This is a genomic window from Spirosoma areae (assembly GCF_054781775.1).
This window is the reverse complement of the sequence record NZ_BAAGTT010000040.1, coordinates 287881-403223: the sequence shown is the minus strand read 5'-3', so window position 1 is coordinate 403223 and position 115343 is coordinate 287881. Positions and strand designations below refer to the sequence as shown.

Here is a 115343-nt window from a genome sequence, read left to right as displayed (position 1 = left end):
CATTCGGGGTGGCCTGCCCACCGAAGAAGTCTGGGATACTGCGAAGTACCTGAATTTCGTGCCGAAACTGTTTGCCGACGTTCGTGCTCAGTTTGGCGACGAGCTGCACCTGCTCCACGACAGCCACCACCGCCTGACACCCAACGAAGCGGCTCGCTTAGGCAAAGAACTGGAACCGTTTCACCTGTTCTGGCTCGAAGATACCGTAACGGGCGAATTGCAGGAGGGTTTTCGGCACATTCGGCAGCACACCACCACGCCACTGGCCCTGGGCGAAGTGTTCAACTCGGTGTATGACTGCACCACGCTCCTGACCGAACAACTCATTGATTACCTGCGGATGACCGTCTCGCATGGGGGCGGGCTGACACCCCTGCTCAAGATTGCGGCCTTAGCTGACATTTACCATGTTAAAACGGGCTGTCACGGGGCTACGGATATGTCGCCGGTTTGCCTGGCGGCTGCGCTGCATTTCGACACGGCTATTCACAACTTCGGGATTCAGGAGCATATGCGCCACAACGACCTCACCAACGAGGTATTTCCGCACGACTATTACTTCGAGGACGGGTATCTGTACGTGACCGACAAACCCGGCTTAGGCGTAGACTTCAACGAAGAATTAGCCGCCAATTACCCCTATCAACGGGCTTACCTGCCGGTTAACCGGCTGACTGACGGGACGTTAACAAACTGGTAACGATGCAGACAACCCGAAAAGTAGCCCTCATCACGGGAGGAGCCAAAGGCATTGGCCGGGCCACCGCCGAAATTTTTGTCCGCGAAGGCGTGAACGTGATTATTGTGGATTTGGATGAAGAAGCAGGCCGGGACGTGGAGGATGAACTTCGGTTTCACGAAATGAACGGCTCGTGGTTCTGGTGGGGGGCCAATGATGCTGAAACGCCCACGAATCTGGCTGATTTTAAGCAACTTTGGCAGGATATGCACCAGACGTTTACGTCGATGGGACTCGACAACTTAGTGTGGGTATATGCCGCCAATAATCCGTTCAGTCCTGTCACAAGAGAGGCCGTTCTGACGATGTACCCCGGTGATGCCTATGTAGATGTGGTAGGCATGGATATTTACAAAGCACCCGTTCCCGATTTTACCGAAAACTACAAAATTCTCCAAAAACTCAACAAACCAATTGTTGTTGCGGAATGTGGCGATGATATTGATAATCAGGGCGTAAAGGTGCTGGATGAACTGGAAATCATCAGACAATACCGGGGGAAAGCTGGGTATTTTATGCAGTGGCATTCGTGGACTAATGGAAAACTGAGCCGTCCCGGCGGGCCTGTGAAGGTCAGACGCGCCATCATTGACAATCCGAACGCCAGAGACATGATGAATCACCCATCGGCAGTTACGCTTGATGAGATGCGATAAGCTGTAAATCAGTATAGATATGAAACGTGTTTTCACCCTTTTTCTGGCCGTATGTATCAGCGGAATAACGACCTACGCTCAAACCGTTACACCCCATCCCGTGCCCGAAGAATTCAGGTCGGACTATTATGCCGTAACAGTTAACGGCCAACCCGTATCGGTTTTTCATGCCGGTTTGAATGTCTATTTCGCCAGTTTTGATTTTACGGGCAACGCCAGCGTGACCGTTACAAAAGCGGAAAAGGACAACTATTCGGGACAAACCTCCAACAAAGAAGCCGCACAGCTTAACGAGAAAGGGTATTGGCGGGGGGAGGTGTCTGTCCGTCCGCTTTCCAGAAAAATCAGGCCAATGCTGACTGGCTCAACGGTCGCCTTTTCGCTTTCCGAAGCGGGGCAGTATTCAGTAGAACGCGCCGGAACAGGTAGCTCAACGACAACCGGATTTAAAGATGATGTGATCCTGCTGTTTGCCAATCACCCCGATACCAACGTATCCAATCTGAACGGCCCGAACGTTATTCATCTGAAAGCCGGTATTCATCACCGGAACATTGATTTAGCGAGTGGACAAACGCTGTTGCTGGATGCCGGAGCGGTCTTGTTTGGCGGAATCAATGTCTGGGATGCCAAAAATGTCAGTATCCTGGGGAGGGGAACGGTCGTATATTATGGCCCGCAATCTGAAACCCACGACGATGGCTGGAAGAATCAGAGAAACTGGCATCCGCTTACGACTCATAACGTTCAGGGATTGACTGTCAGTGGGATAACCTTCGTGGGGCGCAGCCGTACCTGGTCGCTGCAAACCCATACCACCTTCGATGCCGTGTTCGATAACATCAAAATACTGGCCGTAAATCCGCAGAATATCAACGGCGATGGCATCGACTGGTACGGGGGCGGACGGGCCAAAGTCCTGAATAGTTTTATCCGCTCGATGGACGATTGTTTTGCGTTTTTCACCCCCGGCAGCAGTCAGGATATGTGGGCTACTACTAAAAACACAGCCGGAGAAGTGACTGATATTACCATCGAGAACTGTGTGCTGTGGACAACGCTGGCCAATGTGTTCCGCATCGGATTTAACGGGCAGGCCCTAACAACCAACAATATTACCATGAAAAATACGGATGTTATTCACATTGGTAAAGGCGATTGGTACGCGCCCTGGTCGCTGTTTTGTATGGTCAGCCCGAACAGCAAAGGGCAGGCAACGCACCGTAATTACCGGATGGAAAACATTCGGTTTGAAGAGCCGACGGCCCTGTTTGGCCTGCAAAACCCGGAGACGACGTTTGAGAATGTGGTGTTGAAAAACATCACGATGACGGGCGAACCCGTGCCGTCGGTGGTCAAAAACAAGACGGGTAATGTAACCTTCGACAATGTGTTATTGAACGGAAAACAGGTTGTTGCTGAAGCCGACTTTCCCATCCGAACGGGCAGCACCCCGATTGATAAAGCAGCGTATCTACCCCTGAAATAACCCCGTTATGAACCACAATCGCCAACTTTTCTGCATTGCCGTCCTCGGTTGTTTGCTGGCCTGGGTATGCCTGGTGTCGTGCCAGAACTCGGTTGAATTACCGGCTGAGATTCTGGCGGTGCAGGACAAACTGCCCGAATCGGTGGATTATAACCTGCACGTGAAGCCGATTATTTCGGATCGCTGTTTCAAATGTCATGGCCCCGACAAGACCAAAATCGAAGCGGGTCTGCAATTAGCCAACTTCGAGGGAGCTACCCAAACCCTCAAAAGCGGGGCGGTTGCCATTGCACCTGGTAACGTCAGTAAGAGCGAACTGATTAAGCGCATTCTGAGCCACGACCCGGAGGAAGTGATGCCCACGCCCAAATCGAACCTGACGCTGACCAACGAAGAAAAAGCGATCCTGATTAAGTGGATCGAACAGGGCGCGGAATACAAAGAACACTGGTCCATTTCGCCCATTCAAAAACCCCACGTACCCCGGATTGGCAATAGCTGGCTGGCCCGCTGGGGCCTTGCCGACGACGAACAGACGCGCTGGATCAGAAACGATATTGATCGGTTCACGCTCGCCAAAATGAATGACGGTCCGGCGTTCCGGCGCGGCCTGAAACCCGCTCCCGAAGCCGACAAAACAACCCTGCTCCGGCGGGTGTATATGGACTTGACGGGCCTGCCGCCAACCCCCGCCGAAGTTGCCCAGTTCCAGCACGATACCCGGCCCGATGCCTATGAGCGCGTGGTTGACAAGCTGCTGAACGGGTCGCATTTTGGGGAGCAACAGGCCATTAGCTGGCTCGATGTGGCCCGCTTCGCCGATTCGCAGGGCTACCAGGACGACCCCATGCGAAACGCCTGGCCCTACCGCGACTGGGTCATTCGGGCCTTCAACCAGAACAAGCCATTCAATGAGTTCATTACCGAACAGTTGGCGGGTGATTTACTGGCCGACCCAGTTTCTCCGGCGGTTCGGCGCGACCGGCTGGTGGCTACATCGTTTAACCGGCAACACGCGCAGAGTGGCGAAAACGGCATTGTTCCCGAAGAATACCGGATTGAATACGTGGCCGACCGGACCAATACATTCGGCAAAGCCATGCTCGGCCTGACGGTGGAGTGCGCCCGCTGCCACGACCATAAATACGACCCCATTTTACAGAAGGATTACTATTCGCTATTCGCGTTTTTCAACCAGAACAAGGAAGCCGGGCAGATCACCCACAATGGTGAAGCCTGCCCAACGGTGATGCTGCCCGACCCAAACGTGGAGCAGCAACTCCGCTATATCCAGGCCAAAATCAAGACGCTTGAACCGAAGCTGCACCCGGAAACCTACCGCCAATCGTTTGCTGCCTGGGCTGTCAACCCCAAACCCACGCCGACGCTGACGCAGGGTTTGCTGGTGCATCTGCCGTTTGATGGCGACAGTACCAAAACCTATCGCAATGCTGCTATACCGACCTACGAAGCCTTTGTGAGTGGCGACAAAGAGCGCAGCCCCTTGCCAACCGCCGGTAAATTTGGCAACGGGCTGTTGTTGCAGGGCGATTGCGGTATCGGCGTGGCCCTGGCGGGTGTTGACCGCGTAAACGGGAAGTTGCAGGAACCCAAAAAGCGATTTGGCAAGGGGCTGAATTTTGAACGCCATCAGCCGTTTTCGGTCAGCCTATGGATGAATATCCATCAAGAGGGCGTGGAAGGGGCTATTTTTCGCCGGTCGAACTACGAAAACGAAGGCTACCGGGGCTATGGCGTGAATCTGAACCCCGACCGGACACTGCGCGTGCTGCTCAGTTACGTCTGGCCCGCCAACTGCATCGAACTCCGCACCACCCGGAAATTGCCGCTCCGGTCGTGGCAACATATCACGCTGACCTACAACGGCAATGGAAAAGCCAACGGCGTTCGGCTGTTCATCAACGGCCAACCGGCGGCCTGCCAGCTCATCACTGACAACCTGACCAAAGGCTTGCTGCACGGGCCGCACGGCACCAACAAATCGAACAAACTGCCCATATTTGAGATCGGCAATGAGGAGCGCGAAAAAACGCTGCGTCAGGTCAGCGTGGACGAATTGCGGATTTATAATCGTCAACTCTCCGCGCTCGAAGTGCAGTCGCTGACCCGCGCCACCGATGCAGTTTCGGGCCTGCTGGCCCTGCCTGTTCAACCGGTACGTCGGCGCGGGCGTTCGCCCGGTCAGCAACAACTGCTTTTGGAACACTACACCCTGACCACCGACCCCACGTTTGCCGCCCAAAACCAACAGGCAATGTCGCTGCGCGGTCAGGAAGCGGCTCTGCTACACGACATTCCCGAAGTGATGTCCATGCAGGAACTACCCGCCAGTCAAAGCCGAAAATCATTCATTCTGAAGCGGGGCGTTTTTGATGCGCCCGGCGCGGAAGTTCAGCCCGAAACGATTCTGAAATTGGGCAAGCTGCCATCCGATTACCCCCGCAACCGGCTGGGGCTGGCCCGCTGGTTGCTCGACGAATCGAATCCGTTGTTTGCGCGGGTGATGGTCAACCGATTCTGGCAGCAGTATTTCGGCAACGGCCTCGTGAAAACGCAGGAAGACTTTGGCAATCAGGGTGAACTGCCGTCCCACCCCGAATTGCTCGACTGGCTGGCGGTGCAGTTTCGGACAGAAGGCGGCCCGTCGCACGGCTGGAACGTAAAAGCCTTCATTCGTCGGATGGTATTATCGGCCACGTACCGGCAGTCATCCAAAGCCACAAAGGAGCAGATTGAAGCCGATCCCGACAATAAGTGGCTGGCGCGGGGGGCGAGTTACCGCTATACCGCCGAACAGGTTCGGGACAATGCGCTGGCGGCCAGTGGGTTGCTGGTCAGGCAAATTGGCGGGCCGAGCGTGTATCCGTATCAGCCAGCCGGTATTTGGGAGGCTCTGGCTACCCGCAACACCATCACGTACCGCCAACAGCACGGCGACAGTTTATACCGACGCAGTATGTACACGATTTGGAAACGAACCTCACCACCGCCCATGATGCTCAACTTCGACGCGCCCGACCGGGCCTTGTGTACGGTACGCCGACAGAAAACGGCCACCCCGCTTCAGGCGTTGGTGACGCTGAATGACCCGCAGTTTGTGGAAGCCGCCCGCGTATTGGCCGAACGAACTATGAAGCGCATGGCATCGGCCAGCGAACGAATTACCTACTTTTTTCAGGCGGCTCTATCGCGCGCGCCAAGACCAGCCGAACTGGCTCTGCTTCAGCAACTTTACCAAACCGAACACGCCGGTTTTGCGAAGGACAAAAAACGGGCGGAAGCCCTGCTGCAAACCGGCGAATTCCCCCGAGACCCGTCGCTGAACCCGGTTGACCTGGCAGCTTATACGGTGGTGGCCACTACACTATTGAATTACGACGAAGCACTTGTAAAACGCTGATTTGGGATGTTGGATATGGGATTTCGGATTAGCTCCGCATTCCATAAATCCATATCCAACATCCCAAATCCGACATCTCATTATGGACCAACTACACGATCAGTTTAGCCGACGCAATTTTCTGGGTCAGGCTGGTTTAGGCATCGGGGCGGCCGCGCTGGCTTCGCTGTTGCCCGGCGTTGCCAACGCAGCCGAACAGCCCAAATCCCTGGGCGGGCCGCACTTCGCGCCCAAAGTGAAGCGGGTAATTTACCTGTTTCAGAGTGGCGCACCCTCGCAATTAGAAACGTTTGATTACAAGCCCCGACTCGAAGCCATGTGGGGCCAGAACCTGCCCGAGTCGGTGCGGAACGGACAGCGGCTCACGGGTATGAGTGCCGGACAAAGTTCGTTTCCGCTGGCGGCTTCGGTCTATAAATTTGCCCAGCATGGCCGCAGCCGGGCGTGGGTGAGCGACCTGTTGCCGCACCACACCAAGATTGTGGATGAGGTGACGTTTATCAAATCCATGTTCACCGAACACATCAACCACGACCCGGCGGTGACGTTTATCCAGACGGGTAACCAGATTGGCGGAAGGCCTTCGATGGGGTCGTGGATGAGTTACGGGCTGGGGTCGGAAAACAAAAACCTGCCCGCGTTTGTGGTACTGCTGAGTAAAGGACGCTCCGGCGACCAGCCGCTGTACGCCAAGCTGTGGAGCAACGGGTTTATTCCGTCCACGCATCAGGGCGTGGTGTTCCGCTCCGGGCCGGACCCGATTTTCTACCTCAACAACCCGACGGGCATCGACAAAACCTCGCGCCGGAATATGCTCAACACGCTGGCGAAACTGAGCGAAGACCAGTATCGCCACGTACTCGACCCCGAAATCAATAACCGGGTGCAGCAGTACGAAATGGCCTACCGGATGCAGGCTTCGGTTCCCGAAACACTCGACATTGCCCATGAGCCGGATTATATTTTTGATATGTACGGTCCTGAAAGCCGCCAACCCGGTACGTTTGCCGCCAACTGTCTGCTGGCGAGAAAATTAGCTGAAAAAGACGTTCGGTTCATTCAGTTGTACCATCAGGGATGGGATCAGCACGGCAACCTGCCGAAAGACATCAAAACGATGGCGCAGTCGGTCGATCAGGCTTCGGCGGCATTGGTGCAGGATTTGAAACAGCGCGGTTTATTGGACGATACGCTCGTGATCTGGGGCGGGGAGTTTGGCCGGGGGGCCTATTCGCAGGGCAAGCTGACCAAAGACAATTATGGCCGCGACCATCACCCGCGCTGCTTCACGGTCTGGCTGGCGGGGGGCGGTATCAAAAAGGGGTTCACACTGGGCCAGACCGACGATTTCAGCTACAACATCACCAAAGACCCGGTCCACGTGCATGACCTTCAGGCCACGATTTTGCACCTGTTGGGCCTCGACCATGAGCAGCTTACGTTCAAATTTCAGGGTCGCCGGTATCGCCTGACCGACGTAGCGGGCAAGGTCGTAAAACCGATTCTGGCCTGATTCGCTGACTTAAACAACACATACCAGCACAATGAAAAACAGACTCTGTCGCCTGATTTTGGGTGGTCTTTGCGCCCTGGTGACGCTGGCAACCTGCCAAAAAAGCAGCGATATCTCTGTTACACCAACTCCTACGCCAACATCCGTTGTTGATCCGACACTGGTGTTCAACTCCGGCTTTGAGGGCAGCACCCAGATTTCGGCCAACACCACGCTTCAGTATGACCAGATTACAGGCATTGACAACACGCTGACCACCGCCAATGATTGGGTAAACAGCCTGCAGAACAAAAACGGGTTTGGCGGCTGGCGATTGTATTACGAACAGGGAACAATCGCCCAGCGATTCGCTAAACTGGTAGCTGACCCCACCAATGCCACCAATAAAGTCCTGCAATTCGGTATTCTGCAACCGCACATCACGCTGGCTTCCGGCGAGGTAAAAGCGCGGGTACAGGTGGAGCAATATGGCGGCACAGGTGTAAAAGAATTCTACCAGTCCGTGCGGCTGTTTTTACCCAAGGATTTTGACAAGTTCAGTACTGGCACTGTGCCGGGCAGTGGCAACTGGATAACGCTGTTTGAATACTGGAACAATGCGGGCTGGGTAACGAACGCGGCCTGGCCGTTTCGGATTTCGGTCAATCTGGACAAAGTGGCCCCCAACGCCACGTCTCCCCTTCGTTTTGCCATTCATGGGCAAACGCTCGACGCAGCATCCGGCGAATACACCACCGTCTGGGAAGGCACAAACACAACCGTTACAGTTCCTACCGGCAACTGGATGACCGTCGAGACGTATTTTAAAGAGGGTAAAGGTACGTCGGGCCGATATTAGCTTAGCCATCACCGCACCGGCGGACCGGCCCGACGGCGGCACTTAAACAGACGCTGGGCGGTTTGTTAACCGCGCTATGACTTCGCTATGGAGTTTCGATACGCAAAAGCCGATGCTGTCGTTTTCGACCATGGGTTGCCCGAAATGGGACTTAGACATCATTTTAAAAACGGCGGTGTCGGCTGCTTATTAGGGTTGAATTTCGGGGATTGCATGGTGAGCTGGACCTTACCAAAAGTCCGGTGTTCAGCACGTTGGCCCGTGCTGCCGACACCCTCGACCGGTTCAAAACGGTACTGCTCGAATCAAACGGCGAACTCACCCAGAGCAATTTGTTTACGCGCATCATGCAGGCTGTCGAACACCCGAATGTGGGCCTGATCTGAGACATTTTCAATATGTGGGCCGATACGGAGAATTGCGCGCTACGGTGTACGGGATGATGCCGAAATAACATTCGGCATCATCCACGTGAAAGATGCCCGGATCGTGGTGGGCAAGCATCAGTATGTGCTGCTGGGCAACGGGTGACTCGTTGAGTAGGCGGGGAGCCTGTACGGATATAAACACAGGTTAGATGCGTAAAGAAAACGCGATGCAACCTTCATAAGAAGCCTGAGCAGAAGTTATCGAGCTATTTTTGCCTGAAGGAAACGGAGCAGTACTATTGGCCAATATTCACTATATTACTGTATTATACTTGTTTGAAAATTGTCAGGTTTTTTGAATGAAACAACTTCTTATTGGTCGCATTCACGTATCGGATTACTCTGTTTCAATTTGTTTAACTTAAGTAACATATTTACTATCAATCATTAGCATGACACCCAATCAACAGTTTGCAACGCTTTATCCGAACGCATTTTTTCTTGAAGAAACCCTTACTCCCAATTTAGTTCAATTGCTAATCAGGCAGCAGTGGATACAGCCGGATGAAACCGTTCACTCGGTGCAAAAGCCGGGGGAGGGGAATATGAATGTAGTGGTTCGGGTATGTACGGATCGCCAGACGTTTATTCTCAAACAGGCCCGGCCCTGGGTACAGAAATACCCGCAGGTACCTGCTCCGATGGAGCGAATTGGCGTAGAAGCTCAGTTTTACCAACTTATTTCGGAAAATAGCCTGCTTTCCCGGTTCGCTCCCAAATTAATTGGCTTTGATTCAGACAACTTTTTGCTGGCTTTGGAGGATTTGGGCGATGGAACCGATTTTGCGTTTCTGTATCAGCCCGGCCAGACGCTGGCCACAGGTGATGTTAAGTCGCTGATGCAGTTTCTGTCTGCGCTCCATACCCTTCGGGTCAGCGACGAATCGCCGGTTTTTCCGGAAAATCGGGCCATGCGTCTGCTTAATCATGAGCATATTTTTAATTTCCCATTCCGGTCTGACACTGGTTTTGACCTGGATTCGGTGCAGCCCGGACTACAATCGCTTTCGTTGCCGTATAAAAGCAATGCCGACCTGAAAAAGAAGATTTCTCAGTTGGGTGAGGTCTATCTGCAACCGGGTCCTGCGCTGATTCATGGCGATTACTACCCCGGTAGCTGGCTAAACGTGCCAACTGGCCTTAAAATTATTGACCCGGAATTTGGCTTTTTCGGGCAGCCCGAATTTGACCTCGGCGTGATGGTGGCGCATCTGAAACTGGCCCAGCAGAGTGAGTCGGTGCAACAGCAGGCACTGAATCAGTATCAGGCAACGGCTGATATTGAGCCAGCCCTGCTTCGCGCTTTTACGGGTGTTGAACTACTACGACGACTCATTGGGCTGGCTCAACTTCCGCTCTCGCTCGATTTAGCGCAGAAAAAATTGCTCATAGAAGAAGCTGCGGGGCTGATTCTGGAAGCTGTCTGAAAACCCACAACTCCCCTATCTTTTAAGTGACTCGATAACGATTTCCTCAAAACCGGGCAGGGTTTTATAGGCGTAAACGGCCCGCCAGCGGGTGTCTTTATAATCGTAGGAAACTTCCAGAAATGGTTTCTCCTTGCGATTGGCTAATTGGCCAATGGTTGCGTCGTTGGGCTTGATGTTGATACGTACCGGAATGTCGCGGTAATACTTGAAGAACTGGGGATGCGTCAGGTAGCCGAGGGGTGTCGTATCGTAGGGGATAAATCCTTCAACGCCGAACAGGGTTTGAGCACGCTCCTGCCAGGGACGCAATTGGGCATACAGCCATTTATCGCCCTCATTCGCCGACGTTGCCAGAAAGTCGATGTCAGTTTTGCCTAATAACGTATAGGCGCTGCACTCAAACCCCGATAGCACCACCCGGATACCCGCATCGAACAGAACCCGGAACGCGTCGGGGTCACGCTCGAAATTGTAATCACCAACGGTCACTTTTTCCAGCCCCGGCCGGAACGGAAATCCTGGTGTGCGGCCCGCACAGACTACTACTTCGTCGATTTGCGGAATCAATTCTGGATGGTTCTTCACCACCGTTGCCACATTGGTCACCGGTCCAAGTGCCAGAATGGTCAGTTTCTCTTTCCGAAGTGCGTCGGCCAGCGCCTTTGTTGCTTCGTTTTCCACGCCGGTATCCTGGGCGGTATTCGAGCCTTTGTAAACGGGAATTTTCCTGCCCGCCTTGCCGGACGCGGCCCGGTCATACCAGCCCAGAATTTTCTGGGTAACATCGTAGCCGTAATCTACGTTGGTAACGATGCTGATACCGGCCATCTCTACTTTATCGGTCTGTCGCAGGGCCATAATCAGGGTCACTCCGTCGTCCACTTCGCGGGGCGCACGCTCGGGCAGGCCAATCATAATGTCCGTATCGAACCAGATGCGTTTGGGCTTAGCGGGTTGCTGAGCGAGAAGGCTAATAGGAAAGAGAAGAAAAATGAAGAGATGTTTCATTATTTTGATTGAAAAACTGCTTAAACACGGAGAACACGGAGTTTTTTTACACAGAGAACATGAAGAAATGGGCGTACAACTCTGTGGTCTTTGTGCAAAAGACTCCGTGTTCTCTGTGTTTAAAACCTAAAAAACATACCGGGCACCAAACTGAAACTGACGGGGTGGAGCCGCTGAACGAACGGTAATGCCTGAGCCACGGGCCCCAAGCTGAAACTGATTTGACGAGCCACGTACCACATTATAGCCCGATATATTTTGCGTATTGAGCAGATTATATATGTCGGCTGACAATTCGAGTCGGGGCCGACCAAACAATTGCACAGTGTATTTGACGGATATATCGACCGTTTTGGCCCAGGGTAGCCGGTCGTTGTTACGGGTTTCGCCGGGCTGAATATCCGACGGTAAACTGTAACTCTCACTATCGCCGTTCAAATCGGTTACGCCCCCAAATTGTTTCGCATCGGCTACCCGCGTAATGGGCAAGCCGCTCTGGAGCAATACGGTGGGTGTAATGACCAAATTTCGGAAGGGATAGTAATAGAAAATTCCCGAAAACACATGCCGACGGTCGTTGTCATCGAAGACGTACTCAGCCACATAGTTGTTGGAATCCTGTGCGCGGGTATTAACACCCGTCGTGTTACTCTTAATTACCGACAGGTTGTAGCCTAAGCGATACGCGTATTTATCGGCCCCTTTCAATTTCTGAAATACGAAGTTAGCCGCCCAGTACCGGGCATACCCATCGGTACGGGTCTCGAAGACATTGCGGGAAATACCGCGCAGGGTATCACTTCCATTCACTAAGGCATACGCCCCTCGCTTGTCCTGCCGAATCGGGATTGGGCGCGTTAAATCGGCCTGGGCTACGGTGCGTACTTTGGCATCGGTTGCACTCGTGAGGGGATACGGCGACGGGGCATTGAGGTTATAAATATAATATAAATCGTTCGTTGCCACATGGACTAAATCAACCGAAAACAGCGTATTCGCGGTTGGTTTGTGTTGAAAGCCGAGCGAAAACTGGTGTGAATACGGGTTCTGAAAGCCATCGGGGTTCATAATCCGAAAGTTGTTGCTGAACTGCTGGTCGCGCCGGGGCTGGAGTTGGGCTGACGTCGGCCCGTTCAGGTACGTTACCGGCGTGGTGGCGCGGGCGTTGAGGTTTCCGGCGAAGGTAATCCGGTCCAGGTCAGCCGATTGGGGCAGGAGATTCAGCCGTTTCAGTTCGGTCAGTTCTTTCCTGAAATCAGCCCCGTTATTGCTGAATTGCAGGTTGTCGCTGTACACCGTGTACTTAATCTTGTCGTAGAACATGCCGTAACCACCCCGAATCACCGTGCGGTCATTTAGCTGGTAGTTGACAGCTACGCGCGGGGCGATGTTGTTGAAGTCGCCCTTCGTTCCGCCCCCTTTACTCAAATTGTCATAATCGTAGCGTAGCCCGAACGTCAGGTTCAGATTTGGCCGCGCGGCCCAGAGGTCTTCGGCATAAAGGCTAACGACATTCTGACGCTTGCCAAACGTGGTGGGGCGCAGTTCAACATCATACGTCCGCACCTGCACGTTGCCCGGAATGTCATTGACATTAAGTGCCGAACCAATGTTGCGGGTTTTGAGCGCATCGAGCTGGGCCTGCGTTAATTGTACATCGTAGGTGCCGTAGGCATTCGCCCCGCCCAATAGCGCATAGTCGGACGTGATGAACTCGGCACCGGCTTTAAACGTGTGGTCGCCCCGGCGGAGGGTAAACTTCTGCTGAATCTGGTCGGTGTTCTCGATGTCGTCAAAAATGGCCCCGCTCTGGCCAATGGTCGCAATGGGCACCCCGTCGGGGCCGCGTACCGTTGCCGATGGATTGGCGGGGTTGACTGGTTCGCGGTAATTCCAGCGGTAGCGTGAGTGCTGGTAATTGGTTTCACCCGTTATCTCCGTGCCGAGTACATAGGCATTTTTTAGCGAAATCAGGTAGGTGCGGTCTTTTTGCGCTGCGGCCGCTGACGGAAACAAAATACCCCCTTCCAGCCCACCGCCCTGCCGTTCGATGTCGAAACTGCCAATGTTAGCCCGCAACGTTGTCTTAAACCGACCGCTCCAAACCTGGTCCAGCTTACCCGATATATACGAGAAATGGTTGTGGCCCGTCACGATTTCATTGACTCCCAGCGATGGCACCACCAAGCGGTTGTCTTTTCGGTCGAAGGTCTGCTCCACATCGACGTAGAAAAACGTTTTGTCTTTTTTGAGTGCTCCGCCCAGAGCAAACCCAAGCTGGTGTCGCTGGAAACCATCTTTAACCGAATTGCCCGACAAATCATTCGTCGCAAAATTCGATGGACTGTCAATCGCCGAACCCGGACGGGTCAGGTAATACGCTTCGCCCGTGAGCTGATTCGAGCCGGAACGGGTCGTCACATTGATAACCCCGTTGCTGGTGTTGCCAAACTCGACCGAATAGTTATTGGTATACACCGTAATGCCCTCGGCAAAGCCCACGGGCGTGTTGAATTTCATATTCCCCAGAAACCGCTCGTTGTTATCCATGCCGTCGATGAGGTAATTGGTATAAATGCCATTCAGGCCGTTGATAGCTACATTAGGCGCTTCGGCATAGCCCTGTGTGGCCAGTGTCAGGTTCGGCAGACGATAGAGCGCCCGCGTGATGTCGCGGCCTTCGAGAGGCAATGCCTGTAGTTCACGCTTCGACACTAAGGCCGATACCTCGGCGTTCTGATTGTTCAGCCGGGCCAGTCGCCGGTCATTGATGACCACCTCTTCAAGCGTGCTTTCGCGACGGAGCGGCAACTCCAGCGTAACGGTAGTAATAGCACCGGACTTTATCGGAATGTCTGCTACTTCTTCTTCCGTATAATTGGCACTCTGACGGGTAAAGACCCGGTAGCGTCCTAACGCGGACACAGCACGAAACAACGCTTTCCCCTGAGCATTGGTCTGGACGGAATCGAGCGTTCGGCTGGTTGTATTCTGGAGGTAAACGACGGTGCCCGCAACGGGTCGGCGCAGCAACAGGTCCGTTACGGTCACTTCAAGTTGCTGGCTACCTGCGTTTTGGGCAGCGACCTGAAAGTTGACTAAGACACTGCTGATAAAAAGTGAAAAGAAAAGATATTTCATAGATAAACGGGGTTGTATTTGATTGGCAGAATGGCACAAAAGCCTCACACCCTCCCGGAATGGGAAAGATGGTAGACATAAATGAAAAGCTGGTTTTGAGTAAAAGGAGTACTTCCCAGCCGCGCTGTGACAGTTTTTAGCAATACGGCAGAAACAACGGGGAGTTTTAGGCGGCAGGGGGTGCGCGGTCAGCAATACGCTTTTGAAAGAGTAAAGCAGGCTCCGCAGGAAGCCAGAAAACGGGGGGCGGAATAACCGAAAGCAGCGCCTGCCGAATGGTCATCAATAGTCGGCTGGCTATCTGACCAACCCAGCGAACGGCTGTTGCATCGACGCGCTGATTGATGTCGGCCCGAACGGGTAAATCGGTGAGGGTAATGCTTTGCGACCCAAAATAACTACGCAGCGCGTCGGCGACATGCTCGGTTTGCCAGGGCAGTTGCGCTAACGCCTGACCATCGAACTGCGCCCGGTTGAAACCGATAATGTAGACTCCACCCCGCTTGTCGGCTCCAATGGGCGATTTGTTGTCCGACAAGGCTCTGGCTGCCCGGCGCAAATCCGTGACCGACAAATCAGGACAGTCGTTGCCAATGCAGATGATTCGCTCGTAACCCTGGGCAAACGCCACCGATAACGCGGTGCTGAGTTGTTGGCCAAACGTGCCCTGATGATTGATTAGTCCGTGAGAAACCAGTAACGGCAATCCACTGGCCTGTACTTTCGCCTTCGTCAGTGCCCGCATAGCCCGCCAGAGGGCTACCGATTTTCGGGATACCCGTTTGCGACTCGCTTCGATAGAATCGGGTAAGGCGAAAAGCAGGACAGCCGTATTCGTTTTGGGCAACTGCATAACTAAACGGGAACTGGAAATTTATACCAATTGATTGCACCAACCGGCTAACAGACTACGTGTATGTTCGGCAACCTACGACTTTGTTGCTGACATCAGCATATACGCAAAGCCTGTATAAACAGATTTTAGGGCAATAGCGTAAGATAAGGAGTTGTTCCCGCAAATTTTGCTGTGGTGTCAGGTTCTTAAACCTGACACTCAGGAGGTTTCTTAAAACTTCATGAGTGTCCGTAAATGAGGTTTTAAGAAACCTCCCGTGTCGGATTTAAGAATCCGACACCACAGAAAAGAGTCGGACACCACAGAAACACCATTGAAGTCAGGCTACATTCGTTGATTCTGAACAACTTCGATGAGTATTCCCGCAAATTTGATGAGCTATTTTGTTACTTTGTTAACTTCCTGTTTTTAATGAACGACGATGATGCCTCTGCTACATTTTCTTTGGCTGCTGTTCGCTCTGGACGGTTCCGATTCAGCCCAGAGCACGAAAATCAACGGGGTGAATTTCGTAGCGCCCGTTAAGGCCGTACCCGAATCCTGCATGAAGTCGCTCAAAAGTGTCAATGCCGGATGGATAGCCCTCAATCCCTATGCGTTCTGTCGAAAGGGTCAACCCGACGTGACCTATAACGTTGGCCACCAATGGTGGGGCGAACGGCCGGAGGGTATAAAAGCCTGTATTCAGTATGCCCATCAACACGGTATGAAGGTGCTGCTAAAACCCCACGTCTGGGTAGAGGGCCAGGGCTGGGCGGGCGATTTTACACTGGATGATGAAACAGCCTGGCAGCGCTGGGAGCAAACGTACTCGCAATACATCCTGGCTATGGCCGATTTGTGTAAGGCTACCGGCGCGGATATGCTGTGCATCGGCACCGAATTTCGACAGGCTACCAAACAACGACCTGCTTTCTGGAAACAACTCATTCGGCAGGTGCGCAGCCGGTATGCCGGTCCGCTGACCTATGCGGCCAACTGGGATGAATATGAAACGGTGTCTTTCTGGCCGCTGCTCGATTACATTGGTGTCGATGCGTATTTCCCGTTATCCGAAAGCCAGACACCCACCGTAGCCGAACTAAAAACGGCCTGGCAGAAACCAGTAAAACAATTACAAACCTTCTCTCAACGACACAAAAAGTCCATCTTGTTTACGGAGTACGGCTACCGTAGTGTAGACCGAACGGCGGGTAAACAGTGGGAACTGCCGGATAGCTGGCACCATAAATCGCCCGTGAACCTGACTGCTCAAAGTAACGCCTATGCGGCTCTGTACCAATCAGTTTGGCAGCAGCCCTGGTTTGGCGGGGGCTTTTTATGGAAATGGACCGAGGACTACGCAACGGCGGGAGGCCCGCAAAACGATGATTACACGCCCCAACGCAAACCCGTGGAAACCCTCATCCGGCAGCAATACAGCCACTAACGACCTGTAGGCTTAGGGTTGAAGCCGGATACCGTCGTTACCCAGCAGAATTGGGTTCGGGTTAATCAGGCGGGTAGATTCGGAATCGTTTTCCAGATTGAGAACACCCCGTGGACAAACGGCCGAGCAAATTCCGCAACCCACACACGACGACCGAACGATGTCCTGACCACGTTGAGCATACCAGCGCACGTCAATACCCATTTCGCAGTACGTCGAGCAGTTGCCGCAGGAAATACACTGCCCGCCGTTGGTGGTAATGCGAAAACGGGACTTAAACCGTTGTACCATTCCTAAGTAAGCGGCAAGTGGGCACCCAAACCGGCACCAGACCCTATTCCCCATAATGGGATAAAAACCCGTGCCAACTACGCCCGCAAACACAGAACCGATGGCAAAGCCGTAAGTCGAACGCAGGTTGTAGGAATCCAGAACGCCAAACAAAGCCGATTGACCACTCAGGTAGGTGTATAAAACAGCCCCCGTCATGACAACCACAAACACCAGTACGCTATGAACCACAACGCGCTCCAGTTTCCAGGCTCCAAGTCGTTTGTCGGAGAGTTGCCGGTACGGGTCGCCCAGGGTTTCGGCCAGTCCTCCGCAACCGCACACCCAGGAGCAGTACCAGCGTTTGCCGAAAAAATAAGTGAGTATCGGTACACCAATCATCCAGAGGGCAGTGCCCCAGACTAACATAAAAATACCCAGCGTTCCGGCCTCTATTTTCTGGTCAAGGCGGTAATCGAAATAAAAGCTGTAATCCAGCGGCCACATATTTTTCAAATCCTGCGCGGGCTGATGAAAAAGCGATAGCAGTTCGGGAATGAGAAAGGCGAAGCAGGTTTGAAAAAACATAACCGAGAGTGTCCGCAGTTGCTGATAGCGGTTATGACGGTATTTAATCAGCATCCGCACGCCCATAACTACGATAACCAGCGTGTAGAGCGTACCATACACAAACCACTGGCTGGCGGGGCCACCGTTTAGCGACTCGCTCAACGGGTCGAACATCAACACCCAGTTGGTCAGGTATTCCGGGTAAAAATAAAGCACAACATAGAAGCCAATCAGAAAACTGCCCACGACGATTCCAATCCAGCCCTTGTTGGTCGCCGGGTCATGGAAAATAGCATCGTTTTTTATGCCGGGCAATTGACGACGGTTGGGCAGCATATACAGCAGTGCCCCGCCAACGCACAGGAGCAGGCTCAGCCAGAAAAACAGTTGGCTATTAGCCGGAAAGAAACCGGTACTGGCGGCTTTCGTTATCTGAAACGTATAATCATCGTTGATAACTTGCTTAGACTCTTTCCGTTGTTTATAGCCTTCATTAAGTTGGGTTATCGCAGCTCTGAAATCCCGGACAAACCCGAATGAGGATGCGTACAGCTTGTCCTGCATGGGGGCTGTCGCCAACCGGACAGCAGATAGATGCTCTTTTTTAACCGTTTGGCTTAGTGCCCGGTCCGTCAGCCGGTACTGGCTTAGGGAAAGCGAGCCGATGAAGAGCGCGAACCCCACCAGAAAAAGCGTTAATCCGATGCGTTGGCTATTGGTCAGCATAACGAAGGAGTCTATTGGGTGTTAGTGCGAAGCGGAAAACAAGCGTTGAAACCAGCCTTTTCGAGACGGGCTGTTCCCGGACAACTGCCCGACGTAGGATGCCGAAAATTCTGGATTAAAATCGGCCTGACGAAACTGGTTCAAGACGTAGGGTAGTGACTGCCGTTCCCGAATCCAGCGTTCGCAGACGGCATGGCGCAGGCGCAGACCAAAGGTGTGCATACCAACCACGCGCTGGTCGTCGGTCCTATAATTGATGCGTAAACACTGTTGCCCGTTGGGATGCTCCCAGTAAAACGTCTGTTCGCCCCCGGCAAGCTGTGCATTCATCGTGCCGTAGGTCTGGTATTCAATGTCGAAAAATTTGGCCGAGTTGAAAAACACCCCCGGTCGATAGGCCACCCGGTTGCCGCAGAGCGTCTGCGCCAGCGTTTCGCCGTGCATCCGACCCGTGTACCAAATTTGTTCAATGGGTTTGCGGAGGGCGCCATCCGTTCCGGCCACCGGCTCACGGAATTCATTACAGTCCCCAATGGCATACACGTCCGGGATGTTCGTCTCAAAGAACTCATTGACTAATACCCCTTTTCCCAACTCGATACCCGACGATTTCAAAAACCCGACATTGGGTGTTACCCCCACGCCCAGCCCCACAAATTGACAGGCGATTTCCTGCCCGGCAGTCGTAACAACCGCCCGCACTCGCCCGGATGCGTCGGCCAGTATTTCGTTGAGTTCGGTTTGCAGGTGAAGGTCAACGCCATGCTGATGAATGTGGCGGCTAATCAGGTTGCCTTCCTCGGCGGGCAGGGTCGAACTCCAGTAGTGCGTATCGCGCACCAGCATCGTTACGGCAATGTGGCGCGAACGGAGCATTTCGGCCAGTTCAATGCCGATGAGACCACCCCCCACCACCACAGCCCGGTCAATTTCCTTCGTGTACTGCTCCATCGTCGCTAAGTCCGGCAACCCATATAGCCCTTGCACCCCGGCAAACGACTTCCCCGGCCAATCGAACGTGGTGGAGGTAGAGCCGGTTGCAATCACCAGCACATCGTACTCCAACTGTGAACCATCGGCCAATCTGATTTGCTTTGTGGCTGTATCGACCTGCTCCACCAGAGCTTGTTTCAGGTCGATACGGTTCTTCGCCCAAAACCAGTCTTCATAAGGCTTGGTATGGGCATACGTCATGTGCCCCATGTAGATGTACATCAGGGCCGTGCGCGAATAAAAATGGGCAGACTCTGCGGAAATAACCGTAATCCGGTGCTGGTCGCTCAGTCGCCGAACATGCCGGGCGGTGGTGATACCGGCAATGCCGTTGCCGATGATAATGATGTGTTTCATGGCTGCCGGGTTCAGCAGCACGCTACTGCTCGTTGAGGTTCCAGTTATAATCCAGAAAAGTAATTTTCGTGGCGTCGGTAATCTTGGTCGTTGAATACTTATCGACCCACTTCACCACCGATTGCCCATTGTTATTCCAGTCGCCTTTATACCAGTCAAAGTATTTGGACAACTGCGCTTCATCTTTACCGATTTTATTTTTAGCCGGATTATTCAGAAAATCCTTGCCCTGGTCATCCATCTGCGCTTCGAGTTTATCGGCGGTGTAGGCTTCATTCCGCAACCGAGGGCACGAAAACGAGGCACAGACAATGGTGAAGTGAATCCGGGGGTCGTCGTATTTTTTGCGCAGGGTGCCATGCTCAATGTTATCGAGACTCATTTTCTCTCCGCCAATGGTGAAAAACTTAGCCGCCCAGGGCGTCGTGACAAAGGGAATCTTGATTTTTGAGCCGATGTCCTTGATGCTTTTTACCGGATAATGGTCCAGAATGAGCCGAATTGTGTAGGCATTATAGGCATTAATCCAATAGGCCATCTGTTCGTTCTTGCTCCAAGAGGCAGCCGGGGCATTTTTGCTCAGCATGTCCAAGTACTGATTAAAGGCTTTCTCCTCCGATTTGAAACCCTTGTAATTAACCAATCCTTTCTCATTGACGTATTTCTTCAACAGCCGGTCATAGCTGCTGTGGTCAACGGGTGCGGTATCGACATTCGTGAAGGCGGTTAACAGGGTCAGCAGTAAGCCTAATAGGGTCAGTGCAGGAATGGGTAATTTTTTCATAGTACTGGTCAAATTTGTCCGTGTTTAGATATACGACCCAATATGCGGAAAGGTTTTCTAACTCTACTACGCTCAAACTGTGTTGGGCTATTTTTCGTATGCTAACGTAGCTTACTTTCGTTTCCAATGCTTCTCACAACGCTGTTTGCCGCTCTATTTGTTACTACTCCTGCCGACAGCGTTCTGAAACCTTTCAGTTTGTTGCCCCTGCCATTGGTGTATTACACGCCCGAAACGCGGCTGGCATACGGTGTGGCAGCTACCGCTACGTTTCGCTTCAAACGGGACATAGCGACCTTTAAAACCGATTCGGTACGGGATGTTGTTACGCTCGTTCGTCCCTCTCAGATTACCCTCGGCTTTGCCTATACTCAGAATAAACAACTGCTATTTTACCTGCCTTTTCAGATTTTCTACGATAAGGACAAGTACTACTTCAATGGCGAAGCGGGCTATTATCGGTATAGCTACTACTTCTTCGGGGTTGGTCAGCGGGAAGTGCCCCGGGAGTTATATGGCGTGAACTTTCCGCGCATCCGTATCAACGCGTTTCGGCGGGTGGCTCAGGCGCTGCCACAGGGTAAACTTTACGTCGGGGTTCGGTATCAGTATGAAGATTATCAGGTAACTCAGGTTGAACCGGGCGGCCTGCTGGCTACGGGCAGCGTGCCCGGCGGATTGGGCAGTCGGTTGGCGGGTGTGGGTACGGGCGTTTTTTACGACTCGCGCAATGCCGTTTTTTTTCCGTCACGGGGCGTAGTTGCTGATATGGCGTACCTGAATCAGAACCAAATCGTCGGTAGTCAGGTCCGTTTCGACCGATACACTGCCGACGTATCGTCTTACCATACGCTGAATCCTCATGCAATCCTGGCCCTCAATTATTTCGTAAGTTTCACAAAGGGCATCGCTCCGTTTAATGCGCTGTCGCTGCTGGGAGGCACCAGACGGATGCGGGGGTATTATGAAGGCCGTTTCCGTGACCAGAATGTAGCTCTGCTGCAGAGCGAAGTTCGATTTGATTTGTATAAACGGTTGGGCGGTGTCGTGTTTGGGGCGATGGGTATTCTGGGAGACGACCAGACGCTGCTGCGCCCCAACGACCCGAAGGTTGCTTATGGAGCAGGGCTGCGCTTTACGGTGAATCGGCGCGACCACCTGAACATTCGGCTCGATTACGGCATTGGTCGTCAATCGAGCGGGTTTTACCTGACAATTGGCGAAGCATTTTAACCAATATGGTCTGTAATGAACTGTCTAAAAACCCCTAAATCCCCTAAAGGGGACTTTAGTTGAGAATGGTCAGGCGAAAGTCCCCTTTAGGGGATTTAGGGGTTTTTAGATTGGGAGAAAATAATCTTCATATTAGTCCGTAAATCGCTTTTGACGTTGGTAGTGCCTGTTAAACGTCGTATGTTGCTATCTGTTAATTTCCGTAATGACCATTAGTATTATTATTCCTACCCATAACGAAGCCGAAAATATTGGCCGGTTAGTGCGCGATTTGCGCACGTATGGCGGTCCTCAACTTCTTGATATTCTGGTGATTGATGCGGGTAGTACTGATGGGACATCCGACGTCGCCCGGCAGGCAGGCGCATCGGTCTGGCAATCGCCGAAACCGGGGCGGGCCACCCAAATGAACTACGGAGCCAGCTTAGCTACCGGTGACGTGCTGTATTTTGTTCATGCCGATGTGGGGATTCATCCTGATTTTAGTCAGGATATTGACCAGTTCATCCGGGCGGGCTTTGAGGCAGGCTGTTACCGATTTCGCTTTGATTCGACCCACGCGTTGCTGCGGTTCAATAGTTACGGAACCCGGTTTCCGGGGCTGATGAGTCGCGGGGGCGACCAGACCTTATTCATCACCCGTTCCCTGTTTGACAAGTTGGGGGGCTTCGATGAGCGGTACGTCATTATGGAAGACTTCGACATTATCGTGCGGATTCGGCAAATTGCCCGGTTTGGCATTGTTCCCAAAGAGGTGCTCGTGTCGGCCCGCAAGTACGAAACCAATGGCTGGCTGCGGGTTCAGGTAGCCAACCTGACTGCGTTTTCGCTGTTCTTTTTGCGCGTGGCTCCCACCCGAATTGCCCGTACTTACAAAGCCATGCTTACCTATCGCTGATGGAAAAAACGGTCCTGCTCACCGGTGCGAATGGGTTTCTGGGGTATCACCTGGTGCGTGAACTGCTCCAGCGGCAGTATGCGGTTCGGGCGTTGGTGCGACCGGGGAACAGTGGGAACCGGCTGACTGACCTGCCCGTTGAGCGGTACGAAGGCGATGTTCGGCAGGCTGGGACCCTGGCACGGGCTGCTGATGGTTGCCAGGCCATCATCCACGCGGCTGCTTTGGCCCAGGTCAACCCAGCCCGTAATCGGGAGGTGTGGGCAGTTAACCAAACGGGTACGGAAAACGTGTTACAGGCCGCCCGGCACGCTGGCGTACAGCGACTGATTTATGTCGGTACGGCAAACGTTTTTGGCTTCGGCACCCGCGAAAACCCCGGCGATGAAACCCGTCCGTTTGCCGGTGGACGCTACGGATTAGATTACATAGACAGTAAGCGGGCTGCTACGCAGAGCGTGGAAAAAGCCATCCATGACTGGGGGTTGCCAGCCATAACCGTCCATCCGACGTTTATGCTGGGGGCCTTTGATACCCGGCCCACATCGGGGGCTATGCTGCTGGAACTATACCGGGGTCGGGTTGTCGGCTATCCTGCCGGTGGCAAGAATTACGTGCATGTGCGCGACGTTGCGGTGGCTACCGTAAACGCTCTCTCGCAGGGTCGCATCGGCGAAGCCTATATTCTGGGCAATCAGAACCTGAGTTATCAGGAAGCGTTTACTCTGATGGCTGACGTGATGCAGGTGGCCCCGCCCCGCTGGGCTATTCCGCCCGGTATCGCCCAACTGTATGGGTACGGGTGCGACGCCTGGGCAAACCTAACGGGTCGCCCAACCCGGCTGAACGCAGCTATGGTTGCGGTGGCCAACGACGGTCATTATTTTAGCGCCCGGAAAGCCATTGCCAAATTGGCTCTGCCTCAAACGCCGGTCGTACAGGCGATACGGGAAGCCTTCGAGTGGTTTAGACAAAATAAGTATGTTGGATAGACAGCGTGCCCGGTACCCGCAAACGGACCTCAATCTGGTAGAACTGGGCCAGGCTATTCCGGTTCAGCCGGATGAGGTTGGGCTGGCTGATAACTCAGCGGCTAAGCGACCAGTAAGCTCGTATCCGACTGGACTGTTCGCCGGAAAAGTAGCCATCGTAACCGGTTCTGAATCGGGTATTGGCAAAGCGACGGCAAGAGCGCTGGGCAAGGCTGGTGCCTTCGTTGTGCTAAACGGGCGCTGCGCCGATAGGTTGGCCCAAACCCATCAGGAATTACTGAACGAAGGCTTAGCCGTTGTGAGTTGCGTGGCGGATGTAACGCGCTATCCCGACTGTGAACGACTCATCGAAACGGCGATTCAGGCGTTTGGTCAGGTAGATATTCTGATTACCAATGCCAGTATTTCGATGCGGGCGTATTTTGCCGATATGCAGCCCGACGTATTCCGGCAGGTTCTCGACAGTAATGTCTATGGCACCGTTTATCCACTGAAAGCGGCCCTGCCGTATCTGACCCAGACCAAAGGCAGTGTTACATTTATTTCCTCGATTTCGGCACTCAACGGAATGCCCAGTGGCTCAGCGTATTGCGCCGGGAAGGCGGCTGTTGCTAATCTGGCGCATACGCTCCGGCTCGAATTAGACCAAACCGGTATTCATTTTGGGGTAGTACACATTGGCTTTACCCAGAATGACCCCGACAAACGGGTGCTCGATGCCAATGGGCAACCCGTACCGATTGCTCATCGGCCCCCGCGCTGGCAGAAATCGCAGGCGCAGGTGGCGGCAATTATCCTCAAACACATCCGCCGTCGGCGGCAGCGAACCGTTATTTCGGCATTAGGCAAACTCATTACATTAGTGCATACCTACCTGCCCCGCTTAGGTGACTGGATTGTACTGACAACGATTCGACAACTACGACATTTTTATGAGTGAATTTTGGGACTTATCCTTTACAATAGACCGCTGATTTTTATGATCGTTCGGGCCTGTAGTTGGCGACTCATTGGACAACACTGGCCAGTTTTCAGGGTTATTTCAAGCCTGTATACCTAATCAAGAATTGACATCTCTCTAAATCAGAGTAGTCATAAAAATCAGCCGGTTCGCCGGTGCGGTTCTATTGCCTTTACCTAATGGTAGCTTTCTGAAAAAAACACAAAAACAGCTTTGGCGCTGGAAATCATGTGTACATACGCTATATACAGTAGAAATTTAGTCAAAAGCACTTTCTTGGAATAGTACACTGAAAACCACTACTGGCTAGATTCGTTTTAGTGGGATAGTCCAAAATATTTACAAAACCTGTAACTTTGAATAATAAATAAACGTTTATTTGTCGAGACAAGTAGTCTCAAAAATGAATGGCACTATTTTTGGGCTAAAAACTAAAGATAAACAAACTCACAACATGCTAGCAACTATTGATCGCAACGTTGAGGATGCTCTCAGTCAAAGCGAGTCAATTTCGCGTACTCAACAGAGAGCACAGATTGAGATTGGGTCAGATGAATTTCTTGACATTGTGTTGGGTCTCAAAAAATCATTGATTCAATCAACTAACCAAATGGGAGAGCTGAACGCATCTCTTATTCTAACGTTTAACAAAAATCCAACAGGCGTTCTTGAGTTAATGCCTAAACTCAAAGAATTGCATCATCTTTCTGTTCGGTCAATCAATATAACCGCAGAAGGTTTAGTTGGGCAGTGTGTAGGCAGAACTGTATTGGCAAATATCAAAATAGAGACAGACCAGCTCGGAGAGACTATCTATGATATTGAGATGAAATCCGTTAAACCCAGTGCTTCTTTGCAATCACTTTTTGACCAACTTTAAATTGCCGTGCTTTGCTTGTCAATTCAACCTCTGTTTTTCGTAAATCTCTGGCGAAACTTTGCAAAAGGCCTAAATATCAATACGCTACATGCCCACAGGACATCTGTGAGGAACTAAGCAATAAAACAGAAGTTGAGCTAATTGAGAATAACGACCAGATTACAATGAAGGGTAACTCATGCTTGATAAAAATGCGAGTTGCTAATTCAGGAAGGAATGAGGGTAAAAGTGGTGGTTTCAGGGTTATTGCCTTTGTAAGTATTGATAAGCAAGAAGTCTCTCTACTTGAGATTTACCCCAAAACCGGCCGCTATGCCCAAGACACATTGCTTGACGACGAAAAAGAGTATGTTCTTGGAGTTTTTATAAAGGAACGGAACGAGGCAGAACTCAAGGTACATAACTTGACCAAACAACTTAAAGTAGAAAAGGAAGTTGAAGTATATCATAAATCAATCGCTAAGGATTGATTTATGATATACTTCAACTTAATAAGAAAGCCCTGCCAATCACGGCGGGGCTTTCTTATATCATATTAAACAACCGTTCATGATTACTGATTAGTTGTATACCTTTTGCCCCCGCTGGAGCCATTGGCCCCACTTTGGACTAAAGGCATGTACCGAATCGGTCGGTCCCTGCTGATTAACGACGGGATAGCCCTGGTTTACCCACTCGAAAATGCCGCCATACACATTTCGGACGTTGGTAAAGCCCTGTTCAGCCAACCGCTGAGTCACCTTTTGGCTGCGATAGCCGATTGAACAATACACCACGATTGGCTGGCTCTTAGCTACCGTATTGAGTGGCTTTAAATCAAGCTGTTTGTAGCCAACCGGAATCGCTCCGGCCAGATGACTTACCACATATTCGGCGGGTTCGCGCGCATCCAGCAACAGACACAGGTTCTGTTGCCGATGCAATTCGTCGGCGGTTACGGTTGGAACCGACTCATTCAGCATCCGATGGAGCAGGCTGTCAAATCGTTTGTTCTGCACGGATTGCGCTGCGACGGAGCCGACGGATAAAGCCAGCAGGGTGAATAGTCGTAACCAGGCTTTCATCATGAATTAAAGAACTTGTTTGGCAAGATAACCGATTGTCCGTCCTATTCGTTACTATTGACGTGACTCACCCATTCATACATGCCGTCTGAACACCTCATTGTTTTTGTAAAAAATCCCGTTCCGGGTCAGGTTAAAACGCGCATCGCCCGCACCGTTGGCGATGATAAAGCCGTTGCCGTTTATCGTCATCTGTTACGGTACACGCAACAGGTAGTTCAGGATTTTTCGGGCCATTGCGTCGTGTATTATGGTGATTTTGTCAATCCAGATGATGGTTGGAATGGTTACGCCAAATACGCACAAACCGGAGTTGAATTAGGCGAGCGGATGCTTAATGCATTTCGGGAGCAGTTTACACTGGGAGCGGAGAAGGTCGTTATTATCGGCAGCGACTGTCTCACCATCACGCCCGGCCATCTGGAGCGGGCTTTTCGGGCACTCGACGCAACCGACGTCGTTATTGGCCCGGCAACGGACGGGGGGTATTATCTGTTGGGCATGAATCACCTCCGGCCTTTTTTATTTGAGCAAATGCCCTGGAGCCAGCCCGAACTTTACCAGCTAACCGAACTGGCTATTCTACAACACGAATTGTCTTTCGCCCGGCTCGATGAACTGACGGATATTGACGAGTGGACGGATTACGAACCCTATGCCCAACAATCGGGCGTATGAAGTAGGCTCTAACTGCTCAACAACTACCTTTATAACTACCAGTTTACCCACTTCCGTTGAAACAGCCTGTTATTGTCGTCATCATTCCCGCCTTCAATGAAGAAAATTCGGTTGGCCGGGTTGTTGGCGAAATACCCACCGGACTGGCGCAGGAAATTATTGTCGTCAATAATAACTCCAACGACCAGACCGCTGTCGAAGCGGCCCGCGCCGGGGCTACGGTGTTGCAGGAACCCGTACAGGGATACGGTCGAGCCTGTTTGCGGGGCATTGCCTACGCGCAGCAGATTCAGCCAGCACCAGATATTGTCGTTTTTCTGGATGCCGATTATTCTGATTTTCCGGCTGAAATGCCTACTCTGATTGCTCCAATTCTCTCGCAGACAGCCGATTTGGTCATTGGGTCGCGGGCGTTGGGCAATCGACAGCGCGGCTCTATGACCCCCCAGCAGGTTTTTGGTAACTGGTTAGCAACCAGCTTACTCCGATGGCTGTACGGTGTCCGGTTCACCGACCTGGGGCCATTCCGGGCGATTCGATTTGATACCCTGCTGGCCCTGAATATGCGCGACCAAACCTACGGCTGGACCGTTGAAATGCAGCTTAAAGCGGCTAAACTGGGTTTTAGCAGTACCGAAATACCGGTTAACTATCGAAAGCGAATTGGCCATTCTAAAATTTCGGGGACGATAAAAGGTACGGTGCTGGCAGGATATAAAATCCTCACAACCATTTTTAAGTATTGGTAGGTATTCATTTGCACCTGATTGCCTGACTCGACAGAACCGGGCCAGTTAGTATTCCATTGGCATGAGCAGTCCGTTCCGCATTGGCTGGTTAGTTCTTTCGCTGGGTTTATTTTCCCTGCTTGGCTATGGTGTTGACCGCCAGCAAATTAATTTGCTGATTACCCTATACGGTTTAGCCTTCTGGGGCTACTGGCGGATTACCCGTCCGTTTTGGTCCTACTCAAATACGGTCTCGGATGGCATTTCCCTGGCTTATCAACCCGACCGATTTCTCTTTCTGGCGACCGGGTTATTTCGATTGGCGCTGGTAGCCGTAGTACCCCACCTGTCAGATGATTATGTCCGGTTTATCTGGGATGGCCACTTAGTCGCGCACGGGTATAATCCGTATCTGTACCTTCCCAGCCATCTTGTCGGCACGCCCCTGGCAACGTCGGTTGGGTTGCCCCATTCGTTGTTTCGGGGGTTGAATTCGCCCGATTACTACACCGTTTACCCGCCCGTCAATCAGGCCTTGTTTGGGCTGGCGGCCTGGCTGTTCCCGGATAATCTATTGGGGGCGGTGATTTGCTTACGAATCCCCATTTTCCTGGCCGATCTTGGCTCGTTGTGGTTGCTGGCAAAGCTGCTGCGACGATTCGGAAAAAACCCTAACCTCGCCCTCTTATATGGCCTGAATCCATTGGTTATTCTGGAACTGACGGGTAATGTTCATTTTGAGGCCGTTATGATTTTCTTTGTGCTGCTGGCCGTCTGGTTATTCGTGCAGGGTCGATGGGTGGGTTCCACGATAGCATTAGCCCTGGGTATTGGCGCGAAGTTACTGCCGCTGATTTTTATGCCGCTGCTTCTCCGGTATCTGGGCTGGAAGCGGGGCTTTGCCTATGTGTCGTTAACGCTCGGTTTCACGGCTGTTCTGTTTTTGCCGTTTGCCAGCGTCGAACTGGTACAGAATCTTTTCTCCAGCCTGAACCTGTATTTCCAGAAATTTGAGTTCAATGCCAGTGTGTATTATTTGATACGGGCTGGCGGCTACTGGCTTACCGGCTATAACATCATTGGGGGAGCAGGTGCCGTCTTATTCATTGCCCTTGCCCTGAGTGTATGGTCTATTGCCTTCCGGGACTCCTCTTACCAACGTAAGCCCGTTTTTCCGACTAAAGTGTTGTTCACCCTGACAATTTACTGGCTGCTGGCAACCACCGTTCATCCCTGGTATATAACGTCTCTGGTTGCCGTTGCGCTTTTCACCCCGTTCCGTTACCCAATTCTTTGGTCGGGTGTTATAGTCCTGTCGTATATTACCTATGGGGTAAGTCCTTATCACGAAAACCTGTGGCTTACCGGCCTGGAATACGGGGTTGTGATTAGCTATGGACTGTACGAATGGTACAGCGTAAAGTGGTGATTTGGCAGCAATCAGGGCAAGGTTGTCACCCGAATGTTTTTCTGCTCGATGCGTGACAATTCAGGTAGCTGGTGGGCTTCATACCTGCGGTCGTAATTGCTAACGGAGGTTGTATCGTTCGGGTCGCCCTTGTAGTTGATGTAGTCCTGAAAGCGAATTCCTCCAATTATCTGTGGGTTAATCGCTTTGCGAAAACGTGGTCCGCCTTCGCTGTAGGCTAAGTAATCCATTGTGTGCGACTGCTGATTAAACCAGTAAAAAAAGGTGTCCCCGTGATCGTTACCTCCATCCTCAGCCCGAAACTGCACGCGAATTTTGTCGTATGTCTGCCCCTCAATCCGACTCTCGCCAATGTAATCGGCCAGCACAGCCGGGTCGGCCAGTTTATGCGGCAGCAGGGCGAAGTACGCAACGGCGTTTACAGCCTCACTGTATTTTTTTGTCTGCGTCGTGTCAAGCGCCTGGCGTTGCCCGTTTAGGGTCCGGGTCAGGCCATCGTTGGTCAGTACTTCCTCAATACGTGTCCCGGTCGAATCGCGGTGTGTGCGCGTGTAGCGGAACCGGCCATCCTGTTGCTCCAGCACGAGGTGAAACTGGCGGAAATCAAACTCGATTCGCTTGTTCTGGTAGGCATCTCCACCGTGTGCGTTAATTGCTTCATCAATGATTTTACGCGGGTTATTTTTAGGCTGGCAGGCAATGACGGCAAGAAGAGAAAAGCACAGAAAGAGCGCGGTGCGGGGCATAATCAGATTGGTTGTAGACGACGTAAATTTACGATTCTATTTGCATATTTAGTTTTTCGTATGCTACGGATTAAGTTGGACAGATAGTAAAAAGTTGGCGACGCAGTTGCGATCCGAATCGGAGGTTTTTGTGAACGATTTCCAGCGGTAGCTAATCTTAATGCAAACCACTGATTGATTGCTCAATTACTTAAATAATCTAAGTTGTATGATCCAAGTTTGTTTCGAGTGCGTAAGCCAGCAAAAACAAGACGATCTTGATTAAGAAACCCGCTTCGGTAACGGCATGAATCTGCTTAGGAAACCGCTTCGTGATATGACTAAACGCCTGCTCAAGACGCTGACAGAGCATTTTTTTGTAAGCCCCTGCCCAAGCTTGATCGGGGCGTTGGCTGTTGCTTTTTCCGCACCGGCGGACCGGCTGAGTCTGCAAGTAAATCTGCTCACAGTCGGCATACTATTCTTCTTGTCGCTCCGGCGCCCCGGTCATAGTCGGTGTAGGCCGAATCACCATAGACTTCACTACCCGCTGGCCAGGCCAGATGCATTATCCGCAGCGCCGTCACGTCAACATACGAGCCGGGCAGGATAAAAAACTGCACCGGCTGCTTGTGGCGGGTGGTCACCAACTGGACGCGAAAGCCAAAAAAGAAACGCCGTCTGGGCGCGATTTTGCCGCCCGCCGGCCCGGCTCGGTACTCCTCGCGCGAACGGCCAATACGGATGTTGTCGCAAACGGCGACGGGAAACGAATCAATCAGGTACTCCCCGCTCAAATTAAGGGCTTTAAACAAATCGGCCAAATAATAAAACAAGGCGCTCAAGGTAGTCGCCAAGCGGTGCAGGCGTTGGTCAAAGGTCGACTTTTCCAGCATAACAACGCCTTGTTGATCAGCCATGTAGAGTAGCCGAGGCTTGGTTGCCACCAAAGAAGCGAGCCGATATAATGGCGGTTGTCAACACAATGCTGTCACTAACTTTAGGCGTTGCCTGTGGTTTTACACTACCTTGATTTTTGCCTACTTCGATGAGATAATCATCCGCACCGGCGGCCTGGCAAAAGTAATAAATTGCCATTACTTTCTCAGACATAGCTGGTTAGATTCACCTCTGTTTTCGCACTTCAAAGGTAATCTTGCTCGTGCTATGTCTATTTTTTTTTCAGGGGTTGTCAGTCAAATCAGCCCTCTATCATGCAATTTAGATTAATATAGTTTCATGTAGTAAAAACCAACCGGCCCAATTGCCACCCTCACCCTGAACAAATCAGTCGCTCCTTCGCCCATGTGCGATAGAACGGGCTGCTGATTTTTCAACTTTCCGCGTTTTTGGCTTACTTCACCCCATGAAAGTAAATCAACCCGTTCGGCTGACGATGGTGGGCGGAGGAAGCTGGGCCACGGCGCTCGTTAAAATCCTGTCCGAAAACAACGTCAGCGTTAAATGGTGGCTTCGCAAAACAGCCGACGCCGAACATATTAAGAAATTTGGGCACAATCCCAGCTACCTCAGCGATGTGCAGATTAATACCCGAAAAGTAAAGGTCTGCACCAAAATCAAAGAATCGGTTAAAGACAGTGAATATGTTATTCTGGCGGTTCCGGCGGCCTTCGTGGGCGATGCACTAACGGGACTAAAACCTGAACACTTCACTGGCAAGTCGGTCATTTCGGCCATCAAAGGCATGATTCCGGGAGCCAATCAGTTGGTGACGGATTGGGTCAGTGAGCAATATGGCGTTCCTGCCGAACGGATGTCGGTCATTGCCGGGCCGTGTCATGCCGAAGAAGTAGCCCTCGAAAAACAATCCTATCTGACCATTGCCTCGCCCAATGCAGCCGGTGCCGAAAGCGTCGCCAACCTGCTGCGGTGCCGCTTTGTGCAGACCACGCCCGTCGATGATATTTATGGCATCGAATACAGTGCCGTGATGAAAAACATTATCGCACTGGCCTGTGGCATCACGCGGGGGTTGGGCTACGGCGATAATTTTCAGGCTGTACTGGTCTCCAACGCCATGCAGGAGATCAAGCGATTCGTGGATGCGGTTTACCCCAAACACCGCGACCTGAGCGGTTCGGCTTACCTCGGCGACCTGCTCGTGACGGCCTATTCGCCCTTTAGCCGCAATCGAACCTTCGGCACGCTCATTGGCCGGGGCTACACCATTCAGTCGGCGCAGGCCGAGATGAACATGATTGCCGAAGGGTATTACGCTGTCAAAAGCATCCATGCCATTAACCGGCAATTTGACGTCGACATGCCCATAACGGATGCAGTCTATGCCATTCTCTACGAACGGGCTGCCCCAACCGGCGAAATGAACCGGCTGAAGGAGGTATTGACCTAATAACAGAGCGTGTTCAAACGTAATTCGGTATGCCATATCTTGAAGATATGGCATACCGAATTACGTTTTGACTCACCAGTTCACCACTGTTTTCTGACCCGGCTTTAGCGAAACAGGCCTTGTTTTGCCGCCACTAACAAGCTGGGTCTGGCCACCCGTTTTTGACAGAATTGTAACGGTTTTCAGGCGCTTGTTGCTCCATTCCATTGCTACGTCATAGCCACCCCGCGCCCGCAGCCCGCTAACCGAGCCACTGTCCCAGGCGTCGGGCAGGGCCGGGAGCAGCCTAATTTCAGTTTCCGTGGATTGGACGAGCATCTCGGCTACGGCAGCCGTTCCGCCAAAGTTCCCATCAATCTGGAAGGGCGGATGCGCGTCGAAGAGGTTCGGGTAGGTGCCCCCGCCCCGTGCGTAATTGGTTTTTACGCCATCGGGCGGCACAAAGGCGAGTAGTTCGCGGTACATTTTGTAGGCGTGGTTGCCATCCCACAGCCGCGCCCAAAGGTTAATCCGCCAGCCTTTCGACCACCCCGTCGTTTCGTCGCCTTTAATGTCGAGCGTTTTCCGGCATGCCTGCGCGAGTTGGGGCGTCAGGTCGGGCCGGATGTGGTGGCCGGGATATAGCCCGAAGAGATGCGATTGGTGCCGGTGTTTTGGGTCAACGTCAGCCCAGTCGTGGTACCATTCCTGCAAATTACCCGCTTTGCCAACCTGGTAAGGACAGAGTTTGGCCAGTGCCTGCTCTACTTTAGCCCGGAAATCGGCGTCGATATTCAGAAGTTTTGCAGCCTGAATGGTTTGGCCAAAACACTCGCGAATGATGGCCAGGTCGGCAGTGGCCCCGTAGAGGGTTGACCCTTTATAGCCGTCGGGTGTCAGAAATTGATTTTCGGGAGACGTTGAGGGGGACGTAATCAACCTGCCGTTTTTATCCTCAACCAACCAGGACAAACAGAACTGCGCGGCCCCTTTCATCAGCGGGTACGCTTCCTGCCGCAGGTAGGTCTTGTCCTGGGTGAACATGAAATGCTCCCACAGGTGCGTGCTAAGCCAGGCCCCACCCATGTTCCAGTTCGCCCATACGGGGTCGCCTTTGCCAAAATCGCCCACCGGGTTGCTCATGGCCCAGATGTCGGAGTTATGCCCCACCGACCAGCCATCGACACCGTAGAAGGTTTTTGCCGTTATGGCTCCGGTCTGGGCCAGATTGCCGATAAAGGTGAGCAGAGGCCGGTGCATCTCGGCGAGGTTTGTGCTTTCGACGGGCCAGTAATTTTCCTGGGCGTTGATGTTGGTGGTGTAATTACTGCTCCAGGGGGGACGAAGATAGGGATTCCAGATGCCCTGCAAATTGGCCGGAACCGCCGGAGTGCGCGAACTGCTGATGAGCAGATACCGCCCGAAGTTAAAGTACAGCATTTCCAGATGTCGGTCTTCCTGACCTTCGGCGTATCGTTTTAGTCGCTCGTCGGTGGGTAGGGCAGGGGCATTGCTTTGACCCAGGTTCAGGTTCACCCGATTGAAAAACTGCTGATAATCGGTGATGTGGGCCTGTTTGAGTTGCGTGTAGGATTTTGCCATCGCTTTGTTCAGCCGGTTGGTGGCTATCTGATCATTGGGTAGCCCTTCCGTTGCCGGGTTCTTGTCGAATCCGTTGAAACTGGTGGCGATGGCAACAAAAATCAGGGCTTCGGTACCCCCGCTGATTCCTATGGTGCTGTCGGTGGTTACGATGCGCCCGCTCGTGGCTTTAATGGCGGCTGCGGTGGTAAATCGGGTGCCTTTAGCCGGGTCAAATACGACCGCGTTGGGCATATCGCCCCGGTAACTCGGCTCAGCGTGAATGGGTGCGTATCCATTCGCTTTCAGCGTATTTTTAGCAACCGTTACCTGATTTCGGAGCAGGCTGTTGAACCGCAGTGAGAAGCTAAGCGACCCTTTCTGGCTGCTAATCAGCCGAATAACCATGATTTGGTCGGGCTGCGAGATGAAGTACTCGCGGGAGTAGGTTACCCCGTTTATTGTGTAGTTCAGGGAAGAAACTGCGTCGGCAAGATTCAGTTGGCGATAATAGGTTTGCGCGCTGGCACCGTGGCCGAAATCAAGATACAGCGTGCCCAGCGGAGCAAACGACTCTGAGAACTTACCCTGTATTTTTCGGTTCAGCTCATTCGCCCGTTTATACTCTTCGTTTTTCAGGGCCTCCCGCACGGCGGCCACCTGCTGGTAAGCGTCGGGGTTCATGTTGGCCTTAACCGGCTCACCCGACCAGAGCGTAGCATCATTCAGGTAAATTTTGTCGGACTGAACCCCGCCGAAGATGCTGGCGCCCTGAGTGCCATTACCCAGTACTAAGCTTTCTTCAAAATGCTGCGCTGGCTGTTTGTACCAAAGCGTTTTGTCGGGTTGCTGGGCCTGGCTTAACATCGGGCAAACAAGGGTTATAAGCAGCAGCAAGGCGTAATACAATTGGTTCATAAGAGGGTGATGAATTTATTGAGTATCTGGATGCAGGTCAATTCTGTTTGTAGCCAGTGGCCGCTAACGCTTTTTTTACTTTCTCGTAAAAGGCTGCCACTTTCACCTGCGGATCGCCCTTACCCAGGGTTTCGATGGGCAGATAGCCCCGATAACCCGATTCGCGCACGATGCCAACGATTTTGTCCAGATCAGTTGCCACTTCCTGGCCGTTGACAAACAGGTTTTCTTTCACCTGCCAGGTAGCCGCATAGGGTGCCACGCGGGCAATCTGCGCGTAGGGGTCGCCTACCCTGAAGCTGCCAATGTCTACGTTGACGGCCAGCCATTCGGAATTAACCCGGCGCACAATATCCAGAACATGATCCGCCGTTTGAATGAAATCAGCATGGTTCTGCACCACAATCATTACGCCCTGTTTTGCTGCGTATTCCGTGCATTCACGAATGGCATCGACAACCCAGGTGGTAACCTCGTCCCGATTGTAGCCGGTTGGCAACTCTTTGCCCGTACCGGCGAAGACCCGCAACACGGGTGCGCCCAGGCGGGCGGCTAAGCCAGCCCACCTCTGAACTAACGCGACCTCGGCTTTTCGGCGGGTTGGATCGGGTAGGGTAAAATCATTGCGAACCCCCGTCCCGCTGATGTCGAGGCCCAGCCGAAACGCTCTTCGCTTAATCTGGTAAACGTAGCTGTCGTTGGGTAAAGCCGGGTAATTGGGGAAGTAATACGCTGTCGGGTCAACCGCGTCGAACCCAAGTTCAGCACAAAATACCAGTACCTGTTCCAGGGTCATCTGACCGCTCATGAGGGGTTCATTGAACGAATAAAGATTACAACTCAGCCTGATGTGGCCCTGCCTGCCCGTTCCTGAGCCGACCGCTGATTCCCGGCCCGGCATTGTTGCTGCGGTTGCCACAACGGGTAGGCTGGCAACGGCGGTTTTAAGAAAGGCCCTCCGGCCCGGCTGTAAATTATCCATCCTGTTTGTAAGCATTCGGGAGGCAAAAAATACTACCTGATCAGGCCCAACAGGGGTTTATTAATAAAGGAAAAAGTGGTAACTTTAGCTTTTAAATAATCAGGCATAGTCAATTTGCCTTGTTTGACCTCGTTGGGTCAAACAGCCTGATAGAAAGTAATTTAAGTTAATTCTGCTTGCCTCCAAGTGGTCAGGAGCTAACCAATCAATCACCCTTATAATCTACGTATTCAATGACCCTGCCCGCTGAGGCTCTCCTCGATCCGCAAAGTTCGATGAGCAGTTTCAACATTCCGCAAACGTACTACACTAAAGAACAGGCCGATATGGCCAATGAGGCCTTCGATGGGGCGGTTAAACAGTTTCTGCGCGACTGGATTGAGCAGGGTACGGTTTCGACCAAAAGCATTGATGACTCAGGCGATGCCGAAGAGTTTATTGAACACGGTGCTCTCCGAAGTTTTTTTAAACACCGGGACGATGCCTTCGAGCGGTTACTCGAACAGGATCACATAGCCCGCCACCTGCTGCGTTCCATCTCCGAAGTCTATTTTCAGGATGATGCGTATGAACCTCTGCTGGCTAAGTTCGAAAAGCGCATCTACAATATAGCTGCCCAGCGCGAACAGCTTGAAGTGCCCTTTCGCTACAGCCCCCTCAGCCGGCAGGGGCCTCATGGCGATACGCTCCAGGTGGTGGACCCGGAGACGGATCAGGCCAAGGAAGACATTGGTATGTATTTTGGCACCCGCCGGAGCGATAGTACGGCGTTGACCATTCTGGCGCATCAACTGCGCTGGGAAGCACACGGGGCGACCAGCTTACCCATCCACGTCATTACCGAAGGCTATATGGAGGAATCGCTGCAGCGGGTTAAACTCATCACCAGGCAGTTGAGCGATGGGGGCGAACAACAGTGTCATTGTTTTGTCATTCAACGACGCCACAAGGCCGATGACCGTCACCTGGGTGCAGCACTGCTCATCATGAATCCTGAACAGGCCGACCTGCCCCAGCGCATTATTTTCTGCGATACACTGAACCCAGGCGGTCTGCCCCCGTGGTGGGATAAATTTAAGGCGACAGTAGATGCCGTTTTTCCGCAACCCGATGGCAGTGCGCCAGCATCGGTTCGGCTGGAAGATGGTGGGGTGAAATTGCAGCGGTTGCACGACGGTGTGCCCGTTCGCCACCAGGATATTGACTGTGCTTTCTACACGGCCTCTATGTGCCGGGCACTCATTCAATTGGCCAAGACTGATCCTGAATTAATTCTGCATGGCCCGCTCGAGGCCATTGTGAGCCACATGACGGAACGAATGCCAGAATACTATGAACAGCCAAACCAGCCGAAAGAACCTGCCTTAGTGCGGGAAGCCAATGTCGTTCGGCGATGGCATACGGGCTGGCAGGCCTTGAAGAACAGAATGCAGACGAAGCTAACCGACTTAGCGGCCCAACTTGCCCCCGACCCACCTGTGCTGTATTCCTGACCGCCTGTTTACCTTCAGATTTTATAAGCTTCCGGGATCACTACCAAAAAATAAAAGCCCCCTGAATTATCAGGGGGCTTTCAAACGTTTATAGCGTTGTCGGTAAGATGTACCGGCAGTTGTGCCTTAGCAAAAATTACTTCGCGCTATCAGCAGACATCGTCGAAGCCGAATCGGTAGCCATCGTTGAATCGGTAGCCATCATCGAAGACGAATCCGACATGGTGGTCGTGGTCGTTTCGGTCGTTTCGGTTTTCTTCGAGCTGCAAGACGTAGCCAGGGCGATCATAGCCATGAAAAAGAAGGCAGATTTCGTGATTGCTTTCATAATTTTGGGGGCGTTTTTGTTTAAGTGATAAATGCATTAATGTCAACGTTAATACCCGATAGAGAAAAAGGTAACCCACTATTTTTTAACTTTTTTTTGGGTTACGTCTCCGGTATTTTCGTATTAAGTTATGATTCAACTCAATGAAGGAAAGCAGGCAGCCCGTATTGACCGATGAAGAGTTGCTGACGGGTTTGGCCCATGGCTCCGATGAGGCATTGACGCAGTTGTACCGCCGGTATTTTCCAATGGTACTTCACTTCGTAACCACCAATAGCGGTAGCGAAGACGATGCGAAGGATATCTATCAGGAAGTACTTATTGTGCTGTATGAAAAAGTACGGAGTGGTTCGCTGGAGTTGCACTGTCAGTTGAAAACGTACCTTTACTCGGTCGGCAGGCGGTTGTGGCTCAAGCAGTTAGCGCAGCGAAGCCGGTTTATGGTGCGCGATGTGGAAACGCCCGCTTCAGATGAGTTTGTTGCTGAACAGATCAATGATGATCTGATGGATCATGAGGAACGCGATCGTCAGTTTGACCTGATGGCCGACTCCCTCGACCGACTCGGTGAGCCTTGTCGAACCCTGCTGGACGATTTTTACATCCAGCATTTGAGTATGCAGGATATTACTGAAAAGTTTGGGTATACCAACGCCGACAATGCCAAAACGCAAAAGTATAAGTGCCTGATGCGGTTGAAACGGCTCTTCTTTTCGGAATACAAACAGTGAAACTTTATAAAATTGCATGGAGCAGGGAGCCAGGTGCTGGGAAACACCAAGCTCTACGCACCTGGCTCCCTGCTCCATACAACTCAGTAAAAAGAGATGGACGAGGAAAAAGACATCGAAAATGCCCTGTTCGCGTATGGCGAGCGAATCCGCTTCAAACAGCGGCTGACGAAGGTACAGGCAACGACCGATATGAACGCCATGCGCCGGGATGCAGATACCTATCAGTCGGCGGCAGAACAGTCGGGGCAGATTCGGGCGTTGTGGCAAACCTACCGCACAACACTGGCCGTTGCGGCTTCGGCAGCCATCATTACCACCTTTGGCTCTATTTTTCTGTATCGGTCCTATCAGCAGAGTCATCAGCAGGAACAGCAGTACAGCCAGTTAAGCAAAGAAATTCAGGCCGTCAAATCGTCGCAGCGTAAACTGCTGAGCGACCTCAACGGCCGGGGGCGTGCGCTGAATGTGAACCCGGCACAGGTGTCGGGGTCGGGTTTTTTGCTGACCGCTGATGGCTATTTTGTAACGAATAACCACATCGTTCGCGATGCCGATTCAGTGTATGTGCAAAGCACCAAAGGCGAAGTATATAAAGCACGGGTCGTTTATACGGACCAACAGCATGACCTGGCTTTTCTGCAACTCTGCGACGACAGTGCCTTTCGGATGATGCCGCCCGTACCGTATAGTTTCGAGGTTAGCCCATCTGATTTGGGTGAGCGCGTGTATACGCTCGGTTACCCGCGCGAGGAGATCGTTTACGGCGAAGGTTATCTTAGTTCCGGTACGGGTTATCGGGGCGATTCAACGGCCTATCAGGTTGCCATTGGCGTAAACCCCGGTAACTCCGGCGGTCCACTTTTAGACGAAAAAGGCAATGTGATTGGCATCATCAGCGGCAAGCAGACGACTTCCGAAGGGGTTAGTTTTGCCGTAAAAACAAACTACCTGCTCGAAGCCCTCAACGCCATTCCGGCCGATTCACTCAAGGGACAGTCGCTGCGGCTCAACCGGAAAAATTTACTGGCAAATTTGTCCCGCAAGCAGCAAATTAAGCGGATGCAGGAATACGTGTATCAGGTAAAGGTATTTAAGCATAAGGAGTGAAGTCTATCACGGAAAGGCTACCGGAAAGAAAACAATTAGACCAGTTTTGAGTTGTAAGAGGCATAAACCAACTCAACTATCATGAAAAAGTTAATGATGCTGGCTACCGCGCTAATCTTTTCAGTAGCCGTCGTATTTGCTCAGGATACCAAACAAAATGCCAAAGAAACGGCTAAACAAGCCGGGCGCACCGTAGATGCTGCGGGCGATAAAGTGGGCCGCGAAACCCGTCAGGCTGGCCGCAAAGTAAGCCGGGCGGCTAAAAACACGAAAGAAGACGTTAAAGACGGTACAAATAAAGCTATGGATAAGGCCGACCGCAAAATGAAAAAGGCCGAACGTAAATTAGATAACTCGAAATAAACTTGGTTTATTCGCTCAGAAACGGTGCCACTGCTCTTGGGTAGTGGTACCGTTTTTTTTATCGGCATCAGGCGAACTCCAATCAACGATTGCTGCGTTGTAGTACTGCATCATTTACCGGACTGCTCTACACGTATGAACGCTTCCGTTTCAGTGCTTTTGTTTGGTATCACCCGCGACCTGACAGCTCAGTCGGCTGTAGTCGTGTCGCTTCCTGAAGATGCCCGCGTAAGTGATCTGTTGGATCAACTGCATGGTCAATACCCGGCCCTGGCTGGCATTCGGTCGCTGCTGGTAGCCGTTAATGGCGAATACGCCGAAGCGGATCAGGTGCTAACTGGTAACGATGAAATTGCGCTTATTCCACCCGTTAGTGGAGGATAAGACTAATGAATAACGTAGAATGAACAATGGATAATGATTTACACTGATTTGTTCATTCTGCATTATACATTTTTCATTATACATTTTTCCATGATCTTTTTAACCACCGACCCCATTGACGTTTCGGCTGCGCTGGCTTCTATTCAGTCGGAGCAGGCGGGGGCCATTGACCTGTTTCTGGGCGTTGTGCGCGACAACACGCAGGAACGAGCGGTCGACCGGCTCGAATACGAAGCCTACGACCGCATGGCCATCGGCGAAATGCAGAAGATTGCCGACCAGGCCCATCAGCAATGGCCTTTGCTCCGGTACACCATTATTCATCGGAAAGGCACCCTGCAGATTGGCGAAATTGCGGTTCTGATTGGCGTAGCTACGGCTCACCGTGCCGATGCCTTTGAAGCCTGCCGCTACATCATCGACACCATTAAGCAAACCGTACCCATCTGGAAAAAAGAAGTATTTATGGATGGTCAGGAATGGGTCAACGCGCATCCATGAGATTAGCTACAAATGCCCGTGCCTACGGTATGTAAAGTTCCGACAGGCATTTGAGTTAAAATTTTACCGAAAGCACTGCGAAAAGGGTTGGTTGGGTTTTGCCAGTGAATCAATTTTGCTCAGGCCGTCAACGGATTTTGTTGCCCGCTCCAGAACGGCTCTACTAACCTGTTGCCAGTTACAAACAGTCCCACTGTTCACATCGACTTCCAACGCCAATGTAGAGTCACTCTTGTTGTACCAAAGGGCATTTTCCCGGTGCTCGGTAGGTAGTGAATTGGCGTTTGCATACGTTACTTTATAATAGCCCTTATTTGGTAACGAACCATATTTTTTAAAAATAGTAGCAATAGCATGGTTTTGTGCTGCGATCCTGCTGCTAAATCTACCTAAATCATGGTAGCCGCCAGTTATAGCGGCAATGTCGCAGCCAACCAGAAGGCTTGACAATAAAATGGCGGCTTTTCCAAAGAGTTTCATAATCTTCATGTTTTCCAAAGGGGCATGGTGAAATGCATTTGCTCGTAAGCCATCTTCTGTTGTACCATAATGGTTCTGGGTTTCAGATAGCGCTTTATTACTTGCATAATAATACCTTGAAACCATAACAGGATTGTTAGTTAAATGCGGGCATTCTAATCCATTGATATTACCAAAAGAAGGCTGATCCCCACCTGACTTTATAGTTAAAATGGATTACTTAATTGTCTGTAGTAAATAACAATTTGTTGTAGTTTTCCTGTTTAACGTGCCGGGTGATTTGCTGTAAAGCCATTATCACTCCTCACTACTTCACCAGATATGTCCCCACAATCGGGTAGTGGTCGGAGTAGTTGATGTAGTTGATTGTCTCGAAATTTAGTACGGCGAGTTTTGGGTCGTGAAACTGGTGATCGATGCGGATAAATCCCGGCAACCGGTTATAGGTGAAGCCGAAGCCCCGCCCACCATCTTCAAAACTATTGGGTAATGTTCGGCGCATTCGTTCATAGACTACGCTATAGGGCGTATCGTTATGATCGCCGGTTACAATAACCGGATACGGACTCTCCCGAATGTACTGCTCAACCTTATACACCTGATTGCGACGGTTGATAAACCCAGTCCGTAACGCGCTTAGCACCCCATGCGTTTCGTGCTTAACCCCCTTCATCTCATCCTGATCCAGTACGCGGCCAACCCGAATGCCCATCGAATGCAGGTGAACGTTGATAACCCGAATGGTATCATTTCCTACTTTTATGGTCGCCCAAACCACCCCATTTGAGTGCCCAAATAACTCCCTCCCCGATTCGAGGATGGGGTAAATCGAGAAGATGGCTGCGCCAATGGTACCATCTTCCGACTGGGCCAGCTCGGGATGCAGCAGCACCGAATGCCGATAACCCGCCAGCCTGAATCGCCGGACAAAATTGTAGTCGGGTATCGTTGTGGAGGAATAAAACTCCTGAAAGCATTTGATGGGGGCATCATAACGCAGGGCATAATTCGCTAACCGACGAACGCGGGGGGAGCTCTGATAGCGCTCCCAGGCGCCCTCCAGACCAAATGACTGCACATTATAACTAAATACTTTCAGGGGCACACCCCTGTGGGTCAGGTCAACCGGCTTATGCCACACAAACGTCCGCGAGCCAAACAGCGCAATGCCAACAGCCAGTACCGTACCTGAAAGCCAGCTCCGCCAGGGGCGCGTGGTGAGCCATAAGCCAACAACCACTAAGTTCATCAGCCAGGCCACCGGGAGCGTAATCATGAGCATACCCGCTGTCCAGTGTTCGATTTGCAAACTATACAGCAGCCAGTAAACGAACCATGTATATAAAGCCAGCAGCAGATTGAGCGACCACAGCAACGACCGAAAAAAAAAGGCAATGAGCTGCCCAATTCGCACCCTTAGCGTCATAGTGTTGTCGTTGAGCAGGGTGGGAACCCCGCTTATGAGGCCAAAAATAAGGCATAATGACCGGAAAGTCCGACACGAAGCCAAAACAGGGACTTGCGATGCACGCAGAAACTCATTACCTTTGTGGCACTAAAACCATATGGCATTGATTAAAAAAGGGAGTAGTACTCCCTTTTTTGTTAGCCTTACCTTATGGACGACAAAGCGAAAATCATTGACCTACTACAGCCGTATCTGAACAATGAACAACTCTATGTTGTTGATTGCCAGGTAGCTGGCCGACAGGGAGGACGAATTAAAGTGACGTTGCTATTGGATAGCGATACCGGAATTACGATTGAGGAATGCGCCATCGTTAGCCGGAAACTTGGTTCGGAGATGGATGAAGTAAATTTTTTCGGTGAAGCCCCGTTTACGCTGGAAGTTTCATCCCCCGGTGTCGATTATCCGCTAACGTTTCCGCGCCAGTATGTTCGTAATATTGGTCGGCAAGTGGTTATCACACTCACTGATGGAACTACCCTCAACGGGAAACTGGAGTCGGTTGCCGACGACCATATAGTGGTCGTCATTGAAGCGGAAAAGAAGTCGAAGAGTAAAAAGAAAAAAGAAGCTGGTTTATCTATCCCTGAACCACCCATCGGCCCCACGCCGATTTGGTTCGGGCAGATAAAGAAAGCGAATGTGGAAGTATCATTTAAATAAAGTCGTCAGTCGTCAGTCAGGAGTTGCCAATGAAGAATTATCGTTGGCAATTATAGACCAATGACGATCGACTTTTGACTAAACACTAACATGACCAGTGGACTATTAATCGAATCGTTTGCTGATTTTGCCCGGTCGAAAAATATTGATCGGCCCACCATGATCGCTATTTTAGAAGAAGTTTTTCGCACGATGATTCGTAAAAAATACGGCACCGACGAAAACTTCGACGTAATTATCAACGCCGAAAGTGGCGATCTGGAAATGTGGCGCACCCGCGAAATCGTTGACGACAATTCGGAGGATATTTGGGATTATGATAAAATTCCCCTCACCGAAGCGCGTAAAATTCAGGACGACTTTGAAGTGGGCGAACAGGTTGCCGAAGAAGTAAAACTGGAAGATTTTGGTCGGCGAGTGGTTCAAACGGCCCGGCAAACGCTTATCCAGAAGATAAAGGATATGGAGAAAGAACTCCTTTATCAGAAATATAAAGACCAGGTTGGCGACCTGATCGGCGCTGAAGTGTACCAGTTGCTGAAGCATGAAATCATTCTGGTCGACAGCGAAAACAACGAGTTGAGTCTGCCCCGCACCGAGCAGATTTCGAAAGACCGTTACCGCAAAGGCGAATCCGTGAAGGCCGTTATCAGCCGGGTCGAAATGATGAATGGAACGCCTAAAATTGTTCTGTCACGCACCTCGCCGGTTTTTCTGGAACGATTGTTTGAAATTGAGGTACCTGAAATTTACGATGGTCTGATTTCGATTCGCAAGATTGTTCGGGAACCGGGCGAACGGGCTAAAGTAGCTGTTGAATCCTACGACGACCGTATTGACCCGGTTGGGGCCTGCGTAGGGATGAAAGGCTCCCGGATTCACGGCATTGTGCGTGAACTGGGCAATGAGAATATCGACGTTATTAATTATACCGAAAACCTTGAACTGCTCATCAGCCGCGCCCTGAGTCCGGCCAAAATCAGTTCAATGACGATCGACCGCGAGACGAAGCGCGTCTCGGTGTTTCTGAAACCCGATCAGGTTTCGCTGGCCATTGGCAAAGGCGGTCAGAACATCAAACTGGCCGGGCGCCTGGTGGATATGGAAATCGACGTATTCCGTGATAACGAAGGGCAGGAAGACGACGAAGACGTTGATTTAATGGAGTTCTCCGACGAAATTGACGAGTGGATGATCGATGAACTCCGTAAAGTAGGTCTCGACACCGCGAAGAGCGTATTAGCTTTAAACAAAGAGGAACTTGTTCGGCGCACTGACCTCGAAGAAGATACGGTTGAGGAAATTCTGAACATTCTAAAACAGGAGTTCGATTAAGAAGGAATCAACAGGGAATACTGTACTATGGATAATGCACAGCCCGAAAACATTATCCATTTTGCATTATTCATTATTGATTAATAGCATGAGGGATTTTTATTGCTGCAAGTGGTGTTCATACCATACCAGCAACCATCAAATTTGCCGAATATAAACCGTAGTATGGCAGAAGAAAAGACAATGCGCCTAATGGAAGTGGCAAGCAAGCTCAAGGTAGGAAAAGATACTATCTTGAAGAGTCTGTCTGCCAAAGGATTTAAGGTCGAAAGTAACCCTAACGCCAAAATCAGCAGTGAGCAGTTGGAGGTGTTAGCGAAGGAATATAAAAACCCTGAACTCCTGAGCGGAGCGCGCCGGGCCGAGCCATCGGTTGCGGTTGCCGAGCCACCGCGTCGTCAGGAGGAGGATGTTGTCGCCTGGCGTCGTGATGATGCGAAACGGCCAACTGTCGAAACTAAATCAGAGCCAACTCCGGCTGACCTGGCCAAAGCGGCTCCTGTTGAGCCGAAACCAGCCCCACAAACGGCTCAGACCGGTTTGCCTGGCTTAACCGTAGTGGGTAAAATTGACTTGAACGCCCGGCCAGCTACGCAACCCGCCCCACAGCCTAAAGCTCCGGCTGTGCAGGAGGTAAAACCAGTTGAGGTACCTAAACCACCTGTCATTCCGGCAAGCGGTGGAGATACCCCTACGCCACCAGCTCCACAGCCGGTGGCAGAGGTGGCAAAGCCTGCTCCTGTGCCACCTGTTGAAGCGAAAGCCGCCCCAGTTGAGTCGGTTCCGGTCGTGGTGGATACACTTACACCACCTAAAGAATCCCCCAAACCGACCGTGGCGCCAACAGAACCTACTCAGGCTCCCCCTGCTAAGGTTGAGGTGCCTGTAGCCCGTACTGAAGTTGCTGACCCGATAGCTCCTGTTCAGGAAAAACCGGCCAATCGAACTGAAAATCGGCTAAAGCCAGAAAATCAACCAAAACTACAACCACAGGCTAAATCAGTGACGCCAGAAACGGCTGATAATGAAGATGTCCCGACCGAAACCATTCGGGCGGCTGGCAGCCATCAATTAGGTGGACTGAAAATTCTTGGTAAAATTGAACTGCCTGTTAACAACCCGCGTCAGGGTGGCGGAGGCAGTAATGCAGATAAGAAAAAACGTAAACGCATTCGTGGTGGGCGCGAGGGCGCTGTTGGCAGCACGGCCCAGCCCAATCAGGGTGGTCAGCAACCGGGTCAGAACGGTAACAACAACCGACCTGATCGTACCCCACGCGATGGCGACCGTAGCCCTGCTAACCGCACACCGGGTGACCGGCCGCAAGGTGATCGGAACCAGGCGGGAGGTCAGCGTGATGGCGCCCCACGTGACGGTAACCGTCCCCAGGGACAGGGTGACCGAAGCGCAACGCCAGCCAACCGCACGGGTGCTACCGGCGGCACTGGCCAGAATCAGGCCGGAAACAATGCTACTGCCAATCGGGGCGGTCAGGCGGGTGCTGGTGCTAACGCTAACCGGAGCGGTGGAAACCGTTCGGGAGGTGGTCGCACTGCAGGTGGAAATAATGCCAACCGGGGCGGTGGCGGCCGTCGGGAAGCCCCTACGCAGGCCGATGTTCGGAAGGCTATTCAGCAAACCAACGCCCGGATGCAAGGCAATTCTCCCAACCGGGGTGCCGACCGCCGGCGGGATCGCCGAAGTCAGCGCGAGGAAGACCGTCGCCTGATGACCGAGCAGGAGGAACTGGAAGCCAAAATCCTGAAAGTAACCGAGTTTGTATCAGCCAACGATTTGGCATCGCTGATGGACGTGTCGATCAACGAGGTTATTTCGGTTTGTTTGAACCTCGGTATGTTCGTGTCGATCAACCAACGGTTAGACGCCGAAGCCATTACGGTTATTGCCGATGAATTTGGCTATGACGTCCAATTCATATCAGCCGAAGACGAAACCGAAGCTGGTATTGATGTTGAAGCCGACGAGCCCGACGAACTGCAGCCCCGGGCGCCAATTGTCACCATCATGGGTCACGTCGATCACGGTAAAACCTCGTTGCTCGATTACATTCGTCGGGCAAAAGTGGCGGCTGGCGAAGCGGGTGGAATCACGCAACACATTGGTGCCTACAGCGTGAAAACCACCGACGACCGCATGATTACGTTTTTGGATACGCCGGGTCACGAAGCCTTTACGGCTATGCGGGCGCGGGGTGCTAAAGTAACCGACGTCGTAATTATTGTGATTGCTGCCGATGATAGCATCATGCCACAAACCCGTGAGGCTATTAACCACGCGCAGGTTGCCGGTGTTCCCATTGTATTTGCGTTCTCGAAAGTGGACAAAGCCGGTGCTGATGCTGAAAAAATCAGGACAGAACTGGCCGCTATGAACATGCTCGTTGAAGAATGGGGTGGTAAATACCAGGCACAGGAAATCTCCTCCAAGTCGGGTATGGGCGTTGACGACCTGCTTGAAAAAGTGCTGCTCGAAGCCGAACTGCTCGAACTGAAGGCCAATCCCGAACGCCGGGCGTTGGGTACGGTTATTGAAGCTTCGCTCGACAAAGGCCGTGGTTATGTCTCGACCGTACTGGTTGAAAACGGGACCCTTCACCAGGGCGATATCATGCTCGTTGGCGCCCATTATGGCCGCATCCGGGCTATGACCAACGACCGGGGTGAGCGTATTAAAGAAGCTGGCCCTTCGACTCCTGTTCAGATTTTAGGTCTGCCGGGAGCACCACAGGCGGGCGATAAATTTAACGTGATGGAAACGGACCGTGAGGCCCGTGAGATTGCCAATAAACGCGAGCAACTCCTGCGCGAACAAACGCTGCGTACCCGCAAGCACATTACGCTGGAGGAAATCGGTCGCCGGAAAGCCATCGGTACGTTCAAGGAACTAAACGTCATTGTGAAAGGTGATGTGGACGGTTCGGTCGAAGCCCTATCGGATTCGTTGCTGCAACTGTCGACGGAAGAAATTCAGGTAAATATCATTCATAAAGCCGTTGGGCAGATTTCGGAATCCGACGTCTTGCTGGCATCAGCTTCCGATGCTGTTGTGGTGGGCTTCCAGGTGCGGCCCTCGGCGAGTGCGCGGAGACTGGCCGATCAGGAGCAAATCGAACTCCGGTTCTATTCAATTATCTACGATGCCATCAACGAGATCAAAGACGCTATGGAGGGCTTGCTGGCCCCAACCGTCGAAGAAGTGATTGTGGGCAATATCGAAGTGCGTGACGTTTTCAGGATTACCAAAATCGGTACGGTTGCCGGTTGTTACGTAACCGATGGTACCATCAAACGCAACAACAAAATCCGTATCATCCGCGACTTTATCGTCATTCACACCGGCGAGATTAGTGCGCTGAAACGCTTTAAGGACGATGTGAGCGAAGTGAAGTTTGGCTACGAGTGTGGTCTGAGCATTAAAAACTTCAACGACATCGAGGTGGGTGATGTAATTGAAAGCTTCGAATTGAAAGAAGTAAAACGGACACTGTAAAAATCCTGGTCCGGAGATTTGCCCCAACTGGCTTGCCCGGTTGGGGCATTTTTTGTACCTTATGGGTTAGAAAAGTCCCTTATGAAACTCCTTGCCATTAGTGATTTGCATGGACGAACTGTTTGGAAGGAACCTGATTTTAATGCCTACGACCGGGTTATTTTCCTCGGCGATTATACTGACAGTTACGTTGAATCCGATGAGACGATTTATAATAATCTGAAGGAAATTATTCAGATAAAGCGTCGGAAGCCAAACAAGTTTGTTCTGCTTATCGGCAATCACGACGGACAATACCTGCACTTCCCTCACTACCGCTGTTCAGGATTTCGGGAATGGGCACAACCGGATTTGAGCAATTTGTTCGCGAAGTATGATGCCTTATTTCAGGTGGCTTATCAACAGGAAAATTACCTCTTCACGCACGCGGGCGTCACCACTAAATGGCTGGCACACGTTCAGGCAAAAACTGGGAATGATATGCCCGACCTTACGCCCGATTACGATTTGGCCGGATTATTGAACGACCTTCACCGGCAACCTCTGCGCGTTCGGAATCTGCTGTTTGAGGTTAGCCCACAGCGGGGTGGCTACGATGCATTCAGCGGGCCGGTCTGGGCCGACCGCTCTGAAACCAAAGCTGATTATCTGCTGGGTTTTCATCAGGTGGTGGGCCATACCCCGATTGACACATTCACGACAGTTGGTAATAAAACCAGTTCGATTACGTATACGGATGTGTTGCAGACCAAAACTGCGTTTTATGAAATCACAATCCCTGATTAACTTGGGCTTGCAGAAACCAAAGACCCGTGCCGGGGCGTTTAGTATGTACATGACTGGAAACAGAAAGATGTGGTCAAGCCGGGTCAGGCGCTGCAACATCTGACAATAGCCTGCATCATTACGGTATCCGATAACTCCTGAGTCTTCCTTATTTTGCCTGAATGAATTTCCTATATCCCACGTTCCTGTTTGGCCTGATGGCCGTATCGGTACCCATTGCTATTCACCTGTTTAACTTCCGGCGAACCCGGCGGGTCTTCTTTACGAATGTAGCCCTGCTTCGGGCCGTTCAGACGGAAACCAAATCGTTTCGGCGGCTAAAACACTGGCTTATTCTGGCGTGCCGATGCTTGTTCCTGGCGTGTTTAGTGCTGGCCTTCGCGCAGCCATTCATTCCGAGCAGGAATAAACTGGGCCTGTCGCGGCAGGGCGTTACGAGCCTCTACGTCGATAACTCGTTCAGTATGCAGAACGAGCGAAATACAAAACGGTACTTAGACATAGCCACCAGTAAATTAGATGAACTGCTCACGCTGTTCCGCAACGCGACCTCGCTCCAGTTACTGACCAATGATTTTTCGGCGGCAGAGCAGCAGGCCGGTACTGCCGAGTCGGTTCGTGACCGGGTTACGTCCATACGCTTCGCCCATACGCCCCGCACCCTCGAAGCCGTGTATCGTCGGCAGCGGAATCTGCTCAGTTCCCTCAATCCGGGGGGGAGAAATCAGTTGTTCTGGTTTTCCGATTTTCAGAAAAGCACCGTCGGCGATTTGTCGCGGCTTCACATCGACACCACCGACCGACTCTTTATTGTGCCTTTAGATGCCCAGGCGACTAAAAACGTGTATGTGGATTCGGTCTGGCTCAGCACCCCGTTCATTCGTGAAATGCAGAATAATAGCCTGAACGTCAAACTTATTAACGCGGGCCAGGAGAATGTGAAAAATCTTCCGGTACGGCTTTATTTAGACGATACGCAAACGTCAACGGCTTCGGCTACACTACCGCCGGGTGGTTCGGCAACGGTGTCGCTCAATTTTAATGTCACCTCGAAAGGCTACCACCGGGGCCGGATTGTGTTTGAGGATTTGCCAATTACCTTCGACAACCAGTATTTCTTTGTTATTGAAGCCTCTCCGGCCGTGCGGGTGCTTCACCTCTACGAACAGAAAGCCGGGCCTTCAGACCGAACAGCCGACTATGTCAGTACGGTTTATTCTGACGATAGTTTGTTTGTTAAACGGAGTTTTAATGCCCGGAACTTTGATGTTGGTCAGTTGAAAGAAACCGATTTGGTGGTGCTTGAGGGCGTTGCCGACGTGAGTGGCAGCCTGCGAACCGAACTTGAACGCTTTGTGCGGCAGGGGGGGAGCTTAGCCGTTATTCCACCATCGACGCCCAACGCTGCCTCCTATGAGCCGTTTTTACGAACGCTGGGCATTGGTTCGATTCAGGTTTTAGCTACCGCACCAGGCACTACACCAACAACGCTGCCCGTTGCCGATCCCGACCGGCGCAATCCGTTCTTTCGCGATGTGTTCCAGCAGAGTTATCAGTCCGAACCGCTGAATATGCCCACGGCGGCCCCCGTTTGGCGGTGGAGCGCAGGCGAACGGTTATTGACTTTACGCGATGGCAGCCCGTTAGTGACCCAGTCGAAAGTTGGTGGCGCGGTAACCGCTGGTACAGCATTCCGGCAGTCGGCGGGGAACGTGTATGTATTTGCCAGTCCGCTGGCATCGGCCTATGGCAATCTGGCCGAACACGCCCTGTTTGTGCCTGTCATGTACAAAATAGCAGCCCTGAGCGTTCGGTCACAGCGAACGGCTTTCTCGTTTGACGAAAACGTAGTGACAATTCCAGTCAATGCGCCTTCGGAACGGTCGGTTTATAAACTGACCCGCGACAAATTAGAAATTATTCCGGTGCAGCGCATCGTGGGTGGTCAACTTCTGCTCGAAATGCCCAAAAGTAACGAACTGGCGGTTGGTCAGGAAGTAGAATCGGGTTATTATGCACTACAGAACAGCCAGGGCAAAACCGAACGGCTGCTGGCGTTCAACCACGGTAATCAGGAGTCGGCCATGGATTTTTATTCGGCTGACGAGTTGCGCCGGGCCTTTGCCAATCAACCCAACGTGGACGTGTTCGACAGCATTCAGGATGGCGACTTCGTGCAGGTGCTGGAACAGGAAAATCTGGGGAAAAGCCTTTGGAAGTACTTTCTGCTGGCCGCGCTGGCATTTTTGCTGATTGAGGTTGGGTTAGTGCGGTTTATGAAGGGGTAACCTGGCTCATCAGAAACCGTCAGGCTTGTCGCCCCGACGGGTCGGGTTGCTGCGGCCCGCAAAGCCAGTTTCGTTAACACCAGCGAGCTGGTTAAGGTAATAGTTTTCGGGAACGGCCTGGGGCAGGGCGTAATGAACGTACTCAGACCAGTAAACGTAAATACTCCGCCGAAACAATCAATAGATCGTGTCGGCGGAGTATATGATTAACTTCTCGTATACACCGGTGTAGTTACCGCCCTTTTCTGGCCTGCACGAACGTACCGTCGGCGGCAAACACGAGTTCGACTGCTCTGCCGGTAGTAGGCTGCACAAGGACTTTAAACTGTCCGGTGCTGTTCTTGCCAGCCGCCCTGATAGTAGCCCCGGCGTAGTTTGTTGTGATGTACGTTGTGACTGCTGCCGGAAGAGCGCTGGCTGCAACGACGGTATAGCCTTTTCCCAGCCCCCGGACAATTTCCTGGCTGAACGTACCGTCGGTATTGAACAATAGGGTTCGGCGCTGGCTGTTCTGAATGATCATCACTAAATAGCCACGAGCAGCGTCTAAAGCAGCCGCAGTGATGGTCGAACTGGTGAAATTCGTGGTGATATAGGTCGTAATGGCGGCTGGCAGGCTGGCAACGGCTACTTTCGTCAGGCTGTCCCGGTCGCTCCCTTTATGCCCATTCCCTGGCCCGTGGCCTTTTCCGCCCCCGCGCAGCGACAATTCCTTATTAAACGTACCATTGGCATTAAACAGCAGCGTTTTTCGCTGGTCATTCTGCGTAATAGCTACCAGGAAATTACCTGCGTCATCCTTAGCTGCGTAGTTAATCGTTGCGCCAGCATAACTCGTTGAGATGTAGCTGGTAACGGTGGCTGGTAAAACAGATACCTCTATTTTCGTCAGGCTGTCGCGACAGAAAAAGCCGGTTGTGTCAGACGACAATCGGGCGGCAATACTGGCTGCATCCGCGTCGGGTGAGACAGTTTGGTTCTGGTTACAACTCCACAGAGTTATACCAAAGAGGGCGATTAAGCCCGCTACAACTACATTTTTCATAATTTATATGGTATTGGTTTGTTGTAGCTGAATACGCAGCTTACAATTGGTCTGTTGCAGCCGGCCGTTTTTTTTGTAATAAATAGGCCAAATAGTCGGGTGGAATTAAATTAATGAGGGGTCAATCAGCCTGTTAACGAGTGCTTCGTAGCTGGTGCCGGGCGGCATCTCTTCTTCGCCAATGGATATTAATTTGTTCCGAACAGTCCAAACTTTACGCTTCTTTATCGTAAACGGTTTCAATAGATTAAAGCAGCGAATGCCATAACCGTGATGGTATGGCATTCGCTATGTGGCTGTATGTATTGACTCTATTCCTCACTGACGATCTCGCTGCCCTGCGAACCGCTTTTGCCAGTGCTGTAAAGTTGGTTAAAGAGGAATTTGAACGTTCCCTGCGCCTGCGCCCGGAACGTGATTTCCGGCCCGAAGGCATAAAATTTGCCCGACCCAACCGGCGCCATAAACGCGGCTACGCCATCCTGCAAATACGACTGCCCCCAGGCCCAGCCAGAACGTAGCGGCCTGGCCGTATCAAACCAGGCAAGTGGCACTACGGTGCCTTTGGCAATGGCTTCGGGCGCGAGTTTGAATACCGGGCTGGCATCGAAATAAACGTCCGTCTGGCTATTCAGGCCCCAGGTAGCCTGTTGGGTCGAATCCAGCGTCACCCGCAGCACACTGCCGGGAATGTAAAATTTCTCGCCTGGCAGCGGTTTTTCCAGCCCAGCCGTCGTCATTTCGGTGAGGGCGCTCTTGACGGGCAATTTCAGGTGATACGCCAGATTAGTGCTGCTGCCAATCGTTACGACGGTTCCACCCGCTTCTAAGAATGTTTTTAGCTGCGGAACCGACTTGTCGGCGGTAATCTTGCCTAAACGTGGGCGGTATTCGGCGGGGGTAGTTTCTTCTTTCGGTTCGCGTTCGAGGGCGCTGAAACCATCAACGTCCTGACCACGAAGCGGTGGAATGGCCCGTGTCACGAACACGATGACATCGAACTTCTTGCGTAGCTCACCCGCATCGACGTCGCCCGGATAAATAACTTTCATTGGAAAATGATACTGCTCCATAATCCAGCGTATCCAGCCCGATGGCATCGACCCGCCGTAGGTATCCCACAAGGCGATTCGCATGGGCGAGACTTTAATCAGCGAAGCTGTTGGTTTTTTGCCAACGCCCAGTATGTCTAAACCGAGGTCTTTAGCTGATTTTTCTAATAGCGATTTTGCCTTAGCCGAGGCCGGAACGAAGAATATACCCGACTCCACCGTCGACTTGCCGCCCGTTCCGTTGGGCAGGCGAAATACGTCGACACCCGACGCGAGCAAATCATTAACGGCAATAAAGGAGTTATTTGCCTTCGCACTGAGCAGGTAACCACCGGTGGTCCCGCCCGAAATTCGGCCCTCCGGCGATTGCAGTTCGCCATACGGCAGCTTTTTGAACGGCCCGTCGAACCCATCCAGAATCCGGTCGAACTGAACGTTCATCAGGTAGGCAAGCGTCCAGCCAGCCGCATCATAGGGGCGAACGGGCGGGCCTCCCGGATACTGGAAATCGTTGGGGTGATCCTGCGGCTCGAACATGTCCAATAGGTGCGGGCGGAATGCCTGATCCGTTTTAACGACGTAAGACCCCGCCGGGTATTTTTTGCCCGCTACGGTAAAGTCGGCGGTGGCCTGCTGAATTTGGATACCAGTTTTACTCAGCGCGTTGACAAACTTGACCGCCGTTGGAAAATCGGGCTGGTTGGCCGTGATGATAAACCCGCGAGGATCGCGCAAAACCGGCGCTTTCATGATCGTGTCGTAGTACTTCATGGGCATGCCACCGCCCCTGGCCAGCATACCATATTGCGCCAGGGCGGCACTGGTCGACGTGGACGTTGGTTTTTTCGGGTCGGCCTGATAGGCCTGCGTAATGGCGTCGATTCGTTTGGGCGACAAACCCCAGGTGTCCTTGCTGCCGCGCTCGATGGAGTTTTTACCCATCCGATAGATGTTGAACAGCAGTTCGTCGCGGTAGCGGGCGGCATAACCCATCACGGCGTAGTTGAGCGACAGCGAATAGTCAATCGACTGCCTGAAATACCATTTCTGTGGCGTGACCGGAAAGGGTGTATTGCCGTTGGGAATCAGTCGGCTGGGAACCAAGGGAATATCTTCGGGTGTCGGCCCACCTATAATTTCCGTCAATAGCCCGATCATGTTATGGAAGTGGGTCGTGGTTCGTAAACCACCGTTATACCAGGTCGAGAAAACGGACCCGCCCAAGCGTGTAAAGCCGGGTTTGTTTTCGGCGTTCAACCGGTTGATCATGGCAGCGCCGAGGGCGTCGATCCCGGTCACCATCAGCGGGTCGAACACGTAGTTAAACGGGTCCCGATAGGGCGGCCCTGCCAGCACCGATCCCGCCGGACCGCGCTGGTGGTGGTTGTACATAATCTGCGGAATCCACTCGACAAACAACTGACGGCCAATATTCTGGGTTTCCTTCATGTTCATGATGAAGAAATCGCGGTTGTTGTCGTGGCCGATGTATTTCTGATACAGCCGGGGCAGGTTGTCCAGCACCCGTTTGTCGGCTTTGGGTTCGCGCATGTACCAGTTGGTCACGATTTCCTGCCCGTCGGGGTTGGCGTGGGTGAGCAGCAGAATATCCTGATCCAAAATACGCATCGTTTCGGGGTCGGTGCGGCTCACCAACTGCCAAACCGTTTCGATCAATTGCATGGTGCCGACGGTTTCGGTGGCGTGCAACCCGCCATCAATCCAGACGATGGCTTTGCCCTCGTTGGCTAAGGTGCGGGCCTGATCGTCGGTAAGGCCTTCGGCGCGGGCGAGTTTTTGGGAAATCTCTTTATAGCGATCTAACTTTTTGAGGTTCTCCGGCGACGAAACGATGAGCATAAGCTGGTGCCGTCCTTCTTCAGTCAGGCCGATGTCGACCAATTTGACCCGGTTGGAGGCTGCGGCTACTTTCTGGAAATAAGCCTCCGTTTGGGTGTAGGTCGCGAGTTGATAGTCATCGCCAATGGTAAAGCCAAAATGCTCTTTGGGCGAAGGAATTGGCTGAGCCAGGGCCGTGCTCAGACTGACGATCAGCAGAATCAGAAGTGAGTAAGGAGAATAACGCATTGTTGAGAGAGTAGTTGAGGTTAGTTTTGATATAGGTTTCGTGTTTCACGTTCCACCTTCCAGGTTCCTGCCGATAGATTTCCGTCTTGAAGCCTGGAACGTTGAATGTAAAACTTATTTCTTCCGAAAGCGGGTATTCCATAAGGCCTGGATACCCTCCACCGGGCTGCGAAAGAATAATTAGGTAGGCCGGATTGCCGGAGTTTTGAGCATAGATTGTACAAGAGGAGTATGACGAAGCAGAAGTAAGTACAAGTATAAATTTAATAGTTTACCAAACAGACTATATGAAGAATAAAATTTTAACTAATACACTAATTGACCTATATTCTTTGTTAGATTCTATTGCTTAGCGGTGAAATCTTTTTCATGTGTTTAGTCAGGATAAAGGCGGGGCCGGGCCAACGCTTTGGGGTGGTTGTGCCGTCAGACAGCGTCTACATGACCAACTGCATGAGCCAGGCCGTAATTAGCCCGCCATAGGTGCCCAGCACATGGCTAAGTACGGCCAGTAATACACCAACAGGGGCCAGGGCCGGATGAAAAACAGAAGCCACGGCTGGCGCCGTTGACACTCCGCCAATGTTGGCCTGACTGCCAACGGCGACAAAAAAATAGGGTGCGTGAATAAGGCGGGCCGTAACCAGCATGGCCGTTACGTGAATAAGCATCCAGATGACCGCCACCAGAAACAAACCTGCGTTGCCGCCTACGTTGGCGAGGTCGAGCCGCAGGCCAATAGTCATAATCAGAAAATAAACAAACAGAGTGGCCAGGTCGGTGGTGCCGAGTTTTTCGAGTTTACGCAAGCGGGTGAACGATAAGGCAATACCGATCGATGTGGATAAAATAACGACCCAGAGAAAATTGGAGGTGAACGGGTCCAGACCATAAGCCGCCAGCGTTACTTTATAGGGTTGCAGCGTTGTTGAGATGCCATAGGCCAGCGCGTGTGCTACTGCGCCACCGCCGAAACCGAGCGCCAGTATCGTACTCAAATCGAGGAGGTTAGCCGGTCGGTCGGGTTCCTGTTTATACGCTAAAATGCGTTGTTTAACCTCCTCAATGGAGCGGGTGTCGGCCTTTAGCCAGCCGTCGATTTTGTCGCGGTGAGCAGCTCCGTAAATCAGGCAGGCGGTCCAGATGTTCGCCACCACAGCGTCGACCACTAAGATAATCGCAAATAAGGCTTCGCTGCATCCATAAATTTCTTTGAGAGCCAGTTGGCTGCTGCTGCCGCCAATCCAACTTCCCGAAATGGTAACCAATCCTTTCCAGTAATCATTGGCAATCGCCTGTTCGCGGAAACCGGGCAGCAGCCACAGCACAATCCAAAAGGCAATGGGCGCGCCAATAATGATGCCAACGGTGCCCGCCAGAAACGTAATCAGGGCTTTTTTGCCCAGCCGCAGAATGGCCCGCAGGTCGGCTGTGGAGGTGAGCAGAATCAGAGCCGCTGGCAGCAGGTAGGTTGTCGAGACGGTATATAAACCCGATTGCCCGCCCGAAACGATACCGAGGCTGTTCATGGCTGCCGGAAAAATATAGCACAACAGCAAGGATGGAACGTACGTGTATAACTTGTTCCAGAAAGGCCGCTCCGACCGGGCAGTGTTGAAAATCAGGGTTAACACAACCAGCAGAATACCCAGAATAATGGCATCGTTGGTAATCAGGGGTTCGCTCATGGACCATCATTAACGGACGAGATTAGTCATTCGGCGCAAAGAGTGCAACTATGACTGAACAAATCCCCTCACGCATTGCTTATGTAGAAAGAGTTGTAACACAGCGATGCACGGAGAGAATGAAAGGTACACAGAACTACTATAGTTTCTCGGTGTATCTCTTGTTCTCTCCGTGTATCGCTGTGTTATAACTCTTTCTAAACTTACTCACCCATGCAGCACGATGCCGACATACTTATTATTGGCGGAGGATTGGCGGGGCTGACGGCGGGCATTCATTTAGCCCGGAATAAATTACGGGTGCTGCTTGTCGAAAAACAGTCATATCCGCATCATAAAGTATGCGGAGAATATATTTCAAACGAGGTACTGCCTTATTTTGAGCATCTGGGAATTACCATCGACGAACTAAAGCCGAGCCGAATTCACCGGTTTTTGCTAAGTACAGTCTCAGGGAGCGCCATAGAAAGCCAGTTACCCTTAGGCGGTTTTGGCGTAAGCCGATACACCCTCGATTCATTTCTGGCCCAGAAAGCCCGGCAGGCAGGCGTCACTATGGTGCAGGATGAGGTAATGGATTGTACGTTTGAGAATGATTTCTTTACGACCAGTACTACCCGGCAAAAGAACTATACATCGAGATTTGTTATCGGAGCGTATGGCAAACGCTCAGGCATTGACAAGCGATTGCAGCGAAAATTTCTGACTGCTGAGTCCCCCTGGCTGGCTGTGAAAGCGCACTATCAGGCTGACTATCCTGCCGATTTAGTATCGCTGCACACGTTTGAGGGGGGCTATTGTGGCGTGTCGACGGTAGAAGACGCCATTGTCAATGTTTGTTACCTGGTTCATTATAAGAGCTTTAAACGATATAAACAGATTGAGCAGTTTCAGGACAATGTGTTGCGGAAGAATTCATTTTTGAATGGCTTTCTTGCCAGGGCCACTTTGCTTTATGACAAGCCATTAGCCATCAGCCAAGTGTCTTTTGCTAAAAAAATGCCCGTGGAAAACCACATTTTCATGTGCGGAGATACGGCCGGGCTAATTCATCCGCTTTGTGGAAACGGGATGGCCATGGCAATTCATAGCGCTAAATTAATTTCCGAACAGATTGTGACCGTTTATGAGAGCCGGGTAACCAGCCGGTATGAACTCGAAAAACAGTACACCCTTGCCTGGAATCAGGAATTTAAAATGCGATTAGGTGCCGGTCGGCTGTTACAATCAATTTTTCAGCACCCACTCCTCATGCCGGTGGTGATGCAGACATTAATCCGGACGCCTGCGTTAGTACGGGAAATAATTAAACAGACGCATGGAAGGCCGTTGGTGGTGGACTGACAAAAAGTGCTTTACAAATTCTGATAAACGAAGCGTTTAATCGTTAAAAAAAACTAATGTTCTTGCAGACATCGCAGCGCACAACAAAGGAAGAAGTAATGGATGATTTTTCGCTGGAAGGCGATGAGTTGCGTGATGCGCTGGATAAAATTGCCCGGATTAATCAACTGTTAGGCGGCAATAATATTACGCTTGACGGTATACAGCAGCTACTGGCCAATCACCCGAAAGAAAAACCGGTATCGATTGTCGACATAGGCTGTGGCAACGGTGATATGTGCCGGGCGGTGGCTTCGTTCGCCAGGAAACAGAATTGGACTGTACAGATTCTGGGCGTTGATGCCAATGCCTATACAATCAACCATGCTAAGGCGCTTTCGGGGCCGTATGGTAACATTTCGTATGCGGTCATGAACGTATTTGCCAATGAATTTGCTACGCTTGAGTATGACATTGTGTTGTGTACGCTGACTCTCCACCATTTTTCAGATGCCGACATTCTGCAGTTAATGCGCGTCTTTCTTAACAAAGCCAAACGGGGCATAGTTATCAATGACCTGCATCGTAGTGCGGTGGCCTACCGGCTCTTTCAACTCATTTGTTTTGTGTTTCAACTCAATCCAATGTCGCGGGAAGATGGGCTGACGTCGATTCTTCGCGGCTTTAAAAAGCGTGATTTAGAAAACTTTGCCAACCAATTAGGACTTAAAAAATACAGCATCAACTGGCGGTGGGCTTTTCGCTACCAATGGATTGTTAAAAACCTATGAGTGTAAAAATTATAACCGTAGCCAAAGCTTTACCAAAAAACTGGCGGGATACAAGTGACATTCTGCCTTTTCTGGATGCCTGGCTGGTTGATCAGGAGACGCGCTTTCAGCGAAAAGTAAAGAAAATATTTGAAAATGCTGCCGTCGACCGTCGTTATTCAATTCTGGAGCCAGATGAAGTTTTTACCAAAACTTCCTTTGAAGAAAAAAACAAAATTTTCATTCGTGAGTCGATTAAGTTAGGTGAAATAGCATTAACGAAAGCGGTAGAAAAAGCGAACTGGACCATTACCGATATTGATTACCTGATTACGGTAAGTTGTACCGGCATTATGATTCCTTCCCTGGATGCATACCTGATTAATAGCCTGCAAATGCGGCAGGACGTAGTTCGGTTGCCGGTGACCGAAATGGGTTGTGCGGCTGGGGTGGCGGGCATTATTTATGCTAAAAACTTTTTAAAAGCGAATCCGGGAAAACGCGCTGCCCTGCTTGCGGTAGAATCGCCAACGGCTACCTTTCAGTTAGACGATTTTTCGATGGCCAATATCGTCAGCGCGGCTATTTTTGGTGATGGTGCGGCTTGTGTGCTGCTTTCCTCGCACGAGGCCGATGAAGGCCCCGAAGTCGTAGCGGAAGACATGTATCATTTTTACGAAGCCACTCACCTGATGGGCTTCGATCTGACCAATACCGGCTTGCAAATGGTTCTTGACAAAGCCGTTACCGAAACCATTGCTTCGCATTTCCCCCAGATTATTTATCCATTTTTAGCTAAAAATGAGCTAACTATTGATGATATTTCGCACTTAATTTTTCATCCGGGCGGACGAAAAATTGTGGAGGTGGTGCAGGAATTGTTCGGTAAACTGGGCAAAAACCTGGACGATACCCGAGAAGTGCTGCGGCTGTATGGCAATATGTCCAGCGTAACGGTGCTGTACGTGTTGGAGCGATTCCTGGACAAACAACCCGAAAAAGGTACTTACGGGCTTATGCTAAGTTTTGGTCCCGGATTCTCAGCCCAGCGGGTTTTATTAAAATGGTAAATTCTTTTATGAACAAAAATTACTGGGCTATTATTTTAGGGGGCAGCAAGGGTTTAGGGCTGGCAACAGCCAGGAAACTGGCACAGCACGGCATGAACATCTGCATCATCCACCGCAGCCGGAAAGCAGACATGCCCGACCTGGAACAGGAATTCAGACGCATTGAAAACGAAGGCGTTTTGCTTAAAAGCTTCAACATCGACGCCATTAATGCCGAAAAACGACAGGCGGTTTTGTTAGATTTACAGGAGCAGTTTAGCCAAACCGATAAGGTTCGCGTTCTGATTCACAGCCTGGCCAAAGGTAACCTGAAACCAATGGTTGCCACCAACCAGCCGGAACTCCAGCACGATGACTTTGGATTAACCATCGATGCTATGGCTATCAGCCTGTATGACTGGACCAAAGCTATTCAAGTGGCCGGATTGTTTGCCGACGATGCGCGGATTATCAGTTTCACCAGCGAAGGCAGCCATAAAGCCTGGCGAAACTACGCGGCTGTGTCGGCAGCTAAGGCGGCATTGGAAGCCATCACCCGAAGCATTGCGCTCGAACTGGCGCCGTTGGGCATTCGGGCCAACTGCATCATGGCGGGTGTAACCGACACCGATTCGTTTCGGATGATTCCCGGCTCGGATGAACTACTGGCTATTAGTCAGCAACGAATCCCGTTTAACCGGCTAACTACACCCGATGACGTGGCTAATGTGGCTTATTTACTTTGTACCGACGAAGCGGCCTGGATTAACGGCGCAGTTATTCCGGTTAATGGTGGCGAACACCTTCAGTAAACTTCTATTTCAAGTATTTATATTAATACCAAGTAATAATATAAATAATTAGGCAATCTATAAATAGTAGGTAATTATATAAATATATTGCACTACAACTCAACGATATAGGCACAGGCCTCCCCGCCCAATCCCCTACCGGGGCATGGCTAACGCTGGGGAAAACCTCCCATCAGGGGTTGAGCGGGGCCGCTCATGCCAGCTACTTCAAACGACTTCTATCCAGTTGTAAGCCTTTAGATTCTATCTATTTGCAAACTTTTACAAACATCTTCTCGAAACTGCCCTATAGCAAACCATTTTTGTTTGTTGATGAACTACATTCCATCAGCGAAAATGGCGTAGAGGGGAGTTACACCTTTCCTGACGATTCCTTTTTTTATGAAGGCCATTTTGCTGGCAATCCGGTCACACCTGGTGTTATTCTAACGGAGGTGATGGCGCAGATTGGCGTGGTCTGTCTGGGCATTTTTTTGCTTGATGACACAAGCGTGGAAAACGTTGAAATTGCTATGACGTCCACGCAAATTGATTTTTACCGGCCCGTTTTTCCGACTGAAACAGTTCGGGTCCGTTCAGCGAAAAGCTATTTTCGGTTTCAGAAGCTGAAGTGTACAGTTGAAATGTTCAATAGCCGTGGTGAACTGGTCTGTCGGGGTACTATTTCTGGAATGATAAAACCAAAAACAAATGCGTAATCGAGTTGTAATTACCGGTCTGGGTGTGGCCGCTCCCAATGGAGTGGGTATACCTTCGTTTACTGAAGCGATTAAAGCGGGGAAAAGTGGCATTGCTTTTCGGCCCGAACTCGCCGAACTGAAATTTTCGTGTCAGGTTGGGGGTATACCGCCGGTTACGGACGCCATTAAACATCACTATTTCACCGAGTTAAGTCTTCGGCAACTCAACAGCAGTGGCATTGTCTACGGGGTTATAGCCGGTATGGAAGCCTGGCATAACGCCGGTTTGCCCATAGCGACGGACGAAGCCGACTGGGACACCGGCATTGTGTTCGGTACGGGCATGCTGGGTGTCGATAAAATGCGCGAGTCGATTTATAAAGTTGATGAAGGCCTGGTAAAACGGCTGGGCACCACCGCCGTAACCCAAACAATGACCAGTGGGGTAAGCGCTTACCTGAGTGGCATGATTGGCTGTGGCGGGCAGATAACGGCAAACTCATCGGCCTGCGCTACCGGCACCGAAGCCGTATTTATGGCTTATCAGCGCGTTGCCAGCGGCCAGGCCAAACGGGTGCTGGCGGGCAGTTGCAGCGACCATGGCCCTTACATCTGGGGCGGCTTCGATGCCATACGGGTAATGCCTTATAAGTATAATGACTGCCCGGAAGAAGCCAGCCGGCCCCTGAGCGTGACGGCGGCTGGATTTGTTCCGGGCAGTGGCGCGGGCGCGTTGGTGCTCGAGTCGTTGGAGAGCGCTTTGGCACGCAATGCCACCATCTACGCCGAAGTAGCGGGGGGGCATGTCAACTCCGGCGGGCAGCGAAGCGGGGGCACCATGACGGCTCCCAGCGCTGTGGCCGTTAGACGTTGTATTGAGCAGGCATTGGTGCAGTCGGGCGTTCGGGCCGAAGATATTGACCTAATCGATGGGCATCTGACGGCCACCGTTAAAGACCCCGCCGAAATTGAAGCCTGGAGCGAAGCCCTCCAGCGAAAAGGCGATGATTTTCCGTATATTAACTCCCTGAAAAGCATGATAGGGCATTGTATCAGTGCCGCCGGAAGTATCGAATGTGTAGCCGCCACCCTGGAATTGTATGAAGGATTTATCTATCCGTCCATCAATTCTGAAGACACACATCCTGCTATTTTAGAGCGCATTGCGCCGGATAAAATTCCGCATCAACTGATGCAGAAAGAGGTTACGACCATTGCAAAAGCTAATTTTGGTTTTGGCGATGTGAATGCGTGTATTATCTTGAAAAAGTTTCAATCTTGAACCAGCCATGACTACTCAAAACGAATTAATTACGACGATTGTACGCGTTGTTAAACCCTATGTTCAGGACGAACAGGCCTTTGATAACGTGACTGAAAAGACCGACTTTATTAAGGATTTAAAAATAAATTCGGCCAATCTGGTTGATATTGCGCTTGATGTTGAGGAGGAGTACGACATTGAGATTGACAATACATCAATGGAACGGATGCTGACAGTGGGTGCCGCTATGGAAATTATTAAGGAGAAACTGGCGGAAAAATGATTGGCAATGATATTGTCGATTTGGCCCAGGCAAAACAGGATAGTAATTGGCGTAGACCCGGCTTTTTGGATAAACTCTTTACCGTTCACGAACAGCAACTCATTCGCTCCAACACGACGAACCCCGACCGTATGGTCTGGCTGTTGTGGAGTATGAAAGAGAGTGCTTACAAAATGGCGATTCGGCAGGGGGGCAAACGAATTTTTGCCCCCCTGAAATTAGCTTGCCAGCTTAATGCATCGCCTGATGGGGAAGTAATGGGAACGGTTGTCTGCACGAACGTTTATCAGACGAAGTCGGTCATTACCGATGCCTACATTGCCAGCCTGGCCTATTCATCGGGCGTTTCTCCCGCCTTCTGCCAGCAAATCGTACTGTTCGATAACGTCACCTATGTGCATCAGCATCAGGCGATGCTGATGCACATAAAACAGCATTGTGCTGCCCGGTTCTCCCTTCCTGAACAGGCAATAACGATTCAGAAAAACGTGGCTGGCGTGCCGTCGTTATGTATCCAGCCTGTTTCGGGGCAACGGGTCAGCCTTCCCCTCAGCCTCAGCCATCATGGGCATTATGGGGCGTATGTTATTGGTCGTTCAGACTGGCATGAGTAGGAGATTGGCCTGTTTCAGGTTCAGTTGCCATCATGAGCCTGCCGGAGCTTGTCAACCTCAATCTTACTCATTTGCCTCATGGCTTGCATCACCCGTTTCGACTTTTCGGCGTCCTTACTGCTCAATAGTTCGCCTAAAGCCGTCGGAACAATTTGCCACGACACACCAAACTTGTCTTTCAGCCAGCCACAAGGGCCTTTTTCGCCACCATCGGAAAGTTTCTCCCAATACTGATCGACTTCCTGTTGCGTCTGGCAACTCACGAACAGAGAAATACCGTCGGCGAAAGAAAAAGACGGACCACCATTCAGCGCAATGAACTCCTGCCCGTTGAGTTGAAAGGTTGCCATCATCACCGCGCCCTTCGGACCGGGACCTGCGTCGCCATAGCGTGTCACACTCACAATTTTTGAGTCGTTGAAAATAGACGTGTACAGATTCATGGCTTCTTCGGCCTGATCAGTAAACGTCAGGAATGTGGTGATTTTTTGCGCTGGGTTCATCGTATTTGTATCGTTTGATTACCATACAAATTTACGCTTAGGCGAGCGTTTTATAGGGGTGTAAAGAGGCCAGGTTAGGGGGTACTTTGTGCTATTTATCTGAGTATGTTTTGGTTGTTTAGCGGTATAAAATAACCAAAGGCTTTTGATTGTGCACTTCTATTTTTTTATAAAAATACGGTTAACCTACTTATTTTATTTTCACGTAAATGTGCCTGATTTTGCTTTTGTTGGTCTCTCGTTCATCAATCTCGAATCGGTCTATACTTCTAATTAAAGAAAGCATTTTAGGGAATCCATAGTTTCTGGGATCAAAATCTGGTTTTTTCTTTAAAATATGGTTGCCTAAATCGCCCAGAAAAGTCCATCCACTTTCATCGGCTAAATCGGCAATACTATCTGTTAATAATCGTATTAATTCCCTGTTTACCATAGTTAAAGGTTTTGGTGTTGGCTTTACGTCTTTCTTTTCAGGTTTACTTTCTTCAATAGTATCCTTCTGATCGCCAGATTTTAGTATTTCTATATAGATAAATTTATCACAAGCTGTTATAAATGGCATTAACGTCTTTTTTTCTCCCATACCTATAACTTTCATGCCAGCCTCTCTTAACCGTATAGCCAATCTGGTAAAATCACTATCGCTCGAAACAATACAAAATCCATCGACTTTGCCCGAATATAAAATATCCATAGCATCAATAATCATGGCACTATCACTGGAGTTTTTCCCTGTTGTGTAGCTGTATTGTTGAATGGGTGTAATTGCATTTTCCAGTAAAACATTTTTCCAGCCTGAAACAGTTGGCTTGGTCCAGTCTGCATAAATTCTTTTGAATGTAGGTGTGCCAAACTTTGCAATTTCTTCCAGCATCTCTTTAATCGTTGAATAGGGCACATTATCTGCATCAATCAATACAGCCAGTCGTAAGTCTCTAATTGTGTTATCCATAGGTATCTGATTATTTCCTGCGTATGATGGTCTTGCCTGATTTGAATACCACTAACTTATCCCCTTTACTTCATCCCATTCTTCACCTCAAATACCATCCGCTGGCTGCCGGCAACGCCGTCTTTGGTCAGGCCGTTAACGTCTACGAGGTAGGTGCCTGTCTGGTCGGAGGTGTAGAATTCGACTCGGCTCCTGCCTCCGGCGTTAGCGGGGAGGTCGGGGTTCCAGTAGAGCAGAGTACGGGCATCGGGCAACCGGCTGATCCGTTGTTGGGCGGGTGTTCCAACGCTTTGGTCGTAGCGGGGCGAATAGAATTCCCGTTGCAGTTGCAGGCCGTCGTACTCGACTTTGAGCAGACGCGGGTCGAGTGGAAAACCGGCCAGATCGCCTTTGTAGGTCATGAAACTAATCAGGCCACTCAAAATAGCCGGGCCGACGAAGTAGAAATTCGTGATGACATCCAGCTTCCTGATTTTCAAGGCGCTGAACTCAATCACGTTGTCCATGTCGAAGACCGGCACCCCGTCGACCAGTACCAACGGCGAAGCCTCGAAGATGGCCCGGTAAGGCGTGTTGGGAACAAACAATCGAAAATGCCCCTGCTTCTTTCGGGGCAGCACACCCGGCACATACTCGCGCAGCACCTCTTCCATGCGTGGAAACCGGGTGTAGGCATCCAGCAGGTACGATTCGCCGGGCGTTCCGTAGAAGGCCGTACTGTCGACCGTTGGGTGCCTATACTGAATAGCGCGGTCTGCCCAGTACGTCGATTGCACCTGCATGGCCACACTCCGGTTCAGCAGTGGTTCTGCCTGCGACCCGGCAAGGGCAATTTCGGGTAGGTGAGCTGTTGGCAACTGCTCCGAGAAGGGGGTCGTCAACGTTAGCTTGAGCAGACTATCCTCCGGGTTCGTCTGAACGATAAGGTGTTGTGGCCCGTAGAAGTCCTGCATCTCAAACCGAATCCTTCCGGTGGCATCACTGCGGGACATGTAGGTTCGAATGAGTTTGCCGGGTGCCGCTGCGAACGTCATTTTATCCGGCACCGGAGTGCCCGACGCGGGGTCGGTTACAGTTCCCTCGATGATTGGTCCGTTAAGCTCCGGCAAAAACCGAAATGCCGGTTGCCGCACCGCCCCTGATTTGGTTTGTAGCACCTCATCCCAGCGAAACCGTCGCCAGCCGTGCGTCAGCATCAGGTTATCAGTTGCCTGCGCTACTTCGGGCGTTTCGGGTTGTAGGTAATAGTCCGGCGATTCGACATGGCCCTGTAAATCAGAGGTCATCCATAAATAACTCAGAATGCCCGATGGGTCGCCCGATGCCAGCGAATCGACCCGGTAAACGGCCATCGACAAAGCCGCCTGAGCTGTGGGTGCCTGTACCAATGCGTCCAGCGTTACTTTTGAGCGGGGGGCATACTGTGCCTGATCCGATTTTAGCGCGATGGTCAACGGTTGGGCAGGGCGTTTGAAATACAACCGTTCACAAACGGGCTGGCGATTCGCGTTGAAAATGGTGAGGTGTGAAATGCCCTCGCCGAGGTCTTTTTTGTTAAGCAGGAAACTGGTCTCGCGCTGCATTGGCCGCACTTCGGCGACGTTGATGGCTTGTCGCGTGTGCACAAACAGATACACCGCCGAAACCGCGTCGGTGTTGGTGTTAACGGTGATTTTTACCTGGTCGGTACCGGCTTCGTCCAGGCGCATTACATAGCCCTGCGGCTGAACAGTGGGCAAGGGTTTGGTGACGATGCGGCCTTTTTCGTCGCTGATAACGACCCGGTAAGCACCCTGATCGGCAGGTGTAGCGGGAAAGGTCCCGATGCCAAACTTATGCGAACTGAACCGGGTCAGTGTGTCGTTTCGTTCATTCAGCAGCCAACCCCGAACGGCAATGCCCCGCCCCGACACATCGGCTACCTTGAACGCCACCCGGCTCGGAAGTCCCCGTACAAGGTTGCCACCTTCGGGAAAAAACTGGACCTCATAATCGGCAGATGGTTGCTGTAGGGGCAGTCCCAGCGGCTTAAACGGATTGACAATCGTCAGGGTTTTTTCAAAGAAGAAGTTGGCGCTGAAGTTTTTCATCCAGTTTGTGTAGGCGCGCATCCGGTACGTGCCTGAATTGAGCGACGCGGGCAGAAAGAGCGTGCCGTTTCCGCCCGTTGCCGTTAGCGAAACTTTTGTTTGCAGCACCGCTTTCTGCGCCTGATCGAACAGTTCGATATAGGCAACTTTGCTGACATCGAGTGGCTTATGAAAGGAACCATCGACATAATACACCTTGAACCACATGGTTTCGCCAATCAGGTAAAAGGCCTGGTCAGTATGAACATACAGTTTTTCCTGAAGCGTTTGCCGACGGTAGCTGTCGAAGGGTTGCACCAGCGCACTAACCGGTTCGGGTGTCTGGCCGAAAATCCGCAAACTACTTAGTATCAAGAGACTATAGAAAAGGTATTTCATGCTTGCAGGCTGCGAAAACATACGTGTCAACGAGTTCCTAAAGATCCAACTCTGTCTTACTCCCAGAAATCGGGTTGTTTGGTTACGCCCCCGCGAAGCCGGCAGTCAGCGCAGACGTGGTCAGTGGTCAGGTATTTATTCAGATCCGAAACAAACATGACAATAGCGGGCTGCGTTTGAAGGACCTGCTGAGTTGTCAGCGTATCGGTTCTGCAATTGTCTAATCCGGTATTGATCCGCCAGACGGGTAATTGGTCACGCCGGATGAAAATGCGCTTGCTTTCAATCGTTCCTACCCGAAAAAAGCCCAGTGCCAGTTCGCCCGTATTGGCTATGCTGCGGATATTACCGGTAATCTGCGAGGGTTGCGGGTCAAAAATGGAGCCAATGTTCTGGGTTATTTTGGCTAATTGGTCATAATAGTCATACCCCGCCTGGCTTAGCCCATACTGCCGAACCAGAAGGCTGTATTTGACGCCCAGTTTGACGGACGAAGCTGGAATAAAGGTCAGTGGAAACTGACTGACCACATCTTTCGTAAGTCGGGTGGTCGAAGTGGTTAGGATGTTGGTCGAGTTTTCACTACTCCAGCAGCGGAAAACCGGCTCAACCCGGTCAACGATTTGCTTATTCTTAATGTCTAACGACGAATAGTAGTAAGCGGTGTACTCCCAGGCTGCGTCGAAATCCCAGCGGTAATAGCGCGTGTTATTTTTTGGGTCGTGCGTGTTCACACTGATTTGCAGCCCATTCTCTTCAGCACGCCAGCTAATACTGTCGATGGGGGGCGTTGTAATCACCGGCACATAGTCTGAAAAATACTCGACACCCTTAGCGGTTTTGATGTGTAGCCGGTAGGTCTCGCCCGGCATGGGCGTCACACCCGACAGGGTATACGCCCCGTTGGTGCCTTCTTTGAGCGCGTAAACCGCTTTGCGTTCACTTTCAATGGTTACCACCGCTTTGGTTTCGGCAGTTAGGGCTTTGGTATCCGTCAGGTTTTGCGAGCGCGAGAGCTGAATGGTACTCGTGGTTCCCGGCGCACTGTTAAAGTAGCCATTGATGACCAGGTAACTGTTCGGTGCACTAATTTCGGGTGGCCGATATGGGTCAACGCATCCGCCCGCCAGCAAAATCAGTACCCAGCCGAGGGCTTTTATAGGTGTGTTTTTCATATCAATAAGAGTGCAGGACAAGTTTATATTTCAAATAGGATTAGCGATTGAGTAAGTTTTTTTGACAGGATTACAGGATTTACATTCATCTCTATCCTGTAATCCTGTCAAAAAAATAAATTTGTCCTACAACCTGTCACAGTCTCATAAATTAAAATCTGAAATTATACGTAACCGACGGAATGGGCTGGCCGAAAATGGATAGCTGATAGCCGTTTATGCGGCCGTTCTCCGATTTAAAATAGACCGAATATGCATTGTGTCGACCCGTCAGGTTATACACCGAAATCGTCCAAGAACTGTGCGCGAGCTTTTTAATTTTGTGGTTGCCTTCGATGTTCATCGCAAAATCGGCGCGGTAATAGTCGGGAATCCGATACTGATTGCGCTCCGAATACAGCAGCCGGGCTGCGTTGTCGAGGGTGTATTTGGCAACGGGCAGCGTAATGGGCCGCCCCGTGCTATACGTGAAATTCAGCGACAGGCTGAACCGACGGTTAATCTTGTAGTTGCTAATCATCGTAATGTCGTGCGGCTTGTCGTAGCTGCTCGGATACCAGTTTCCCTGATTGATGGTCTCGCTGTTGCTCAGGTTATTCGCCCGCAGGAGCGTCCGGGCGTAGGTATAGCTGATCCAGCCATTGAGTTTGCCGGTCATCTTTTTCACCAGAAACTCAAAGCCATAGGCTTCTCCCTCGGCGCTGACCACGTCGGTTTCGATGTGGTGATTCAGAATCAGACTGGCCCCATTCCGGTAATCCAGCAGGTTCTGCATGGTTTTGTAGTACACTTCAACCGAGGTTTCGATGGTATTGATCCGATTGTTTTTATACAGGCCGATGGCAAATTGGTCGCCCACCTGCGGTTTGATAGTCGGGTCGCTTAATTTCCAGATGTCGGTGGGAGAAATAACGGTTGTGTTCGATAACATCTGGATGTATTGCCGTGTCCGGTTGAAACTGGCTTTGACCGATGACGTATTGGACAGGGCGTAGCGAATGGCCAGCCGGTATTCAGGGCCGTTATAGGTGCGGATGAACTTGTTGGTGCCGTAAGCGACCGTGTCGATGATGTTGTTCACCGTTTTGGGTGAGCCGGGCGCGTATTGAAACACCGAGCCGGGGCCTAAATAACTGTAGAACGAATACCGCAGCCCGGCGCTAATCGAGAGCTTAGGGTTCACATCGAACCGGTCGCCGATGTAGACAGCGCTTTCCAGTCCCTGCTCACCCGGCACTACGTCCGGCGAAATCAGCGACTCCGGGCCGCGCGGCTGAAAATTGCCGGGAAACAGCTTGTAGTACGTCGAACTGAAGCCAAAGTCGAGGGTGTGCCGATTGGTTGGGAAGTAGTTGAAATCGGCTTTCAATTGCGTTTGGTTGACTGCAAAATCCAACTGATAGGCGTTAATGGGGTTTTTCTCGCTGGCAACATTGTAGGTATAGCCGCTGTAGTTGCCCGTGAACACCGCATACAGTTTAGGGCTGATGATGTGCTTCCACTTGAGCGTAAGGGCCTGATTTTGATACCGATACGTCGTGTCGCTGTTGAGCCGGAATCGGTCCTGACTCCAGTAGCCGGTCAGGTAGAACGTGTTTTTTTCGTTCATCTCGTGCGTGATGTGCAGATTCAGGTCGAAAAACTGGGCCTGACTTTTCTGAAACGACGCGTTCTGCAACTGCCGAAGCAGCCAGTCGGAATACGTCGAGCGGAAGCCGGCAATAAACGAGGTTTTGTCTTTAATGAGTGGCCCTTCGAGCGTGAGCCGTCCGGTGAGCAGCCCAATGCCCCCCGACCCGACAAACTTCTTTTTGTTGCCATCGCGCGTCTGCACATCCAGCACCGACGACAGCCTGCCCCCAAACCGCGACGGAATGGCGCTTTTGTAGAGTTCTGCGCTCTTAATCATGTCGGGGTTGAAGGCCGAGAAAAACCCGAACAGGTGCGACGAGTTATAAATGGTGGCGTCGTTGTAGAGAATCAGGTTTTGGTCCGTAGCGCCCCCGCGCACGTTGAGGCCGGTCGAACTTTCGCCAACGGTTTTCACGCCCGGCAACGTCTGAATGACCCGCAGCAGGTCGGCCTCGCCTAAGGCGGTGGGCACCTGTTTGATGCTCTTGATGTCGACCCGCTCCTGACCCATCTGAAGACTCGATATGTTCTTGTCTTTCTCGGCTTCAATTACCACTTCTTTCAGCGAAATAACATCGTCCTGCATGTCGATGTCGAGCTTGCCGTCCGCGTATATCGTGATGCGCCGGCGGGTATCTTTCAGGCCGATGCTCCGCAGTTTAAGGTCGTGCCGCCCGCGTGGCAGGGTTAGCGAATAATAGCCAAACTGGTCGGTAACGGTGCCGATGCGGGGACTTTCCAGGTAGACAGCCGCGCCCACAATTGGCTCGCCCGAGTCTGTGTTCCGCACAAAACCGGCAATCGTCGACCGCCCCGGTTTGATCGGATTGGTGCGTTTGCCAATCTCATACACCTTTGTTTCGGGTTCGATCAGTACCTTCCTGCTTTCAGTCAGGTAAGCAGTCAGTGTCGTGTCGGTTTCGGTGGTCGAGCGGCCGCGCTGAAAGAAACCAATGGGCAGTTCAGTGCGGATGGGGCGGTCGAGCGTGATGTAGACTCGCTGCTGATTATCAAGGGCGTAAGCGTATTTTGTGCCTGTAAAAAGCTGTCGGAGAACCGCCTGTAGCGGCTGGTTATCAACCTGCATATCAACGGTGAGGCTATCGACATCGACCGGGTTGAAGAAAAACCGATACGACGTTTGGGCTTCAATGGCCTGGGCAAACTGCTCAAAACGCAGGTTGGTGAACGTGCCACGAATGAGTTTGCCGGTTGGTATTTGCCCAAACAGGTTTGCCAGCGGGCCGAGCAGGGCAAGAAACAGCAGCATACCCCGGTACAGGTGAGCCATAATCAGTTCGTTAATGCGTCATAGTGTTGGGCAAGTCGGGTAATGGCTTCTTCGCGCTGGTCATCTTTAAAGTTGAGCTTGTTCGTGCGGATGTATTTTCGCAGCGTTTTGGTCTGCTCCGGAAATAAGCTAAGCAGCGAACGTTTAGTTTTTACTTCATGATAAACACCTTCTTTTACGATAAAAAAGCGGTCTTTAAGCAAATAATCCGCCTGATAAGACCCGCTCGAAATGTCTTCATGAATTGTTTTTATTCGGTGCGCCAGTGCTTTTGTTTTCCCGGTATGGAGTACTTCGTAGAACCCGGTCGGGACCCCTGTTGCACTGTCGCCCTCGATCCGATTGAACTGGCGCGAACCGAGTGAAAATTGGGTGACTTTTTCACTGCGTAACCGAATGCGATAGCCGCCTTCCGGCGCCTGAATGGCCAACTCGTCCCGAACAATGTCGTACAGCATCGCTACATCGTGGTACTTAACGCCATTGTAGGCAATGGTGCCAGCCTGCAAACTATCCACCCGGTAGAAAGGATGAATTTTTATGCGGTGGTCGTGGGTAATGTATTCATTGCCTTCATACACATGCGCCTGCGTGTAGATTGTTCGTTCATACAAACTAATCGCCTGCTTTTTAGCCTCCTGCACATAGGAACTGTCAGTTTTGGAAATCTGTCCGACCGCACGGGTGGTTAGTGACAGACTAAGAATCAGGAAGAGGTAGCGCATAGAAAATTAACCCAGGTCATAAGGTAAAGAGTCTTTTTGAACTATATCGGTTGGTACTCCTAAAAAAATAATAGAAACCGATTCTACTTTATTTAGACGTTTTTTGAAGTAGCGAAATCGTCGCGTAGCGACCTAACGGAAGTAGCTATTAGTAAAGACGTATCGGGCAAGACCGGCTACCCGTCAGCCAGCAAGGGACACCTGTGTTACGGGTAGCCGGTCCGGATGCTTAGCGAATAAATGAGTATAAAAGAAGGTAGTTTACCTTGTCAGCACAACAGGTTGAACGCCTGAAGCAGTCAATACCACCCTCCAAAAGTAAGTATCACTCGTGAAACAGATCGGATTTGTTGTCATAATTCTGCTCGGCCTGGGTCGGGCTGAAGCGCAGAAAATGCTATTCCCGCAGGTTCCGGGTATGGTTTCATACACCTACCGGACTAGTTTTCAGAAAGACGTAGCGGCCACCCTCGACACCATCAAGGCGCTGGGCATTACCGACATGGAATTCTCGAACCTGTTCGGGAAAACAGCCGCCGAGCTTCGTAAACTCCTCGATGAACGCGGCATGAAATGCTCTTCCTTTGGCGTCAGTTACCCGGATGCGCTCAATAAAACTGCGGAAGTAGGCCAGAACGCCAAAACCCTCGGCGCGCAGTTTGTCCGGGTAGCCTGGATTCCGCATACCGGCCCCTTTACCCTCGACCTGGCCAGGAAAACGGTGGCCGACTTTAACCAGTTCGGCAAACGCCTGCACGACGACTATGGCCTCCTGTTTTGCTACCACAATCATGGGTATGAATTTGAGAAACATGAATCTGGAACGCTTTTCGATTATATCGTGCAAAACACCAATCCGCAGTATGTGGGTTTTGAGCTGGATATTCTCTGGACGGTCTTTCCGGGCCAGGACCCGGTGGCCCTGCTCAATAAATATGGCAGTCGGTTCAAACTGATGCACCTGAAAGACCTCCGCAAAGGTATTGTCGGTAATTTGTCGGGTGGAACGCCGGTCGAGAACGACGTGGCCCTCGGTACGGGGCAAATCAACCTGCCAGCGGTGTTGAAGGCCGCCCAAAAAGCAGGCGTTCAGCATTATTACATCGAAGACGAAAGCCCCAGCGTGGCTACGCAGGTGCCCCAGAGTATCGCTTACCTGAAACGATTGACGCCATGAACCGTTTGCTTCTGTCATTCATTGGCCTGGTGCTGATTGTGGTGCGGGTAAGCGCACAGGATGTGTTGATTGTTGCCGACGAGATTCCGGCTATGGACGTGCTGGCAAAGGCCCTGAACGTTCAGGAAGGACTAACCGCCAGGATTGTTGTACAGACCGACTTGCCCGCTTCGTTAAGCGGGTTCCGGGCCGTTCTTGTCTACATTCACAAAGACCTGGATTCGATCCCCGAAAAGGCCTTTATCAACTACGCCCAAAACGGGGGTAAACTCATCTGCCTGCACCACTCGATTAGTTCGGCGAAACGGAAAAACAAGGCCTGGTTCCCGTTTCTGGGCGTAGACCTGCCCAAAAAAGACGTCAGCGAAGGGGGCTACAAATATGAGGGAGGGATTACGATGGACGTCGTCAATCTGGCGCCCGGGCATTTCATTACCACCCACAAGATTAGGTATGATTCAGCCATTGCCTATAAACGGGAAGGGCAGCAGCAGGAGAAGAAAGTACCCGGCTTTGTCTTACCGAACACCGAAGCCTTTCTAAACCATAACCTGCTTACACCCCGAACGATATTGCTGGGGGTGAAACTGACCGATAAAGCCGGACACGTATGGATGCAGGATCGGTCGGCCTGGTGCATGCCTGTCGGAAAAGGCTGGCTCTTCTACAGTCAGCCCGGCCACGCCATCAGTGATTTTGAAAACCCGGTGTATGCCCGGATCCTGGCCAACGCCGTGATTTATACCTATCCGTAGTTTATCTTTGGTAATCCGTTATGTATCCGTAGTTTATGACTGACCGATTGACGTCTGCCGAACATAGCCACCTTTGGGATACCTTTCGCAGCGGAAGCCGGGATGCGTTTTCTCAACTCTATGAGTTGTTTGCGGCAGACCTGTATCGGTATGGGTATAACCTGATTCGGAATAAACAGGTGGTCGAAGATTGTCTGCACGAGTTGTTTCTGCATCTGCACGAAAACCGCGGGCGGCTGGGCGCTACGGACAACATCCGGTTTTATTTATACCGCGCCCTGCGCCGGCGACTCCTGGATACGGTAGGCCGGCTAAATAAATTTGAGTCGGATACGTACATGTTTGAGACGGCTGAGTTTTTGATTTTGCCGTATGAGCATCAACTAATCGAAGAGCAATTGATTGACCAGCAAAAACGGTTGGTGATTGCTGAACTGAACAAATTACCGAAACGGCAAAAAGAAATTCTGTATTTGGTGTATATGAAAGGGCTTACCTATCAGCAGGCGGCTGAGGTGATGGATATTACAATGAAGAGTGTGTATAACACGGTAAATGTGGCGCTGACGACCCTGCGGGCTTACGTGCGTGAATCGTTTAAGCAGCGGGGCGCCTTATTGAGCCTGACAGGAGTCGTTCTGAGTTACGTCACGAAGATTTAATTAGCAAAAAGTCGGGAAAAACGAATTAGTACTCTGTTTAACGAGTACTACCCTGACGCTTCTCCCATGCAGAATCCCGCTTTTACCGTAGAAGACTTTTGTAAGGACCCCCAGTTTATTGGCTGGGTGCTTACACCTACCGACGAATCGAACCGGGTTTGGCAAACATACATGGCTGACTATCCGCACAAAGTGGCCGATATTCAGCTTGCCATCGACTACGTTAAAACGATTCAGTTCCGCGAACTGGAACCCTCTCCACAAGACCTTGCCCGGCTAAAGCAGCGCATCTGGCAGGATATTGAACCGGCCTTTCAAGCCCCGGAGCGCCGGTGGTACGGCATTCCGACCGATGCAGCCGGGCATCGGTCCGACGGAGACAATTCGGTCCGCGACCATCCAGTCCGGGTAGTGCAGTGGTACCATAGCCCCTACTGGGCTGCGGCTGCCGTCGTGCTGTTGGTGGCGTCGATGGGCATGGGCTGGTGGACCTGGCGCGCAAATTCGTCGCTGACGTATGAAACCGCCTACGGAAAAATTCAGGAGATTCACTTAGCCGACGGGTCGGTGGTGACACTCAATGCCCATTCATCACTGCGGGTGGGTAATGATCTGCTGAACAGCCCTGTCCGGGAAGTATGGCTCGACGGGGAAGCTTATTTTGATATCGCCACACGGAAGGGTGCGAAATTCATCGTTCATACGCCCGAAGCGCAGGTGGAAGTGCTGGGTACCGAATTTAACGTGAATACCCGACGTGAGCAGACCAATGTTGTCCTGCATGAAGGCAAAGTGCAGTTGAGCGCCAATGACGTATCGGCAGTGGTGATGAAGCCGGGCGATATGGCGACGGTGACACCAAAAAGCCGGCAAATTCAGCTAAAAAGCGTGAAGCCTGACCTCTATGATGCCTGGAAGGAGTCGTATATCGTGCTGGACGGCAAAACGTTAACCGAAATAGTCAATAGTCTGCAGGATACCTTTGGGGTAACTATCAACGTAGAGGATGCTCAGTTGGCTGACAAGAAACTAACCGGAAAACTTCGTACTGATGTTGCCGAAGACTGCATCGACAATTTAGCCATCATCATGGAGGCTGACGTCAAAAAAGTAGGGGATACGTATGTGCTGAAGTAATACTATTCAGGTTTATTTTGAATGCAAAGGAGTGGATGAACCTGTTTAGGAGTAAGCGTCAAGCGTATAAACGCATTGGTTAACGAGTCGGTTTAACCCCTAAATCAATCCCCATCAGGGCAGGGTTGTTAAGTGCGAATCCCGTAGGGATGACAGGTTTATAGAAATGATAGAATCGCCTGGTTTAGAACCCCGAAGGGGTGATAGCATGTCACCCCTTCGGGGTTCTAAACTGCATTGTTTTAGGCCATTTTACTATAATCATACCACCCCTACGGGATTGAAAACCGCAACTTACAGCCCTGCCCTGTCAGGGGGCTTAACTCGCCTTCAGACAAAGCCCCCTTCAGGGGCGGCCCGACACTACTACGCCATACCATAGTCAAACAGCTTCAATACTACCGTTGACGATTTAAAAACAAACAGAAAATAATCATAGAAAAAACGGGAAAAGTGGCACCTCTGCCTGTTTGACTATCAACTACCGTAGAGGCAGTCACCCGATTCCTGTTTGAACTATGAAAAAACCTATCCTCTTCGTTTATAGTCTTGTCTTGCTGGTATGTTTTGGCGGGCTTCCAGAAGTGATGGCTCAGTTTGCCTTTGCAGCCGCCCCGCAACGAACGCATCAGCCCACCGCACAGGAGAACATCAACAGCCTGACGAACCTGCTCAAAAAATTAGAGTCTGTTCACAAAGTCAGCTTTGTTTACCAGAAAGAATTATTAGAGAACAAGACCTTCTCCGGCACGGTCAACGAAAACGACAAGCTGGAAGCGGTTCTGGAACGGGTACTCACACCCATGAACCTGCGGTTTAAAAAACTCAAAGGCGGAGGCTACACCATACTGCCCCGGAAAAACGCGAAAAACAATCCGGCAGAAGCCTTCCTGCTCAACACGGCTACCAACCCGTATGCCGACCAGACCATCACCAGTGAGTCTATCCCCACCATTCTTCTGACCAAAGCCGATCTCCAGTTCGCAACGGCTACCAGGCCTGCCGACATTATTGTGAAAGGAAAAGTGACCGATACCGAAAAGGGCGAGCCTATTCCGGGGGCTACTATTGTTCTGAAAGGGGCGAACGCCACCAAAGGCACCAATACCGACGCCAACGGGGATTATTCCATTGCCGTGCCCGACCGAAACGCCGTGCTGGTGTTTAGCTTCGTTGGCTACGAAAAACAGGAAATTGCCGTCGGAAACCGTCAGCAGGTAAACATCATTCTCAAACCCGACATGAAGGAACTGAATGAGGTGGTGGTGGTAGGGTTTGGTACGCAGAAAAAAGCAACCGTTACCGGCGCCATTGCCTCCGTCAGCACCAAAGATTTGCTTCAGTCGCCGGTGGCCAACATCAGCAACTCGCTCGTGGGTCGGATGCCGGGCCTTTTTGCCGTTCAGGGAAGTGGCGAGCCGGGCAACGACGCATCGACCCTGCGTATCCGGGGCGTAGCTACCTTTTCGGGAGCCGCCGACCCGCTCATCATGGTGAATGGGGTTGAGGTGAGCAATTACAACAATATCGACCCCAACGAAATTGAAAACCTGACCATCCTCAAGGATGCGTCGGCAACGGCCATTTATGGCGTGCGCGGAGCCAACGGCGTATTGCTGATTACCACCAAGCGCGGGAAAGTGGGCAAGCCGCAGTTGAGTTATACGGCAAACGTAGCCGTGACCAGCTTCACCAACCTGCGGAAAGGGATGGACAGCTACAATTATGCCCGCCTGTTCAACGAATCCGCCAAAAACGATGCCTACGTATCGGGGGCCGTGTACGTCCCCAAGTTTTCGGATGCTGATCTGGAACTGTACAAATCCGGCGCCGACCCCATCTTCCACCCCAATACAGACTGGTATTCGTTGGTGCTCAAACCGCAGGCGGTGCAAACCCAGCATAATCTGAGCATCAACGGCGGCACCGAAAAAGTTCGGTATTTTGTGTCGGCGGGCTTTTTTAGCCAGGGTGGGCAGTTTAACAATACCGATTTGATTAAGGATTTCGATGCCAACCGAAAATACAAACGGTATAATTTTCGGTCGAATTTCGATTTCGACGTAACAAAACGGTTGAAAGTTTCTCTCGACCTCTCGTCGCAAACCGAAAACATCAGTGGGGCTAACTGGCCGACAGTCCGGGTCATTGAGGGAATTGGCAAAGCGAACCCGTTAACCTCGCCGGGGATTGTAGACGGTAAGATTGTTAACTTAGTGGGGCTGGGAACGGCCAATAACCCCGTTGGCGATATGTTTAGCCAGGGCTACAACCGGATATTTCGGAATTACCTGCAAGGCTCCACCCGCTTAGACTACACGCTGGATTTTATTACCGAAGGCCTGTCGGTTCATGGCTTAGTCAATTACCAGAATAACAACACCGAGACGTTAATAAACAGGCGCACGCTGATAACGTATAATGCTCTCCGTTTGCCCGATAACAGCGTGAATTTAGTGCCGACCGGTGCCGAACAGCCGTTTTCATTTGAACAGACCATTGGTAAAAATCGCCGGACCTATGCCGAATTCGGATTCGACTACAAACGGGCTTTCGGCGACCATTACGTGACGGGGTTAGTGAACTACAACCAAACCAAACGCTTCGACCCCGAACTGCCGTTTCTGGTGCCAAACGGCTATCAGGGCGTTGTGGGGCGGGCCACGTATGGCTATAAAGGCCGCTACTTAGCCGAGTTTACCTTTGGCTACAACGGCACCGAAAACTTTGATGTCGGCAAACGCTTTGGCTTTTTCCCGGCCTATTCGCTGGGGTGGGTCGCGTCTGATGAACCGTTCTTTCCCAAAAATAACGTACTGACCTACCTGAAAGTCAGGGGTTCGTATGGCGAAGTCGGGAACGACCGACTTAGCGCCCTGATTACCAGCGACCGGTTTTTGTACCGGCCTTCGGCCTATACCTCGGCCACGAACGGCTATTTTTTCGGTGAAGTAGGCAGCACCCAAACCGGATACACCCGCTCGATAGAGGGCAAATTGGGCAACCCGGATGTTACCTGGGAGCGGGCTATCAAGCAAAACTTAGGCGTGGAGTTGTCGTTCTGGAAAGGTAAAGTGGGCATCACGGCGGATGTGTTCAGTGAGCAGCGGGACAATATTTTAGCCAACCTCGGCACGGTGCCCATAACGGTGGGGGCCTCCCTGCCCGCCTACAACCTGGGGAAAATGAAAAACAGCGGCTTCGACGGGGACATTACCTACAACGACCGGATTGGCGGGCTTAACTTCTGGGTAAAAGGGAATTTTACCTTTGCCCGCAACAAAGTGGAGTTTCAGGACGAAGTGGCGAGGCCATTCTCCTACCAGTATCGCACGGGGCAACGGTTCGGTCAGTTTTTTGGCTTTGTCGCCGATGGACTCTACAACACCTGGGATGAAGTCAATGAAGCCAATCGTCCTGTTTCGGCGTTTAACGGCAACAAACTGCAACCCGGCGACATCCGCTACAAGGATACCAACGGCGACGGCATTATTAATGACGATGACCAGGTGCCCATTGGCTACTCCAATTTTCCCGAAAAAATCTTTGGCATTTCGCTCGGCGGCAACTACAGGGGCTTCGACCTTTCCATCCTGTTTCAGGGGGCGGGCAATGTATCGCTGGCCTATAACCGGCGGCAGTTCCGGGGTTTCTTTGAAAATTCGGGCGCGGTCGATTACCTGATTAATAGCTGGTCGGCAGAACGCTATGAGAAAGGACTCCCCATCCAGTTTCCCCGCCTGACGCAGGGCCTTGAAGAAAATCACAACAATAAGGTTTCGTCATACTGGGTTCGTGATGCCAGCTATGTGCGCCTGAAAAATGTCGAACTCGGCTATAATATCCCCAAGACCCTTCTCGCCAGAATAGGCCTGAGCGCGACCCGCCTGTATGTCAATTCCAACAACCTGATAACCTGGAGCACCGTGTTTCCGGGCGTCGATCCGGAACTGCCACCGGGCATCACCAACGAAGAACCCTACCCACTCACCCGGACCATCAACGTCGGGCTTAACCTTAAATTCTAACTCAAGATGAAAACAATCAGTAGGGCTATCGTTTGTATCGGCCTGTGCGTAGCCGTATCGGCCTGTGACAAAAGCATCACCGAATTTTTGGATAAAGCGCCGGGTGTCGATGTTACTGAGAGTACCATTTTCTCCTCCAGGGTTCAATTAGAGACGTTCATCACGGGTACGTACCGGATTGGGATTCATTCGATTTTCAGCTACAACGATGCCGCCCTGATTCCGACCTCAAGAACCTTTTGCATCAACGCGCCCATCACCGACGAAGCCGAAGCCGAAGTGGCGTTTTTTCATACCGAGCAGTGGAATGCGGGCAACATTACCTCGTCGGGCGGCTTAGTGGCCAGTGAAGACTACCGGTATTTTATTCGCTGGACCGCCATTCGGAACTGCAACATCATTCTGGAACGGCTGAACGACGTGCCCGGTCTGGACGAGGTGTATAAAAATCAGGTGATCGGCGAAATGAAATTTATTCGCGCCCTCAACTACTCCGAAATGCTCAAACGCTATGGCGGGGTGCCTATCGTTGATAAGCGACTGGATGCCGCCGAAGCGTCTGATCTGAAACGCAGCCCGGTGGAAGATGTCGTGAATTTCATTGTGAAAGACTGCGACGATGCCGTTGCCAAACTGCCCGCTACCTACCCGGCCAACCTGCGGGGGCGGGCCACCAAAACGGTAGCTCAGATGCTGAAAGCGCGCACCCTGCTCTATGCCGCCAGTCCGTTGTTCAATACGGCTACGCCATATATGAGCTTAGGGAACAATAATAAGCTGATTTGCTACGGCAATCAGGACAACAGCCGCTGGCAGGCAGCCGCCGATGCGGCCAAAGCAGCCCTCGACTTAGCCCCTGCGGGTGGGTTTACGCTTATTACCGACAAAGGTGTCGACAAGAATTATAAATACGCCTGGGAGCAGAATGATAACGCAGAAATCGTGCTGGCCGAAAAAGTGTTTGGCAGCCGGGCGCGCACGCAGTTTCCCTGGTATGGTCTCCAGCCGGTTTCCATCATCAATGCCTGGGGTGGCGTATCGGTTACGCATAATTTCGTCAGGAAGTACGAAAAGAAAGACGGGACGGCCCAGACCTGGCCGGGTGGCAATGATTTAACCAAAAAATACGGGGAATTAGACCCCCGTTTTGCTCAGTCGGTGGGCTATAACGGCTCTAACTATAACAAGGATGTGCCGCTGCTGGAAACCTTTCAGGGCGGTCGCCATGCCAGTGACTGCGATGGGGGGGCCTGGCTCAAAAAGCTGATGCCCGATGCCTTATCGAGCAGTGCCGGTGTGGTGCCCAATGCCATCGTTTTCCGACTTGCCGAAGCGTATCTGAACTATGCCGAAGCGCTCAACGAAGCGCAGGGGCCGGTTCCGGCGGCCTATGATGCCGTGAACACCATCCGGCAGCGGTCGGGTATGCCCAAACTGCCTGCAGGCCTGACCAAAGAGCAATTCAGAAGCCGGGTACGCAACGAGCGCGACATTGAACTGGCTTTTGAAGACCATCGCCTGTACGACATTCGGCGCTGGATGGTTGCCGAGGAGGAAGGCGTTATGAAGGGGGCCATGTATGGGCTGAAAATTTCCAAAATTACGGGCAGCACCGAATTTAAATACGAGCCTTACGTATTCGAAAACCGAACATTTCTGCCCAGAATGTACCTGCATCCATTCCTGAATACCGAAGTCTATAAGGGCTACCTTGTCCAGAATCCGGGGTATTAATGAAGAATGTAGAATGAAGAATGAATAGTAAGAATCAGCATGAATGCATTACTCATTTTGCATTATTCATTCTTCATTGCTTTAACTCATCCGACCGAAAACGTTAAATTATGAACGCCAAAAACTACTATAGTATACCTTTGCTGCTGTTGGGAATTGGCCTGAGTCAGACCGTTCGGGCGCAGGAAACAGCCAAAGACTCGCTGACGAAAGTTACGTCGGTGAGTCGGCAATCGTACCTCAGACCAGTTGCTTACGGGCAGCAACCTGCCTGGAAAGTTACCGGGGCACTCTCGACGGTTTCGGGCGGTGACCTGGAAAAAAACTTTACTACCAACCTGGCCAATACGCTTTTTGGTCGCCTGCCGGGGCTGACGGTCATGCAAAACAACGGAGAGCCTGGCAACGATTCGCCCTCGCTCGTTGGGCGGGGCATCAATACCTTCGGAACCGGGCGCGATCTGTTAATTATGGTCGATGGGTTCGAGGGAACCTACGAGCAACTCGTTCCCAGCGAAATCGAGTCGATTTCGCTGCTGAAAGATGCGTCGGCAACGGCCATCTACGGCCTTCGGGGCGCCAACGGGGTGTTGTTAGTGACTACCAAACGGGGAAGCGACAGCCCGTTGGTTGTGAACTTCAGTACGCAGCAGGGCTTTCATACGGCCTCCCGACTGCCCGAATTTCTGGGATCCTACGACTATGCCCGGCTGTATAACGAAGGGCTGAAAAACGACGGCACTGCCGCCCGCTATACCGACGCCGATTTGGACACCTACCGGACCGGCAGCGACCCGTATTTCCATCCAAACGTGAACTGGTACGACGAAGTGCTGAAGAAAACCGCGCCGATCTCCAGCTACAATCTGAATTTCAGAGGGGGCAACAGCACCGTTCGGTACTTCGTGTTGCTGAATGCCGTGCGGAGCAGTGGCCTCTATAAGAATGTAGGCGATATGGCCGATGAAAGCGTCAACTCCCGCTACTCGCGGTTTAATTTCCGCTCGAACATCGACATAAACCTGACGAAACGCATCTCGGCCTCGCTAACCTTAGGCGGAACAGTTGAAGATAAAGCCAATCCGGCAGCGAATACAACCGGTAATTTTTTGAGTTCCTTATCGACACTGCCGCCGAATGCCTTTCCGGTTTACAACAAAAATGGCACCTTTGGCGGCACCAGTGCCCTAACCAACCCGCTGGCTAACCTGCTTCAGACCGGTTCCTACGCATCCAATGGCCGAACCCTCCAGTCGACCTTAAAGCTGACCGAACAACTGGACATGATCGCGCCGGGGCTGAGCATCTCGGCGGCTGTGTCGTTCAACAACTTCTTCCGAAGCTACTCCAATAAAACCAAAACCTACGAGTGGTTTGGTGCCAGCCGGGGAACCGCCGGCGATACGACCTACACCCGCTACGGCCAGAATACATCGCTGGTGGGCAATGAGGCCAACTCGGACCAGTGGCGGAACACCGTTTTTCAGGGATTTCTGAACTACGACCATACCTTCGGGAAGCACGACGTATCGGCCGTGCTGCTCTACAACTCGAGTAATTACACGAGCATAAACAACACCACCACGGCGGCCGAAAGCCTGCCCTTCAAGCATGTGGGTTTGGGAGGGCGCGTGACGTATACAAATGCCGAGAAATACATCGGCGAGTTCTCCTTTGGCTACATGGGGTCAGAAGCCTTTCCCAAAAGCCGACGGTATGGATTCTTCCCGGCGGCTTCGCTCGGCTGGATTATCTCGAACGAAAAATTCCTGAACCAGAACGCCACCATCACTTACCTGAAACTGCGCGGCTCGTATGGGCTGGCCGGTAATGACCAGATTGGCGGCACCCGCTTCATGTTCGAGCAACGGTATCCCTACACCGCTGCGTATTTCTTAGGTACGGCCAACACGCAGGCAAATGGTCTGGCTGAGGGCGCAGCCGCCAGCACCGACCTGAGCTGGGAGAGCGAGAAAAAGCTAAACATTGGCGTGGAACTCACGATAGCGAAGCGGCTGGATGTCAGCGTAGACGTATTCCGTCAAAACCGGTACGACATCCTGGCGGCTCCCAACCGGACGGTACCCCAATACATTGGCGTAACGCTGCCGTTGCTCAATCAGGGCGAAGTAACAAACAACGGATTTGAGGCCACGATTCGGTACCGCAGCAAACCAGCCGACCAGTTCCAGTATTCGGTGGAAGCCAGCGGGTGGTATGCCCAAAATAAAATCGGGTATAATGCCGAAGCGGTCAGGCTCTACGACTATCAGTACACAACGGGTTTGCCCATCGGCCAGCCGTTTGGTCTGGAAGCCATTGGCCTCTTCAGGGATCAGGCTGATATTGCCGCCAGTCCCCGGCAAATATTTACCCCCGTGCAACCGGGCGACATTAAGTACAGAGATCAAAATGGCGACGGCCTGATTGACCAGAACGATACACGGGCGATTGGCAAAACAAGCGTACCCACGCTGACCATTAGCCTGCATCCCCGGTTCCAGTATAAAGGCTTCGACCTGGAATTCCTGTTTCAGGGCGTTACCGGGCGAACGGCTTATCTGGGCGGACAGTTTTACGCTTTCCAGAACAACGGACAGATTGCTCCAATTGCCCTGGACCGCTGGACAACCGAAACGGCCGCGTCGGCTACGTACCCGCGCCTGTCGGCTTCCAATAACCTGAATAACTACCGGTATTCGTCGTTCTGGCAGCGCGATGGCAGTTTTATCAAGCTACGCAGCCTTGAACTCGGCTATACCCTGCCGGGTCAGCTCACTGAAAAGGTTAAGATGACCAACGCACGGGTGTTTATCAACGGCACCAATCTGTTCTCGCTCGATCACCTGAACGGGTATATGGACCCCGAAGTGAGTGGCGGCTATCCGGCCCTGCGAACCGTCAGCGCGGGGGTTCGGATTCAGTTTTAATACATTACCCCATTAATAAGACGTCAATATGAAACCTATCGTATCTATACTTTGTGCGGTCTTGCTGGTCTGGCTTAGTGGCTGCGAGGATTTGGAGCGGGAACTCGTTACCGACATCTCCGAGCAACAGCTTATTCGTTCCTACGATTTTACCCTGAATCGGGTCAATTCGCTGTACACCGACATGCCGGCGGGTTATCTGCAAATCGATGGCGCCATGACCGCGTCGGCCACCGATGAAGCGGAGCATACCCTGGAAACATCCAATGTGCAGAAATTCAATAATGGCTCGTGGAATGCCGTCGATACCCCCGAAAATCTGTGGGCTAATTTCTACCGGGGTATTCGGAAAACGAATCAGTTTCTGGCCGCTACCGACAGCGTAAACTTGGATCAGTACCGGCTCGACCCCGCGCCCTCGGCCCAAACCGTTTATCAAAATCGCTTAGCCGATATTAAACGGTGGAAATACGAAGCCCGTTTTCTGAGAGCTTATTTTTACTTCGAGCTGGTGAAACGATACGGGGGCGTGCCCATTATCAACCAGATTTTTTCGGTCGACGATAATTTCGATGCGATAAAGCGCAATACGCTGGCTGAATGTATGCAGTACATCACCGCCGAATGCGACTCAGCCGCCAAAAATCTGCCCATTGTGTATGCACTCCCCGCCACCGATTTAGGCCGGGCCACGCGCGGGGCGGCCCTGGCCCTCAAAAGCCGGGTGCTGCTTTATGCCGCCAGCGATTTGTTCAACACGCCAACCTGGGCGGGTGGCTATGCGAACCCGACGCTGATTTCGCTCACCGGCGACCGGCAGGCGCGGTGGAAAGCAGCCGCCGATGCCGCCAAAGCCGTTATCGACCTGGCGGGCACGGGTTATGCGCTGCATTCCAACTACCGCAACCTGTTCATTACCAACAGCTACACCTTACCCGAAATCATTTTTGCCCGGCGCAACTCGGCGGCCAACACCTTTGAAAAGGCGAATTATCCCATCGGGTACGATTTGGGTAACAGCGGCACCACGCCCTCGCAGAACTTAGTCGATGCCTACGAACTAACCAACGGCACGAAGTTCGACTGGAACAACCCGGCTCACGCGACTGCTCCCTATACCAACCGAGACCCCCGCTTAGGGCTGAATATTATTCTGAACAACACCGCCTATAAAGGCCGTAACGTTGAAAGCTGGATTGGCGGACGCGATGGCCGGGGTGTCGTAAATGCTACCAAAACAGGCTATTATCTCAAAAAATATGTCAACGAAAGCCTGAACCTGCTCCTGAATAATACCAGCGTTTACTCGTGGAATCTTATCCGGCTGGCCGAAGTGTATCTAAACTACGCCGAAGCGCTCAACGAAGCCTCACCCGGCCACGCCGACATTAAAACCTACGTCGACCGGGTGCGTACCCGGACGGGTGTTGCCATGCCGGTGCTGCCCGCCGGGTTGTCGCAGGCTGAGATGCGGGAACGGATTCGGAACGAGCGCCGGGTGGAACTGGCCTTTGAAGATCACCGGGGCTGGGATGTTCGCCGATGGATGCAGGGACCGCAATACTTAGGCACCCCGCTGATGGGCGTTGAGATCACCAAAAACGCAGACGCCACGTTCAAATACAAACCCGTTGTGGTCGAAAACCGTGTTTTCGAACCCAAAATGTACCTTTATCCAATTCCGCAGGGCGAACTCAACGCATCGAAGGGGTTGGTTCAAAATCCACTGTGGTAATTCCTAACTGCCAAAACGCATGAACGCGCTTATCAATATGACCCGATTTGCCCTGGTCTGTCTCGGATTTGGCCTGCTGGTCAGTTCCTGTAAATACGAAGAACTGGCTAAGGCCGACTACCCGCAACAGATTCTGTACATGCCGGCGGCTAAAAATGGCCTGTTCGCTATCACCAGCATTTCAACGTCGGGCGCCTATAAATTCACCGTTAACCTTAGCCAGAAAAAACTACTCATTCCCTTGAGTGTGTTTCGGGGCGGTGTGTCAACAGATGGCGATTTGGCCGTAACGGTTGCCGCTAATGCCGACACGGTCAATAGCCTGATTAGCGCCAATGTTCTGGCCGGAACAATGGCGCTGCCTGCCGATAAATTCACCCTGCCGACAGCCGTGACCCTCGAAAACGGTAAAACGTCGGCCCCGTTTGAGCTGAGTATCGACCTGGATTACCTGCGGGCCAATCCGCAAAAAAAAGTAGCCGTTGGGGTTACTATTGCCAGTTCGCAAACGCCCATAAACCCCCTGCTCAGGACCACGATTATTTCGCTCGACCCGGCCATCCTGAAACCGACGCCCGGTTTCACGACCAAAGCCGACGCAGCCACGCCAAAGAAGATTGCCTTTACCAATACATCGGCCAATGCAGTCAGCTACACCTGGGATTTCGGGGATGGCTCGGCGGTTGTTGCCGATCCAGCGCCGACATACACGTATGCCACTGCCGGTATGTATACCGTGACACTCACCGCCACCGGCATTACGGGCAGCCCCGACGCGGTCAAAAAAACGATGACGGTAACCGTATTGTAATTCTCCATTCATAGGTTGGACTTGTAAACGCTTCCCCACTCGTTTGGGGAAGCACTTTCTTTTACCATCACGCACATGGCCCAACTTCTCAAACTGGCTCAACACTCGTGCGAACGGGGCGATTTAACGGTCTTTGAACATATTCTGCCGGGGGCGTTAAAGCGAATCTATTACATCGCCCGGGCCGACGGAACGACCCGTGGCGGACACCGGCACCGAACCGCCTGGCAGGCCCTGGTCTGCATTCAGGGAAGCGTGGAGGTGTATGTGGAAACCGGCAAACAAATCAATCTTTACTGCCTCGATAAGCCCAATCAGTGCTTAGTTCTCGAACCCAGAGACTGGCACCTCTTGGAAAACTTTCAGGATACGGCTATCGTGCTGGTGGTGTCGAATGAGTATTACGACGAGCAGGACTATATCTATGAACGGTATACGACCGAAAATCGCAAAATCGCGGCTGGCGTTTCGGCTCTTCCTGTTCCGGTTTAGCGTTTTTTCTGTTTGGCCGCCACCACCTGCGTTTGCCGTTAACGCCACCCCGGCTGTGTGTATAACTTCATTGCTTAGCGTACCTGATTCCTGGCTTATGTCAACGCGAAACTACCTCATTATTGGCCTGATGGGCATCTTTACCCTACAGGTTGGCGCTGGAATGTGTCAGGCGCAGGCGGGCGCAGTAGCAGAATCGTATGTGAAAACACTGCCGGAGCATCCCCGGTTGTTTGCCAATACAGCCCGCTTTTCGGCTCTAAAAACCCAGAACGATCCGGTTTCCCAACAGCTTAAAACGTTTATTTTACGGCAGGCCGAAACGTTTCTTACCGCCGATAAACTCGTGTATCCGACAACGGGATTTAAGTTTGGGCCGATGCGAACGGTGCAGGGCCGCATTCTGACACTGGCCCTGAGTTACCGACTAACGGGCGATGGGCGGTTTCTGACCCGTGCCCGCGAAGAGTTAGCGCAATTGGCTGCCCTGCCCGACTGGGCGCCCAACCATTTTCTGGACGTGGGCGAAGGGTCGCTGGCGGCTGGCGTAGGACTCGACTGGTTGTATGCCGAATTGACACCCACCGAACGGAATCAGATTGCTCAGGCTATTGTAAAAAATGCCCTGTTGCCTTCGCTGGAGGTGCCGGAGGGGAATGGTAGTTGGGTGACGGGCGATTTCAACTGGAATCAGGTTTGCCACGGCGGTCTGGTTGCCGGGGCGCTGGCCGTTGCCGAACGCGAGCCGGAACTAAGTCGCCAGATTATTAATCGGGCCATCAAAAACCTGCCGCATGCCGGGGCCGTTTATGCCCCCGACGGAGCTTATCCCGAAGGGCCGAGTTACTGGTCGTATGGCACCTCGTTTCATGTGATCCTGATCGAAGCCCTTCGATCAGCACTGGGCACGGGCTTTGGCCTTGAGCTGTTTCCGGGCTTCCTCAAAACAGCCGATTATAACCTGCAGATGGTGGGGCCGAGTGGCCTGGATTTTAATTATTCCGATTACCACGTTGAGACGTTAAACGAGCCAATCATGCTTTGGTTCGCGCGGGAACTGCACCGCCCCGACCTCGCCCAAAAAGAACTGGCGGATGTGAAGTCGTTGTACGAAGCACTGGATACGAAAGCCGTTCAGTCGGTGCATCCGAGCCGCCATATTCCGCTGGAACTGCTCTGGTGGGAACCCGGTCGCGCCCGGCCGGGTCAGCTAAATCCCGTTAGCCAGCAGAGTAACTCATTACCCCTGCACTGGACCTCGCAGGGCGTATTGCCCATGGCGGTTATGCGGTCGGCCTGGAACGACCCGCTGGCTACGTTCGTGGCCATAAAAGGGGGAACACCCAACCATTCGCACGCGCACATGGACGCAGGCAGTTTTGTGCTGGAGGCCGATGGCATTCGCTGGGCCATTGATTTGGGTACCGAAAACTACAACACCATGCGGGCGGCCAAACTGGACCTCTGGAACTATTCGCAGACCAGTAGCCGATGGACCACCTTTCGGGTCGGGCCGGAGGGACATAACATTCTGCGTTTCGACGGCGAACGGCAACAAGTTGACGGTAAAGCCGGGATTAAACCAGTACCCGCCCAAACGGGCCTCGTCGGGAATGTGGTTGACCTGACGCCCTTGTATCAGGCGCAGGTGGCTGCCGTACAGCGGGTTGTCAAACTCAATGCCGACCGTTCGGTATCGCTGGAGGATGAATGGACGAGTGCTAACAAGGCAGTGACAGCTTCGTGGCAATGGCTGACCCATGCCAAAGCCACCCGAACGGCGAAGGGACTTTTGCTGCAACAGGCCGGTAAAACGCTGGAGTTACTGATTACGTCGGCAAACGAGTTAACGATTGATATCGAGGATGTTTCGTCCGCCCGGAACCAACAGGATTCACCAAACCCTGGGGTGAGCCGCATTGTCATTCGCCTGGCGACTCCGGCCAATAGTACCGCCAAACTGAACGTGCAAATTATGCCGGGCAGCATCGCCAAAAACCAGAACAAGTGAGTTTATGAACCGATGCGTCTGCTTGTTTTTACCCGTAAATCATTCACACACTATGTGTAAAATCCGCCACTTGCTTCTGGTCTTTGTCCTCCTGATTTTTGGGCTGGGAAGCCTCTGCGCCCAACCGAAAACGGATTCGGTACGGGTGTTATTCATTGGCAACAGCTACACCTATGGTAATGACCTGCCCGAATTACTCGGTCAGTTGATGGCTGCTAAGGGGGTGAAATTTGGGCATGAATCGGTAACTCCCGGAGGAGCCACGCTGCAAAAGCAGTGGGAGGATGGCAAGGCGGTGGCGGCTATCCGCCGGAAACCGTGGGATTTTGTTGTTCTTCAGGAACAGAGCGTGCGGCCCTTCGCCAACCGCGACGCGTTTTTTCAGTATGTCCGGCTGCTGGATGCCGAAGTCAGGAAAACGGGTGCCAAAACCCTGCTGTATGCGACCTGGGCAGCCAAAGCCACGCCCGACGAACAGCCCAAACTTACCGAAGCTTACCAAACCATCGGTAGGGAGTTGGGGAGTTTGGTCGCGCCCGTGGGTGAAGCGTGGAAACTGGCCCTCGGCGACAGCCTGTCGCTGCACGGACCCGATGGGCGACATCCGAACGTAGCGGGTAGTTATCTGGCGGGTTGCGTGTTGTATCGGCTCATCACCAAAGGCAAAGCCACTGGCTTACCCCGTCAGATTATTCGTGACGGAAAGCCCGCTGGCGGACTAACCGAACCAATAGCCGATAGCCTGCAAAAAATCGCTGACAAAACGCCGATTGACTGATAAATAAAACAACATGAAAAAAATACCCTTGCTACTGTTGCTGGCTGGACTTTCGTGCAGAACGCTCGCCGTTAACTACTACGTTTCGGCATTGGGCACTAACGCCAACGATGGCAAGTCGGAGGCCAACCCTTTTCTGACCATCCAGAAAGCCGCCGATTTAACGATGGCAGGCGATACCGTTTTTTTACTGAATGGCGTGTATAAATCCACGTCGGGGCCGATCCTGAACATCTCCCGGTCGGGAACGGCTGCCGGATACATCACCTACAAACCCCTGAAAGGACACACGCCTAAACTTACGGCTTCGGGGAATGTCTGGAATGCCGTTTCGATCAATGGGTCCTACATCGTGTTTGAGGGCGTTGAACTGATCGGCAACAACGCTAACCTCACGTATGAGGGGGCGATGGCTTCGTACACAGAAGCCAAAAACGGCGGTACCAACTGGTCGGCCTACGCAAACTTCAACACCAATGGCGTGTCAATTGGCGGGCCTAACAAGGAGTCTAAATTTCCCCATCACGTAACCATCCGCAACTGTAGCGTGCATGATTTTCCGGGCGGGGGTATTAGTTCGATTCAGGCTGATTATACCACCATCGAAAACAATGTGGTCTATAACAATGCCTGGTACATGATGTATGCGGGGAGTGGCATCAGCATCCTGACGCCGGTTAACAGCGACAAAGTGACAACGTATAAGAATATTGTGCGGAACAATGTCTGCTTCACCAACAAAACAACCATTCCGTGGATCAGTCTGGGGCGACTGAGTGATGGAAACGGCATCATCATCGACGTCAACCAGCATGGCTACGATAACCAAAGCGCAACGGTTCCCAACGCTGATGAAGCATATACGGGGCGCACGCTGGTCGAAAATAACCTAAGCGTCAATAATGGCGGGTCAGGCATCCACGCCTTTAAAGCCGACCACGTGGATATTATCAACAACACGGCCTACAATAACGGCACCGTTGTGGGGTATGCCGATATTTTCGCCAATACCTGCAAAGATGTTAACGTGCTCAACAACATTATGTATTCCCGCGATGGGGGCGACTGCAATGCCACTAACAAAAACGTCGACGTGGTGTATGACTATAATGTGTACTTCAGCGGGAAGGTCGCCGTAAAGGGTACGCACGACGTTATTGCCGACCCCCAGTTTGTCAACCCATCGACCGACAGGGCGCTTGCCAATTTTAAGGTAAAGTCAACCAGCCCTGCCATCGACCGCGGAAGCAGTACTGCCGGGCAGTTCAGCCAAACGGATATTCTGGGCGTTAAACGCCCACAGGGCACCCTGCCCGATATGGGGGCCTATGAATTCCAGGCGCAGGCGATCATAACGGCCCTTGCCGAGCCAATCGAAACGATCAGGGTTTCTCCCAATCCGGTCGAAAACAGGGTGACGATAACCTGGGTTCCGGTGCGGGGTGCCAAAGGCCGGGTGGAAATTGTCAACTGCTTAGGGCAGCGATTGCTGGAGGAACCACTCAACGAAACCACGAATCAATTAAGCACGCAGAAACTAACAACGGGCCTTTACCTGCTGCTCATTTACCGGGACGACAACTTGATTAGCGTTAGGAAGCTGATGAAGCAGTAACGCCATTGAAATGCTTTCTGACATCCTGCCCGACTCCCACCGGAAACGCCGTCAACCCAACTTCTTTCCTTAGGCATTTGCCAGTATAAAAATGCCCTCTACCCTTCACCGGGCACCTATATCCCCTAAAATCCACCGGTAGATTACGGCTATTATAGAGCCTGTTTGTGGCCTGCAAAAAAAGCCTGTCTGTGCGTATCAATTGACAATTACTTAACACCGCTAAATCAATTAGAGTAAACATTATGTTGCCCGGTCTGTTAAACCCATAGCTACTCTATCAGTTGGGTATGCTGTTTTACAAACCACAAAACCACTTTTAACATGCCTGATTACACAGAAGGAACCCCAGCACAGACAACATCAACAACCGGTCAGAGCGATCGGATGATGACGGCAATGTTCAACGACCGCGAAAGTGCAGAACGAGCGTATGACACACTGCGGAGCCGGGGTTATTCGGATAAAGATGTCAACCTGATGATGTCGGACGAAACGCGTGATAAGCACTTTGCCTCGAAACACGAAGATGGTGTTGATACGGAACTGGGAGATAAAGCTATGGAAAAAGCTGGTGTAGGGTCGGCTATTGGTGGTACTATAGGGGCAGTAGCAGCGGCTATTGCGGCAATAGGCACAAGTTTGGTCATACCTGGATTGGGTCTGGTTGTAGCGGGGCCGGTCGCGGCTGCCCTTGCCGGGGCTGGCGCTGGTGGCCTGACGGGGGGCGTAATTGGCGCGTTGGTAGGTTCGGGTATCCCGGAGGACCGCGCCAAAGAGTATGAGAGTGGCATCAAGCAGGGCGGTATCGTTATGGGTGTAAAGCCCAGAAACGACGAAGATACCCGCCATCTGCAACAGCAGAATTTTCAATAGTGGCCAGATAATCAAGCCATAAGCAAAGAAAGCCGTTCCCGGTTAGTCGTATCTCTACGACCAACCGGGAACGGCTTTTGTATGTACAGCCCGCCCTTTATTTCTCAGCCAACTGTTCGCTACCCACCCAGCGCTGGGCTACATTCAGCGTGTACGTCAAAAATGACCGTGCTGTTCGCTCATACACTTCGTGACCGATGAACTGACCGTTTTCGTCAATGTTCGCATCGGTTTCGTGCGATTCATAAAGCTTCGGCGAGGTAATGGAATAACTGTTGGTGAAACTGATAATCTTATTTACCACCGTTGTCATGTCCAGCGCTGGCTGGCGGCCACCGCGCCCGTTGGAGACGCCCACCATGGCGAAGACTTTGTTGTTAAAAAGGTGTTTAAACGCTGGCCCGCCAAGCTGATGGATGGTGTTGGTGGCTTGCGGAGGAGCCGTCCAGTTGTATTCGGGCATGGCAAAAAGCACTAAGTCGGCGGCTTCCCAGGCGCTGATGAGTTCCTGCTGAAACGGAGTCAAATCGTCTTTTTTCACCGGAGCCTGGCCAACAAAGGGAATATCGTAGTGCTCAAAGGTGACAATCGAAACCTCATGCTGGCCATCTTCGGCCAAAATGTGGCGCAGGTAAGTCACAAAACGAAGCGAATTGCTGTTTTTGCGCGATGAGGTAGAAATCAGGGCAATTTTCATTATGTTAGGTTGAATTCAATTCGCTTACAAAACCCCGGCGTTTACGCTTTAGTTTCCGCAGAAAAATGGGCAGAACGGGTACAACCTTTGTGGAAACGAATGGGTCTGTTCATCAACCATTGAATCAAGCGGTACCTGCACGGATGAAACTACTTCTGAGCCTACTGTTCATAACGGGTTGTGCCGTTGGGCAAACACCCACCAAACCTATCCGGCGGGATTCACTGCCGGAAGTCTTTCCACCCCACGTGGATTTGCCGGACCTGATGCCCAATGCCCGGCCCACAAATTCGTTTTACCGAAACCCCCGCGACCCCAGAAATGTGGTGCGGGCTACGCTGGATAACATGCCCATAAAAGTCCCGGACTCATCGACGTACTACACGATAAGGACACCTCCGAACCAGCGCTATCGGAAAAATGAGCCGCCACAGTTTTTAAAACCCATGCCGCCGGTTTTGCCTGAAAAGTTTAAGTACAACAAGAATCGGTAGAACCAGACCCGCTCAACCGATTGCCAGTGCCTGCGCCAGATCGGCGATTAAATCCTCGGCATGTTCCAGCCCAACCGATAGGCGCAGCAGGTTCTGGGGCGTTGTTGAGTTCGGTCCTTCAGAACTGGCCCGGTGTTCGATCAGGCTCTCGACGCCACCTAAGCTCGTTGCCCGCGTAAAAAGTCTCAATCGACCAATAATTCGCAATGCGCTCTCGGCTCCACCCTTCACCTGGATCGACAGCATGGCGCCCGGTCCGTTCATTTGCTGGTGAATCAGCGCCCGGTCGGGATGATGCGCCAGCCCCGGATAATGCACCTGCTCAACCGCCGGGTGGCCATTTAGAAAATCAGCAACGGTCTGTGCCGTAGCGGTTTGTGCCCGTACCCGAACGCCCAGCGTTTTGATGCCCCGGCTCACTAACCAGCAATCGAATGGCGACGGCACCGCCCCCGACAGCCCCTGCAACAGCCGTACCCGCTGGGTAAACTCGTTGTCGTGTTTGAAAATCAGGGCGCCACCCAGCACATCGCTGTGGCCACTCAGGTATTTCGTGGTCGAGTGCATCACCACATCGCAGTTGAGATCGAGGGGGCGTTGCAAAACGGGAGTCGCCCAGGTATTATCGCACACGCAAATGGCCCCGACATCGTGCGTCAACCGGCTGATTGTCAGCAAGTCCTGAATGGTTAGGAGCGGGTTGGAGGGCGTTTCGCACCAGACCACACGCGTGTTCTCGTGGATAGATGCCTGCACCGCGTCGAGGTTGGTCATGTCCACGCGGGTATAGGTCAGCCCCCACGGATGAAATACCTGTTCAAGCAGGGCTGGTGTACCATAATACGCGTCGGTCGAGAGTAGCACATGGTCGCCGGGTCGCAGCGCCTGAAACAGGGTCATGGTAGCTGCCTGCCCCGACCCAAATGCCATTCCGACTGCTCCACCTTCGAGGGTAGCGAGGGCTTTTTCCAGCGCTTCGCGGGTGGGATTGTTGGGCCGGGTATAGAGATATCCGGCGGGTAAGGTATTGGTCTCATCGCGGGCAAACGTAGTCGAGAGATGGATGGGAGGGGTCACGGCCCCGGTCAGGGAGTCGGGCTGGTGCGTCGCGTGGAGGGCAAGTGTGTCGAAGTGCATAGGTAAGTGAGTAGATTCGGAAAGAAGCCAGTGATGACTCATTGCCGAAACAGCAGAAAAACAAAGAAAGTTGACGGGTCATTTACCGGCAGGCGACTATTCTTTGGAACGGGCCTTGCCTTATTCACTCCGCTTCCGCACTCATAGCGGCTGGTTTGCTGCCGTTTGCTCAAAATAGTAAGGTTTTGTATCGGCCCTGACCGAACATTTGTAGAGAATTCTCCAGACCATTTTTAACGCAATACCATGCAAAAGACCTTCTTCGAAAAAGAACTGATCATCAGCAGTACGCAACAAAAAAACGGCGTGACCAACACCCGGAAAGATGTCAGGAAAATTCAGTCGTGGCTCACGCTTTTCGCCATGACGAATGCTGGGGCGGCTACTGCCACCGGCATTGATGGCGACTATGGAAGCGCAACGGAGCAGGCTGTCAAAAATTTTCAGAATGCCACCGGAATTGCTGAAGATGGGATTGTAGATCAGGCAACGTTTGACCGGTTAGTAGCGCCAATGCAGGCAGCCTTTCTTGGACCTGTTTCGGGTAACGGCTTACGGGAGCTTGTGGTCAATACGGCGAAACAACATTTGGCAACCCGTCCCTTCGAGTTGGTTATCAACCAGCAGGCAAATTCAGGCCCCTGGGTGCGGGGGTATATGGATGGGTACGAAGGGTCCGACTTTTTCTGGTGCGTTGGTTTTTTGCAGACCATACTGGACCAGGCAGCTTCCGTGCAGGGAAAGAATTTTACGGGCCTGATGCCCCTGACCTATAGCTGCGATAGGGTGGGTACCACCGGATTGGACAAGGGCATTCTGTTTAGAAACAGTCAGATACGGAATAATCCGTCGTTAGTGAAGCCAGGCGATATTTTTCTTCTACAACTAACCCCGCTCGACTGGACCCATGCCGGTATTATTGTGGCCATAGGTGATGATGTTTTTGAAACCATTGAAGGAAATACCAACGAGGGAGGGTCGAACAATGGGAATGCCGTGCTAAGCCGCGTCCGTAACTTCAGACGGTCTAAACTCGATGTATTTTCAATTGAAAGTTTGGTTTGATTCACTGCCCTCACCGCACCGGCGGCCCCTGGGAGAGGGGTTGGGCCGGGCCGCCGGTGCGGTGAGGGTAACAACAGTTTCTATTGCCAACTAACCAGTAGATCAACTCTAATCAACGCCGGGAAGTTATGATAACGAAAGCCGTAAAAACGAAGATAGAGCAGATTGTAAACGTGTTTGAGACGGGCACTGTTGAGGGCAAATATGATGCGTTGGTAATCTTCAACGATGGACGGGATAATACCCGGCAAATCACCTATGGCCGAAGTCAGACCACCGAGCAGGGCAACCTGAAAAGCCTGATTGAGATGTATATTAATCGGGATGGACTATTCAAAAGCGAGTTCATACCCTTTCGGTCAAAAATTGGTAAAGTGCCGCTGGTGGATGAGGGCGTTTTCAAAAGCCTGTTACGAAAAGCCGCCCGCGAAGATCCCATCATGCGAAGTACGCAGGACGAATTCTTCGATATTCTTTACTACACACCCGCGCTGCTTTTTTTCACCGGTCTCGACTTTACACTGCCCTTAAGTTTATTGGTCATCTACGACAGTTTTATTCACTCGGGTGGGGTGCCGCCTTTTTTACGGGAGCGTTTTCCGGAATTGCCTCCGGCAAAAGGCGGTGATGAAAAAGCCTGGATTAAGGCCTACGTGAAAACAAGGCACGAGTGGCTGGCCACGAATGCAAAGGTTATTTTACGAAAAACGATTTACCGCACCCGGTGCTTCTCAGAACAAATCAACACGAATAACTGGATGCTCGACCACCCTGCCGAGGCCAATGGTGTCCGTGTTCCCTAAGTATCTTTAAGTAGGTATTGGTGTTGCTTTGCATTTGGTTATTCTGCTACCTTTACGCAGGCCGTATGCAAGCATACTATAGTTCAATGAATCAAACCTATCAGTCTTTATCATTCATTCAGTCCGACGGTGTGATAACCGTCTCGCTGCTTGGTCCCGGCAAAGGAAATGCTATGGGACCGGAGTTTTGGGGAGAATTACCCAACGCGATGGACGAAATCAACCAGATGCCCGACGTTCGGTGTATCGTGTTTCGGGGCAGCGACGACCATTTTAGTTACGGGCTTAATGTTGCCCGGATGATGCCCCGCTTAGGCAGCCTCACGACCGGTGCCGTGCTGGCGCATCAGCGGATGGACCTCATGGCGCAGATTCGGCAAATGCAGTCGGGCTTTCAAAAGATGCACGAATCGCCAAAGCCGGTTATTGCGGCTGTGCATGGCTGGTGCATCGGCGGGGGCGTCAACATGATTGCTGCCGCCGACATCCGGCTTTGCTCGCGGGATGCCCGTTTCAGCCTCCGCGAAGCCAAACTGGCCATCACGCCCGACATTGGCGGCCTGCAATTTCTGCCCCTCATCATAGGGCAGGGTTTCACCCGCGAAATGGCCTTCACCGGAGCTGATTATGATGCTGCCTTCGCCGAACGGATCGGTTTGGTGAATCACGTCTACGACACGCCCGACGCCTTGTTCGCGGCAGCCGACGCGCTGGCCCGCCAAATTGCCGACAACCCGGCAACGGCTGTGCAGGGCGCTAAACAGGTGCTTAACTATAGCCTGGATAAATCCATTGAGGATGGCCTGCAGTACGTAGCCGTCTGGAACTCCAGCCAACTGCAATCCACCGATTTCAGCGAAGCCATGCAGGCCACGCTGGAGAAACGCAAAGCCGAGTTTAACAGGAAAACAAATCGAGGGTATTAATTGCCAACCGTTATGAACCAGTCCGTTAACACATACCTGCTTACCCGCTACGGTCTGCCAGTGGTGATAACTATGATGCTCATTACATGTACGCCAAAATCAGAGCCACAGCCCGCTGAGACCGTAAAGAATTTCTACGAAAAACTATTTCAGATAGTCGAGCAAAACTCCATCAATCGCCGGAAAATCAACTGGTCATATTATAAGTCGACAGTATGGGAACGGGTGGGAACTGCCAAAACGGTGCCTGAAACAGAATCCGCGATGAGACTGGCGATGGCACTGCTAAAAGATAATCACAGCAGTATACTTATTGACTCAAAGCGAACTTTGTACGGCGGAATCGGCTGTCAGGCGCCCCCCGCACTGACGCCCCCCTTCACCCTGACTGACGTAGGCTACATTGCAGTAGCCGGTTTTACGGGGACCGACTTAGAGGGCGTACAATTTGCTCAGGCTATACAGAATGATATCGCTCGGCAGGACGACAAAAGGCTGAAAGGGTGGATCGTTGACTTACGACGGAATACGGGCGGGAATATGTATCCCATGATTGCCGGTTTAGGGCTGCTCATTGGTGAAGGCGTTTGCGGCTACTTTTACGATATTGACAACAGACCCGTTACTTCGTTTGCCTACAAAAATGGAAGTGCTTTACTGGGCGGGAGAAGTATAACGCAGGTTACCCGACCGTATCTTCTTATCAATGAGTCCCCAAAAGTAGCCGTGCTGATTGGTGGAGCAACTGCCAGTTCTGGCGAAGCCGCTACCCTTGCCTTTGTCGGTCGGCCCAATACGCGCCTTTTTGGAACTGCCAGTTGTGGGGTGTCAACCTCGAATACGGCCTATGACTTGCCTTTCTACGGGTATAAACTCAATTTATTCACGCACAATATGGCTGATCGAACGGGCAAAGTATATGGAAGTGAGATTATGCCAGACCAAGTGATTACGGATGACCAAATCATTGGGGAGGCTGTAAAATGGATTTCTCAATAAAAAATTACGGTTCAACGGCCAAAACAGTATAACGTTCACTTACTTCCAGGATACTAATGACAACCGGAATGCTGCGCGACGATGCGCTGAAAGGAAAAACCATTATCGTGACCGGGGGTGGCACGGGTCTCGGCAAATCTATCAGCCGGTATTTGCTTCAACTCGGCGCTAACGTCACAATTTGCAGCCGTCGGCAAAATGTGCTCGATGAAACGGCAAAAGAGCTAATGGACGAGACCAACGGGCAGGTGCTGGCCGTTCAGTGCGACGTCAGGAATCCGCTCGAAATTGAACAGGTTATCAATCAGACGATTGAAAAATTTGGTAAAATCGACGGGCTGCTCAACAACTCTGCCGGGAACTTCATCAGCCCAACCGAGCGGCTCTCCTACAAAGCCTTCGACACGATTGTAGACATTGTGCTGCGGGGCACTTATTACTTCACGCTGGCCGTTGGCAAATACTGGATTGAAAACAAAATTCCGGGTACGGTCCTGAACATCTCAACCACGTATGCGACAACGGGTTCGGGCTATGTCGTACCATCGGCGGTAGCGAAGGGCGGTGCGCTCATCATGACCAAATCGCTGGCCGCCGAGTGGGGCAAATACGGCATCCGGCTCAACGCTATTGCCCCCGGCCCTTTCCCAACCAAAGGCGCGTGGGACCGGCTCTTTCCCGAACCCTTAGCCAGCATGATGGACCCCACGAGCCGCATTCCGCTCCACCGCGTTGGCGAGCATGGCGAACTGGCCAACCTGGCGGCTTTTCTGCTCTCCGATTATTCGGGCTACATCACTGGCGAAAGCATCACCATCGACGGGGGCGAAGTGCTGATGGCCGGCGAGTTCAGCCACCTCGAAAAGGTCACCACCGAGCAATGGGACACCATTGAGCAAACCATTAAACAAGCCAACCGGGCGAGTAAAAAAGAATGAATAATGTAGACTGAATAATGACTACTGGACAATGCGATTACGGCTTACTGTGCACTATTCATTCTACATTATTCATTCTTTTGCAGGCACTTTTGCCCCGCAAAACTTGTTCTGTATATGTACTAAAACTCGTTAAAATGCCCAACTGGTTTCTCGGAAAAATCCGCTATCAGCAGCCCATCGACGACTCGAACGTGGGTACCCGAAACGAAGAATTTATTAAGCAAAAAACCGTTACTGAGGCTTATCTGGTTGATGCCGTGAGTTATACGGATGCCGAAGCCCGGCTCTATCGGGAGATTGCTGCCAACACCGGTCCGACGTCTCGGCCTGATTTTGAAATCACCGACATCTCGCGCATTAAATTAGCCGACGTGTTTCATAACGAAGACGGGGGGGAAATCTGGTTTAAAGTGAAAGCGATGTTTATTACCGACGATGAAAAAACCGGTAAACAGAAGAAAACGCCGAGCCTGATGCTGGTGAACGCCGAAACCCCTAAACAAGCGTATGAGCGGGTGGAAGTGAGCCTGAAAACGGCCCTCGACCCGTTTGAAATTACGGATGTCAACACAACTAAAATTCTTGACATTTTTCCCTATATCGAAGAGGAACAGCGTAATCTGCGTCCTCTCAGTGAACTGGTAAGGCCGGAGCTGGAAACGGTTTAGAGGCAGATTTTTAGATTCCTAAATTACCTGAAGGGGCTTTCATCACTCGTGATGAAAGCCCCTTCAGGTAATTTAGGAATCTTCTGCAAACACAATTTTTGTAGAATACCCATTCAGTTTTACATAATTCTGCGCCTTCACCCACGGTTGCTTGCGTTACTAATCTTAATTGCAGATATTTGACCCATTATGAAACGCGCTCTGTTCAAATGGTTTAACCTCCTGATGGCCTGCATCGTACTGCTGAGCAGTACCGGTTTTGGCCTGGTTGAACATTCGTGCCAGATGCGCGGCAAGAAAAAAACAATGGTTGTCGCCTTCAGCGATACCAGAACACAGCCGGGTTGCGCCAGTGATAAGCAACCCATGCCAACCGATAAAACGGTTGTCGATAAATCGGAATGCTGCCAGGATACTCATAACTACGAGAATGTAGACGCGTCGTCGTCGCTGAGTCAGTTAGTTGCCAAGTTCGTCAAGATCGTTGCCGAAACTGTCGTGGCAGCCATCGTAACGGTTCTGGCCTGGGCCATCGACTGGATTTTTGCTGAAAAATCGTCGCTGGTTTCCACTCTTTCATCACCCCCTTCGCTTTCCGGGCGCGATATCCTGACGCTCGTTCATCGTCTCCTTATTTGAGCTTTTGATTTGATTAAACGGCATTGCCCGTGTCACTCTGGCACAGGTATAGTAGGCGTTATTCATCAATCAATGAACTCATGCGACTCTCTTTTTTATGGATTGTCCTGCTGATCGGTATGCTCAGGCTTCCATCACTGGCACAATCCGACTCAACCCAATCGGCGGTCGAGGCCGCTCCCCAACGCGTTGTTCGGGGTCGTGTCGGCGAAGCCGTCAACGGTAAACGAATTCCTCTGGCTGGAGCGACAATTCGCTGGGCGGGTACCTCCATCGGCACCGTTACCGACTCAACCGGCCGATTTCAGCTACCCAGTTCACCATCGACTACCAAATTAGTGACCAGCTATGTCGGCTACCAGACTGACACGCTGACGGTATTGACTCTGGTGGCTGAACTGACCATAACCCTTCGCAGCGAACGAACCCTGCAGGAGGTGACCGTTTCTGGTTCGCCAGGACAGATTGACCGGCTCAACCCCATTCAGACCGAATTGATTACGCAGCGAACCCTGGCGAAAGCAGCCTGCTGTAATCTGTCGGAGAGTTTTGAGACGAATGCATCCGTCAGCGTGTCCTACAGCGACGCCGTTACGGGGGCTAAGCAGATCCAGTTCCTGGGGCTGGGTGGTCAATACGTGCAAACCAACGTTGAAAACATCCCGACCGTGCGGGGGCTGGCTACCACCTTCGGCCTGAACTACATTCCCGGCACCTGGATTACCAGCATCGACGTAGGCAAGGGGGCGGGGTCGGTTGTGAACGGCTATGAGTCCATGAGCGGGCAGGTGAACGTTGAACTCCAAAAACCAGACCAGGACGCCGGACCGGCTAAAAACAAGCTTTTCCTAAACGGCTATGTCAACAGTTTCGGGCGGCTCGAAGGCAATGCCAACTGGTCGAAGTCACTGAGCAAAAAGTGGAGTGTTGGCGTATTGGGCCACGCCAGCACGCTGCGTTCGGAGATTGACCAGAATGCCGATGGGTTTCGGGATTTGCCGCTTTATACGCAGGTGAACGCCATTAACCGGTACAAATACACCAGCGAACGGTTTATGGCGCAGGTGGGCGTGAAGGCGCTTTACGAAGACCGGGATGGGGGGCAACTGGCGCGTTTCGGCACGTCGCGATACAGCTTTCTGAACACCACCAAGCGGCTGGAGTTCTTCTCAAAAACCGCCCGGCTTTACCCCGAAAAGCCCTATAAAGGACTGGGTCTGATTCTGAGCGGTGTTCACCATGAGCAAACGGCCCGCTTCGGTTTTGCTCCCTACGACGGCCGGCAGCAATCATTTTATGCCAACCTGATTTACCAGAGTATTATTGGCACCACCAACAACAGTTTTAAAGCGGGGCTGAGTTACCTGCTGGACGATTACCACGAAAACTACCGGGCCATCAACACCGCCCGCACGGAGTCGGTGCCGGGCGCTTTTCTGGAATACACCTACACCTATCCCGAAAAACTGACGCTGGTGCTGGGTGGTCGGTTCGATTATCATAACCTGTTTGGAGTACAATGGACCCCCCGAGCCCATCTCAAATACAGCCCCAGCCCGAATCTTTCCCTACGGGCATCGGCGGGGCGGGGCTTTCGGGTGCCGAACCTGCTTGCCGAAAATTTCGGGTATTTAGTGAGTTCACGGGCTATTATCAACGATGCTGCGCTACGCCCCGAAGTCTCGTGGAACTATGGATTGAGCCTGACCAATGATTTTATGCTGGCAGGCCGAAAAGCATCGCTGAGCGTAGACTATTACCGTACTGACTTTCGCGAGCAACTCATGGTTGATCTGGAGCATCCCCGTGAATTACATTTCCATAATCTATACGGTAAATCATTTGCCAACAGTTTTCAGGCTGAACTGAATTACCAGCCCATAAAACGAATGGAGGTAAAACTGGCCTACAGGCTCTTCGATGTGCGGCAAAGCATGAGCGTTCCCTCCGGCGATACGGTGCTGTTGCCCCGAATGATGATTTCCCGTGACCGGGTCCTGCTAAATGTTGGCTACGCGCTCCCCTTCGATAGATGGAAGGTTGATGCGACACTTCAATGGAACGGCCCCCGACGGATCCCGTACCTGCGCGAAGGTGCCAACTACGAACAACCTCCTTATGTGCCGATAACCTATTCGCCAGGTTTTTATAATCTTAATGCCCAGATAAGCCGGGCGTTTCGAAGCGGCTGGGAAATTTATCTGGGTGGCGAAAACCTGACGGGTTTCCGGCAAAGTAACCCGATTCTGGCCGCTGCCAACCCGTTTGGTCCTGACTTCGATGCGGGTACTCAAACGTGGGGGCCTGTTACGGGCCGGATGGTGTATGCAGGGTTTCGATTTAAACCGGCCGACTTATGATTCTGATCATCCGAAACATGGTGTGTGACCGCTGCAGGCGGGTTGTGCGCGACGAACTTGAACAACTGGGCCTGACCGTGAGCCGGGTTGACCTGGGGGAGGTGGACGTTGATGAATTGCCAGCCGGGGTCTCGCTAAACGAGGTTCGGCAGAGGCTGCAGGCGAATGGGTTCGATTTGGTTGATGATAAAAAACAATCGCTGGTCGAACACATGAAAGTATTGCTCATTAACGAAATTCAGTACCTGAAAGGAGAGCGGTTGCCTGTCGAAAACTATTCGACGTTTCTTGAGCGAAAGTTAGGCTACGAGTATTCATACCTGAGCGGGCTTTTTTCGGTCAGCGAAGGCCACACGCTGGAGAAATACATCATCGCGCTCAAAATCGAAAAAGTGAAAGAATGGCTGCGCTACGACGAACTGACGCTAAGTGAAATTGCCTGGCGATTGAGCTACAGCAGTGTTCAGCATCTATCGAACCAATTCAGGCAGGTTACCGGCCAAACGCCGGGGCAGTTTAGAAAGGCCGACCGGGTGGAACGATACAGCTTAGACCGTATCAAAGGTGAACCAGCGAAAAAGTGATCGGCGCTGTCACATTTTTTGCCCACGAAAGTCTCAATAGTGATAAAAGGTAAACTAAAGTGTATGGTAAATTCGGTTAAACTCATGCTGAGGAAACTGACCGGGCTATTGCTGAAAGCATGCCGCCTTACCTTATTGACGAAGGACCAGACAGAAGCGTATCTGAATGGCTATCAGATAGCCGACCACCCGGAGGTGCGTAGTTTACTGCCTATCGTACCAAATGAGGCTAACCCTACTACGCTTATTTTCAGGCAAACCGTTGCTGTTACGCACCGAAGCTATGTCTGGAACTATGAACCCGGTGCCCGAAGAGCCCGTCAACTGCCGTATGGAGGTATCCTGACGGACAACAACGTTTTTTGCACAGATTACGATAGCCACCATGTAGCGAAGAATTTTCTAAACACAAAAAAGCGAATTCGCAGCGAACGGGACATTGTTATTGCGCCCTGGAGTCATTATCTGGATGGAGTTGCCTTCGGCGGTTATTACGACTTTGTTATTCTGGTGGCTGCTAAATTATGCCGCATCAAAGAGTCGATGCCCGAAGCTGAGTTTGCCAAAGTCGTTGTGGCTTATCCTCTCTTTAACACGGCTTATGAGCAGGATTATTTATCGTTAATTGGCGTTGAGCCAGACCGCGTTTTCGACAGTCGGCTGCATGATATTCGATTCAGTCGGGCCATACTGGGCAATAGCGGGCATTGGTTTTACCCGAATCCGACGGATATAACAGCCCTGAAAAAGCAGGTAGAAACGAAGCTGCAGCCTCAGCGAACGCAACGCAACCGCATCTACATCAGCCGGTCGGGTCGTCGCCGGGTGGTGAATGAAGAAGCGCTGATTACGTTACTGAAAAAATACGATTTTCTGATCATCGACGATAAGCCCAGGTCGGTTACCGAGCAGGTGACAATCTATAAAAATGCGTCATTCATTATAGGGCCACATGGCGCTTCGTTTACCAATATTATCTGGTGCGAACCCGGCACGCATCTCTTTGAATTATTCTCATCTACGTATGTTGTTGAGCATTTCCTGTACTTATCGCAATTGATGCAAATGAGCTATTCGGCTTATCATCACCATATTAAGATGGACGACAATAACCGCGAGTTAGAAGAAAACATCTTTGTGTCGATTGCTGACCTTGAAAAAAGTCTCGATGCCCTCTTTGAACACGCGTAATCTCAGGGCGTGTAGTGATCAATCGAACCCATAATTATGTAAAAACCCTATTGGCCATGCGTAGTTATCCTGACAGACCAAGGGTGGTCAGCTATGCCTAAATTCAATTGCTCTGATGGAAACCATGCAACATAGTCACAGCCACGTCGATACCTGTTTCGAGTGTGCGGAAGCCTGCGAACGATGCGCCACGGCCTGCCTGGACATGGGCGACAAAGACGGGAAGGGCCATGCTATGACGGCCTGCATTAAACTCTGCCGCGACTGCGCCGATGTCTGCACGCTCTGCGGTTGGTTAGATGCCCGGGGTTCGGCTTTTTCGCGCGATTTTATGGTTTTATGCGCCGAAGTCTGTGAGGTTTGTGCCAAGGAATGCGAAAAGCACGCGGATCACCACGCTCATTGCAAAGCCTGCGCCGAAGCATGTCGTAAGTGTGCCGATGAATGCCGGTCAATGTCGGCAAATGCGTAACTAAACCAATCAACATGATCTCCCCTGCACTTCTTCTTTTGTTTGTAATTAACTGGCTGGCCGGTCCGGAACCGCCCGGCAGCAGCGAGATAGGTAAGGGCATCCATCCGTCAATAGCTACCGACCCAGTCGGGCGCGTTCATGTTGTATATGGGCAGGGAGACCTTGTTTTTTACACGACTTCGCCGGATGGGAAACGGTTTGATAAGCCTGTTCGGGTGGATAGCCTGCCGGGGTTGCACATCGGCGCATCACGCGGGCCACAAATTTCCGCTACCGGGCAATCTGTAGTCATTGCGGCCCTGGATAAGGCCGGTAACGTGTGGGCCTACACCCTGATGCGGACTACCAGCCGGTGGCAGAAACGAGTGCGCGTAACTGATGTCGCTGACATTGCCAAAGAAGGTTTTGTTGCCTTGACGGCTGGAGGAGATTCGGTTTATAACGCCGTTTGGCTCGATCTGCGGGGCAACAAACGCAATAAGCTTGTGGGCGCACGCTCAACCGATGCAGGCCGGACGTGGTCTGCCAACGAGGTACTGTATCAATCACCTGACGGTACCGTTTGCGAATGCTGCCAGCTTTCGGCGGTTAGCCAGGGCAGGCAGGTTGTCATTATGTTTCGCAATTTTCTGAATGGTTCGCGGGATATGCACCTGCTAAAATCGGCGGATGGCGGCCTGACATTTGGGGAAGCCCAAAAAATAGGGGAAGGAACCTGGAAATTAAACGCCTGCCCTATGGATGGAGGTGGCGTATGGATGACGCCAGACGGCTTGATTTCGACCGTTTGGCGACGAAATGACAAACTATTTTTCGCGCGGTCCGGACAGCCTGAAACAGAAATTGCCACCGGGAAAAATGCGAAGATTGCTACGACCGCAAAAGGCGATTACATCGTCTTTCAGCAAGACGGACAGGTTTGGATGCGTACACCTGACCACACCCGGCCAACCTCTATTGGGTCAGGAGCCTACCCTAAACTGACGCGGCTATCCAGCGACCATATAGTGTGCGTTTGGGAACAGGAGGGCACAATTCGGGCGGAGGTTATTCCCTGAAACCGCTTACTATAAACGAATGACAACGGAATGAACCGATTTCTTTTCATGCTGCTCATGAGCAGCCTGGCAGGTGTAGTTACTGCCCAGCACCAGCATCATGCCACTGGGTCAATGCCTGCCACTGATAAGCCCGTCAGCAAGCCAAAAGCCGATACAACCAGGCCCGTGGATCATTCGATGCACAGCGGTATGGATATGGGCGGGCACAACGGAATGAACAGGGGCGATTCGATGGGCAACAGGCCTATGGCCAACTACGGCCTGACGATGGACCACACGATGGGCATGACGCACTCGCTCTCCCGAAATCTGTCGATGAACCGAAATGGTTCCGGTACGTCGTGGCATCCCGACAATACGCCCATGTATGCCTACATGAGTCAGCCAACCCCCAACGGCTGGAGTTACATGCTGCACTATGCCATCTACCTGCGCTACACCAGTCAAAATACAGGGAATGAGGATAAGCGGGGGCAAGGCAGTCAGTTGGGTGCCCCCAACTGGTTTATGGGCATGGCCCAGCGTAAGGTTGGAAAACGGGGCTTGTTTCAGGTGCGGGCCATGCTCTCCCTCGACCCGCTGACGGTGGGAAACGGTGGTTATCCGCTGCTTTTTCAAACCGGCGAAACCTACAAAGGCCAGCCGCTTATCGACAAACAGCACCCGCACGACCTGGTTTCAGAACTGTCGGTAAGCTATAGCCACGCCTTCAGCAAAGACATTGAGTTGTATGGCTATGTGGGCTACCCCGGCGAACCCGCCCTGGGGCCACCCGCGTTCATGCACCGGATTTCATCGTTCAATAATCCTGATGCACCCCTGGGTCATCATTGGCAGGATGCATCGCACATTTTGTTTGGCGTGGCCACCGCTGGCTTCCGATACAAATGGGTCAAACTGGAAGGATCGACATTTAAAGGCCGTGAACCTGACGAAAATCGGTATAATTTCGACAAACCCAAATTTGACAGTTACTCTTATCGGCTTTCCATTAATCCCGCGCCATCGCTGGCCCTGCAGTTTTCGCAGGGATTCCTGACCGACCCTGAAGCAGCGCATCCCGGCGAAAACACCACGCGCACAACGGCATCCATTTTGCATAATAAAGGGCTGGGAACAGCCCGGTATGTAACCTCAGCCTTTGTCTGGGGGCGCAACAGCCCCCACGACGGTGAAGACGAGAATTCGTTTCTGGCCGAAAGTAGTTTGCAGATGAACCGGGCCGCTTTTTATGGCCGATACGAGAACGTCATGAAATCGCTGGAAGAGTTAGCTATTGGAATTGACCCGGGGTTCGGCCCCGAACATGACCATAGACTAATGACAATCAACAACCTAACACTCGGTATGAACTACCGGCTTGCACAAACCTATACTACAGATTTGGTCTTGGGTGTCCAGATCACAGGAAGTATGCCGGAAAAATATTTGCAGGGACTCTATGGGAAAATGCCTGTTTCCGGGCAAATTTACCTTCGTTTATCGCCCAGCCTGATGACCATGCGGAACATGAATCATTCGGGCCACAGCCAAATAAAGCAAATGCATCACTAAATGACATTCCTAAGGAGTATATACCGCGATGCCGGGCACCTTTTTTAGCTACTATTCGTTATCAATTCGCTGTAAACCAACCAAAACCATGTTACGTAACCTGTTTCTAACGGCCTTAACCTCGCTGCTGCTTGTTGGTACCCTTTTTGCCAGCGCACCTGTCGGCGACGATAAAGAGAAAGAAGTAAAGATTAAGACATCCGCCATTTGTGGCATGTGCAAAGCTCGCATTGAGCGAAACCTGGCTTTTGAGAAGGGCGTGAAGGAAGCAGACTTAGATGTAAAAACTAAAGTCGTCACCATCAAATACAACCCGGCCAAAACGGACATAGCCAAATTGAAAGCCAACATCAGCAAGACCGGCTACGACGCTGAGGAAGTAGCCGCCGACCCCGCAGGCTATAACAAATTGCCCAGTTGCTGCAAGAAAGGTGGTGGCATGGACCATCAGTAGAGAGATAGTTTCAGGATGCGAAACGGCCCGGAATCAGAAAATTCCGGGCCGTTTCGCATCCTGATTTTAGCTGGTTTTTGTTGATTACCCAATTCGACTCATTCGTCTCCCCGCTCTGATGGATATATCGTCAGTGATCGGTTCGTTTGATGATTTTTAGAATGGAAAGCAAGATTTGCCAATCTTTGTGAATTCTATTATCGACCGATGCGACCGCTACTCATCTTTTCCCTTGTCTGCTCTTTATTTCTGCCGTTATCGTTGAAAACGTACGCGCAGGGCACTCTGAAAAGTCGTGAAAAATACGATTATCTGCTGTACCTCCCTAAAGACTACAAGCGGGGAAGCGCAGCCTACCCGTTGGTGATTTATCTGCATGGCGGGTCGCAGCGAGGGCAGGATTTGACGAAACTCAAAACCTATGGCTTACCCTACCTGGTCGACAAAGGCCATCATTTTCCGTTCATTATTGCGTCTCCGCAGTGCCCGGTGGGAAAAAGCTGGTCAACCGATAATTGGCTTGACAGTCTCTATACTGACCTGGCAACCAACTACCGGGTCGATGCCAAACGAGTGTATCTAACCGGCATCAGCCTAGGTGGGTATGGTTCCTGGCAAACCGCTGTCGATCACCCCGATAAATTTGCGGCTGTGGTGCCCTTATGTGGTGGCTGCGATGATTCTACCCAGATTTGCCGACTTAAACAGGTACCCATCTGGACATTTCACGGAACGGCCGACGCGATAATCCCAATCTCCGAAACAGAGCGCCTGGTAAAGCGGTTAGAAAACTGCAAGGGGCAGGTAAAGTTTACCCGCCTGGAAAAAGAAGGGCATAGCATTCAATATCTGTATGAAGATACCGCCATTTTCGACTGGCTTCTAAAACAGCATAAATGACTTACGAAAACTCCCTTGCCTTCGCTCAGCACCTCGACCAAACCGACCCGCTTCGGTCGTTTCGCGAGCGGTTCCACATTCCCCGGCGCGAGGGAAAACCGATGACCTATCTGTGCGGAAACTCACTGGGATTACAACCTAAAACAGCACGCGCTGCGGTAGAACGAGAACTGAACACCTGGCAGAGTTTAGGCGTTGAGGGCTGGTTTGAAACGTCCGGCGATCTGGAGGCCGAAGGCGCCGACCAAACGTGGCTGGGCTATCATAACACCTGCAAATCTGCCCTGTCGCAAATTGTCGGCGCGCAGTTGTCGGAGGTTTGCCCAATGAACGCGCTAACGGTTAATCTGCACCTGCTGCTGGCCTCATTTTACCGGCCCGGCCGGTCGGAAAGCCCAACTCGGCGTTCCGACACCTCCGCCAGTGCGGTGAATTCGCCTGATGAGAAAAAATTCAAGATTCTGACCATCAACGGCGATTTTCCATCAGACCAGTACGCGCTGGAAACTCATGTGAAACATCATGGCTTACAACCCGCTACGGCCATCATTGAAATTGGCCCACGCTCCAATGACGCTCTGATTCACACAACCGATATTCAGAACGCCATTGCCGAACATGCCGATTCGCTGGCTATTGTCTGGATGAGTGGTCTGAATTACTACACCGGGCAGGTGTATAACATGGCTGCCATTGCCGAAACGGCCCGGCAACACGGTATTCTCATTGGTTTCGATTTGGCTCATGCCATCGGTAATATCCCACTTCGGCTCCACGACTGGGGCGTCGATTTTGCTACGTGGTGTTCCTACAAATACCTGAACGGAGGCCCCGGCGCCGTGTCGGGCGTGTTTGTGCATCAGAGACACCACGACCAGAATCTGCCCAGACTTGCCGGTTGGTGGGGCTATCGGGAAGATAAACGGTTTGAGATGACGCCCGGTTTTTTGCCCGCACCGGGTGCCGACGGCTGGCAGGTTAGCACCCCACCTATTTTGGCGCTGGCCCTGCACCGGGCCGCGCTGACTATCACGGCCGAAGCGGGTGTGGCTGCCCTTCGGCAAAAAAGCGAGCAACTGACGGGCTTTCTGGAGCATGTTCTGGCTCCTTTCCACGAGATTCAACTCCTGACGCCCGACGACCCAAACCAGCGCGGTTGTCAACTATCGCTGTTGGTTCGCAAAAATGGCAACGCATTGTACACATACCTCACCGAGCAGGGTATCATTGGCGACTGGCGCGAACCTGATTGCATCCGGCTGGCCCCCACGCCCTTATACAATACGTTTGAGGAGGTCTGGCGAGTAGGGGAGGTGTTGGGGCGATTTTATACAAAAGAGAACACGGATTGAGCGGGTAAATGCTGATAAAAAATCTGTGTTTACCCGCTCAATCCGTGTCATCCCCGCTCCCTTTGCCTGAATCAGGCTGATTAAAGGCAACGTTCCGTTTCAATCCGGCTAATTTCGTGCGTTTCACCGCCGACCGGCGAAAGATTTCCTGGAAAACATCTTCGGTAATTTCCTCCCAGTCAGACCTGGTAAACGCGGCTAATTCGGGATGTGGGTCGAAAGCGGGCGTTTGATGGGGGCGGGCAAATCGGTTCCAGGGGCAGACATCCTGGCAGATGTCGCAGCCGAAAATCCAGTTGTCAAATTTTCCGCGAACATCATCGGGGATGGCTTCTTTGAGTTCAATTGTGAAATAAGAAATGCACTTGCTGCCATCCACCACATACGGGTCCACAATGGCATCGGTTGGGCAGGCGTCGATGCAGCGGGTGCACGTGCCGCAATAGTCGGCAATGGGGCCGTCGGGTTCCAGTTCGAGGTCGAGAATCAACTCGCCAATGAAGAAAAACGACCCCATTTCGCGGTTAATCAGGTTCGTATGCTTACCCACCCAGCCAAGCCCAGCACGTTTGGCCCAGGCTTTATCCATGACCGGTGCCGAATCGACAAACGCCCGTCCGCCAACTTCGCCAATCTCATCGTGAATGCAGGCCAGTAGCTGTTTTAATTTGTCTTTTATAACAAAATGATAATCAGTGCCGTAAGCGTACTTTGAGAGTTTATAGCCGGTTTCTCCTTCGGGTAAAGTCTGTTCGGGGTAATAGTTGAGAAGCACTGTAATAACCGACTTGGCATCATCGACCAGCAGGCGAGGGTCGAGCCGCTTATCGAAGTGATTGGCCATGTAATTCATCTGCCCGTGCATCCCGTTTTTGAGCCAGGTTTCCAAACGCGGGGCTTCATCGTCCAGAAAATCCGCCTTTGCCACACCGCAAAAATCAAAGCCTAATGCCGTAGCTTTAGTTTTGATGAGTTGGGTATAGTGGTGGGCGGGTGCGTGCATTAATCAGAGAAGAATTAAGAAGGAAGCCTAAAATCAAGAGACGTTGGTTGCTGTGAACAAGAACGATTTCAGCGAATTTTTAAATCCTGTGAATCATTAAAATCATATAAATCCTGCCGGACCGACGTTTCGTCGGGCTGCCGGAGCCGTTCCAGCTTCGTGTCAAGTTGGCAGGAAATGCGGTTTTGGCCGGGCTTTTGACCATCTTTGCCTATGAATTTCTGGAAGCGAAATAGAAACTCAGTAATGGAAAATAAAGACATTTTGGACGAACAAGCGTCTACCGATACGCAACAACCTGACAACCTGACAAGCGAAGAGGCCGTAACCATCAACGGTGGAGAGTCTGACGAAGGTGTGAATGATACTCTGACAGAAGAGGCTGATGATACAACCGGCACACAGGAGCCGGATAAAACAACGCGTGAATTAGCTGAACTGAAAGATAAATACCTCCGTTTATACGCTGATTTCGAAAACCATCGTCGGCGTACAGCTAAGGAAAAACTTGACCTAATCGGTAATGCTAACGAGGGGTTGCTGCAAGCGCTGATTCCGGTGGTCGACGATTTTGAGCGGGCTATGCAGTCCATTGAGAATACCAACGACGTAACGGCGCTGAAAGAAGGTGTTTCCTTGATTTACACCAAGTTAGCCAAAACGTTGGAAGGCAGGGGTTTAAAGCCGATGACCGCCAAAGGCGAACCGTTCAATGCTGATTTGCACGAATCCGTTACGCAGTTTCCGGCCCCCAGCGACGACCTGAAAGGCAAAGTCATTGACGAAATCGAGAAAGGATATTACCTGAATGACAAAGTCATTCGGTTTGCAAAAGTGATTGTAGGAGCATAATTAATGTATAATGAATAACGCACAATGTATAATGCGTTCAGAAATGGGCGGCATTCTGCATTGTACATTATTCATTATACATTCCCAAATGAATGGCAACGAAGCGCGATTATTACGAAATTCTGGGCGTTGACAAGAACGTCTCGGCAGAGGATTTAAAGAAAGCCTATCGCAAGATGGCCATTAAATACCATCCCGATAAGAACCCCGACGATCCCACCGCTGAAGAGAAATTTAAGGAAGCCGCCGAAGCATACGACGTGCTGAACGACCCGCAGAAAAAGGCTCGTTATGACCAGTTCGGTCATGCCGGCATGGGCGGGGCGGCCGGTGGCTATGGCGCCGGTGGGCCGACGATGGAAGATATTTTCAGCCAGTTTGGCGACGTCTTCGGCGACGATTCACCCTTCGGGGGTTTCTTCCGGGGCCAGAATGGTGGCGGTGGGCGGCAGCGCGTTCGGCGCGGCTCTGACCTGCGTATCAAACTGAAACTGAATTTGCAGGAAGTTGCCAACGGCGTTGAGAAAAAAATCAAAGTTAAACGGCATGTTTCCTGCACTACCTGCGGAGGCAACGGGTCTAAAAACGGAACCGCCGTGCAAACCTGCTCAACCTGTCAGGGCACGGGCCAGACCCGCAAAGTGGTGAACACGATGCTCGGCCAGATGGTCTCGACCAGCACCTGCCCGACCTGTAATGGCGAGGGCAAACTGGTGACCGACCGCTGCGATGCCTGTTTTGGCGAAGGGCGGGTCTTGCAGGAAGACGTTATCCCCATCAAAATTCCGGCGGGCGTGGCTGAGGGTATTCAATTATCGGTGGGCAGCAAGGGCAACGTACCCCCGCGCGGTGGCGTTGCAGGTGATTTGCTCATCGTAATTGAAGAGGAAGAAGATGCCGATCTTAAACGCGACGGCAACAATGTGGTGTTCGACCTCTACGTTAACTTCGTGGATGCGGCCATTGGCACGAGTGTGGAAGTGCCCACCATTGACGGCAAGGCCCGAATTACACTCGAACCCGGCACGCAGAGCGGCAAAATGCTGCGGCTGAAAGGCAAAGGTATTAAAGAACTCAACGGCTACGGGCGGGGCGACGAAATTGTTCACGTCAACGTTTGGACACCCAGGGCGCTTTCGGTAGACGAGCGAAACATCCTGGAAAAGTTACGCAACTCACCCAACTTCCAGCCCAAACCGAATAAGAACGAGAAAGGATTTTTCGACAAAATGAAGGATTTCTTTCATGGATAAGTACCGCTGATACGTGTACAAAAAACGATTACTTGATAAAGTATCAAATCAGCCCCTATACGGGGCTTTTTTGTTAGTGAGCATGGTATTTATTAGATGTTTGTTATGTGATTTTTTGGTTTCTGTTTGTACCTTTCGTGTATTCTATCGTCAAAATCGCTTGTACCTGATGGATAAGTGAGAAACGAGGTACAAATTATGAAAGTAACCCTACGTGAAAACCAATCAGTGATGACCGTAAATGCCTCTATTTAGACTTTTACCCGCTCATTC

Annotated in this window: 101 protein-coding genes (1 of these 101 running past the window's edge); 71 read left to right on the top strand and 30 right to left on the bottom strand. The window is 51.8% G+C overall.

Translation table 11 applies throughout. The features are described 5' to 3' along the window. The 7 genes from manD to ACYVI1_RS25225 all read left to right on the top strand — a co-directional run. On the top strand, positions 1-700 hold the 3' portion of the coding sequence (gene manD, locus ACYVI1_RS25255; protein WP_460913691.1) for a D-mannonate dehydratase ManD. The gene continues 512 nt to the left of window position 1, outside the view; the window shows 700 of its 1212 coding nt (coding positions 513-1212); its start codon lies off the left edge, out of view; the stop codon is at positions 698-700. Positions 701-702: 2 nt separating this feature from the next. Further along, positions 703-1395 carry a glycoside hydrolase family 26 protein gene (locus ACYVI1_RS25250; protein ID WP_460913690.1) on the top strand — a complete coding sequence of 231 codons (693 nt, stop codon included), beginning with the start codon at positions 703-705 and terminating at the stop codon, positions 1393-1395. 19 nt (positions 1396-1414) lie between these two features. After that, a complete protein-coding gene (locus ACYVI1_RS25245) occupies positions 1415-2884 on the top strand; it encodes a glycoside hydrolase family protein (protein ID WP_460913689.1) in 1470 nt (489 codons plus the stop codon). Between the two features lie 7 nt (positions 2885-2891). Next, positions 2892-6305, top strand: a complete 3414-nt coding sequence (locus ACYVI1_RS25240; protein WP_460913687.1) for a DUF1553 domain-containing protein — start codon at positions 2892-2894, stop codon at positions 6303-6305. 82 nt (positions 6306-6387) lie between these two features. Further along, positions 6388-7818 (top strand): DUF1501 domain-containing protein, encoded by a 1431-nt coding sequence (locus tag ACYVI1_RS25235; protein WP_460913685.1) that lies wholly within the window; start codon positions 6388-6390, stop codon positions 7816-7818. A 31-nt stretch (positions 7819-7849) separates the two neighbouring features. Beyond that, complete coding sequence (locus ACYVI1_RS25230; protein WP_460913683.1) at positions 7850-8656, top strand: hypothetical protein; 807 nt, start codon at positions 7850-7852, stop codon at positions 8654-8656. 242 nt (positions 8657-8898) lie between these two features. After that, positions 8899-9042, top strand: a complete 144-nt coding sequence (locus tag ACYVI1_RS25225) for a hypothetical protein (protein WP_460913682.1) — start codon at positions 8899-8901, stop codon at positions 9040-9042. Positions 9043-9049: 7 nt separating this feature from the next. Here the strand turns inward: ACYVI1_RS25225 and ACYVI1_RS25220 are convergent, their stop codons facing one another. Then, a complete protein-coding gene (locus ACYVI1_RS25220; RefSeq protein ID WP_460913681.1) occupies positions 9050-9226 on the bottom strand; it encodes a hypothetical protein in 177 nt (58 codons plus the stop codon). 250 nt (positions 9227-9476) lie between these two features. Here ACYVI1_RS25220 and ACYVI1_RS25215 point away from each other — a divergent pair, with 250 nt between their 5' ends. Beyond that, positions 9477-10511 (top strand): phosphotransferase, encoded by a 1035-nt coding sequence (locus ACYVI1_RS25215; RefSeq protein ID WP_460913679.1) that lies wholly within the window; start codon positions 9477-9479, stop codon positions 10509-10511. A gap of 15 nt (positions 10512-10526) precedes the next feature. Here ACYVI1_RS25215 and ACYVI1_RS25210 read toward each other — a convergent pair whose 3' ends face one another. The 3 genes from ACYVI1_RS25210 to ACYVI1_RS25200 all read right to left on the bottom strand — a co-directional run bounded on the left by ACYVI1_RS25210 (position 10527) and on the right by ACYVI1_RS25200 (position 15516). Then, positions 10527-11522, bottom strand: coding sequence for a nucleoside hydrolase (locus tag ACYVI1_RS25210; protein ID WP_460913677.1), 996 nt, complete (start codon positions 11520-11522; stop codon positions 10527-10529). 126 nt (positions 11523-11648) lie between these two features. After that, the gene (locus ACYVI1_RS25205; RefSeq protein ID WP_460913675.1) at positions 11649-14663 is read right to left on the bottom strand and encodes a TonB-dependent receptor; all 3015 of its coding nucleotides are present in this window, start codon (positions 14661-14663) and stop codon (positions 11649-11651) included. A 166-nt stretch (positions 14664-14829) separates the two neighbouring features. Beyond that, positions 14830-15516 carry a DUF2064 domain-containing protein gene (locus ACYVI1_RS25200; protein ID WP_460913673.1) on the bottom strand — a complete coding sequence of 229 codons (687 nt, stop codon included), beginning with the start codon at positions 15514-15516 and terminating at the stop codon, positions 14830-14832. 424 nt (positions 15517-15940) lie between these two features. Here ACYVI1_RS25200 and ACYVI1_RS25195 point away from each other — a divergent pair, with 424 nt between their 5' ends. Beyond that, a complete protein-coding gene (locus ACYVI1_RS25195) occupies positions 15941-16948 on the top strand; it encodes a glycoside hydrolase family 113 (RefSeq protein ID WP_460913672.1) in 1008 nt (335 codons plus the stop codon). A gap of 12 nt (positions 16949-16960) precedes the next feature. Here the strand turns inward: ACYVI1_RS25195 and ACYVI1_RS25190 are convergent, their stop codons facing one another. The 3 genes from ACYVI1_RS25190 to ACYVI1_RS25180 are packed head-to-tail and all read right to left on the bottom strand — an operon-like array spanning position 16961 to position 20648. Further along, a complete protein-coding gene (locus ACYVI1_RS25190; RefSeq protein WP_460913670.1) occupies positions 16961-18514 on the bottom strand; it encodes a 4Fe-4S binding protein in 1554 nt (517 codons plus the stop codon). A gap of 21 nt (positions 18515-18535) precedes the next feature. Beyond that, positions 18536-19864 (bottom strand): NAD(P)/FAD-dependent oxidoreductase, encoded by a 1329-nt coding sequence (locus ACYVI1_RS25185; RefSeq protein ID WP_460913668.1) that lies wholly within the window; start codon positions 19862-19864, stop codon positions 18536-18538. 22 nt (positions 19865-19886) lie between these two features. Next, complete coding sequence (locus tag ACYVI1_RS25180) at positions 19887-20648, bottom strand: DUF547 domain-containing protein (RefSeq protein ID WP_460913667.1); 762 nt, start codon at positions 20646-20648, stop codon at positions 19887-19889. Positions 20649-20774: 126 nt separating this feature from the next. Between ACYVI1_RS25180 and ACYVI1_RS25175 the strand changes: the two genes are divergently transcribed. The 6 genes from ACYVI1_RS25175 (at position 20775) to ACYVI1_RS25150 (ending at position 26082) form a co-directional block, all read left to right on the top strand. Then, on the top strand, positions 20775-21881 hold the full coding sequence (locus tag ACYVI1_RS25175; RefSeq protein WP_460913664.1) for a BamA/TamA family outer membrane protein: 1107 nt from the start codon (positions 20775-20777) through the stop codon (positions 21879-21881). Between the two features lie 205 nt (positions 21882-22086). Beyond that, on the top strand, positions 22087-22779 hold the full coding sequence (locus ACYVI1_RS25170; RefSeq protein WP_460913662.1) for a TIGR04283 family arsenosugar biosynthesis glycosyltransferase: 693 nt from the start codon (positions 22087-22089) through the stop codon (positions 22777-22779). Then, positions 22779-23771 carry an NAD-dependent epimerase/dehydratase family protein gene (locus tag ACYVI1_RS25165; protein WP_460913659.1) on the top strand — a complete coding sequence of 331 codons (993 nt, stop codon included), beginning with the start codon at positions 22779-22781 and terminating at the stop codon, positions 23769-23771. Before ACYVI1_RS25170 ends, ACYVI1_RS25165 begins: the two co-directional genes overlap by 1 nt. Next, positions 23761-24711: an SDR family oxidoreductase gene (locus ACYVI1_RS25160; RefSeq protein ID WP_460913655.1), complete on the top strand. Its 951-nt coding sequence runs from the start codon at positions 23761-23763 to the stop codon at positions 24709-24711. Before ACYVI1_RS25165 ends, ACYVI1_RS25160 begins: the two co-directional genes overlap by 11 nt. 424 nt (positions 24712-25135) lie before the next feature. Beyond that, positions 25136-25612: a hypothetical protein gene (locus tag ACYVI1_RS25155; protein WP_460913654.1), complete on the top strand. Its 477-nt coding sequence runs from the start codon at positions 25136-25138 to the stop codon at positions 25610-25612. A gap of 11 nt (positions 25613-25623) precedes the next feature. After that, positions 25624-26082 (top strand): hypothetical protein, encoded by a 459-nt coding sequence (locus ACYVI1_RS25150; protein ID WP_460913651.1) that lies wholly within the window; start codon positions 25624-25626, stop codon positions 26080-26082. Between the two features lie 90 nt (positions 26083-26172). Here ACYVI1_RS25150 and ACYVI1_RS25145 read toward each other — a convergent pair whose 3' ends face one another. After that, entirely contained in the window at positions 26173-26679 is a 507-nt protein-coding gene (locus ACYVI1_RS25145) for a rhodanese-like domain-containing protein (protein WP_460913648.1), read from the bottom strand. Positions 26680-26757: 78 nt separating this feature from the next. Here ACYVI1_RS25145 and ACYVI1_RS25140 point away from each other — a divergent pair, with 78 nt between their 5' ends. The 3 genes from ACYVI1_RS25140 (at position 26758) to mptB (ending at position 29511) form a co-directional block, all read left to right on the top strand. Beyond that, a complete protein-coding gene (locus ACYVI1_RS25140) occupies positions 26758-27354 on the top strand; it encodes a TIGR04282 family arsenosugar biosynthesis glycosyltransferase (RefSeq protein WP_460913647.1) in 597 nt (198 codons plus the stop codon). Positions 27355-27410: 56 nt separating this feature from the next. Beyond that, complete coding sequence (locus tag ACYVI1_RS25135; protein ID WP_460913645.1) at positions 27411-28103, top strand: glycosyltransferase family 2 protein; 693 nt, start codon at positions 27411-27413, stop codon at positions 28101-28103. Positions 28104-28164: 61 nt separating this feature from the next. After that, entirely contained in the window at positions 28165-29511 is a 1347-nt protein-coding gene (gene mptB, locus ACYVI1_RS25130; protein WP_460913643.1) for a polyprenol phosphomannose-dependent alpha 1,6 mannosyltransferase MptB, read from the top strand. Between the two features lie 11 nt (positions 29512-29522). On the opposite strand, the gene ACYVI1_RS25125 is transcribed toward mptB, so the two are convergent. From ACYVI1_RS25125 to ACYVI1_RS25115, 3 genes are all read right to left on the bottom strand, one after another. Next, positions 29523-30257: a DUF6503 family protein gene (locus ACYVI1_RS25125; RefSeq protein ID WP_460913641.1), complete on the bottom strand. Its 735-nt coding sequence runs from the start codon at positions 30255-30257 to the stop codon at positions 29523-29525. Positions 30258-30700: 443 nt separating this feature from the next. Then, positions 30701-31156 (bottom strand): transposase family protein, encoded by a 456-nt coding sequence (locus ACYVI1_RS25120; protein ID WP_460913640.1) that lies wholly within the window; start codon positions 31154-31156, stop codon positions 30701-30703. Further along, positions 31149-31349, bottom strand: coding sequence for a hypothetical protein (locus ACYVI1_RS25115; RefSeq protein ID WP_460913639.1), 201 nt, complete (start codon positions 31347-31349; stop codon positions 31149-31151). Before ACYVI1_RS25115 ends, ACYVI1_RS25120 begins: the two co-directional genes overlap by 8 nt. Positions 31350-31602: 253 nt before the next feature. Between ACYVI1_RS25115 and ACYVI1_RS25110 the strand changes: the two genes are divergently transcribed. Further along, positions 31603-32607 carry an NAD(P)H-dependent glycerol-3-phosphate dehydrogenase gene (locus tag ACYVI1_RS25110; protein ID WP_460913636.1) on the top strand — a complete coding sequence of 335 codons (1005 nt, stop codon included), beginning with the start codon at positions 31603-31605 and terminating at the stop codon, positions 32605-32607. A 72-nt stretch (positions 32608-32679) separates the two neighbouring features. Here the strand turns inward: ACYVI1_RS25110 and ACYVI1_RS25105 are convergent, their stop codons facing one another. Both ACYVI1_RS25105 and ACYVI1_RS25100 read right to left on the bottom strand, forming a co-directional pair. Then, the gene (locus tag ACYVI1_RS25105; RefSeq protein ID WP_460913635.1) at positions 32680-35085 is read right to left on the bottom strand and encodes a glycoside hydrolase family 95 protein; all 2406 of its coding nucleotides are present in this window, start codon (positions 35083-35085) and stop codon (positions 32680-32682) included. 37 nt (positions 35086-35122) lie between these two features. After that, positions 35123-36067 (bottom strand): sugar phosphate isomerase/epimerase family protein, encoded by a 945-nt coding sequence (locus tag ACYVI1_RS25100; protein WP_460913634.1) that lies wholly within the window; start codon positions 36065-36067, stop codon positions 35123-35125. A gap of 233 nt (positions 36068-36300) precedes the next feature. Here ACYVI1_RS25100 and ACYVI1_RS25095 point away from each other — a divergent pair, with 233 nt between their 5' ends. Beyond that, positions 36301-37560 carry a hypothetical protein gene (locus tag ACYVI1_RS25095; protein ID WP_460913632.1) on the top strand — a complete coding sequence of 420 codons (1260 nt, stop codon included), beginning with the start codon at positions 36301-36303 and terminating at the stop codon, positions 37558-37560. Between the two features lie 136 nt (positions 37561-37696). Here the strand turns inward: ACYVI1_RS25095 and ACYVI1_RS25090 are convergent, their stop codons facing one another. Next, complete coding sequence (locus ACYVI1_RS25090; protein ID WP_460913630.1) at positions 37697-37888, bottom strand: hypothetical protein; 192 nt, start codon at positions 37886-37888, stop codon at positions 37697-37699. Between the two features lie 143 nt (positions 37889-38031). Here ACYVI1_RS25090 and ACYVI1_RS25085 point away from each other — a divergent pair, with 143 nt between their 5' ends. The 5 genes from ACYVI1_RS25085 (at position 38032) to ACYVI1_RS25065 (ending at position 40977) form a co-directional block, all read left to right on the top strand. Continuing rightward, positions 38032-38619, top strand: a complete 588-nt coding sequence (locus ACYVI1_RS25085) for an RNA polymerase sigma factor (RefSeq protein ID WP_460913628.1) — start codon at positions 38032-38034, stop codon at positions 38617-38619. Positions 38620-38715: 96 nt separating this feature from the next. Then, positions 38716-39729, top strand: a complete 1014-nt coding sequence (locus tag ACYVI1_RS25080; RefSeq protein WP_460913625.1) for a S1C family serine protease — start codon at positions 38716-38718, stop codon at positions 39727-39729. Between the two features lie 81 nt (positions 39730-39810). Next, complete coding sequence (locus ACYVI1_RS25075) at positions 39811-40092, top strand: hypothetical protein (protein ID WP_460913624.1); 282 nt, start codon at positions 39811-39813, stop codon at positions 40090-40092. Positions 40093-40227: 135 nt separating this feature from the next. Continuing rightward, positions 40228-40476 carry a MoaD/ThiS family protein gene (locus tag ACYVI1_RS25070; protein WP_460913622.1) on the top strand — a complete coding sequence of 83 codons (249 nt, stop codon included), beginning with the start codon at positions 40228-40230 and terminating at the stop codon, positions 40474-40476. A 90-nt stretch (positions 40477-40566) separates the two neighbouring features. Further along, a complete protein-coding gene (locus ACYVI1_RS25065; RefSeq protein WP_460913621.1) occupies positions 40567-40977 on the top strand; it encodes a molybdenum cofactor biosynthesis protein MoaE in 411 nt (136 codons plus the stop codon). 63 nt (positions 40978-41040) lie between these two features. Here the strand turns inward: ACYVI1_RS25065 and ACYVI1_RS25060 are convergent, their stop codons facing one another. Both ACYVI1_RS25060 and ACYVI1_RS25055 read right to left on the bottom strand, forming a co-directional pair. Then, positions 41041-41583 carry a hypothetical protein gene (locus ACYVI1_RS25060; RefSeq protein WP_460913620.1) on the bottom strand — a complete coding sequence of 181 codons (543 nt, stop codon included), beginning with the start codon at positions 41581-41583 and terminating at the stop codon, positions 41041-41043. A gap of 181 nt (positions 41584-41764) precedes the next feature. Next, positions 41765-42883, bottom strand: coding sequence for an endonuclease/exonuclease/phosphatase family protein (locus ACYVI1_RS25055; protein WP_460913618.1), 1119 nt, complete (start codon positions 42881-42883; stop codon positions 41765-41767). 192 nt (positions 42884-43075) lie between these two features. On the opposite strand from ACYVI1_RS25055, the gene ACYVI1_RS25050 reads away from it, so the two are divergent. From ACYVI1_RS25050 to ACYVI1_RS25030, 5 genes are all read left to right on the top strand, one after another. Further along, positions 43076-43588, top strand: a complete 513-nt coding sequence (locus tag ACYVI1_RS25050; protein WP_460913617.1) for a ribosome maturation factor RimP — start codon at positions 43076-43078, stop codon at positions 43586-43588. A 90-nt stretch (positions 43589-43678) separates the two neighbouring features. After that, positions 43679-44923: a transcription termination factor NusA gene (nusA, locus tag ACYVI1_RS25045; RefSeq protein WP_460913615.1), complete on the top strand. Its 1245-nt coding sequence runs from the start codon at positions 43679-43681 to the stop codon at positions 44921-44923. A 165-nt stretch (positions 44924-45088) separates the two neighbouring features. Then, entirely contained in the window at positions 45089-48433 is a 3345-nt protein-coding gene (infB, locus tag ACYVI1_RS25040) for a translation initiation factor IF-2 (RefSeq protein WP_460913613.1), read from the top strand. A gap of 81 nt (positions 48434-48514) precedes the next feature. Next, the gene (locus tag ACYVI1_RS25035; protein ID WP_460913610.1) at positions 48515-49219 is read left to right on the top strand and encodes a metallophosphoesterase; all 705 of its coding nucleotides are present in this window, start codon (positions 48515-48517) and stop codon (positions 49217-49219) included. Between the two features lie 161 nt (positions 49220-49380). Continuing rightward, the gene (locus ACYVI1_RS25030; RefSeq protein WP_460913606.1) at positions 49381-51507 is read left to right on the top strand and encodes a BatA domain-containing protein; all 2127 of its coding nucleotides are present in this window, start codon (positions 49381-49383) and stop codon (positions 51505-51507) included. A gap of 232 nt (positions 51508-51739) precedes the next feature. Here ACYVI1_RS25030 and ACYVI1_RS25025 read toward each other — a convergent pair whose 3' ends face one another. The 4 genes from ACYVI1_RS25025 to ACYVI1_RS25010 form a co-directional block, all read right to left on the bottom strand. Further along, entirely contained in the window at positions 51740-52552 is an 813-nt protein-coding gene (locus ACYVI1_RS25025; protein ID WP_460913605.1) for a PepSY-like domain-containing protein, read from the bottom strand. Positions 52553-52657: 105 nt separating this feature from the next. Next, on the bottom strand, positions 52658-52837 hold the full coding sequence (locus ACYVI1_RS25020) for a hypothetical protein (RefSeq protein WP_460913603.1): 180 nt from the start codon (positions 52835-52837) through the stop codon (positions 52658-52660). Positions 52838-52863: 26 nt separating this feature from the next. Next, positions 52864-55692, bottom strand: a complete 2829-nt coding sequence (locus ACYVI1_RS25015) for a M14 family metallopeptidase (protein WP_460913602.1) — start codon at positions 55690-55692, stop codon at positions 52864-52866. A gap of 437 nt (positions 55693-56129) precedes the next feature. Then, entirely contained in the window at positions 56130-57380 is a 1251-nt protein-coding gene (locus ACYVI1_RS25010; protein ID WP_460913600.1) for a DUF819 family protein, read from the bottom strand. 213 nt (positions 57381-57593) lie between these two features. On the opposite strand from ACYVI1_RS25010, the gene ACYVI1_RS25005 reads away from it, so the two are divergent. The 8 genes from ACYVI1_RS25005 (at position 57594) to ACYVI1_RS24970 (ending at position 64175) form a co-directional block, all read left to right on the top strand. After that, on the top strand, positions 57594-58724 hold the full coding sequence (locus ACYVI1_RS25005) for an NAD(P)/FAD-dependent oxidoreductase (protein ID WP_460913598.1): 1131 nt from the start codon (positions 57594-57596) through the stop codon (positions 58722-58724). Between the two features lie 56 nt (positions 58725-58780). Then, positions 58781-59494 (top strand): methyltransferase domain-containing protein, encoded by a 714-nt coding sequence (locus ACYVI1_RS25000; RefSeq protein WP_460913597.1) that lies wholly within the window; start codon positions 58781-58783, stop codon positions 59492-59494. Next, complete coding sequence (locus tag ACYVI1_RS24995) at positions 59491-60543, top strand: type III polyketide synthase (protein WP_460913595.1); 1053 nt, start codon at positions 59491-59493, stop codon at positions 60541-60543. Before ACYVI1_RS25000 ends, ACYVI1_RS24995 begins: the two co-directional genes overlap by 4 nt. An 8-nt stretch (positions 60544-60551) precedes the next feature. After that, complete coding sequence (locus tag ACYVI1_RS24990) at positions 60552-61334, top strand: SDR family oxidoreductase (RefSeq protein WP_460913593.1); 783 nt, start codon at positions 60552-60554, stop codon at positions 61332-61334. 251 nt (positions 61335-61585) lie between these two features. Continuing rightward, positions 61586-62032, top strand: a complete 447-nt coding sequence (locus ACYVI1_RS24985) for a 3-hydroxyacyl-ACP dehydratase FabZ family protein (protein ID WP_460913592.1) — start codon at positions 61586-61588, stop codon at positions 62030-62032. Beyond that, positions 62025-63296 (top strand): beta-ketoacyl-[acyl-carrier-protein] synthase family protein, encoded by a 1272-nt coding sequence (locus ACYVI1_RS24980; RefSeq protein ID WP_460913591.1) that lies wholly within the window; start codon positions 62025-62027, stop codon positions 63294-63296. The genes ACYVI1_RS24985 and ACYVI1_RS24980 overlap by 8 nt, the downstream gene beginning before the upstream one ends. Before the next feature lie 7 nt (positions 63297-63303). Then, complete coding sequence (locus ACYVI1_RS24975) at positions 63304-63561, top strand: acyl carrier protein (RefSeq protein WP_460913589.1); 258 nt, start codon at positions 63304-63306, stop codon at positions 63559-63561. Further along, positions 63558-64175: a 4'-phosphopantetheinyl transferase family protein gene (locus ACYVI1_RS24970; RefSeq protein WP_460913588.1), complete on the top strand. Its 618-nt coding sequence runs from the start codon at positions 63558-63560 to the stop codon at positions 64173-64175. Before ACYVI1_RS24975 ends, ACYVI1_RS24970 begins: the two co-directional genes overlap by 4 nt. 20 nt (positions 64176-64195) lie before the next feature. On the opposite strand, the gene ACYVI1_RS24965 is transcribed toward ACYVI1_RS24970, so the two are convergent. The 6 genes from ACYVI1_RS24965 to ACYVI1_RS24940 all read right to left on the bottom strand — a co-directional run bounded on the left by ACYVI1_RS24965 (position 64196) and on the right by ACYVI1_RS24940 (position 72921). After that, positions 64196-64678: a VOC family protein gene (locus tag ACYVI1_RS24965; protein ID WP_460913586.1), complete on the bottom strand. Its 483-nt coding sequence runs from the start codon at positions 64676-64678 to the stop codon at positions 64196-64198. A gap of 190 nt (positions 64679-64868) precedes the next feature. Continuing rightward, on the bottom strand, positions 64869-65630 hold the full coding sequence (locus tag ACYVI1_RS24960) for an NYN domain-containing protein (protein WP_460913584.1): 762 nt from the start codon (positions 65628-65630) through the stop codon (positions 64869-64871). Positions 65631-65695: 65 nt separating this feature from the next. Then, positions 65696-68098, bottom strand: a complete 2403-nt coding sequence (locus ACYVI1_RS24955) for a hypothetical protein (protein WP_460913583.1) — start codon at positions 68096-68098, stop codon at positions 65696-65698. 56 nt (positions 68099-68154) lie between these two features. Further along, complete coding sequence (locus ACYVI1_RS24950) at positions 68155-69273, bottom strand: DUF4249 domain-containing protein (protein ID WP_460913582.1); 1119 nt, start codon at positions 69271-69273, stop codon at positions 68155-68157. A gap of 151 nt (positions 69274-69424) precedes the next feature. Then, entirely contained in the window at positions 69425-72196 is a 2772-nt protein-coding gene (locus ACYVI1_RS24945; RefSeq protein WP_460913581.1) for a TonB-dependent receptor domain-containing protein, read from the bottom strand. Between the two features lie 2 nt (positions 72197-72198). Continuing rightward, entirely contained in the window at positions 72199-72921 is a 723-nt protein-coding gene (locus tag ACYVI1_RS24940) for a hypothetical protein (protein ID WP_460913580.1), read from the bottom strand. Positions 72922-73252: 331 nt separating this feature from the next. On the opposite strand from ACYVI1_RS24940, the gene ACYVI1_RS24935 reads away from it, so the two are divergent. The 14 genes from ACYVI1_RS24935 (at position 73253) to ACYVI1_RS24870 (ending at position 93662) form a co-directional block, all read left to right on the top strand. Then, positions 73253-74098, top strand: coding sequence for a sugar phosphate isomerase/epimerase family protein (locus ACYVI1_RS24935; RefSeq protein ID WP_460913579.1), 846 nt, complete (start codon positions 73253-73255; stop codon positions 74096-74098). Beyond that, positions 74095-74853, top strand: a complete 759-nt coding sequence (locus ACYVI1_RS24930; protein WP_460913578.1) for a ThuA domain-containing protein — start codon at positions 74095-74097, stop codon at positions 74851-74853. The genes ACYVI1_RS24935 and ACYVI1_RS24930 overlap by 4 nt, the downstream gene beginning before the upstream one ends. Positions 74854-74888: 35 nt before the next feature. Further along, the gene (locus ACYVI1_RS24925) at positions 74889-75515 is read left to right on the top strand and encodes an RNA polymerase sigma factor (protein ID WP_460913577.1); all 627 of its coding nucleotides are present in this window, start codon (positions 74889-74891) and stop codon (positions 75513-75515) included. A gap of 66 nt (positions 75516-75581) precedes the next feature. After that, positions 75582-76652, top strand: coding sequence for a FecR family protein (locus ACYVI1_RS24920; RefSeq protein WP_460913576.1), 1071 nt, complete (start codon positions 75582-75584; stop codon positions 76650-76652). Positions 76653-77170: 518 nt separating this feature from the next. Next, on the top strand, positions 77171-80680 hold the full coding sequence (locus ACYVI1_RS24915) for a SusC/RagA family TonB-linked outer membrane protein (RefSeq protein ID WP_460913574.1): 3510 nt from the start codon (positions 77171-77173) through the stop codon (positions 80678-80680). 6 nt (positions 80681-80686) lie between these two features. Further along, on the top strand, positions 80687-82414 hold the full coding sequence (locus ACYVI1_RS24910; RefSeq protein ID WP_460913573.1) for a RagB/SusD family nutrient uptake outer membrane protein: 1728 nt from the start codon (positions 80687-80689) through the stop codon (positions 82412-82414). 110 nt (positions 82415-82524) lie between these two features. Beyond that, positions 82525-85344 (top strand): SusC/RagA family TonB-linked outer membrane protein, encoded by a 2820-nt coding sequence (locus ACYVI1_RS24905; RefSeq protein ID WP_460913571.1) that lies wholly within the window; start codon positions 82525-82527, stop codon positions 85342-85344. Positions 85345-85372: 28 nt separating this feature from the next. Continuing rightward, positions 85373-87079: a RagB/SusD family nutrient uptake outer membrane protein gene (locus tag ACYVI1_RS24900; protein WP_460913570.1), complete on the top strand. Its 1707-nt coding sequence runs from the start codon at positions 85373-85375 to the stop codon at positions 87077-87079. Positions 87080-87098: 19 nt separating this feature from the next. After that, the gene (locus tag ACYVI1_RS24895) at positions 87099-87890 is read left to right on the top strand and encodes a PKD domain-containing protein (protein ID WP_460913569.1); all 792 of its coding nucleotides are present in this window, start codon (positions 87099-87101) and stop codon (positions 87888-87890) included. Positions 87891-87965: 75 nt separating this feature from the next. Further along, complete coding sequence (locus ACYVI1_RS24890; protein ID WP_460913568.1) at positions 87966-88382, top strand: sugar 3,4-ketoisomerase; 417 nt, start codon at positions 87966-87968, stop codon at positions 88380-88382. A gap of 97 nt (positions 88383-88479) precedes the next feature. Then, on the top strand, positions 88480-90393 hold the full coding sequence (locus ACYVI1_RS24885; protein WP_460913567.1) for a heparinase II/III domain-containing protein: 1914 nt from the start codon (positions 88480-88482) through the stop codon (positions 90391-90393). Positions 90394-90445: 52 nt separating this feature from the next. Beyond that, positions 90446-91171 carry an SGNH/GDSL hydrolase family protein gene (locus ACYVI1_RS24880; RefSeq protein WP_460913566.1) on the top strand — a complete coding sequence of 242 codons (726 nt, stop codon included), beginning with the start codon at positions 90446-90448 and terminating at the stop codon, positions 91169-91171. A 13-nt stretch (positions 91172-91184) separates the two neighbouring features. Then, on the top strand, positions 91185-92786 hold the full coding sequence (locus tag ACYVI1_RS24875; RefSeq protein ID WP_460913565.1) for a choice-of-anchor Q domain-containing protein: 1602 nt from the start codon (positions 91185-91187) through the stop codon (positions 92784-92786). 324 nt (positions 92787-93110) lie between these two features. Next, the gene (locus tag ACYVI1_RS24870; RefSeq protein WP_460913564.1) at positions 93111-93662 is read left to right on the top strand and encodes a hypothetical protein; all 552 of its coding nucleotides are present in this window, start codon (positions 93111-93113) and stop codon (positions 93660-93662) included. 97 nt (positions 93663-93759) lie between these two features. Here ACYVI1_RS24870 and ACYVI1_RS24865 read toward each other — a convergent pair whose 3' ends face one another. Then, positions 93760-94359: an NAD(P)H-dependent oxidoreductase gene (locus ACYVI1_RS24865; protein WP_460913563.1), complete on the bottom strand. Its 600-nt coding sequence runs from the start codon at positions 94357-94359 to the stop codon at positions 93760-93762. Positions 94360-94502: 143 nt separating this feature from the next. On the opposite strand from ACYVI1_RS24865, the gene ACYVI1_RS24860 reads away from it, so the two are divergent. Then, positions 94503-94853: a hypothetical protein gene (locus tag ACYVI1_RS24860; protein ID WP_460913562.1), complete on the top strand. Its 351-nt coding sequence runs from the start codon at positions 94503-94505 to the stop codon at positions 94851-94853. Between the two features lie 12 nt (positions 94854-94865). On the opposite strand, the gene ACYVI1_RS24855 is transcribed toward ACYVI1_RS24860, so the two are convergent. Beyond that, entirely contained in the window at positions 94866-95990 is a 1125-nt protein-coding gene (locus tag ACYVI1_RS24855) for a trans-sulfuration enzyme family protein (protein ID WP_460913561.1), read from the bottom strand. A 246-nt stretch (positions 95991-96236) separates the two neighbouring features. Here ACYVI1_RS24855 and ACYVI1_RS24850 point away from each other — a divergent pair, with 246 nt between their 5' ends. From ACYVI1_RS24850 to kynU, 16 genes are all read left to right on the top strand, one after another. Further along, complete coding sequence (locus tag ACYVI1_RS24850; RefSeq protein WP_460913560.1) at positions 96237-97055, top strand: peptidoglycan-binding domain-containing protein; 819 nt, start codon at positions 96237-96239, stop codon at positions 97053-97055. Between the two features lie 128 nt (positions 97056-97183). After that, complete coding sequence (locus tag ACYVI1_RS24845) at positions 97184-97858, top strand: chitosanase (protein WP_460913559.1); 675 nt, start codon at positions 97184-97186, stop codon at positions 97856-97858. An 86-nt stretch (positions 97859-97944) separates the two neighbouring features. Then, the gene (locus ACYVI1_RS24840; protein ID WP_460913558.1) at positions 97945-98784 is read left to right on the top strand and encodes a crotonase/enoyl-CoA hydratase family protein; all 840 of its coding nucleotides are present in this window, start codon (positions 97945-97947) and stop codon (positions 98782-98784) included. Between the two features lie 12 nt (positions 98785-98796). After that, positions 98797-99783, top strand: a complete 987-nt coding sequence (locus tag ACYVI1_RS24835) for a S41 family peptidase (protein WP_460913557.1) — start codon at positions 98797-98799, stop codon at positions 99781-99783. 56 nt (positions 99784-99839) lie between these two features. Next, positions 99840-100721, top strand: a complete 882-nt coding sequence (locus ACYVI1_RS24830) for an SDR family oxidoreductase (protein WP_460913556.1) — start codon at positions 99840-99842, stop codon at positions 100719-100721. 137 nt (positions 100722-100858) lie between these two features. Further along, complete coding sequence (locus tag ACYVI1_RS24825) at positions 100859-101392, top strand: DUF4494 domain-containing protein (RefSeq protein WP_460913555.1); 534 nt, start codon at positions 100859-100861, stop codon at positions 101390-101392. Between the two features lie 189 nt (positions 101393-101581). Beyond that, on the top strand, positions 101582-102031 hold the full coding sequence (locus tag ACYVI1_RS24820; RefSeq protein WP_460913554.1) for an HYC_CC_PP family protein: 450 nt from the start codon (positions 101582-101584) through the stop codon (positions 102029-102031). 80 nt (positions 102032-102111) lie between these two features. Then, positions 102112-104391: a TonB-dependent receptor gene (locus ACYVI1_RS24815; protein WP_460913553.1), complete on the top strand. Its 2280-nt coding sequence runs from the start codon at positions 102112-102114 to the stop codon at positions 104389-104391. Continuing rightward, entirely contained in the window at positions 104388-104975 is a 588-nt protein-coding gene (locus ACYVI1_RS24810) for a helix-turn-helix domain-containing protein (protein ID WP_460913552.1), read from the top strand. The genes ACYVI1_RS24815 and ACYVI1_RS24810 overlap by 4 nt, the downstream gene beginning before the upstream one ends. 84 nt (positions 104976-105059) lie before the next feature. Next, positions 105060-106166: a glycosyltransferase family 61 protein gene (locus ACYVI1_RS24805; protein WP_460913551.1), complete on the top strand. Its 1107-nt coding sequence runs from the start codon at positions 105060-105062 to the stop codon at positions 106164-106166. A gap of 115 nt (positions 106167-106281) precedes the next feature. Beyond that, positions 106282-106638, top strand: a complete 357-nt coding sequence (locus ACYVI1_RS24800; protein WP_460913550.1) for a four-helix bundle copper-binding protein — start codon at positions 106282-106284, stop codon at positions 106636-106638. Positions 106639-106652: 14 nt separating this feature from the next. Further along, entirely contained in the window at positions 106653-107699 is a 1047-nt protein-coding gene (locus ACYVI1_RS24795; protein ID WP_460913549.1) for an exo-alpha-sialidase, read from the top strand. Between the two features lie 30 nt (positions 107700-107729). Beyond that, entirely contained in the window at positions 107730-109256 is a 1527-nt protein-coding gene (locus ACYVI1_RS24790) for a hypothetical protein (protein WP_460913548.1), read from the top strand. 88 nt (positions 109257-109344) lie between these two features. Then, on the top strand, positions 109345-109710 hold the full coding sequence (locus ACYVI1_RS24785; RefSeq protein WP_460913547.1) for a heavy-metal-associated domain-containing protein: 366 nt from the start codon (positions 109345-109347) through the stop codon (positions 109708-109710). Between the two features lie 261 nt (positions 109711-109971). Continuing rightward, positions 109972-110610 (top strand): carboxylesterase family protein, encoded by a 639-nt coding sequence (locus tag ACYVI1_RS24780; protein ID WP_460913546.1) that lies wholly within the window; start codon positions 109972-109974, stop codon positions 110608-110610. Further along, positions 110607-111962, top strand: coding sequence for a kynureninase (kynU, locus tag ACYVI1_RS24775; protein ID WP_460913544.1), 1356 nt, complete (start codon positions 110607-110609; stop codon positions 111960-111962). The genes ACYVI1_RS24780 and kynU overlap by 4 nt, the downstream gene beginning before the upstream one ends. Positions 111963-111999: 37 nt before the next feature. On the opposite strand, the gene queG is transcribed toward kynU, so the two are convergent. Together queG and ACYVI1_RS24765 are read right to left on the bottom strand one after the other, a co-directional pair. Beyond that, positions 112000-112965: a tRNA epoxyqueuosine(34) reductase QueG gene (queG, locus tag ACYVI1_RS24770; protein ID WP_460913542.1), complete on the bottom strand. Its 966-nt coding sequence runs from the start codon at positions 112963-112965 to the stop codon at positions 112000-112002. A gap of 68 nt (positions 112966-113033) precedes the next feature. Then, on the bottom strand, positions 113034-113228 hold the full coding sequence (locus tag ACYVI1_RS24765; protein ID WP_460913541.1) for a hypothetical protein: 195 nt from the start codon (positions 113226-113228) through the stop codon (positions 113034-113036). Between ACYVI1_RS24765 and ACYVI1_RS24760 the strand changes: the two genes are divergently transcribed. Together ACYVI1_RS24760 and dnaJ are read left to right on the top strand one after the other, a co-directional pair. Further along, entirely contained in the window at positions 113212-113817 is a 606-nt protein-coding gene (locus ACYVI1_RS24760) for a nucleotide exchange factor GrpE (RefSeq protein WP_460913540.1), read from the top strand. The genes ACYVI1_RS24765 and ACYVI1_RS24760 overlap by 17 nt on opposite strands. Before the next feature lie 92 nt (positions 113818-113909). Then, entirely contained in the window at positions 113910-115070 is a 1161-nt protein-coding gene (dnaJ, locus tag ACYVI1_RS24755) for a molecular chaperone DnaJ (RefSeq protein ID WP_460913539.1), read from the top strand. The last annotated feature ends 273 nt before the right edge of the window (positions 115071-115343 follow it).

Coding starts and splice junctions, on each gene's coding strand:
- ACYVI1_RS25250 (WP_460913690.1), top strand. CDS start 703: ATGCAGACAACCCGAAAAGTAGCCCTCATCACGGGAGGAGCCAAAGGC.
- ACYVI1_RS25245 (WP_460913689.1), top strand. CDS start 1,415: ATGAAACGTGTTTTCACCCTTTTTCTGGCCGTATGTATCAGCGGAATA.
- ACYVI1_RS25240 (WP_460913687.1), top strand. CDS start 2,892: ATGAACCACAATCGCCAACTTTTCTGCATTGCCGTCCTCGGTTGTTTG.
- ACYVI1_RS25235 (WP_460913685.1), top strand. CDS start 6,388: ATGGACCAACTACACGATCAGTTTAGCCGACGCAATTTTCTGGGTCAG.
- ACYVI1_RS25230 (WP_460913683.1), top strand. CDS start 7,850: ATGAAAAACAGACTCTGTCGCCTGATTTTGGGTGGTCTTTGCGCCCTG.
- ACYVI1_RS25215 (WP_460913679.1), top strand. CDS start 9,477: ATGACACCCAATCAACAGTTTGCAACGCTTTATCCGAACGCATTTTTT.
- ACYVI1_RS25210 (WP_460913677.1), bottom strand. CDS start 11,522: ATGAAACATCTCTTCATTTTTCTTCTCTTTCCTATTAGCCTTCTCGCT.
- ACYVI1_RS25205 (WP_460913675.1), bottom strand. CDS start 14,663: ATGAAATATCTTTTCTTTTCACTTTTTATCAGCAGTGTCTTAGTCAAC.
- ACYVI1_RS25200 (WP_460913673.1), bottom strand. CDS start 15,516: ATGCAGTTGCCCAAAACGAATACGGCTGTCCTGCTTTTCGCCTTACCC.
- ACYVI1_RS25195 (WP_460913672.1), top strand. CDS start 15,941: ATGATGCCTCTGCTACATTTTCTTTGGCTGCTGTTCGCTCTGGACGGT.
- ACYVI1_RS25190 (WP_460913670.1), bottom strand. CDS start 18,514: ATGCTGACCAATAGCCAACGCATCGGATTAACGCTTTTTCTGGTGGGG.
- ACYVI1_RS25185 (WP_460913668.1), bottom strand. CDS start 19,864: ATGAAACACATCATTATCATCGGCAACGGCATTGCCGGTATCACCACC.
- ACYVI1_RS25180 (WP_460913667.1), bottom strand. CDS start 20,648: ATGAAAAAATTACCCATTCCTGCACTGACCCTATTAGGCTTACTGCTG.
- ACYVI1_RS25175 (WP_460913664.1), top strand. CDS start 20,775: ATGCTTCTCACAACGCTGTTTGCCGCTCTATTTGTTACTACTCCTGCC.
- ACYVI1_RS25170 (WP_460913662.1), top strand. CDS start 22,087: ATGACCATTAGTATTATTATTCCTACCCATAACGAAGCCGAAAATATT.
- ACYVI1_RS25165 (WP_460913659.1), top strand. CDS start 22,779: ATGGAAAAAACGGTCCTGCTCACCGGTGCGAATGGGTTTCTGGGGTAT.
- ACYVI1_RS25160 (WP_460913655.1), top strand. CDS start 23,761: ATGTTGGATAGACAGCGTGCCCGGTACCCGCAAACGGACCTCAATCTG.
- ACYVI1_RS25155 (WP_460913654.1), top strand. CDS start 25,136: ATGAATGGCACTATTTTTGGGCTAAAAACTAAAGATAAACAAACTCAC.
- ACYVI1_RS25145 (WP_460913648.1), bottom strand. CDS start 26,679: ATGATGAAAGCCTGGTTACGACTATTCACCCTGCTGGCTTTATCCGTC.
- ACYVI1_RS25140 (WP_460913647.1), top strand. CDS start 26,758: ATGCCGTCTGAACACCTCATTGTTTTTGTAAAAAATCCCGTTCCGGGT.
- mptB (WP_460913643.1), top strand. CDS start 28,165: ATGAGCAGTCCGTTCCGCATTGGCTGGTTAGTTCTTTCGCTGGGTTTA.
- ACYVI1_RS25125 (WP_460913641.1), bottom strand. CDS start 30,257: ATGCCCCGCACCGCGCTCTTTCTGTGCTTTTCTCTTCTTGCCGTCATT.
- ACYVI1_RS25120 (WP_460913640.1), bottom strand. CDS start 31,156: ATGGCTGATCAACAAGGCGTTGTTATGCTGGAAAAGTCGACCTTTGAC.
- ACYVI1_RS25115 (WP_460913639.1), bottom strand. CDS start 31,349: ATGTCTGAGAAAGTAATGGCAATTTATTACTTTTGCCAGGCCGCCGGT.
- ACYVI1_RS25110 (WP_460913636.1), top strand. CDS start 31,603: ATGAAAGTAAATCAACCCGTTCGGCTGACGATGGTGGGCGGAGGAAGC.
- ACYVI1_RS25105 (WP_460913635.1), bottom strand. CDS start 35,085: ATGAACCAATTGTATTACGCCTTGCTGCTGCTTATAACCCTTGTTTGC.
- ACYVI1_RS25100 (WP_460913634.1), bottom strand. CDS start 36,067: ATGGATAATTTACAGCCGGGCCGGAGGGCCTTTCTTAAAACCGCCGTT.
- ACYVI1_RS25095 (WP_460913632.1), top strand. CDS start 36,301: ATGACCCTGCCCGCTGAGGCTCTCCTCGATCCGCAAAGTTCGATGAGC.
- ACYVI1_RS25090 (WP_460913630.1), bottom strand. CDS start 37,888: ATGAAAGCAATCACGAAATCTGCCTTCTTTTTCATGGCTATGATCGCC.
- ACYVI1_RS25085 (WP_460913628.1), top strand. CDS start 38,032: ATGAAGGAAAGCAGGCAGCCCGTATTGACCGATGAAGAGTTGCTGACG.
- ACYVI1_RS25080 (WP_460913625.1), top strand. CDS start 38,716: ATGGACGAGGAAAAAGACATCGAAAATGCCCTGTTCGCGTATGGCGAG.
- ACYVI1_RS25075 (WP_460913624.1), top strand. CDS start 39,811: ATGAAAAAGTTAATGATGCTGGCTACCGCGCTAATCTTTTCAGTAGCC.
- ACYVI1_RS25070 (WP_460913622.1), top strand. CDS start 40,228: ATGAACGCTTCCGTTTCAGTGCTTTTGTTTGGTATCACCCGCGACCTG.
- ACYVI1_RS25065 (WP_460913621.1), top strand. CDS start 40,567: ATGATCTTTTTAACCACCGACCCCATTGACGTTTCGGCTGCGCTGGCT.
- ACYVI1_RS25060 (WP_460913620.1), bottom strand. CDS start 41,583: ATGGTTTCAAGGTATTATTATGCAAGTAATAAAGCGCTATCTGAAACC.
- ACYVI1_RS25055 (WP_460913618.1), bottom strand. CDS start 42,883: ATGACGCTAAGGGTGCGAATTGGGCAGCTCATTGCCTTTTTTTTTCGG.
- ACYVI1_RS25050 (WP_460913617.1), top strand. CDS start 43,076: ATGGACGACAAAGCGAAAATCATTGACCTACTACAGCCGTATCTGAAC.
- nusA (WP_460913615.1), top strand. CDS start 43,679: ATGACCAGTGGACTATTAATCGAATCGTTTGCTGATTTTGCCCGGTCG.
- infB (WP_460913613.1), top strand. CDS start 45,089: ATGGCAGAAGAAAAGACAATGCGCCTAATGGAAGTGGCAAGCAAGCTC.
- ACYVI1_RS25035 (WP_460913610.1), top strand. CDS start 48,515: ATGAAACTCCTTGCCATTAGTGATTTGCATGGACGAACTGTTTGGAAG.
- ACYVI1_RS25030 (WP_460913606.1), top strand. CDS start 49,381: ATGAATTTCCTATATCCCACGTTCCTGTTTGGCCTGATGGCCGTATCG.
- ACYVI1_RS25025 (WP_460913605.1), bottom strand. CDS start 52,552: ATGAAAAATGTAGTTGTAGCGGGCTTAATCGCCCTCTTTGGTATAACT.
- ACYVI1_RS25020 (WP_460913603.1), bottom strand. CDS start 52,837: ATGCCATACCATCACGGTTATGGCATTCGCTGCTTTAATCTATTGAAA.
- ACYVI1_RS25015 (WP_460913602.1), bottom strand. CDS start 55,692: ATGCGTTATTCTCCTTACTCACTTCTGATTCTGCTGATCGTCAGTCTG.
- ACYVI1_RS25010 (WP_460913600.1), bottom strand. CDS start 57,380: ATGAGCGAACCCCTGATTACCAACGATGCCATTATTCTGGGTATTCTG.
- ACYVI1_RS25005 (WP_460913598.1), top strand. CDS start 57,594: ATGCAGCACGATGCCGACATACTTATTATTGGCGGAGGATTGGCGGGG.
- ACYVI1_RS25000 (WP_460913597.1), top strand. CDS start 58,781: ATGTTCTTGCAGACATCGCAGCGCACAACAAAGGAAGAAGTAATGGAT.
- ACYVI1_RS24995 (WP_460913595.1), top strand. CDS start 59,491: ATGAGTGTAAAAATTATAACCGTAGCCAAAGCTTTACCAAAAAACTGG.
- ACYVI1_RS24990 (WP_460913593.1), top strand. CDS start 60,552: ATGAACAAAAATTACTGGGCTATTATTTTAGGGGGCAGCAAGGGTTTA.
- ACYVI1_RS24980 (WP_460913591.1), top strand. CDS start 62,025: ATGCGTAATCGAGTTGTAATTACCGGTCTGGGTGTGGCCGCTCCCAAT.
- ACYVI1_RS24975 (WP_460913589.1), top strand. CDS start 63,304: ATGACTACTCAAAACGAATTAATTACGACGATTGTACGCGTTGTTAAA.
- ACYVI1_RS24970 (WP_460913588.1), top strand. CDS start 63,558: ATGATTGGCAATGATATTGTCGATTTGGCCCAGGCAAAACAGGATAGT.
- ACYVI1_RS24965 (WP_460913586.1), bottom strand. CDS start 64,678: ATGAACCCAGCGCAAAAAATCACCACATTCCTGACGTTTACTGATCAG.
- ACYVI1_RS24960 (WP_460913584.1), bottom strand. CDS start 65,630: ATGGATAACACAATTAGAGACTTACGACTGGCTGTATTGATTGATGCA.
- ACYVI1_RS24955 (WP_460913583.1), bottom strand. CDS start 68,098: ATGAAATACCTTTTCTATAGTCTCTTGATACTAAGTAGTTTGCGGATT.
- ACYVI1_RS24950 (WP_460913582.1), bottom strand. CDS start 69,273: ATGAAAAACACACCTATAAAAGCCCTCGGCTGGGTACTGATTTTGCTG.
- ACYVI1_RS24945 (WP_460913581.1), bottom strand. CDS start 72,196: ATGGCTCACCTGTACCGGGGTATGCTGCTGTTTCTTGCCCTGCTCGGC.
- ACYVI1_RS24940 (WP_460913580.1), bottom strand. CDS start 72,921: ATGCGCTACCTCTTCCTGATTCTTAGTCTGTCACTAACCACCCGTGCG.
- ACYVI1_RS24930 (WP_460913578.1), top strand. CDS start 74,095: ATGAACCGTTTGCTTCTGTCATTCATTGGCCTGGTGCTGATTGTGGTG.
- ACYVI1_RS24925 (WP_460913577.1), top strand. CDS start 74,889: ATGACTGACCGATTGACGTCTGCCGAACATAGCCACCTTTGGGATACC.
- ACYVI1_RS24920 (WP_460913576.1), top strand. CDS start 75,582: ATGCAGAATCCCGCTTTTACCGTAGAAGACTTTTGTAAGGACCCCCAG.
- ACYVI1_RS24915 (WP_460913574.1), top strand. CDS start 77,171: ATGAAAAAACCTATCCTCTTCGTTTATAGTCTTGTCTTGCTGGTATGT.
- ACYVI1_RS24910 (WP_460913573.1), top strand. CDS start 80,687: ATGAAAACAATCAGTAGGGCTATCGTTTGTATCGGCCTGTGCGTAGCC.
- ACYVI1_RS24905 (WP_460913571.1), top strand. CDS start 82,525: ATGAACGCCAAAAACTACTATAGTATACCTTTGCTGCTGTTGGGAATT.
- ACYVI1_RS24900 (WP_460913570.1), top strand. CDS start 85,373: ATGAAACCTATCGTATCTATACTTTGTGCGGTCTTGCTGGTCTGGCTT.
- ACYVI1_RS24895 (WP_460913569.1), top strand. CDS start 87,099: ATGAACGCGCTTATCAATATGACCCGATTTGCCCTGGTCTGTCTCGGA.
- ACYVI1_RS24890 (WP_460913568.1), top strand. CDS start 87,966: ATGGCCCAACTTCTCAAACTGGCTCAACACTCGTGCGAACGGGGCGAT.
- ACYVI1_RS24885 (WP_460913567.1), top strand. CDS start 88,480: ATGTCAACGCGAAACTACCTCATTATTGGCCTGATGGGCATCTTTACC.
- ACYVI1_RS24880 (WP_460913566.1), top strand. CDS start 90,446: ATGTGTAAAATCCGCCACTTGCTTCTGGTCTTTGTCCTCCTGATTTTT.
- ACYVI1_RS24875 (WP_460913565.1), top strand. CDS start 91,185: ATGAAAAAAATACCCTTGCTACTGTTGCTGGCTGGACTTTCGTGCAGA.
- ACYVI1_RS24870 (WP_460913564.1), top strand. CDS start 93,111: ATGCCTGATTACACAGAAGGAACCCCAGCACAGACAACATCAACAACC.
- ACYVI1_RS24865 (WP_460913563.1), bottom strand. CDS start 94,359: ATGAAAATTGCCCTGATTTCTACCTCATCGCGCAAAAACAGCAATTCG.
- ACYVI1_RS24860 (WP_460913562.1), top strand. CDS start 94,503: ATGAAACTACTTCTGAGCCTACTGTTCATAACGGGTTGTGCCGTTGGG.
- ACYVI1_RS24855 (WP_460913561.1), bottom strand. CDS start 95,990: ATGCACTTCGACACACTTGCCCTCCACGCGACGCACCAGCCCGACTCC.
- ACYVI1_RS24850 (WP_460913560.1), top strand. CDS start 96,237: ATGCAAAAGACCTTCTTCGAAAAAGAACTGATCATCAGCAGTACGCAA.
- ACYVI1_RS24845 (WP_460913559.1), top strand. CDS start 97,184: ATGATAACGAAAGCCGTAAAAACGAAGATAGAGCAGATTGTAAACGTG.
- ACYVI1_RS24840 (WP_460913558.1), top strand. CDS start 97,945: ATGAATCAAACCTATCAGTCTTTATCATTCATTCAGTCCGACGGTGTG.
- ACYVI1_RS24835 (WP_460913557.1), top strand. CDS start 98,797: ATGAACCAGTCCGTTAACACATACCTGCTTACCCGCTACGGTCTGCCA.
- ACYVI1_RS24830 (WP_460913556.1), top strand. CDS start 99,840: ATGACAACCGGAATGCTGCGCGACGATGCGCTGAAAGGAAAAACCATT.
- ACYVI1_RS24825 (WP_460913555.1), top strand. CDS start 100,859: ATGCCCAACTGGTTTCTCGGAAAAATCCGCTATCAGCAGCCCATCGAC.
- ACYVI1_RS24820 (WP_460913554.1), top strand. CDS start 101,582: ATGAAACGCGCTCTGTTCAAATGGTTTAACCTCCTGATGGCCTGCATC.
- ACYVI1_RS24815 (WP_460913553.1), top strand. CDS start 102,112: ATGCGACTCTCTTTTTTATGGATTGTCCTGCTGATCGGTATGCTCAGG.
- ACYVI1_RS24810 (WP_460913552.1), top strand. CDS start 104,388: ATGATTCTGATCATCCGAAACATGGTGTGTGACCGCTGCAGGCGGGTT.
- ACYVI1_RS24805 (WP_460913551.1), top strand. CDS start 105,060: ATGCTGAGGAAACTGACCGGGCTATTGCTGAAAGCATGCCGCCTTACC.
- ACYVI1_RS24800 (WP_460913550.1), top strand. CDS start 106,282: ATGGAAACCATGCAACATAGTCACAGCCACGTCGATACCTGTTTCGAG.
- ACYVI1_RS24795 (WP_460913549.1), top strand. CDS start 106,653: ATGATCTCCCCTGCACTTCTTCTTTTGTTTGTAATTAACTGGCTGGCC.
- ACYVI1_RS24790 (WP_460913548.1), top strand. CDS start 107,730: ATGAACCGATTTCTTTTCATGCTGCTCATGAGCAGCCTGGCAGGTGTA.
- ACYVI1_RS24785 (WP_460913547.1), top strand. CDS start 109,345: ATGTTACGTAACCTGTTTCTAACGGCCTTAACCTCGCTGCTGCTTGTT.
- kynU (WP_460913544.1), top strand. CDS start 110,607: ATGACTTACGAAAACTCCCTTGCCTTCGCTCAGCACCTCGACCAAACC.
- queG (WP_460913542.1), bottom strand. CDS start 112,965: ATGCACGCACCCGCCCACCACTATACCCAACTCATCAAAACTAAAGCT.
- ACYVI1_RS24760 (WP_460913540.1), top strand. CDS start 113,212: ATGGAAAATAAAGACATTTTGGACGAACAAGCGTCTACCGATACGCAA.
- ACYVI1_RS24765 (WP_460913541.1), bottom strand. CDS start 113,228: ATGTCTTTATTTTCCATTACTGAGTTTCTATTTCGCTTCCAGAAATTC.
- dnaJ (WP_460913539.1), top strand. CDS start 113,910: ATGGCAACGAAGCGCGATTATTACGAAATTCTGGGCGTTGACAAGAAC.